The sequence below is a fragment of the Variovorax paradoxus EPS genome (assembly GCF_000184745.1).
Classification (GTDB): Bacteria; Pseudomonadota; Gammaproteobacteria; order Burkholderiales; family Burkholderiaceae_C; genus Variovorax; species Variovorax paradoxus_C.
Genome location: NC_014931.1, coordinates 1,018,067 through 1,131,146 on the forward strand (window position 1 = coordinate 1,018,067; position 113,080 = coordinate 1,131,146).

Sequence of the window (113,080 nt, forward strand, 5' to 3'; positions counted from 1 at the left end):
GGGCCTGTCGCCTCCGGCAAGCTCACCATCGCAAGGGAGCTGGGCCGCCTGAGCGGCCTCGCGGTCTTTCACAACCACCTGGTCGTCGATGCCGTTGCTCGCGCTGTAGCTGCCGGACGTGGAACCGGCTTCAGGCTGACCTGCTCGGGCGGCAATGGGCCTCGGTGTCTCCGGGCGCGATGATCTCCTTGAACCGGGGCGCGCCATGCTGCCGGAACCGAGCTTCGTCCGCCGGGCGATAATCGCCGTGTGAAGCACGCCAGACCGCCGCTGGTGCAAGCCCGAAAGGGGCGACGCCTTAGGGCGCCGCGTCGAAAGACCGCACTGGAGGAACGTCCGGACTGCACAGGACAGCGCAGGAGTTAACGACTCTCCACCGTGAGGTGAGGATCAGAGCAACAGAGACGAGCCGATTCAGTTCGGGTGAAACGGGCAATCTCTGCGCGCAGCAACACCAAGTAGGCCAGTATCGAGGTGGTTCCGCTGAGCTGGCGGGTAGGTGGCATCGAGCCGTTTGGCGACAAACGGCCCAGAGTAATGGCGGTCACGTCGGGAGTTTCGCAAGAGACCTCCGATGCACAGAATCCGGCTTATCGGCGGGCTTCACACTTTTCTTCTTTCCCCTGTTTTTTCTTTCCCGGTTCGCCGGCGCCCCAGGCGGGCGCAAGCGTGGGCGCTGCATGGATCGGTAGTTACCCGTATAATAGATAGCAAGCTAACTAATATCTATCCGGCGTGACCACCTCCGAGAAAACCCAGACTCGCGAACACGCGCTCATGCACCTGGGCATGTCGCTGTCCACGCTGCAGCGTTCCTACCGTGCCGCGGCCGACAAGGCGGTGGCCCACGTCGGCGTGTCGCAGACGCTGGCCTGGCCCATCGTGATGATCGGCCGCATGGGCGACGGCATGCGGCAGGGCATGCTCGCTTCGGTGCTGGGCATCGAGGGACCGTCGCTGGTGCGCTCGGTCGATCAACTGGTCGATGCGGGCCTCGTGCAACGCCTCGAAGACCCGGCCGATCGCCGTGCCAAGACCCTGCACCTCACACCCACCGGCGTGAAGGCCTGCGCCACCATCGAAGCCGCATTGAGCGAGATGCGCAACACGCTCTTCGAGGGCGTCGCCGACGACGACATCGCCGCGTGCCTGCGCGTCTTCGCCACGCTCGAAGAGCGCCTGGGTCGCAACGCCCTGGCAACGCAGCAGGAAGGCCGCAAGTAAATGACCACGCTCCGCCTGCCGCGCTTCAGCCGCGCGGAGCTCCTGTTTTCCGGCAAGAGCTTCGCCGCCGCGATGCTCGCGATGTACCTGGCCAGCCGCGCCGGCCTGCCGCGGCCGTTCTGGGCGCTCATGACCACCTACATCGTGGCCCATCCGCTGGCCGGCGCGGTGCGCTCCAAGGCGGTGTACCGCTTCCTCGGCACGCTGATCGGCTGCACGGCGACGGTGCTGCTGGTGCCGGCGCTTTCGAACGCGCCCGAGCTGCTGACGCTGGTGCTCGCACTGTGGGTCGGCCTGTGCCTGTGCATCTCGCTCTTCGACCGCACGCCGCGCTCCTACGTCTTCATGCTCGCGGGCTATACGGCTGCGCTGATCGGTTTTCCGTCGGTGCAGACGCCGCTGGTGCTGTTCGACACCGCCGTGGCGCGCGTCGAGGAGATCGGCCTCGGCATCTTCTGCGCCACGCTGATCCACAGCCTCGTGCTGCCGACGGGGCTCGCGCCCACCGTGCTCGGCCTGCTCGACCGCACGCTGCACGACGCGCGCAAGTGGCTCGGCGACCTGCTGCAGCCGACCGGCCGCAAGAGCAGCGGCGATGCCGATCCCAAGCGCCTCGATGCCGACCGCCGCCGCCTCGCGGGCGACATCACGCAGCTGCGCCTGCTCTCCACCCACGTGCCCTTCGATACCACGCACCTGCGCTGGACGGCCGGCGCGATCCGCACGATGCAGGACCGCGTCGCCGCGCTCACGCCAGCGCTCTCGGCTGTCGAAGACCGGCTGCTCGCGCTCGAGGAGGCCGAAGGCGCGCTCGCTCCCGACGTGGCCGCCGTGCTCGCGCAGGCCGCGCAATGGCTGCGCGCCGAAGCCGAACCCGCGAGCGACGACACCTCGCGCGCCGAGCGCCTGCAAGCCTTGCGCAACGCCATCGCCGCACTGAGCGCCACACCGCAAGCCGACACCGCCGCGCAACCCACCGCCTGGGGCCGCGCCCTGCGCATCGGCCTCGCCGGCCGCCTCGAAGAACTTGTCGACGGCTGGAAGGCGTGCGCCCAACTGCGCCTCGATATCGACGAAGGCCTCAAGGGCGCCGCCCCGCTGCGCCGAACCGCCGCCCTCGGCAACCGCGCGCTGCACCGCGACTACGGCATGGCGCTGCTCTCCGCACTCGCGGCCGTCATCGCCATCTGCCTGTGCGGCGCGTTCTGGATCCTCACGGGCTGGACCATGGGCTCGGTCGCCACCATGATGGCCGCCGTTTTCTGCTGCTTCTTCGCGACCATGGACGACCCGGTGCCGGCGATCCACGGCTTCCTGAAATGGACGCTGTGGTCCATTCCGATCTCCGCCGTCTACGTGCTGGTGCTCATGCCCACGGTGCAGGATTTCGGCATGCTGGTCGCCATCTGCGCGCCGCTCTTCCTGCTGCTGGGCTTGTACCTGCCGAGGCCGACGCACTTCATGCCCGCGATGGCGATGATCTTCGGCGTGGCCGGCACGCTCGCGATGCACGACACCGCCAGCGCCGACCTCGTGAGCTTCATCAACAGCATGATCGGCCAGATCGTCGGCGTGCTGGTCGCGGCCCGCGTCACGCGTCTTGTGCGCTCGGTGGGCGCCGACTGGAGCGCGCGCCGCATCCAGCGCGCGACCTGGCGCGAGCTCGGCGAGATGGCCGCTTCTTCGCAACCGCAGTACGCGCAGGGCGACGCCTATGCGGTGCGCATGCTCGACCGCATCGGCCTGCTCGCGCCGCGCATCGCGCAGGCCGGCGGCACCATCGAAGGCGTGGCCGCCAACGACGCGCTGCGCGACCTGCGCATGGGCGCCGACATCGCGGTGCTGCAGCGCGTGCGCGCGCAGTTGCCGCTTGCCCACTCGGCCGCGCTGCTGGGCGGCATCTCGCGCTTCTTCCGCCAGCGCGGCGAAGGCCGCATGACGCCGCGGCCGCAAGGCCTGCTGCCGCAGATCGACGACGCACTCAACGCGGTGCTCGCCGCGCGCGACACCTCTTCGGCATCACGCGCCGCCGTCACCGCGCTGGTGGGCCTGCGCCGCAACCTGTTCCCCGACGCGCCGCCAAAGCTTGCGGCCGTCCCCACCGCAGTCCGCCAAGGAGCCTCCACATGATCGGCGAAGCCAGTTTCTACGGCCTCTACCTGCCCTGGCTCATGGTGCTCGCCGCCGGTGCGTTGCTCGCGCTCTGGGGCGTGCGGCGCCTGCTCGCGGCCACCGGCCTGTACCGCTGGGTGTGGCACCCGGCGCTGTTCGACATGGCGCTCTACCTGCTGCTGCTCTACGCCCTGAGCCGCCTCACCTCACACCTTCAATGACGAAGAGATTCCCATGACCGCCAGTTCATCTTCAGACAACTCCCAGATACAGCGCCTGCTGCGCGTCCTCCTCACCGTGGCCGTGGTGGCCGCGGCCGTCTGGGCCGGCTTCCGGCTCTGGGACCACTACGAGCTCGCGCCATGGACGCGCGACGGCCGCGTGCGCGCCAACGTGGTCCAGATCGCGCCCGACGTGTCGGGCCTCGTCACGGCCGTGCCGATCCAGGACAACCAATCGGTCGCCGCCGGCACGCTGCTGTTCGAGGTCGATCGCGCCCGCTACGACCTCGCTGTGCGTCAGGCGCAGGCCGCTCTGTCGGCACAACGCGCCGCGAGCGCGCAGGTGCAGCGTGAAAACGCGCGCAACGCGGGCCTGGACGAACTGGTCTCCAAGGAAGCGCGCGAGCAGACCCGTTCGCGCCTCGAGCAGATGCGGGCTGCCGTCGCGCAGGCCGAGGTGGCGCTCGATTCCGCACGCCTCAATCTGCAGCGCGCCCAGGTGCGCGCGCCGGCCGACGGCCTCGTGACCAACCTCGATCTGCGCCAAGGAAGCTACGCCGCGGCGGGCAGGCCGGTGCTCGCGCTGGTCGATGCGCAGTCGTTCTACGTCGAAGGCTATTTCGAGGAAACGAAGCTGCCGCGCATCCACCTGGGCGACCGCGTGCGCGTCACGCCGATGGGCGGCGGCGCGGTGCTCGAAGGCGCGGTCGACAGCGTGGCCGCCGGCATCGCCGACCGCGACCGCTCCACCAGCGCGAACCTGCTGCCCAGCGTGAACCCGACCTTCAACTGGGTGCGCCTCGCGCAGCGCATTCCGGTGCGCGTGAAGCTAGACCCGCTGCCCGAAGGCGCGCGGCTCGTCGCGGGCCAGACGGTGACCGTGCAGGTGCTGGAGCACGGCGCGGCCGCCCCGAAGAAGGGATGACGCCATGACCCGCTTCGCTTTTCGCATGGCCTCATTGGCGGTCGCTGCCGGGCTTGCCGCGTGCGCAGCGGTCGGCCCCGACTACAAGCAGCCCGCCGATGCGCTCGCCAGCCAGCCCGCTGCGGCAAAGCCCTTTGCCGAATCTCCCGCGAACTCGGCGCCGCTGCCTCCGCACTGGTGGCGCCTGTACCACGACCCGCTGCTCGACAAGCTCGTCACGCAGGCTCTCGCCCACAACACCGACCTGCGCCAGGCGGTGGCAAACCTCGAACGCGAACGCGCCATCGAGTCCGAAGTGGCCGGCGCGCAGCGCCCCACGTTGGGCGTGAACGGCGGCCCGTCGTTCGGCCATGTCTCGGGCCTCTCGCTGCTGCAGAAGGGCTACGAGCCGCCGAGCCGCTTCAACTACAGCGCGGGTGCATCGCTGTCGTACCAGGTCGACCTGTTCGGCCAGATCCGCCGCAGCATCGAAGCAGCCGGCGCCAACACCGAAGCCGCCGCTGCCGCGCTCGATCTCGTGCGCGTGAACGTCGCCGCCGGCACCGCGCGTGCCTACGCCGAGGCCTGCTCGACAGGCCTGCGCCTGCAGATCGCCGAGAAGTCCGTCGCGCTGCAGCAGGACGCGGTGAATGTCACCGACCGCCTGCAGCGCGCCGGCCGCGCCGGCACCATCGACACCAGCCGCGCGCGTGCGCAGCTCGAGCAACTGAACGCCGCGCTGCCGCCGCTGAAGGCCGAGCGCCAGGGCGCGCTCTACCGCCTCGCCACGCTGACCGGCGCACTGCCGCAGGACTTTCCGCGCGAGGTGGCCGACTGCACCGTGCCCCCACGCGTGGCCGGCACGCTGCCCGTGGGCGATGGCGCGGCCCTGCTGCGTCGCCGCCCCGACATTCGCCAGGCCGAGCGCAGCCTCGCGGCATCGACCGCGCGCATCGGCGTGGCCACGGCCGATCTCTATCCGAAGGTCACGCTCGGTCTCTCGGCTTCATCGGCCGGCCCGGCCGCCGACTTCGGCCGCAAGGACACGATGAGCTGGAGCATGGGTCCGCTGATCTCCTGGACGATCCCCAACACCGGCATCGCGCAGGCCCGCATCGCCGAGGCCGAAGCCACCACGCGCGGCGTGCTTGCCAAGTTCGACGGCACCGTGCTCACCGCGCTGCGCGAAACCGAAACCGCGCTCGGCACCTACGCCCGCGAACTCGACCGCCATGCCGCGCTGCAGGCCTCGCGCGACGAAAGCGCGAAGGTCGCGGCGCAGGCTCGCCAGCTCTACAAGAACGGTCGCACCGCCTACCTAGACGCGCTCGATGCCGAGCGCTCCCTCGCGGCAAGCGACGCGGCCCTGGCCGCCAGCGAAGCGCAACTGGGCGACGACCAGGTGGTGCTCTTCATGGCGCTCGGCGGCGGCTGGGAGCCCGATGAATCCAGCGCCGTTGCACTCGACAGCAACACGGCAGCAACCACGAAGCAATGATGTCGACAGCAAGGCCGTCGCAACGCCCGCACGCGCCGCTGTGGCTGCTCGCGCTGGTCACCTTCAGCGGCACGCTGGCGATGCACATCTTCGTACCCGCCCTGCCGATCGCCGCGAAGAACCTCGGCGCCGGCATCAGCGCGATGCAGATGACGGTGAGCCTCTACATCTTCGGCCTCGCCGTCGGGCAGTTGCTCTACGGCCCGATGGCCGACCGCTTCGGCCGGCGCCCCGTGCTGCTGTTCGGGCTCGGCCTCTACTCGGTGGCGGGGCTCGTCGCCGCGCTCTCGCCCGATGTGCATGCGCTCATCACGGCGCGGCTGTTCCAGGCGATCGGCGGCTGTGCGGGCCTCGTGCTGGGCCGCAGCATCGTGCGCGATACGGCCGGGCCGCAGGAGGCCACGCGACGCCTCGCGCTGATGAACCTGATGGTCACCGTCGGCCCGAGCATCGCGCCACTGGTCGGCGGCGCGCTCGCCACCGCGCTCGGATGGCGCTCGATCTTCTATGCGCTCTTCGCGCTGGGCATCGTCGGCCTGCTCTTCACCTGGCGCCTCTTGCCCGAGACCGGCACGCCGGGCGCGCGGCTCGATGCCTCGGCGCTCGCGCGCAACTACGGCCAGTTGCTGCGCTCGCCCGCGTTCCTCGGCTTCTCGATCGGCGGCGGCTGCGCGACCACCTCGATGTATGCCTTCATCGCCTCCGCGCCCTTCATCTTCGTGGACCAGTTGCACCGCCCGGCGCACGAGGCGGGCATCTACCTCGCGATTTTGGTGTCGGGTGTGTGGCTCGGCAGCTTTCTCACGAGCCATCTGATCCAACGCGTGCGCGTGGACCGCCTCATGATCCGCTCCAACGCGCTCAGCGTGCTCGCGGCCTTCGTGCTGCTGGGCGGGGTGGTGACGGGACATCTTTCGGTGCCGCTGGCGGTGGGCACCATGTTCCTCTACACCGTCGGCGCTGGCATGGCCTCGCCGGCCGCATTGACGCAGGCGATCAGCGTCAACCCGCAAGTCATCGGCTCGGCCTCGGGCCTCTATGGTTCGACGCAGATGGCGGTGGGCGCGCTGTGCACGGCGCTGGCCGGCATGGGCCACACGAATCCGGCACTGGCCGCGGCCCTCGTGCTGGCCGGGGCGGGCATCGTGGCGCAGTTGTCGTTCGCGATGGCACTGCGCCACCAGAAGAAGCTCGCGGGCGCAGCCGCGGACTGAAGAACGACGCTCAGCGCGTGAACAGCCAACCGCCCTTGGGCTGGCGCACGAGCTCGTGGCGGCGCACCGATTGCTCCTCGCCGTCGTCGCCCACGTACACCACGTCGAAGCGCAGCAGCTTGGGCGACACCATCTTCCAGTTCTGGATGCGCTTGACGGTCACGCAGGCCGTCTTGTCGTGGTACTGCATCTGCGCCATCGGCCCGCCCTGGAAGCCGGTGCCGTCGAACAGCCGGCCCGGCGCCGCGAAGGGGTTGAGCACCGCGCCGTTGCGGTCGGTGATGCAGCCTTCGGTGCGCACGAACGATTCGATGGTCGGCGCGGCGCCGCGAACCACCTTGGCCACAGCCGGGCTGGGCGTCTTGCCGCCGATGACTTCGCGGATGCGCTCGACCTGCTCGCCGGTGATCGGTGCGAGCCCGTCCTTCGACACCACCGCGGGCGGAGGGGCGGGCGGCGCAGTTGCCGCGGCGGGCCCGGGCGCCGGTTGCAGCGAGGCGAAAAAGCTGCAACCTGCCAGCAGTGCCACGGGCACTGTGGAAGCCAATGCGGCGGCCGTGGTTCTGGTTCTTCTGAATGTCATGGCTCGGTCTCCCTGTCGGCGGCGCGAGCCGCTTGCTGAAAATTTCGGGCCGCAAGCGCGAGGCGGGCGGCGCGTCGTTCTTCTCTTTCTTCTTCTTCTTCTTCTTCGATCTCAAAAGCGTTCGTGCGGCGCCAGGTAGCGCCACTGGCCGGGCTGCAACCCCGCGAGCGGCACGCGCCCGATGCGGATGCGCCGCATCGCGACGATGGTCAGGCCCATCTGGTCGCACAGGTGTGCGATCTGCCCCGGCCGCGCGCCCTTGAGCGCGAAGCGCAGGCCCGTCTGCTTGCCGTCCTCGGCCTGACGGCCGATGCTCACGCGGGCTGGCGACCGCTCGAAGCGCATCAGCACTTCGGGGCTCACCGTGCCGGCCACGTCGACCATCACCTCGTGCTCGAGGATGCCGGCGTCTTCCTGCAGCTTGCGCTCGATGCGGAACTCCTGCGTATAGGCCACGAGACCGCTGGCGCCGGTTTCCAGCGGCGTCATGCAGTGCTGGCCCTTCAGGTGCGCGGGCAGGAATTTCTGGCCGGCGCGTTCGGGCTCGTGGTGGTTCGCGGCCACGAGCAGCCTGTGCGCGTTGTCGGTCGGCATGCCGGCCGGCTTGTAGAGCAGCATCGTCACGGGCACCACCGGCTCGGGCTTGGCGCCGGCCGCAATTTCGACCTGCTGGTGCGCCTGCACGCGCGACTGCGGCAGCACCGCGGGCACGCCATCGACGCGCACCGCGCCGTTCTCGATCAGCAGTTCGGCCTCGCGCCGCGACACGCCGGCGAGGGCGGCCACGCGCTTGGCGAGGCGAATGCCTTCGTCGTCGGGAGCGTTGTTGTTCTTCATCGGGCGCCCGTCTGTTGTTGTTGCTGCTGCTGTTGCAGATGCTGGATGCGCGCAACATGCGCGGCCAGCGAACGCGCGGCCACCGGCCACATGCGTTCGGGCACATCGTCGTAGGCGATCGGCAGCCATTGCTCGGGCGTGCCGCCCGGCTGCGCCTGCATGGCCGCCGCGATCTTTGCCTCGCGCTTGAGCCGGTGCGCCTTCAGGTGCGCGATGGCGTTGCGCGCAAAGCCGATCACGTAGCCGTGGGCAGGCAGGATGAATTCGACGAGGCCCTCGGCACAGGCCGCATCGAGCGTGTCGAGCGAGTCGAGGTAGGCCGTCATGTCGCCATCGGGCGGATCGATCACGGTGGTGCTGCCGTTCAGGATGTGGTCGCCCGAGAACAGCAGGCCGTCTTCTTCGAGCACCAGGCACAGGTGGTTGGCCGCGTGGCCGGGCGTGTGGATCACGCGCAGCGTGTGGGTGATGGGCTCGCCCTCGGCGGTGGTGCCCGAGAGCGCGAGGCGCTCGCCGTTGATCAGCGAGCGCTCGGGCGTGAAGCGCGCCGTGGCGCGTGCGGTCGGCGCCGAGGGCAGGCCGAGGATCGGCGGCTTGGTCGTCTTGCACAACGCCTGCAGCGGCGCGGCGCCCGGCGAGTGGTCGGCATGCGAATGCGTGCACACGATCATGCGGATGTCGCCATGCGTCATGCGCCAGAGGCGGCCGATGTGGTCGAAGTCGTTCGGGCCCGGGTCGATCACCAGGTAGCCCGTGGTCGCATCGCCCACGATGTAGGTGTTGGTGCCCGGGCCGGTCATGGCGCTCGGGTTGGGAGCGGTGAGGCGCTGCACGTTCTTCAAGAGCGCCACCGGCTGCTCGCTCTGCCAGTCGAGCGCATGCACCAGTTGGCCGTCGGGGCAGACCAGCGCGAGCTCGCCGTAGGGCGAATCGCTTTCCATGTAGCGCACGTCCTCGCCCTTGAGAAAGCCCGCGCGCGGGCAGCTGGTCCAGAGCGGCGCCTCGCCATTGCCGTTGGGCGCACAGGCCGCGAGCACCGCATCGACCGTCGCATAGGCGGCCATGCGCTGCAGCGTGCGCACGGTCGGGAAGATCATGAAGAAGTTGCCCGCCGCGTGGCGCGCGAGCGCATCGGCGGGGCGCACCCAGCAGGGCTCGAACTGCTCGCTCTCGTCGGCCGTGGGCACCTGGCCTTCGGGCATGCGCGCGACGAGAAAGGGCACGTCGAAGCGCTTGGGCAGGTCACGGTCGGTGATCCAGTGCGCGAAAGTGAACACCTGGTCCGATGCCAGCACCAGCCCGCGTGCCGCGCACTGGTCGGCGAAAGCGGTGCCCGCGGTGTCGCCGCGGTCCATGGCGGCGATGTCTTCGGCGCTCACGGGGCGGCCGTCGGCGTGGTGCGCGAGCAGCACGCCCAGTTCTTCAAAGGCCTCGCGGATGGCTGCGATGGCCTGGGTGCGCTGGATGCGGCTCTGGGTGGGGCGGCGGGTGGCGATGCGCTTGGCGGCTTCGTCGGCCGCGTCGATGTGGCCGCCGGGAAAAACATAGGCGCCCGGCGCAAAGCTCGCGGTGGCCGAGCGGCGGGTCATCAGCACCTCGATGCCGGCGGGCGTGTCGCGCAGCAGCAGCACGGTGGCGGCGGCGTGCACGGGCGCGGGCTCGCGTGCGGGGTGAATCAGTTGGGAGAAGCGGACCATGGGGTGATTATCGGGAGCGGTGCGATGCGCGTGTGGCACGGTGCATAAGCTCATGAGCCGACGGGCATGAGCCGCGCGCCACAATCCGCTTTTTGCATCGTCTGTTCCGTCCACACCGTCGGTCTCGCAGAAAGACAGTCATGGCCCATTCTCACTCCTCTCCGTTCCCTCTCTTCTCCCTGTTTTCGCGCCGCTCGGTGCTGCTGGCCACCGCCTTGTGCGCCGCCGCATCGCCGGCCGCTTTCGCCCAGCAAGATTGGCCGCAGCAGCCGGTCACGCTGATCATGGGCTTTCCCGCCGGCTCGGGCGTCGATGTGGTCGCCCGCACCATCCAGGAGCCGCTGTCCAAACAGCTGGGCCGCCCGGTCATCATCGATTACCGCTCGGGCGCAGCCGGCAACATCGCCAGCGAGTACGTGGCGCACTCGAAGCCCGATGGCTACACGCTCTCGTTCGGCACCGCGGCCACGCATGGCAGCAACGCCGCGCTCTACAAGAAGCTGCCGTTCGACGTGGAGGCCGACTTCGTGCCGGTGGCGCCGGTGCTCGACGTATCGAACGTGCTCACCATCAATTCGAGCGTGATCGACGTGAAGACCTTGAAAGAGTTCGTCGACCTCGTCAAGGCCAACCCCGGCAAGTACAACTACGCGTCCACGGGCAATGGCGCGGGCACGCACATGGCGTTTGCCGAATTCAATTCGCGCCTCGGACTGAACATGGTGCACGTGCCCTACAAGGGCGGCCCGGAGGCCATCACGTCGGTGGTGCGCGGCGAGACCTGCTGCATCATGAACCAGGTGCAGACGGTGCTGCCGCACTACAAGGCGGGCAAGGTGCGCTTGCTGGGCGTGACCACCGCGGCGCCGGTGGCCGCGGTGAAGGAAGTGCCGACCATCGCCTCCAGCGGTGTACCGGGCACCAAGGGTTTCGACAGCTCGATCTGGTTCGGCATCTTCGCGCCCAAGGGTACGGATGCGCGGATCGTGGACAAGCTCAATGCCGCAGTGAAGGCGGTGCTCGAGCAACCGGAGATCCGCGAGAAGTTCGAGGCGCAGGGGAACACCATCCGCATCGAGTCGCCTGCGCAGTTCAAGAAAACGGTGCATGAGAACCGCGTGAAGTGGGCTGAGGTGGCGAAGGCTGCGAATATCAGCATCGATTGATGCTTCGTTGGGGGCTTTGTTCGGGGCGCGTGCGCAGGCCGCCGGGTACTCCCCTCCGCGAATGTCCCCCGCTTCGCTCCTCCTTTATTTCGCTGCGGGGAGCACCCGACGCCCTGCGCACATGGGCACGCTGTGGGTGTGCGGCGATCAATGGGTGCTCTGACTGCTGCTGGACTACAGCGTCTTCGTCAGCGTGACGATGAAGCGGGCCTTGTTCGGGGAATAGGTCTCGCGGCCGAAGGTGCCGAAGCCGAAGTCCACGCCGGGGTTGCTGACCGAGGTGTACGCGCTCTTCTTGTTCGCGCCCTGCACCGAGCCTGCAAGCGAAAGGCCGTTGCCGAAGTCGTAAGAAGCGCCCACGTTGTAGTCGACGTAGTTCCTGTAGCCCAGGCTGCGGATGTCGCTGGACATGTTCGTGTAGCCGACGGCGGCCTTCAACGTGAGCTTGGGCGCGATCTCCTTGCTGTACGCCAGGTTCAGGTAGCCGGTGTTGGTGCCCTTCAGGCCCGAGCCGGCCTTGTTGCCCGCGTAGCCGAAGTAGTCCTTCGACACGGTGTGCGAGTACTTGAGCGTGAAGGAGCCGATCGCTTCGTCGGTGTAGCCCGCACTGCCATAAAGCTCCGTCGTGTTGCCCGACGAATTGCCGGGGTACACATAGGTGAGCGCGCCCACGTCCAGGTCGAGCGGGCCGGCCTTGAATTTGTAGCCGCCGTAGAAATCGCTCTCCAGGCTGTTGCCCTTGAGCCAGTTGACGCTCGAATTCCAGTTGCCCACATAGAAGCCGCTCTCGCCGAAGGCGTAGTCCAGGCCACCCTGGATGGCGGGCTTGAAGCCGCTGGTCTTGGCGTAGTCGTTGCGGCCCAGCATGTCCTGGTCCTGCCCGCGGAACTTGTAGTTGCTGGTGAGCGCGACGTTGCCACTGAGTTGCGCACTCGCGAGCATCGGCAGGGCGGCGAGGGTGGGGAGAAGGATCGCCGGCAGGGCGATGCGGATCAGGTGTTTCATCGAAAGAAATCGCTAACGTATAGAGGAGCCGGCAGCGTAGGAGGGGGCGTCTAAAAGCCGCGTAAAAAATGAGGCCCCGGGCGCAAAAGTTTTGAACGCGGCCTCAGCCCGTTGGCGCGCCGCGGCGCACGGGCATCGTCATCGCAACCACGCCCGCCACGATGCAAGCGAGCCCGACCCACGCGGTGGGCGAGAGCGCTTCGCCGAGAAACACCACGCCGATCGTCACGCCGATGGGCACGCGCAGATACGCCTGCGCGGCGGTGGACATCGGCCCGAGCGTCTTGATGAGGCGGAAGTAAATGGTGAAGGCAAGGGCGGTCGAAAGCACCGCGAGCGCGAGCACCGCCATCACCGATGCGGCCGAGGGTGCGAGCGTCCACGGCCTGTCGATCGCGATGCTCGCGGGCAGCAGCATCGCCGCGCCGCTCAGCAGCGAGCCCGCGGCCGGCACCATCGGGTCCAGCCCCTTGAACACGCGGCCGAACATCGCGGCGCAGCCGTAGCAGACGGCGGCCGCCACCAGCCCGATCTGCGCGAGCAGCGAATGCCCGAGGCCGTGCAGCGCCTCGAAGCCGACGATCAGGCAGATGCCCGCCAGCCCCGCGCCCACGCCGAACAGCCGGCGCAGCGTGGGCTTCTCGGCGCCGCCCATGCCGAGGCCGAGCAGGAAGATGAAGATGGGCGAGGTCGAGTTGAGGATGGTCGCGAGCCCGGCATCGACGCTGCGCTCGGCCCATGCGATGAGCGTGAACGGCAGCACGCTGTTCAGGCAAGCCTGCAGCGCGAAGCGCCCCCACATCGCGGGCGCCGTCGGCAGCTTCACGCCGCGCATGCACAGCACCGCGAGCAGCAGCAGGCCGGCGACGAGCGTGCGCGCCGCGATCAGCGTGACGGGCGGCAGCGTCTGGACGCCGATCTTGATGAAGGTGTACGAGGCGCCCCAGCAGGTCGCGAGCACCGCGAGCAGCGCCCATTCGAAGGCAAGGTTGGGGTGGGGGCTGGCGGCTGTATCGAGTGCGGTCGTGTGCATGGTGCGCCGATCATCGCGAGCGGGCGGTGCGAACACTTCGGCCTGGAGCGAATCGTGTGCGTGCATTGATGATGACCACGCGCCCGAATCTGGGTACGCTGTCTCAAGACGCCCCGCCCCGATGCCTTCTCAAAAAAGAACCATGCCCACGCTCCTGATCCGCAACGTTCGCCCCCTGGGCGCTTCTCCCGTCGACGTGCTGGTGCGCGGCGGCCGCATCGCAGGCATCGGCACCGCGCTGTCCGCGCCTGCCGATGCAACGATCGAAGAGGGCGGCGGTGCCCTGCTGCTGCCCGGCCTGGTCGAAGGCCACACCCACCTCGACAAGACGATGTGGGGCATGGACTGGTATCGCAACGAAGTCGGCACCAATCTCATCGACAAGATCGAGAACGAGCGCGCGTTCCGCCACGCGAGCGGGCACGATGCCGCCGCACAGTCGCTCGCGCTCGCCAAGGCCTTTCTCGCGCTCGGCACCACGCGGCTTCGCACGCATGTCGATGTCGATACGCAGGCGGGTCTGCGGCATCTCGAAGGCACGCTGCGCACGCGCGAGGCGCTGCGCGATCTGCAGCAGATCCAGATCGTCGCGTTCCCGCAGTCGGGCCTGCTGGGACGCCCCGGCACCGCCGAACTGCTCGACCAATCGCTCGCACTCGGCGCCGATGTGCTCGGCGGCCTCGACCCGTGCGCCATCGACGGCGACCCGGTGAAATCGCTCGACGTGCTTTTCGGCATTGCAGACAAACACCAGCGCCCCATCGACATTCACCTGCACGAGCCGGGCGCCATGGGTGCGTTCTCGCTCGACCTCATCCTGCAGCGCACCGAGGCGCTGGGCATGCAGGGCAAGGTCGCCGTGAGCCACGGCTTCTGCCTGGGCGATGTGGCCGAACGCGAGCGCGAGATGCTGCTCGCGCGCATGGCGAAGCTCGGCGTGGTGCTCATCACCAGCGCGCCGCCGTCCCGCAGCGTGCCGCCTCTCCTGGCCTGCCGGCAGGCGGGCGTGACGGTGGTGGGCGGCAACGACGGCATCCGCGATGCGTGGACGCCTTATGGCAACCCCGACATGCTCGAGCGCGCGATGCTCATCGGCCTGCGCTACAACCTGCGCCGCGACGACGAGGTCGAAGTGGCGCTCGACACCGTCACTCATTCGGGCGCGCGCGGCTGCGGCTTCGAGGCCTACGGCCTCGTGCCGGGCAACCGCGCGGACCTGGTGCTGGTCGATGCGCAGACCCTGGCGCATGCGGTGGTGGCGCGGCCGGTGCGAAAGCTGGTGGTGGCGGGTGGGCGCGTGGCGGCGCGTGATGGCGAGCTGCAGCCGGACGTGGCGGCGTTGTGAACGGCGACGGTGCGAGGCTTGGTCCTCAGGGGACGCGGGGCGGCGGCTGACACGGCGCCCGCGCGAGCGATGCAACCATCGACTCCAATTTCAATGCTTGGAGGAATCCCGATGAACAAGACCCTGATCGCACTCGCCACTTCGCTCACCCTGCTCGCGGCCGGCACGGCCAACGCGCAGATCGGCAAGGCCGCCTCCGAGGCGACCGATGCCGCGCAGCACAAGATCGACGAGAAGCAGGCCGACAGCAAGGCCAAGAAGAGTGGCCCGGTCGGCAAGGCGGTGAACAACGTCAAATCGGGCTATCACAAGAACCGCTCGAAGAGCTCGGCCGACAAGGCCAAGCAGTCGCTCAAGAACGCGGGTTAAAGCGCCCGCGGCGCGCTGCCGGTAGAGGCGCTCACTACACTGGCTCCCCCATGAGCCATCGCCTCACTTGCTACTTCTGGAACAGCACCGCGCTGCGCAGCCGCAGCGTGAGCGACATCGTGCTGTCGGGCATGGTCGATGTGCCGCAGCCGCCCGCGCGGCTCATGGCCGATTGGGAACGCGACATCGCCGAGACCCTGTTCCTGGAACCCGGCGATGTCGAGCCCTTGCCGCTGGCACGCGCGCGCATGCGCTGGCCCGACCACAAGCGCTGCGTGCAGGCGATGAGCGAGTGGACGGAGGCGCTCGGCCTGAACGACGTGCTGGCGTCGAGCGACATCGCCCTCATGGCCTGCCGCGGCGCGCGCTACCACCACGACGGCGAACAGTACGGCAGCGCCGCTTTCTGCAATCTCTTCGTGAGCGAGGACAAGGGGCTCGACGTGCACTTTCCCGGCATCGGCCATCGCATTCCGCTGGCCAGGGGCACGGTGCTGATGTTCGACACCGCCCAGCCGCATGCGGTGATTCGCCGCGGCGCCAGCGGGTTCGATGCGGAAGACTTCGCAGCGGGGCGCGATTGCAGCCAGCTCTTTCTCACGTGGGAGCTTCCCATCGACAACGCCGATGTGGCGCGCGCACTGCGCATCAAATTCGACATCGACCCCTCGATCGCATCGCGATTGAATGACGAGCAGGTCTGGCTCGATGGCGCACGGGCCAGCGTGTGCCCCGAGTCCGGCCGCTGGCGCGCGACCGGCTGAGGGAAGAAGCAGAAACCTCAACCTCAGCCTTGGTCTTAGCCTTGTGTGGCGCGCAGCAGCTCCGCCTTCTGCGCCAGTGCGACCGCCTCGACGATCTGTTCGACCGAGAGCGAGCCGCTCAACTCGACCTCGCCTGCAAGAACGCTGTCCAGCGCATCTTTCCCCGCACTGCTGGTGAGCCATGCGAACACCGATGTGATCGTTCCGCCGCCGAACTTGGCCTGCAGCGCCTTCGATGCCGCGCGGCTCACTTCGGCAAACGCCGCATGGTCCGCCGCCGACGAGGCCGCGCGCACGACGACGCAGAAGGCTTCGAGCTTGTCGGCTTCGGTGCGCAGGCGCCGGGCCTTGCCTGCGCTCTGCGTGGCGCGCGCCTGAGCCCCGGGTGTGGATGTCGACGCATCGGCCGGCTGATCCGTCGGTGAAGGAGGGGTACGAGGTTCGGTCGGCATGGATGCATTCGTTTTCAAGGAGCCCCCGATTGTCCCCGCACGGCGGCTTGCTTGCCCGCTGGCCGGCGGCCCGGTCCGATTCACGACGATGTTGTTACTCCCCGCGCCGCGCCCGCATGCATAGAGTTGATTCGCGGCGCCATTGCGGTGCGCCACGAGGAGCATGCAATGACGCGCACGACACACCACACGAGCAACGACGAATACGAACACCAACACGACAGCGACCCGATGCACACCGCGCTTGTCGAACACGCGCTCGGCATCCATCGCAACATTGCCGCATGCCACGCGCACATCGCGCGCGGCGACGGCGCTCATGCACTCACCGCCGCACTGATGCTTCCTTGCTACCGGGCCGAGTTCCGCAAGCTCGTGCAATCGCTGTCGTTCGCACAAGAGAGTGAACTAAGGACTGCGCTCGAAGCACTGCATGAACCCGCATGACGATGCCTGAGAGGGAACCGATATCTTGCGCGGCGTTCGGAATTACGCCGATGGATTGAACGGGATTCCACGTGTAGACGATGCACGGGCCAGAGGCAGAGACTCCGCTTCCCCAAGCCGGGGAATTCAATGATTTGAAAGGAGCTGGTCATGGCAGAGCCTGGAAAAAAATTCACCATCCTCTCGTTCGTCGGAGGTGGCATACGCGGACTGATGTCGGTCACGATCCTGCAGAAACTGCAGGAGAAATTCCCCGGCGTTGTGGATGAGACCGATCTGATCGCAGGGTGCTCGACAGGGTCGATCATCACGAGCGAACTTCTTGCCGGAAAGACTGCGAAGGAGCTCGTCGAATTCTTCAAGACCGGCGAGATCAAGTTCTACGACAAGATGAACACCGACCCGAACACGCCCGCGTACGACATCGACGAAGTGTTCGGTTCGCAGTTGGCGCTGCATCCGGTCATGAAAGTCTCCGAGCTCGAACGCAAGGTGCTTTTCGTGACCTTCAATGTTGGCGGCCTCGCGACCTCTGCCGACGGCGTCGTGACGCCCACGCCGTGGGCGCCGGTCATGTACACGAACATGGCGCCCGGCATGGGCGACGTGCTCATCGCCAAGGCCGCCACCTCCAGCGGTGCGATGCCGGGGCAACTGGGCTCTTATGAAGGCAATGTCGATGGCGCTTTCCTGAACCACGATCCGACAGTGGCAGCCATTGCGCTGGCCGTGCAGGCAGGGCACAAGCTGGAGGACATCACGGCCATCACCATCGGCACCGGCCTCATGTACGACTGGATTGCGAGCGACACCCACAAGTGGGGGGCCAGCCAGTGGATGTCGAGCGACGGCAACCCCTTCAACAACACGCCGCCGTTCCTCATGAACCAGTCCACGCCCGGGCCCGTGCTGGACATGTGCCTGAACGGAACCTCCTGCAACCTCATGCCGACGCTGGCCAGCTTTCTGCTGGGGGATCGCTACGTCAACCTCAACCCGTCGCTGCCTTTCTTCATTCCGGAGAACACGACCTACCCCGAGGCCATCCAGCTGCTGCATGACAAGGGCTTGGCCGCGGACACCTCCAAGGCGGAGGCGTTGATCAAGGCCTACTGGAGGACCAGCATCGTCGTCGACGACCCCATCCTGGGCAGCACCCAGCCCAGCGCCGCGCGCGCCTGAGCGCTGTTTCACTGCATTCCACGAACGTACGTATTCCTCTCAAGGAGCAACGATGTCGACCCTTCAAAAAGATGTTTCGCCAGCGGCCCCGCGCATGGACCCGCTGGACCTTGGCCCCTACGTCATCCGGCACCTGGCCGGAAGCCACTACGTGCTCGACGTGTTCCAGAACAACGCCGCCGCGGGCACCAAGGTCATTGGCTATTCGCGCAATTCGCCGAACACCAGCAACCAGCAATGGATGTTCGTTGCCGCCGGCGCAGAGAACCCGGGCTGGTGGTACCTGCAGACGAAGATGAGCAGCAACCTCGTCGTCACGCTCGAGCCGTACACGCCGATCGAGCCGAACCTGCCGCTCGAGCCCAGGCCCTTGTTCATGATGCCGAAGGACCCCAAGCAGACCGAGTACCAGCTCTGGTGCCTGCAGTCCACCGAGAAACTCGGCTACTGGTACATCCAGAACAAGGCCCACTCGAGCAATTCGCAGACGCCCATGGTCATCCAGCTCTCCGGCACCCAGTCCGCGGCGCCAGCGATGGCCGGCCCCATCAGCTTCATCGAGTTCGAGAAACAGGCGTGGGGATTCGTGCCGATGCTGCCGCTGGGTTGACACGCGAGGAGGGTGGAGCGGAGAGGGTGCCGGCGTGTTCACGCGCGAAGAAGAAAAGCAAGGCTCAGGGCGCGCGCGTGAACACCATTCGGTCCGCCAGCACTTCGCTGCCATGTCGGTTTTAAACTGCGCCCATGCAACGCATCACGCAAGCCCAACACATCCTGCAGCCCGTCGTGGAGCTGCGGGGCGAGGGTGCGACGTTTGCCTATTCCGTGCGGGCGCCGCGCTCCAAGGGCGTGATCCCTCCGAGTTCCTATAAAGACGGCGGCTTCCCCACCCTCGCGGACTGCTTGAGCGATGTGGCACGGGCGCTCGGCGGCGACTTCAAGCGCATCTACGTGCGCCTCGACGGCCACTGCGTCGGCGAGCGCGACATCGTGGAGCTGCACGTGGACCCCGGGCAGGTCGCGGCCGAGTTGAAGTCGGAATGCAATGCGTTGAACGCGCTGCGTACCAGACCTGCCGCCATCTCCGCGCAAAAGAAGGCGGGCCCGGTGGTCTCCGGATAAGCGGCGCTCTCCTTGCTCCCTTTGTGCACCCGTAGACGCATTGGTTTCGCAACGCGTTCAACGAGCGCATCGGCCAGCGCTTGCCGGGCGCCGCCCGCGTTGGAGAGCGCGCACAGATCGCAAGCGCCACGTATGGACGCCCGTCTCAGGTCCGGCTGCTTCGCCCGCTGATCGGTCCCGACCTCGGCTGTGACGGGCGCAGCTTCTCCGACGGTACGCAGAGGGAGCGCACGAATTCGATGAAAGCGCGCGCACCGGGTGACATGTAGTGGCGGTGTGGAACGATCGCGTGTACCCCGCCCGGATTGGCCCGATACGAACTCAGTACCTCCACCAACCTGCCCGCTTCCAGGTCTGCGGCCACGTGAAATGCATAAAACCCGCCAAGCCCCAGGCCCTCCAGGCAGCACGACCGCAAGGCATCTCCGTTGTCCGAGGCAAATGCCTTGCGTATCGGGTAGCGCTTGACCTGCCGTCCCACCAGGAATGGCCACTCCTCGGCGTAGGGCGAGCCATAGCCCAACAAGCCAGCATGCCGCTTCAGATCGCCGGGGGATTCGGGTATGCCATGACGTTCGAGATAAGCCGGTGAGGCGCACACAACGCAGTTGTTGCGTGCGAGCTTGATCGACGGCGCCTTGTTTCTTTGTGCGGGCTCCAACGTGATCCAGACATCGACCCCCTCGCGGATCAAGTCCACTTGCGCAGAGCCTACGCGCAGATCGATCATGAGTTCGGGATGCGAGGTCATGAACGCAGGCAAGCCAGGCAAAAGGACGCTCGCGGTGAACGAGGGCGATGCCACGACACGCAACTCCCCCTTGAGGACGGTCGCAGGTTCTGCGAGAAGGCTGGCCTGATCGATCTCCCGCAGGATGCCCTTGCAGCGCTCGTAGAACCGCTGCCCCGAGGGCGTGATGTCGAATGTGCGTGTCGTGCGATGAATCAGCGCCACCCGCAATCCGGTCTCGAGCGCGCGGATGTGCTTGCTCATCGTGGAAGGCGCGAGCCCCAGTTGCTTGGCCGCGGGGGAGAAGCCCCCTCTCTCGACCACCGTCGCGAAGCTGCGCAGAACGGCGATGCTTGCGAAATCCAGTGAATGAGCGCTTTTCATGAAGATGGCACCGAGTTTGAGTCCGAAGTGGAACAAGTGTCTTTCATTCATGCCCCATTGTGAAATTTCGAACTCCGGCGAAGAATCTGTCCCACCAGACGCAGCCCGCTTCTGGGTCAAAGGAGTTGCTCTCATGGCGAAAGTGTTTGGACGCAAGCCGGGGCGCGCCGCCGCTGGTCTGGTACTGGGTTTCGCAGCTGCATTCGCGCAGGCCCAAGTGTTTCCGGACAAGCCGGTGCGCATCATCGTGCCGGCTGCGCCGGGTGGAAGCGCGGACAAGAACGCCCGGGCGATCGCCGACAAGCTCGGTGATCTGTGGAAGCAGCCGGTGATCATCGAACTCAAGCCCGGGGCCAACACGCTGATCGGCACCGACTACGTCGCCAAGAGCCCGCCCGACGGATACACCCTGCTCATGAATTCAGCGGCGATCGCCGTCAATCCCAGTGTGTACGCCAAACTGCCGTACGACACGCTGAACGACCTCGTGCCGGTGGCGCTGGTAAGCACCGCGCCTTTCGCCGTCGTGGTCCACCCCTCGGTCCCGGCCAGATCGATGAAGGAGTTCATCGCGTTGGCCCGGTCCAATCCGCAAGTGCTTTCCTTCGGAACGGCCGAGTCCAGGGCGATGCTCGCGGGGCATCAGTTCAACCTGCTGGCAAAAACGCAACTGCAGAGCGTTCCCTATAAAGGAGCGGGTGCCTTGATGAACGACCTGGTGGCGGGGCACGTGCCCGTTTCATTTTCGGCGCTCAGCTCGGTACAAGCGCAGGTGCAGGCCGGGCGCCTGCGCCTGCTGGGCGTGGCGGCGAGCAAGCCTTCGGACCTCTCGCCGCAGGCCGAACCGATTGCCGCCGGTGCGTTGCCCGGTTTCGAGGCATCGTCGTGGTTCGGGCTCTTTGCACCGAAGGGGACCGCCCCGTCGCTGGCCAGCAGGATCCATCAGGACGTGGCCGCCGTGCTGAGGGACCCGGTGGTGACCAAGCGTTTCGCAGACATGGGAGCGCAGCCGAGCGGGGAAGGGCCGGGGCCGTTCGCACTGCGCTTGCGCGACGAAGTCGAAAGCTCGGCCCGGATCGCCAGGGCCGCCAGCATCCAACCCGAGTGAAGAAAGCAGCGGTACGCCATGCAGTTCATGTTGAACATCGATTTCACGATGCCTGCCCATTTCACACCGCAGGAGGCACTGGCTCTCAGAGGCCTGGAGAACGCGCACGCGCTTGCGCTCATGGAGCAGAAGGTCTTGCTGGGCATATGGCGCGTGGTGGGGCGAACGTCCAACTTCAGCCTGTGGCAGGCACCCACGCTGGAAGCCCTGCATGCCACCCTGTCGGCGCTGCCGATGTTTCCATTCATGAAGATTCAGGTGACGCCCTTGATCGAGCACCCTGTTGCCGCGGCTTTTGCGCAGCACCATGAGGGCGGCCTCGCATGACGCCCCGGGCGGATGCGCGCGTACTTCGGCAGCGCGGCTTTGGCAACAGCGTGGGCCTTGGCCAACTGCCCGCGCTGATCGTCGTGGATTTCGTCCAGGCGTTCACCGATCCGGCATCGGCGCTGGGTGCCAGCGTGGATGACGAGATCGCCGCGGCCAACCAGCTGCTGGATGCGGCTCATCGTGCGAAGGTGCCGGTGTTCTTCTCCTGCATCGCCTACAGCGAGGACGATCTGGCCGACGCGGGCGTCTGGGCAAGCAAGATTTCCGGACTCGGTGCGCTGCGCGCGGACACCCCCCAGGTCCTGCAGGATGCGCGGCTCCACGTGGCCGCTGGCGACGAGTTGATCGTCAAGAAATACGCGAGTTGCTTCTTCGGAACCGACTTGCAGGACCGCCTCAGGCGGCGCCGGATCGATACGCTGGTAGTTGCTGGATGCTCCACCAGCGGCTGCGTGCGCGCGACGGTGGTCGATGCCTGCCAGATGGGGTTGCGCGCGATCGTGGCCCTCCAGGCCGTGGCCGACCGATCGGCTGCGGCGCACCAGCAGAGCCTCGTGGACATCCAGATGAAGTACGGGGACGTACTTTCTGTCGAGACGATCACGGCGTATTTTTCGAATCTGGCCCTGCATCCTGAGCAGCACGCCTGATCGAGGCGTCGCTCGACAGGCTCCTCATGGATCCACTCGTCTCATGGTTGTCCGTGGACTCCGGCGATACCGTGCCGCATCGAGACGGGTCGCGTTTCGATTTCCATTGCGGCGTCCACAAGGCGGTGCGTGCAATGATGGCCGACGCGCTCCTGGCGGTTGGCAGGATGGACGCATCCGATCCCGCGGAGGTTGGGCAGGTCTGTCAGCGGATCTCGCTGCTGATGGACCTGTGCACCGCTCACACCTTGCGCAAGAGACGGCTCTTGCATGCCGCGATCGAGGCGCGCGCTCCGGGCACGAGCGATCTTGCCGCGCGCGGCTGCCGTCACCAGGCGCGCGAGTTCGCCGGGCTGAGGGCGATGGCCCAGACGCTGCGTGGATCGCCGCAGTCGCTGCGCACGGCAGCAGCGGCGCGCTTGTATCGAGGACTCGCGCTCTTGGTGGCCGAAAATTTTCAACGCATGCACCTGGAGGAGTCTGCGTACAACGTCGTGCTCTGGTCGAACTACAGCGATGAAGAATTGGCTGGTCTGCATGGCGAACTGATGGCCTCTGTCGCGCTGGATGAGGCCTACGCACTGCACTGGCTGCTGCCGTGCATGAATCCGGCTGAACGCCTCTTTCTGCTGTCGCGCATGGAAGCCGGCGCGCGGGGCGACGCTTTCGAGAACACGCTCAGCGTTGCGCGGGCGCGTCTGGCGCCCGGCGAATGGCGCAAGCTGGCATGCGGCCTCGGGCTGATCGACGAGACAGGCGGAGGGGTCCCGCGCAAGGGCGCGTGGGATGACGCCGGTGTGATGCCGATCCGTGACGCCCGCGTCCTCGAGGCGCTGCGAGCCATTCACCAGCACCCGGCCCGCGCCTGGACGGTCGCCTCGCTTGCTCGTCTGTGCCATCTGAGCAGAACCGCATTCACGATGCGATTCCGTCGGCAGACCTTGTTGCCTCCGATGACCTATCTGGCCAACTGGCGCGTCGAGCTGGCTGCAAGAATGCTTCGCGAAGAGCGTTTGTCGCTCGACGAGGTGGCCGAGCGTGTCGGCTACTCAAGTGGAGCGATCCTTGCGAGAGCTTACAAGCGCATTCTGGGAGCGGCGCCCCGGATTCACCTCATTGGGTCCGGCGGCGGTCAGCCTGGCGGCTCGTAGGATTTCCAAGGCATCGCAGCGCGCATGTGCTGCCCTGCTTCGGGAGGGCAGGGCAGGCCAAAGTCGAACGCGCTGGTCAGACCGGCGGTGGCGAGGTGTCGTCCTCATTCTTGCAGGTGAAGCGCCCGTCGGTCCGCGCGCTCGCGGCGCCGGGCGCGGCGGCCTGCTCGCCGGGATAGAGCGCCGCGAGTTCGACGGCGATCTGCTCGAGAAAAAAATGCATGCGCGTGATCACCGCGATCGTGCGCGCCGCGGAATCGATGTCGGGTGTGCGAGCGGCTGGCGTGTGCTCGATACGATCGTCCGGCAAATCTGGCATGGCGCTTTCTCTAGGAGTCAATTGCTTCATCTGACGTCAAATTGTTCGCGATTGCTCGTGTCCTTCACAGAGCCGGTGCGCTGGAAAACGCAGCCCACCCGAGCGGATGCCGCCGACAAACCTGTGCCGTCGCCATCGAACCAGCGCGCAGCGAAATCTGCCCGAACGAGCGGCTGCATCTTCGATCCTCACGGCTGTGGTGTAAGTCGCGAGGTCCTCGAACAATGGATGACCCCATCAATTTCCATGACTCGATGAATCACTTCGACCCACCGCGCGCGGACATCTACTCAGGCATTCACAAGGCCTTGCGTGCCCTCATGGCCGACACGCTTGTGAAGCTCGGGCGGATGGACGCCGAAGATCTTCAGGACGTGGCCCAGGTTGTCCAGCGCGTGCTGCAAATGCTCGACTTCTGCCGCACGCACGCAGACCACGAAAGCCGCTTCATCCATCCGACGCTTGAAGTGCACGCCCCGGGCACGAGCCGCGCAGTGGCATACGAGCACGTTGAACATGACGCACAAACACGGCATATCGGCATTCAAGCGCGTGCGCTTCTGGAATGCACCGCGGCGCAGCGGGCGCCGGCCGCCGCGGCGCTCTATCGCACCTTGGCGCTCTTCGTTGCAAGCAACTTCGAACACCTGCACCTGGAGGAAACTGTGCACAACGCGGTGCTGTGGTCCCATTGCACGGATGCCGAAATCATGAGTCTGCACGACGCGCTCGTCCGATCCGTTGCGCCCGAAGATCTGATGTTCATCCTGCGCTGGCTGGTGCCCTCGCTGGCGCCTGCGGAGCGCGCCGCCACGATGCGCAAGCTTCAGCTGGATGCGCCGCCTGGCGTCCTGCAGGCGGCCCTGGATGTCGTGCGGCCTCATCTTGCCGACGGCGAGTGGCTCAAGCTCATGGGCGCACTCGAGCAGGAGCATGCCCACATCGCGCAGGCATGACCGAACGGTTGCAGCCAAGGCGGCTTTGCCGGTGGGCCATGCGCCCGCGCCCGCCGGCTCCTTGGGGCGCATGAGGCGCGACCGCAAGCGGGGCAAGGAACTGGATACGCCGGGCGAGGCCTTTCTGCGGGCTCGCACCAACATTCATTTTCGTGCGTCGACGGTCATGGAGATGTTCGAGCTCCTGCTGACTGGCCGCAGTCGGTTGGGCATGCCTTTTGATATCAGGCTTGCACATGTGGACCCGCCGCTACTTGGGATGGTGTGGGTGCTGGAACTCACGAAGAAGACCCGTGACGAACGTTTTTCCCGGCCCCTCGATGGCGCATGCCGCGCGCGGCCGGCTGCTACGCTAGCGGCACTGCGACCGTTTTTTCACCTGTCCCGCTTTATGCCAATCTTCCCCGACCGACGGGCCGAAGCGAAGTACGACGCGCTGGTCGATACCTTGAGCTTCGAGTCGATTCTCAACTTCCAGGTTCGCTTCGGCCATGATTTCGCCATCGAGATCGACAGCCGCAGCCGTGCGCCGCTCTACGTTTTCTCGGGAAAGTCTTGTCACTTCCAGATGGGCGGAGGCGGGCCTTCGATGCGTGTGGAACATGGCGACGTTCTCTTTCTTCCGCACGGTGGCAAGCACCGCGCTTACGACAAGGAAGGTTTGGCGCCGGTGCGCTTCGAAGATCTGCTGGCACGCGAGATCGAGCGAAACGGTTCGACGTACGCGGTTCACATGGACGTGGATCGCAGTGCCGACACGGTGGTGAGCGGAAGCTTCTTCTGGACCAAGGAACTTGCGACCAACCCGCTCGTCGCGCAGCTGCCGACGGTGATGCATCTGCAAAGCGGCAACGTTGCATTGCCCTGGCTGCCGCCCATGACTGATCTGGTGCGCTGGATGTCTGACATCCGGCGTGGTGGCCGCGGCGTCGGCATGGCCGAGATCGTGAACACGCTGATTCGCCACATCGTCCTGAATCACCTGGAGCGCTGCGCGGGGCGTGCGCCTGGTGCAGCAGACGCCGCAGCGGCGCCCCATGACGAACGCTTGATGGCGGCGCTCCACGCAATCCACACACGGCCGCAACAGGCCTGGACGCTCGAATCGCTCGCGGGGCTCTGTCATATGGCTCGCACGACTTTCTCGACGCGGTTTCAGCAGCAAATGCGGCTCTCGCCAATGAACTACCTGGCCAACTGGCGCATTCACCTGGCCGCCAGACTGCTGCGGGAGCAACGGTTGTCGCTCGACGAAGTGGCCGAACGCGTCGGATATTCGACGGGTGCGATCCTGGCACGGGCATACAAGCGGGTGCTGGGCACGTCGCCGCGGGGAGCGGGCGCGACTGACTGAACGCCGGGCTGTGATGCCGCTTCGTTCAGCTGTGGGCAGCCGGCGAGAAGGCCGCAAGAATTCCGCCCATGTCCCACCTTCTCAATCCGATGGATCACCCGGTCTGTCTCGTCACGCCCTCTCACCTGCCCCCGGGGGGCACCTCCATCGAGCACCTGCCGTTCGTCATGTGGCTGGTCGATACGATGCGCCCGCGGACGATTGTCGAAATCGGCACTCGCAGCGCGGCCGCGTTCTTCGCAAGCTGCGAGGTCGTGGCAAGCCGGGGGCTTCAAACGCATTGCCATGGTCTGGTTCTGCAGGACGACGCTGCCGCGCCCCATGCCGTCGAGCTGACCGAGGTCGCCGCGCTGCACGCCTACCACGACCCCCTCTACGGCCATTTCTCTCGCTTGAAGCACACGCGTGTCGGGGAGGGCGCCGCCGGCTTCGCCGACGCAAGCATCGACCTTCTTCATATCGATGCGAGCCATCCGCTCATCGCCCCGGACGCGCAACTCGCCCAGTGGCTACCCAAGATGAGCCGCTCGGGCGTCTTGCTGGTTCATGGCGCCCAGGCGTGCGACATGACCGATGAGGTGCGCGCGGCCTGGTCGGCCGTGCCCCGCAGCCACGCAGGCTTTGACTTCGCGCACGACCGCGGGTTGAGCGTATGTTGCGTCGGCCGCGAGGTTGCGCCGCCGGTGCTGGCGATGAGCCGCCTGGACGAGGAAAAGGCGGCGGTGCTGCGGCTGGCCTATCTCACGCTGGGTGCCCGGCTGACAGCGCAGCTCAAAGCCAAGGAATTGCTGCGGGCGCTCGACCACTGCGCGGGCGAACGCCAGCAGCTGTCCGACCGTCTGCGAGATGCAACGTCCGCAGAGAAGCGGTTGATTCACCAGGCACGGGCGCTGCGCGGCCAAGCCCGGGAGCGCGCTGCCGAGGCGCTCCATCGCGATGCCGCGTTGGAGCGGCTCCAGGAGCGGGTGCAAACGCTGTCTGCGCAGCTCGCGCAGAAGGACAGCCTGGTGGACGGTCTGAGTTCCACGCTGGTGACACAGGGCGCGGAACTCTCCAGCATCCATCGCAGCGTGGGATGGTCGCTCGTTCGCCGCTACTGGAACCTGCGCGCGCGCTGGCTGCCTTCGGACACGCGTCGTGGCCAGGCGTACGAGCGCCAGCGCGACCGCTTTCTTCGCCTTGGCAGGAACCTGCTTGGCCCCGCCCCCGGGGAGCCCGGCACCGCGCTGGATTTTTCAGGCCACGGGCGCCCGGCCACACACCAGGGCGCGCGGCCTTGGGAGCAGCCCCTGACGAAAGGCAGCGGCCCGCACATGGGACGCCGGGTCCTGATCATCGGTGAGCTGTCGATGCCGGCATGCAAGCGATACCGCATCGATCAAAAGGTCGCGATGCTGGAGCGACTCGGCCTGGACGCAACTGTGCTCGATTGGCACAACGACGAAGCCTGCCACAACGCTCTGCAGTTCCACGGGCTCGTCATCTTCTATCGGGTGCCGGCCTTCGCACAGACCAGGCGCCTGGCGGGTGAAGCTCGCCGCTTGGGAATTCCCAGCTTCTATGACGTGGACGACCTGGTCTTCGAGCCCGACGAATACCGTCGCAGCCTGGAGGTCATGGGCCTGCCGCGCAAGGAGCGCGAGATCGCGCTGGAGGGCGCCCGACTTTATCGAGAGATGCTGAGCCTTTGCCAGCACGGCATCGGCAGCACGACACTGATCGCGCGTCAGATGAGAGCCTACGTCGCCGGCGACGTGCACACCCTGGAAAACGGATTGGACGCCACGATACTGAAGCTCGCCGATGAAGCATCGACGCTGGTGCACCCGCCGCGTGCCGCCGCAGATATGGTGACGATCGGCTACGGCAGCGGCTCGCGTACGCACGATGCAGACTTTGCCCTCGCTGCCGGCGCACTGGCCGCGGTCATGAAGCAACACAAGCATGTGCGGCTTGTGATCCACGGCTTGCTTGCGCTTCCTGCGGCGCTCGCCGGGCACAGCGACCAGATCTTCCGGATTCCGTTTCTCGATGCCGACGACTACCTGCGTGCCGTGGCCGGATGGGACATCAATATCGCGCCTCTGGAGAACACGGCCTTCAACCAGGCCAAGAGCAACATCAAGTTCATCGAGGCCGCGGCCTTCCGGGTGCCGAGCATCTGCTCGGCGACCCAGCCATTCGCCGCGGTCATCGAGCACGGCCGCAATGGCATGCTGGCGCGCCATCCCCGCGAATGGGAAGAGGCGCTCAGGCAGCTGGTCGAAAGCGAGCCGTTGCGCCGGCGCATGGGCCAGGAAGCCCACCGCACGGCAATGGCGCGCTACCACCCGGCCGTGCTGGCGGCCGGATCGATGCTCCCCGTTGTCGCCCATCTTCCCGCTGCGGTGCAGAGCGCACGGCTGAAGGTGCTTGTGGCCAATGTGTTGTTCGCGCCTTTGAGCTTCGGCGGCGCCACCATCGTTGCCGAGCAGCTGGCGCGCGAACTCGCGGGCGATGGCTGCGACGTGACGGTGTTCACCGGCCTCATGCAGCCGGTGCTGCCCCCGTACCAGGTCGTGCGCTACGAATCGCTCGGGTTGCCGGTGATCGCCGTGCAGTTGCCTGTGGGCGGGGAGGCGTCCCTGGAGCATCGCAATCCCGCCATGAAGGAGATCTTCGTGCAGGCGCTTCGCACGCTGCGCCCGGATGTCGTGCACCTGCATTCGGTCCAGTGGCTCAGTGCTTCGCTGGCCGAGGCTTGCTTGGAGGAGGGGGTTGCGTACGTGATCACCCTGCACGATGCCTGGTGGCTTTGCGAACGCCAATTCATGGTGCGAGAAGATCAGCGCTACTGCGGCCAGCGAACCGTCGACCTGCGTACTTGCTCCAAGTGCGTGGCCGACAGCGCGCAAACCTATCGGCGCAGTTTCTACCTGCGGCAGGCGCTTGAAGGCGCCGCGTTGCTGTTGACACCCAGCGAGTTCCAACGCCAGCTGTACGTTGCCAACGGAATGCATCCAGACCGTGTTGTCGTGAACAAGAACGGCGTGTTGTTGCCCACGCGTCCGCGCGCCCGACGTGATCCCCAGGCGCCTGTGCGATTCGCCTATCTGGGCGGGCGTGCGGTGCACAAGGGCTACTTCTGGCTCAAGGACATCTTCGAGTCGATGCCGCAGACCGATTACGTGCTGCGCATCACCGACATCGCGCAGCGCATGGGTCCGCCGTCCATTCATGCCGACGAGTGGGAGGCCGGGGGCCGGATCGAGATCACGCCGCCGTACGACCAGGACAGCATGGACGAATTCTTCGACAGCGTCGATGTGCTGCTGATTCCGTCGCTGTGGAAGGAGAGTTTTGGTCTGGCGGCACGCGAGGCATTGGCGCGCGGGCTCTGGGTGATCACCACGGCGTCCGGCGGCGTGGTCGAGGACATCGTGGACGGCGTGAATGGAACGATCGTCCCGATCGGTGATGCCGAGGCATTCCGCGCCGCCCTTCGCCGCGCCATGACCGGGTCGGCACACTGCAAGGACGGGGGGCACGCCATGGCCGCAGGCATCCGCGATTACCCCACGCAGGCCCGGGAACTCAAGGGCTTGCTGCTGCGCGCCAGCCGCGAGCGGGCAGCACCTGCATCCAGCGAGACCGCATCGCGGCCGCCTCCCGCGGTGATACCGATTCTTGCGTCGAATGCGGACAGGGCGTCGGCGCGGGCGCAACCTTTGTGCCCGGCATGAAGTGAAAGGCGGCCGCCGGGCGGCCTTTCTCTCGCGCCAGTGACGACCGCGCTCGGGCTTGCACCGCGGGGGCGTCGCCGCTCCAGAGGCCGCACCCGGGGCGGCTCGCGCGGTGCGGCGCAAGGGCATGGCGCCTGAGCCGCGCAACCGGACGCAGGGCTGTGTTTTCAGGTGTGCCGGATGTGGCCGCGAAACCTTCATTTGTCAAAAATCCATAGCGGCGGAATTGGTCGTTCCGCCCGTCACAACATCTTGGGCGACGACCACGTCCGTTCGAAAAAGCAAATATGAGTTCAAAGGGCAGCACGAGACGCCAGGTGATGACGCGCGCGATGGCAATGGGCATGACTGCCGCCATCACCGCTTGCGGTGGCGGTGGCGGAGGCGGAGGCGGCGGCATTCCGTTCGGAGGGATTCCCAATGGCGGGGTCGACCCTGGCGACGGCGGCGAGTCCGGCTTCACGTCCGACCAGCGTTCGGCCGCGACTCGCCGCGCACACGACAAGTACATGGAGCTGCTTGCAGCGCAGACATCCGAGCCGATGCAAGCCCTGAGCCAGTGGATGCTGACGCAGCCCGAATACGACCAGGCCGGCGCGCGCGCCGATTCGGCCTGGGCGCGCTTCACCGACGGCCGGTATTTCCTCTACACCGACAGTTGGGCACCCGTGGACCTGAGCAACGACGGCCCCCTCGAGCCCGAGCTGCGCGCCGGCGACGGCCTGGCCAAGGCCGGGCTCGTGGCGGGCAAGAAGGAGATTCCGAACAGCGAGCTGGCCGTGATCATGGCAGCCGACGCGAACGGGGACTTCGATCAGGTCAAGGGCATGCAACAGAAAGTGGCCAAGATGCTGCAGGACCAGGGCTGGCGCATCCACGGCGACCGGTCGTTCACCGTGGATTCCCTGCTGGCACTGGGCACTGTCGAGATGGGCATCTTCTATCTGGCGGCGCACGGCGGCATGTTCGGGCCGAGCAATCAGCAGGAGTACTCGTTCATCACCGAGACCCGGGCGACCGCCGAGAACGAAGCCAAGTACCGGATCGACTTCAAGACGGGCCGCCTGATCTATCACCGCGACCGCAATCGCGAAGAGGAGGCGGCAGGCAAGGCATTGCCGCCGTGCTACGCCATCACGGCGAGCTTCGTGCAGAAGCACTTGAAATTCTCCGACGGCGCGCTGATCGTGCTGCTGTGCTGCCACTCGGGCTCTCCGGAGGGCGAAGGATTTCGCAACGCCCTCGGAGGCGGCAAGGCGGTGACGATCGTGGCGTGGGACGGCAGCGGCAACGATTACGGTGCGCGGTCGATGGAGTACATGTTCGACCGGCTCGCGAGTGCCAACAGCCGGGACCCCGCCAAGCCCAACAATCGCGCGTTCGACATGGACGATGTCTGGGAATACATGGGCCGCAAGTCGACCCGCCAGATCAAGCCCAACCTGCTGGTGACGCCGGCGGTGGAGTTCTTCAAGCCCGATGCGTATATCAAGCGCTTCGGCAACGGCTTCGACCTGAGCAACCCGGTGCTGGCCGAGCTGGAAACCGATCATGGCGACAAGCTCGTCTTGCACGGAAACTTCGGCTCCGAACAGGGCGTGGTATCGGTCGGGGGAACCGAGGTTGCCGTGCAAACATGGGAGAACGACAAGATCGAGCTGGTCTTGCCCACAGGCAAGTCCGACCCGAGCGGATCGCACGGCGACGTGGTGGTGACCGCGCGCAAACGCAAGAGCAACCGCCGCGTGCTGACCTCATGGCGCGGCACGGTCACCTACCTCTACGAAGACCTGGCACCCGAGGGCGACGAGGGAACGCTTTACAACAAGGTGGAAATCGACTTCCATTTGCGGGGCGACGCGCACGCAGGCCGCACGCAGGTCGATGGAGAACTGCGCTCGAACACCTGGAATCTCGCATTGGCCTCCGACAGCTCGGCCACCTATCGCGCCGCCGGCGAGCGCCGCTCGGGCGGCTTCGTGCTGCGAAGCTATTCGGGCAGCGGCGACTTGACGTACGGCGAGGTCGGGGAGGCGCTTTCGGGCACGGTCTTCTCGATGATCGGGCGCGTGAACGCAACGCTCAAGCGGATGGAACTGACCTTTTTCCAACCGCTGGATCGCCTGATGACGGATACCGATGCCAGCGGCAACGGCGTAAAGCGCAGCATGGTGTTTCCGGCAGGCGCCTTCGGCTACGTGGACCCCACCGGTGCTGGGGGCGATCACATGCCGCTGGCTTTCGGCACTCACCTGCCGATGGATGCCGCGGCGAATGTGCTGGCGTACAACAAGGCGATATTGGTCGAGGACGAACCGCGCAACCCGCTGACGGTCACCGTCTCGGCCATGACGGCTTCACCGGCATTCGACGACACCGTCGGCCGTTGAGACGCGCCTGCCGCCGAAGGTGGATGCGCCTTCGGTGAGATCCACGCCAGGACGAAGGCGGCCAACCGGCCGCCTTTGCCGGTCGCCCAAGACCGCGGGATCGACTAATCTCGCAGCCTTGGCTCCCCTGTCATGGACAGGGCAGAACGAAGGCAAGCCATCGACGAGGAGGCCATGGTTTCGCAACTTCCCGCGCGCGCACTCAACGCTGGCGCCCGGCAGCATCTCTGGCACGAGTTGGACATGCTGTGCCGGCTCGGCGTGGGCCTCGCTCCGATCGCCCCGGAAGTGTGCGCCGCGCTGCGCACGCTCGTCGGCGCCGATGCGGCAGCGCTGTTCTGGATGGACGAGCAAGGCCTTCCCGCTGGCTTCTTTCATGAGGATTCCCCCGCCTCGACGCAGGACTTGTTTCTCAACGAGTTCGAACGATTGTTCGTCGGCGCGCAAGAAACGAACGTGTTTGCTTTGGCCCGGCCCGATGGTCCGCGTGTGGGCCGCCTGCTTGCGCCCGATGCGGCCTACTTTCGCTCCAACAGCTATAACTTGCTGGTTCGCGCCAGTGGCCATCACCACGCACTGGACATGCGGGTGGAGGTGCTGGGCCGCACGCGCGCGGTAGTCAGCCTGTTCCGGGCGCCCGGCGCGCGCGGCTTCGAGGCCCCCGATGCCGCCGTACTCGACCGCACCGCGGCCCGCCTCGCCCGCGCCTTTGCGCGCGCACCCACACCCGCCTGGAGCGACAGTACCGATGGTTTGGTGGGGCACATGCTGCTCGATGCCGTAGACCGACGCCCCGTCCTGGCCGACATGTCCGCAAGGCTGCTGCTGCAAACCGCCAGTCTGCGGGGGGTGGGCCTCAAAGGCGGCCCCGATGCACCGCTGCCCTCCGATATTGCAAGCCGCCTGGGGCTGCCGTCCGACCCGACAGGCCAGCCCATCCGCATTCCCGTACCCTGCGGCGTATTGCGCGTCCAGGCGCACCTGCTGCATCCGCCGACGGGTACGGCGGGCAGTCCGGCACAGCTGCTGCTGACCCTCCAACTGCAGCGCATGCGGCAGATCGACGTGGTGCGTCGCATACGGGAGCTGCCCCTGAGCCCCTTGCAGCGAGAAATTGCCGCCCTGGCCGGTATGGGGCACGCCCGCGCCGACTGCAGCGCACTCACCGGAGTAGGGCAGGCGGCACTCAAGAAGCATCTGCGCGTCATTCTGGACGTCGCGGGCGCGACCGATTGGGACAGTCTGGCCCGGACTCTGCGCGCGTAACGCGCGTAATCGCGTTACGCGCGTGCGGTCGCGACATCGTTCGCGCGGTACCCCTTGGGGGAATGGCGCGCGGCCGCGCCGCACTCAACAATCTCCCAACACCGGGCGGCTCCTGCAGCCAGCGCGGCTGTGTCGATTGCCCCGTTTCCGCGGCGCCGCCCTTGCTGTACGACAGCGCTCGTCGCACGACGCAGCTCAAGGCAGTGCCGTCGATGAGCGGCCGTCTTCATTCCCTTTCATGTCGGAGAACTGTCAGTGCCATCCTCCCCGTTTTACGTCGCCCGGGTCCTGTCGACTTTGAACCAGGGGGGCCGTACGCATGCATGAATGGCACGCCGACTTTCAACTGACCGAAAGGCCCAGAGGACGACAGGAGGCCTTCGTCGGGCGCTTCCCACGGGCGGCTGCGGCCGTCCCCGGCAAGCCCGCATTGCCCTCTGACCAGGGGTCGCTGGAAACCTTGGTCCAGAGCCTGCGCTTCGAGCCGTTTCTACACTTCCGCGTTCGTTTGGACCGCTCTTTCTGCGTGCACATCGACAGCCATCGGCGTGCGCCGATCTATGTGATCGACGGACATGACTGCTGGCTGCAATTGGGCAGCGAGCCCGCCATTGCATTGGCGCATGGCGACGTCGTCTTCCTGCCGCGCGGCGGTGCGCACCGCGTTTTCTCCGATCCGGCTGCGGCGCCTTCCAGCTTCGAGGATCTGCTGGCGTGCCAGCCCGCGCAGCGTGGCCCGACGCACGAGCCGCAGGCGGCCGGCAGCGACAGTGTCTGGAGCGGCAGCTTCTACTGGAGCGCTCATCTGGCCTCTCATCCACTGGTAGCGTCATTGCCGCCGGTATTGCATCTGCGTGCCGCGGACGCCGCTTCGTGGTTGCCCTTCCTGACCGACCTGTTGCGCTGGATGGCCGATGGGCACACGGGCGGCAAAGGCGTGGGGATGTCAGAGACCGTCGGCACCCTGATGCAGCATCTGGTGCTGGACTGGCTGCGACGCATGAACGCAAGCCCGCGCGTGAGCGAGCGGCTGGCCGCGGACATGCAGGACCCGCGGTTGCTCCTGGCGTTGGCAGCTATCCATGCACGGCCCGCGCATCCGTGGACTGCGGAGTCGCTGGCCGGGCTCTGCCACATGAGCCGCACCACGTTTTCCACCCGGTTCCAGACGCAAATGCATCAATCGCCCATGCGCTACCTTGCATGCTGGCGCATCCACCTTGCAACGGGCCTGTTGCGCGAGCAGCGGCTTTCGCTTGACCAGGTGGCCGAGCGCGTGGGCTATTCGACGGGCGCGATCCTTGCCCGAGCCTACAAGCGCGTGCTTGGCATCTCCCCACGAGGCGGCGAACGCAAAGAGATCGACGCATGTGCCATTCGCCCCGGCGACGAAGGCGCATCTTCGACCGGTTGGCCGGAGAACCCGCAGCGCTCGGGGGGGCTGAGCGATCGAAGCGCATGAGCGTGCCTGCAGCGCGCAAGTGCGATTCACAGGGCCATGCCGGTGCACGGAGGTGATTCGGAGGCGCCCGGTTGCCTCCGGATTTCATGAGCGGCCTCGGCACTTCGCATGATGAGGAAGGGGACGACGGGCCGCGGCACCTATCCGCCTTTGTCCTACCCGCGCTGCTGAATTCAAGCGGCAGCCTTCCGCCGCGCGCGGCGCAAAAACGGCGCCATGGCCACCTACGAGTCCGTCCTGCATGTCACCGGCCGCTTCGAGGTCGTCGATGCGCACGACCGGCCGGACGTCGTCATCGAATACACCGAGTGCCTCTACCGCGTGAGCGTGTCAAAGCGCTACCCGGTGGAGCGCGGGCCGACGAGTTACCGGCTCAGCGACGGCACGCCGCTGCGCCGATCCGACAAGGGCTACTTTTTCGACACGCTCGACGGCGTGCGCCGGCTCTTCATGGTCGACGCCGTCGAGAAGTCCAAGGCGAATTGTTGAGCGTGATCGATCAGTCCCAAGCCGGCGACAGCCCAGCCGGATCGGTCAACCGCTCGCCACGGTCCAGCGCCGCCATCTGCGCCATCTCCGCATCCGTCAGCGTCAACTGCTGCGCCTTCAGATTGCCTTCGAGGTTCGCCCGCTTCGTGGACGACGGAATCACCGCATAGCCCAGCTGCATCGCCCACGCCAGCGTGACCTGCGCGGTCGTCGCGTCGTGCGCCTTGGCAATCGCCTCGATCACCGGATCGGCAATCACCTTGCCGTACGCCAGCGTCATGTACGAGGTGATGTGGATGCCCTGGCTTCCCTGGCTTTTGGCGAATTCGGCCACCTTGCGGTTCTGCAGGTACGGGTGCAGCTCGATCTGGTTGGTGGCGATGTTCTCCGCGCCCACGGCCGCAATCGCTTCCTTCATCAGCGCGATGTTGAAGTTCGACACGCCGATGCGCTTCGTGAGCCCCGCGGCCTTCGCCTCGGCCAGCGCGCCCATGAACTCGGCGACGGACACCGCGTTGCCGGGCGAGGGCCAGTGGATCAGCGTCAGGTCGACGTGATCGGTGCGCAGCTTGGCGAGGCTGTCTTTCAGGCTGGGCACCAGCTTGGCCTTGGCGTAGTTGTCGGTCCAGATCTTGGTGGTGATGAAGAGGTCGCTACGCGCCACGCCGCTTTCGGCAATCGCCTGGCCCACCTCGGCTTCGTTGCCGTAGATCTGCGCGGTGTCGATGGCGCGGTAGCCCACGTCCAGGCCGTTCTTCACCGAGTCGATGACCACCTGGCCCTTCAGGCGGAAGGTGCCGAGGCCGAAGGTGGGGATGGTGTTGGCGTTGTTGTTCGTCGTTGTCATGGTGTTGTCCTGTGCGTTGATAAAGAGAGGAGAAAGAAAGAAGAGAAACCAGATCGATCAGTGCCCGACCGGCACCGGCCCCGAGGCGCGCACCGGAATCCCGGCGCGGCGGTCCAGCGCGCCGCTCCACTGCGTGAGGGCCAGCGACACCAGCACCACCAGCGCGCCGATCCAGGGCGTGTGCATCAGGCCCAGGTGCGTCACGATCAGGCCGCCGGCCCAGGCTGCGAGGGCAATGCCCAGGTTGAAGGCCGCGATGTTCAGGCCCGAGGCCACATCGACCGCCTGCGGCGTGAAGCGCTCGGCTTGCTTCACCACATACACCTGCAGCCCCGGCACGTTGCCGAACGCGACCGCGCCCCACATCAGCACCGCCACCAGCGCCAGCCACTTGTGCGGCGCCGCGAAGTTGAAGACCAGCAGCACGGCGGCCAGCAGCGCGAAGATGATCTTCAGCGCCGGAATCGGCCCCAGGCGGTCGGCCAGCTTGCCGCCCCAGATGTTGCCCACAGCCACCGAGATGCCGTAGACCAGCATCACCCAGCCGACCGCGCCGGCGCTGAAGCCCGACACGTCGGTGAGGATCGGCGCGAGAAACGTGAACGGAATGAACGAGCCGCCGTAGCCAATCGCCGTCTTGGCATACACCAGCAGCAATCGCGGCTCGGCCAGCACTTTTGCCTGCTGCGCCAGCGAGGCCGGCGCCGTGTGGCGGATGTTGTTGGGCACGAAGATCCAGCTGCCGATGAAGGCGACCACGCCCAGCGCCGACACGGCCAGGAAGGTCTCGCGCCAGCCGAAGTGCTGCCCGATGAACGTGCCCAGCGGCACGCCCGTGACCAGCGCCACCGTGAGCCCGGTGAACACGATCGCGATGGCGCTCGCCGCCTTTTCCTTGGGCACGAGGCCCGTGGCGATGGTCGAGCCGATCGAGAAGAACACCCCGTGCGCCAGGCCCGTGAGGATGCGCGCGGCCACCAGCGATTCGTAGCTCGGTGCCTTCCACGCCAGCAGATTGCCGAGCGTGAAGAGCGCCATCAGCCCGAGCAGCAGCGCCTTGCGCGGCAGCTTGCCCGTGAGGGCGGTGAGCACCGGCGCGCCGATGGCGACGCCCAGCGCGTAGAGGCTGACCAGCAAGCCGGCCGAGGGCAGGCTGATGGCGAGGTCAGCAGCGACCGTGGGGATGAGGCCAACGATGACGAACTCGGTCGTCCCGATGGCGAAGGCGCTGAGGGTCAGCGCGAGTAGGGCGATTGGCATGAGGCACTCCTGTGGGGTTAGGAGGAGTGTCTTGGGGATGCCTTTGCGGATAAATGGGGGTTTGGGCAGAAGATAGTTGCTTCTGAATCAAAAATAGACCGACAGCGAAGCAGTCTGATTACTCGGTAGAGGTCGGTCTTGGCGGGCTGGGTATGAGTTGCCGGAGCTCTACGAAGCTAGATTGCCCGAAAGGTTAAGCCTCATCTGTCTGATTTCTCTGCGGGCGGAGGCGGACTTAAAGGGAGGTAACCCAAATCTGTCGCAAGTTTGTAGTTGTCTAATCGTGTAGGGTCAAAATAACTTGCCAAAGGCCGAGCCCAAGATGAGGAAAGTAAACGTTTTTCATATAAGTTAAATGCAATGGCAGCTCCCCTGGATTTGCTACCAATGGCAGTTAAAGCTGTTAGTGCGAATGTGGCAAATTCGGCTTCGCTCATTTGGGCGCGCAAATAATTGATCAGGTCTTTTTTCTTCTCCTTGGAAAAATCAGAGCGGTGCACAAATTTCAGAACTTGGTAGGTTGAGCGGAATATATGCCCCAAGAGCTCTTCAATACTATTCAGCTCGTGGATTTTTTTAAACTCAAGAAGTTCATTTGCTATCTGATTGGAAATGCCTTTTGAATTCCAAATGATTGACTCTGAATTTCCCGAATACAAGATTGCAAAAATTCCTACTCGAATGCCGATCTCGCCATTCAAAGTGTTGGGAATTTCAAAATGCTTGTTTACAATTTTAAATTGCTCGATATTTAGACTGCTTTCCCGTGCCCCTCGAAAAACCAATTTGAGCCAATTGAGATGTCTTTTCTCTGGTTCAATCTTGTCGGCGCGGTCGTCGATGTATTGCAAAATTTCTCTCAAGGCTGTCCTGCCTCGGAATACGTGTTCTATTTCATCTTTCTCGTTCGATTTGCGTTTAAGTTCCAAGCTTTCTATTGCGGCCTCTCGATTTGAAAGCAATATGAAAAAATTATCCTGATCCAGCTGTTCTCGTAATCCATCTCGAGTGGCTTTAAGGGTTTCTCTTTGTACTCTTATGGAAAAAATAAGTCCAACTAGAGCGCTTAAGGCGACTAAAGGATTTAATAGGCCACCAATGTAGTCTCCTATCGGTCCTAATTTAGATAGAAATTTTGCGAAGGCGTAAATTTCTGGGGCCACCCCCACATGGTAAAATTCAAGCCCTCGGTTCATTCTGAATCCGGCTGCGAGTAGGCTTACAGTGACCAAAGTTCCAATTAACGCTGTCATTGCCGGGATGGCGACTGCCGCGACTTTGAAAGAATCTCGCGCGATGGAATCTCCTTTTTGATCTTGCAAATTTCGGGGCTCGGTGGCTTTCAAAGCGCCACTCCATCCTGTTTTTTGCTTACGCGAAAAACATCTGGATTTCATATATTCTTTTATTTTTTCGCTAATAGGTTTTTTCATTTTTTGATCCCATCTGAATTTCTCAAGCTCAGACGACTCATGCGGAAAGATCTAGAGCTTTCGCGTCAGGAATAACCGCTTTTCTTAGTTCGTCGTTGCGCACGCCGAATGGCACAAGCACGGAAGGAGTGGTTGCTGCCGCACCTTCCAGGTGCACGACCTGATCATCAAAAAAGATATGGGGCTTCAAGACGTCGAGAACTCGCTTTTTCTCAATGCCGCCCATGAGAAAAAGTTCTGCTGCGTCGAAACCCCATTCACGCAGTGTCGTGACCATGCGTTCATTTGCTGGAGCATTTCTGGCAGTGACGATCGCCACTCGCAATGCTGGGATATATGACGGCTCTTGCAGAGTGCGTTTTGCTTCAAGCTTCTGAAAAAATCCGATTTTTATGAAAAGGTCTTTAAGAGGTCCAGGATCGTGAGGCTTTTGCGCGTTCGCAACTTCGTGGGCATGAAAATGCTCAAGCCTATTTTCTTTCGCATATACGCGCTCCGCCTCGTCATTGGCAAGAACGCCATCAAAGTCGAATGCGATTCGGAGCTCATGATCAGTTTCGTCATCTTCAAGCTTATTTGGAAGAACCAAGCCGGCCGGAAATCCCCGGATAGTTGCGTCTACGACATCGCCGCGATTTGCACTAAGAAACAAAGACGCGTTGTACGCACCAATGTATAGGTGAGGCGATTGCCCTGAAAGGAATGCCCCCCGAGAAATTGCTAGTCCATAGTGTCTGCAGGATCGAAAAAATCTTTGACCTGTGTCGGAACTGTTGCGAGACAGAACAACAACTTCTACTGGCTGCTGCTCGGGGTAGAGCTTATTAAGTCGTAAGAGACGTCGAATAAATGGAAATGCGACTCCTCTGTCGAATGGAATCTCAAGTCTGTCAAGTTGATATTTGCGATATGTTTCAATCCCTTGGTCATCAAACACGGAATTGGCTTCTTGCATGTCAAAGACCGCCCTGCTTGATACGGCTATTACCAATTTCTTTTCAATTGGGTATGGCATAATTTTTCTTTGTAGAAAAGTTGCGGCGAGATATTTGGCGGCAGGGTTTTGGAGATAAAAGAACGATGCATTTTGCTACGTTTGGCGCTGATCTGGTCCGGAGTTTTCACCTAGCGTCGACTTCAGCTTGTGAATAACGAAAATCTCAGCGCTTAAGATCGTCGCGCGCAAAAGGAAACGTCGCCCGTGGAACTCCCATGCTCCTAAAAATCGTCTCCATAGATATACTGCAAGAGTTGCGTCTGATGGCGCAGCCGGGTTTGGAAGCCTGATGAAGCCCCTGCGTAACTAGGAGTCCATCTAATGGCTGAATCCGCTCGCGCCTGCACGCAATCTCGCAATCCCCCGGTTTCGTTCGATCCCGCATTTCCGGATATCGACACCCTCGCAATCCAAACCTGCGACGACGCCGAAAACCTCAACGAGATCCTTCGCGCCTACACCGCGTTCGAAAAGCTCATCGAAACCGGCGCCCCGAACGACAGCGAAGTGCTCGCCCCCACCCGCAGCGAACTGAGCGCCTTGCTCGGCCTGCTCAACGAAGCGCTCGTGGCGCGCATCGACGCCGTCAACGCAGTCGCTGGCGACATGCGCCGGGCGCTGCAAAGCGGCAGCATCGGCGGTCTCCTGCCCTCGGCGACGTAAGAACTGCGCCGCCGGTGAGCCTGGTGGCTTTCTCTCCCTTTCTCGCCAGCGCTTTCTCTCTTTCCAGATCAGGGCCTTGAGGGCGAGCGGCAACGCGGCCGATATCGGGAAACTCGGGCGGCCAACCGTGCGCCGGTGGCGGCCTGTTTACTTGTATTGAGGTGATGGCCCCTGGCTCCCTTTGCAGCACGAGCCCGTTTTCGCGCACGCGGGTTGGACCGTCGCATTCAGAACATCCAGGCGCTCGGGATGCCTGATCGACTTGCGTTCGAACTCCTCGACGTGGGTCTGCACTTCGAAAGAGGCGGTGGTGCTCAGCGTTCTCAGGAGATTGGCGATCTGGTCAAGGCGGCGCTGTGCCTTCTGCGACGAAGCGGCATCGCCTTTGATGGCGCCAGCAAAGATATCGGCTTGGTAGACCCCGCCGGTCGCCCTGTTCGGGTCTCGCTGAACAACGAACCAGTTCGTCAGGGAGATGAGCTCCTGCGATTCGAGATGGGTGATCGCGGGGGCGAACTGCACCTCGTGTTCGAGGCCGGCGAATGAGCATGCGGAGGCCCATGCGGGAGCGAGGGCGCAGGCGAGGGCAATGCTGAGGTGGAGGTGCTTCTTCATGCGACTGCCTCGTGGGTTACGCCCAGGATATACGCGGCGATGCTGTCCGCATTCATTCTTGCCTTGGCTCTGTTCTTTGCATCTGCTGCATTGATTCTCGAGATACTCGTTCCGTACCACTCGTCATTGGAGCTGAAGGTGTCGTCGAAGTGAGTGATTTCGTGAAGCAATGTCAGTAGCCGGGAGTCACCATCCAGAACCTCATGCGTCTCGAACTGGGTTTTGTTGTCCCACCGGAAGGTGCAGAAGTTGAGCGCGATGGCGATGGTATGAGTGGCGGTGTCTGGCTTGCACACCGCCGCAACAGTACCCGAAGCACTGCCCATGACGCACATTGCGAGCTTGCCGCCTTCGGTGAAGCGGACAAAGTTCTTGGCTTCCAACCCATCCAGCACGCGGACGCATGCCGCCAGGCCTTTTTGCAGGTACTCGCGCGTGCCTTGGTCGGCGATGCCAAACCATGTCTTCACACGGGCCTGGGCCTCTTTGTCCCAGCGGCTCAGTTCCGGGAGTCGTTGCTTTGTGATGTAGTCGACTGCCGTATCGCGCAGCCTCAGCGCCATTGTTGCGAACTCCTTGTTGGTCATGTTCGGGCACATGTTTTCGGTCTGTTCGGCTTCCGGCGGATGCGTGACCGTGTCGTCCACCGTCTTCTTGAAGGCCGCCATCTCCGATTCGGCGGTGGCTGCCGCGTTCGTGGCCAGCACCGCTGCGCTCGTTATGGCTCCAACCGCCCGCGTGTCTGCATCGTCATACGTCGCCGACTGCTGCAGCACGGAAACCAGCACCTGCGGCACCGGGCAGTGGCAAACCACCACATCGCCCTCCAGCGCCGCCTCCGATATGAACTGGGGCCTGCGTGGCCCGCCGGCCTTCGCGATGATGCCGACGCTGTTGCACCCCTCGCAGTAAGCCCTGCCGCCGATCAGCGCGACCCGGTGGCCGTACAGGTCGAGCATCGGTCCGTCGTAGGGCAGCACGCGGCCGCCAGGAGCCGGCGGATCGCCGACCACGAGAATTTTTCGCATCATCTCGGAACCTCCCTGTTTGTGGTCCGGGAGTTCTAGAGGGATGCGGCTGATGACACTGTGGCCCAGTGTGAATCGGCTGGAAATTCGTCGCGCCGGGCGCCGGTTTCGGCTTTCTGCGGCAGCCTGTCGCAGAAAGCCCTCGGGGTCCGCGGCCGAAAAATATTTCGCATCCCCTGCATCCAAACGTGCATCCGGCGGGTAGTACCTGTCAGCAGCGAGGAGCTGCTGACCCTCTACAACCCAGGAGCAATTCCATGTCCATGCACACCACCTCCCGCTCGATCGCCGTTCTTGGCGCCATCTCCGCTGCCGCCGCCGTGCTCACCGCCTGCGGCTCGATGTCGATGGCCCCCACGTTCAACCAGTCCAGCCTGCCGCCCACCATCCAGGTGCCCGCCGGCAACAAGGTCGCCATGGAAACCGTCGGCGTGGGCGACATCACCTACGAATGCCGCGACAAGGCCAACACCCCCGGCGCGACCGAGTGGGTGTTCGTCGGCCCCGATGCCAAGCTGAATGACCGCAGCGGCAAGCAGGTCGGCAAGTACTACGGCCCGCCGGCCACCTGGGAGTCGATGGACGGCTCCAAGCTCACGGCCACGCAACTGGCCGTCGCGCCCTCGGGCCCCACCAGCCTGCCGTTCCAGCTCGTGAAGGCCAACCCGGCCGTGGGCTCGGGCGCGATGACGGGCGTGACCTACATCCAGCGCGTGGCCCTGCAAGGCGGCGTGGCACCGGCGGCCGTGCCCTGCACGCCCGCCACCAAGGGGCAGAAGCAGGTCGTGAAGTACCAGGCCGACTACATCTTCTACAAGGCGTCCTGAGAGGCGTCCTGACAGGCGTCCTGATGATTCGGGGGTGAATTGCAGCGGTGCGCGGTTGCTCCACTACGATGGGGCCGCCCACCACCCGCCGCAGACCTTGCCTCCCACATCCACCGCCCCCTTCGACTACGACGCCGCGCTCATGGCCTGCGCCCGCGGCGACCGTACTGCGTTGCAGCAGCTCTACCAGCGAGAGAGCCGCTACCTGATGGGCGTGGCGTTGCGCATCGTGCGACAGCGCCAGCAGGCCGAAGACGTGCTGCACGATGCCTTCATCAGCATCTGGCAGCGCGCCGAGAGCTTCAACCCCGCGCTCGGCGAAGGCCGGGGCTGGGTCTACAGCGTGGTGCGCCACGCGGCGCTGAACATGGTGCGCAGCAGCGCGCGGCAGGTGAGCCTGGATGAAGACGCGGCCGAAGCGGTCGACGACAGCGCTTCGCTCGCGGCGTATGCGGCGGCGGGCGACCCGTTCGAGCTGCGCGCCGACCTCGGCCGGTTGCACGGCTGCCTCTCGGGGCTGGAGCCGGCGCGGCGCGATTGCATCCTCTACGCGTACGTCGAAGGCTGCTCGCATGGCGAAATCGCCGAGCGGCTGCAGACGCCGCTGGGCACGGTGAAGGCCTGGATCCAGCGCGGCATGCGCGCGCTGCGGGAGTGCATGGGATGAGCAGCGCTGACGACATCACAGACAAAGACATCAACGACATCGACGGGCTGGCGGGCGCGTACGTGCTGGGCACGCTCTCGGCCACCGGGCGCGCGGCGGTCGAGGCGCGCATGCGCAGCGACCCGGCGCTACGCGAAGCCGTGCGCGCGTGGGAGGCGCGGCTGCAGCCTCTCACCGCGCTGGCGGAGCCGGCAGAGCCGTCGCCTTCGCTGTGGGCGCGCATCGAGCGCAGCGTCGATGGGCTGGGCAGGGCGTCGAAGGCGCAGGCTGCGGGCGTTGTCAATTGGTGGAACAACCTGAAGCTCTGGCGCGGGCTGGCCGCGGGCGGCTTCGCCACGGCGGCGCTGCTGCTGGCGGTGGTGGTCACGCGCGTCGGGGCACCGCCGGCCACGCAGTACATGGTGGTGCTGGTCGCGCCGGAGAACAAGTCGCCGGGCTGGGTGATCCAGGCGAACTCGTCGCGTCAGCTCAACCTCGTGCCGCTGGGCACCTTCGAGGTGCCGCCGCAGAAGACGCTGCAGTTCTGGACCAAGGCCGACCAGTGGCGCGGGCCGGTGTCGCTGGGCCTCGTCAAGCAACAGGGCCAGACGCTGCGCATTCCCATCGACAAGCTGCCGCCGCTGGAGCCGAACCAGCTCTTCGAGCTGACGCTGGAGCCGGAGAACGGCTCGCCGCTCGACCGGCCGACGGGGCCGATCCAGTTCATCGGGCGTGCGGTCAAGGTGATGTAGCGGAGGCATCGGCTGCTGCGGCCGACGCCCGGTGGCTGATCGCGGCGGCGATGCCGAGGGCGGCCATCAGCAAACACAGCGCGAGAATCACCCAACCCGTCTGCACCATGCCGGCCAGCGCACCGACCAGCAACCCCGCCACCGGCTGGCTCAGGTTGTTGAGCAGCACGATCACGCCGGTGGTCTTGCCGTACTCCTTGGCGGGAATGATCTTCTGCCGGTGCATGCGGATGTAGATGCTGAACATCTTGTCGAACCCGGTCACCAGCAGAAAGCCCAGCGCGTAGCCCCAGTGGCTGGGGCTGATGGCGGTGAGCACGCCGCCGCCGAGGATCAACAGGAACGACACCACGCCCATCTTGCGCAACGCGAACGCACCGCGCGCAATGGCCAGCAGCACGACCACGGTGGCGACCGCACCCAGCATCTGCAGGCCCGCGTAGTAGTTGGCCGAGCGCTGGTAGAGCCCGGTGACCAGCGCCGCCGAAGACGCGAGCGTGACGCCGATGACGAGGTTGACGCCCGCCGTCACCATGGTGAGCCGCATCAGGCCGGGCAGGCGCAGCACGTGCAGGAGGGCGGTCTGGATCGGGCGCAGAAAGTGCCCGGGCTCGGCGTGCGGTTCCCTCAGTTGCACCGGGTTGCCGTGCCGCCAGTACGCGGTGGCGGCATCGGCCAGCAGGAACAGCGCCGCCGCCGCGCCGACCACGGCCTGCCACGGCCAGTGCGCAAAGAGCGCGGCCGCCACCAGCGGGCCGAGCACCATGCCGGTCTGTTCGGCGGTCTGGGCGTGGGCCAGCACGCGGTCGAAGCGGTGGCCGTTGGCGGTCATCTGCGGCAGCATCACTTCGCGGGCCATCACGCCCTGCGTGGTGAGCACGCCGCACACGGCCGAGAGGCCCACGAGCCAGCCGATGCCGCCGAGCGCCTCGCTGCCCAGCACGCCGAGCAGGCACACCAGCGCGCGAAAGATCTGGCTCGCGCGCAGGAGCTTGAGCGGCGAAACGCGGTCGCACAGCGCGCCGCAGACGGGGAAAGACAAGAAGCGCGGAAAGGTCTCGGCCGCGAAGGCGTAGCCGGACCACGCCACGCTCTGCGTCACCTGGAACACCACGAGCGGCACCAGGAACAGCAGCATCTGGTCGGCCAGCCGGGAGACGAAGAGCGAGAAGAGGAAGGCGGGGAATTTCATCGCCGCGCTGCCGGCGCAGGCGCCGACCCCGAGGGCGAAAGGGTGAGGGGCGGGGCGTGGGCGGGCATGCGCTGAAGATAATCCCAAACATGATCGCGCTCGACTGCTACTACAGCCTCTCTTCCCCCTGGGCCTACCTCGGCGGCCCGCAACTTCAGGACATCGTGCGCCGCCACCATGTGCGGCTCACGCTCAAGCCCTACGACTTCCAGGCGGTGGTGCCGCAGACCGGCGGCATTCCGCTGAAGACGCGCCCCGAGCCGCGCCGCACGTACCACGCGCTGGAGCTGGCGCGCTGGAGCGACTACCTCGGCATGCCGATGAACCTGGAGCCCGCGCACTACCCGAAGGGCGCGCCCAGCGATCCGAACTGGAACAAGTACCCGGGCTGGATGGTGATCGCCGCGCAGCTCAAGGGGCTCGATGCGCAGCCGCTCTCGCATGCGCTGCTGCGCGCGCTGTGGGCCGAGGAGCGCGACACCTCGCAGGCCGATGTGCGGATCGCGGTCGCCAACGAGAACGGCTACGACGGCGCCTCGCTGCAGGCACTGGAGCAGATGGCCGAGACGCTGGCCGTGTACCGCGCGAACAGTGCGGAGGCGGTGGAAGCGGGCGTGTTCGGCGCGCCGACGTTCATCCTGAACGGGGAGCGGTTCTGGGGGCAGGACCGGTTGGCATTTCTCGATCGGGCGCTGGACAAGCTGCGCGCGGCGGGCTGAACGCCCGGCCGCGTCTCTCGCACCTTCATCGCCCGAACCTTCATCGCACGAACGACCGCGGCAGCAGCGCCGGCACCAGCGTGCGGTTCATGCGTTCGCGCCACCAGCGCAGCGCCTGTCCCTTCGCGCCGGTCTTCCACGCGAGCCAGAACACCTCGGGCGCGCGCGGCTCCTCGGTCGGCAGTTCGACCAGCGTGCCGCGTTCGAGCTCGTTGGCGATGCAGGCGCGCGGCAGAAAGCCGTGGCCAAGACCCGCAACCTGGCAGGCGACCTTCGCGGCCATCGACGGCACGGTGATGCGCGGCTGCCCCGCGAGCAGGCCGACAGTGCGGTCCGACAGCGTGCGCGCGGTGTCGCCCACCACGATGGCGTTGCAGTCGAGCAGGTCGCCGCGCTCCAGCGGACGCCCGAGCCGGGTGAGCGGATGGGTGGGCGCGACGCAGAACGCGAACTCGATGCTGCCCACGGTCGCCGCCTGGTAGCCGCCGCCGGCCGGGCCTTCGCCCGCGGCGATGACGATGTCGGCGCGGCCCTCGCGCAGCGCCTCCCAGCTGCCGGTGAGCGCCTCGCAGCCGACGCGCAATCGCGTGCCGCAGCGCAGGTCTTCGAAGGCGCGGATGTCGCCGATGAGCGCCTCGGTGGGAATGAGCGAGTCGTGCACCAGCCGCAGCTCCGACTCGTAGCCGGTGGCGATCTGCCGCATGCGCGATTCGAGGTCGCTCGCGGCACCGAGGAGCCAGCGGCCTTCCTTCAGCATTTCGTCGCCGGCGGCAGTGAGGCTCACGCGCGGGCCATTGCGCTCGAAGAGCAGCATGCCCAGCTGTTCCTCGAGCTTGCCGACCGCGTACGAGATGGTGGAGGGCACCTTGTTCAGGTGGGTGGCGGCGGCGGCAAAGGAGCCGTGACGCGCAATGGCGTCGACGACCTCGATGGCTTCCAGGCTGAGCTTGAGCACGCGGGGGCCCTTCAGGTGGGTGGGGAAAAAGGAATGATCGAAAACTTCGATCATTGGGGCTGAAAAGTTTCGTCAATGGCGGTGGATCGGGACCCGATGATTGAGCCCATGCCAAGGAGATTCCCTCCGAAAGCAATTGTGAATTCAATCGAATATCCGTTCAACCACCCAGGAGTGTTTTTCATGTCCATCCAAGCCACCCCCACCGCCGGTTCCAAGCTGCTGACCCCCGCCGATCACACGCTGGTGATGATCGACTTCCAGTCGCAGATGGCCTTTGCCACGCACTCGATCGACGCGGTGAACCTGCGCAACAACGCCGCGCTGGTGGCGCAGGCGGCGGCCGGCTTCAAGGTGTCGACCATCCTCACGACGGTCGCCGAAAAGAGCTTCTCGGGCCCGATGTTCAGCGAGATCACCGACGCCTTTCCCGGCCAGAAGATGCTCGACCGCACCTCGATGAACACATGGGAAGACGCGGCCGTGATCGACCGCGTGAACGAAATCGGCAAGCCGCGCATCGTGCTGGCGGGCCTGTGGACCAGCGTGTGCATCGTCGGCCCGGCGCTCTCGGCGCTGGACCAGGGCTTCGAGGTGTACGTGATCGCCGATGCCTGCGGCGACGTTTCCACCGAGGCGCACAACCGCGCGATGGACCGCATGGTGCAGGCCGGTGCGCGCCCGATGACCTCGCTGCAATACCTGCTGGAGCTGCAGCGCGACTGGGCCCGCGGCGACACGTACGAGCTGACCACCGGCATCGCGAAGAAGGTGGGCGGCGCTTATGGCATCGGCATCAACTACGCCAAGAGCATGTTCGGCGCTCACGAAGGTTGAGCGGACGAAGAACGAAAGAGAGCGCCGGCCATGAAGCCCTATGTCGTTTCCCTCGCACTCGGCCTTCTGGTCGGCGTGATCTACGCGCTCTTCCAGGTGCGCTCGCCGGCGCCGCCGGTGATCGCTCTGGTGGGGCTCCTGGGCATCCTGCTCGGCGAGCAGCTTCCGCCGCTGGTGCGGCAGGTGCTCGACCGGCCGGCCGCCACCTCGTGGCTGCATCACCAGGTCAAGCCCCATGTGTTCGGCGAGCTGCCGAAGTGCGTGAAGCCCGAGGCGGTGAAGACCGCTGCCACGCGTTCGTCGGATCGGAGCGACGCATGAGCTCCCCGGACCCGCAACGCCGCCATTTGCTTGGCGCCCTCGGCGCCCTTGCCGCAACCTCCCTCGCACCCGCATCGACCATGGCCAACACCCTGAACCCCACCCCCGACCTCATCCTGCGCAACGGCCGCTTCACCACACTGGACCGCGCCAATCCCACGGCCGACGCGGTGGCGATCAAGGACGGCCGCTTCACCCGCGTGGGCCGCGCCGAAGACGTGCTGCCGCTGGCCGGCAGCCACACCCGCGTGATCGACCTCGAGGGCAAGCGCGTGCTGCCGGGGCTCATCGACAACCACCTGCACATCATTCGCGGCGGGCTGAACTACAACATGGAGCTGCGCTGGGACGGCGTGCGGAGCCTGGCCGATGCGATGGGCATGCTCAAGCGCCAGGTGGCGATCACGCCCGCGCCGCAGTGGGTGCGCGTGGTGGGCGGCTTCACCGAGCACCAGTTCGCCGAGAAGCGCCTGCCGACCATCGCCGAGCTGAACGCGGTGGCGCCCGATACGCCGGTGTTCATCCTGCACCTGTACGACCGCGCGCTGCTCAACGGCGCCGCGCTGCGCGCCGTGGGCTACACCAAGGACACGCCCGCGCCGCCCGGCGGCGAGATCGTGCGCGACGGCGCCGGCAACCCCACGGGCCTGCTGCTGGCCAAGCCGAACGCGGCCATCCTCTACGCCACGCTGGCCAAGGGACCGAAGCTGCCCTTCGACTACCAGCTCAATTCGACGCGCCACTTCATGCGCGAGCTCAACCGCCTGGGCGTGACCGGCGCCATCGATGCGGGCGGCGGCAACCAGAATTTCCCCGACGACTACGAAGTGATCCGCAAGCTCCACGACGACGGCCAACTCACCATTCGCCTCGCCTACAACCTCTTCACGCAGAAGCCCAAGGCCGAGAAGGAAGACTTCCTGAACTGGACGGCGAACTCGACGTACAAGCAAGGCGACGACTATTTCCGCCACAACGGCGCGGGCGAGATGCTGGTGTTCTCGGCGGCCGACTTCGAAGACTTCCGCCAGCCGCGTCCCGACATGGCGCCCGAGATGGAAGGCGAGCTCGAAGGCGTGGTGCGCATCCTGGCGCAGAACCGTTGGCCGTGGCGCATGCACGCGACCTACGACGAAACCATCAGCCGGTCGCTCGACGTGTTCGAGAAGGTCAACAAGGACACGCCGCTCGCGGGCCTGAACTGGTTCTTCGACCATGCCGAGACGATTTCCGAGAAGTCGATGGACCGCATCGCCGCGCTCGGCGGCGGCGTGGCGGTGCAGCACCGCATGGCCTACCAGGGCGAGTATTTCGTGGAGCGCTACGGCGCCGGCGCGGCCGAGGCCACGCCGCCGGTCAAGCGCATGCTCGAGCGCGGCATGAAGGTCTCGGCCGGCACCGACGCAACGCGCGTGGCCTCGTACAACCCGTGGGTGTCGCTGTCGTGGCTGGTCACGGGCAAGACGGTGGGCGGCATGCAGCTCTACCCGCAACGCAACTGCCTGGACCGCGAGGGCGCGCTGCGCATGTGGACCGAGAACGTCACCTGGTTCTCGAACGAAGAGGGCAAGAAAGGCCGCATCGAGGCCGGCCAGCTCGCCGACCTGGTGGTGCCCGACCGCGATTTCTTCGCCTGCGCCGAATCGGAGATCGCCGACACGACCGCGCTGCTCACGATGGTGGGCGGCAAGGTGGTCTACGGCGCCGGCCCGTTCGCCGCGCACGACGAAGGCACGCTGCCGCCGGCCATGCCCGACTGGTCGCCCGCGCGCACCTTCGGCGGCTATGCCGGCTGGGCCGACACGGCCGAAGGCGCACCGCTGCAGAAGGTCATGCGCAACGCGGCGGCAGCCTGCGCCTGCGCCAACGACTGCAACGTGCACGGCCACCAGCACGCGACGGCATGGAGCAGCAAGCTGCCCATTGCCGACCTGAAAAGCTTCTGGGGCGCGCTCGGCTGCGCCTGCTGGGCGGTGTGATGAAGACGATGCACTGGACCCTTTCGCCCGCCGTGCGCTGGATCGCCTTGCTGCTGCTGTGCGCGGCCTACCTGCAGGGCGGCCTGAACAAGGCGATGGACTTCGACGCCGCCATCGGCGAGATGAATCACTTCGGCCTGTCGCCGGCCGGCCCGCTGGCCGTGGCGGTGATCGTGCTGGAACTGGGCGCCGCGGTGCTCATCCTCGTCGGCTTCTGGCGCTGGCTCGGCGCGCTCGCGCTCGGCGGCTTCACACTGATGGCAACCTTCGTCGCGCTGCGTTTCTGGGAAATGCCGGTGGGCCCCGAGCGCTTCATGGCCGCGAACTCTTTCTTCGAACACCTGGGCCTGGTCGGCGGCTTTCTGCTCGTCGCCTGGCTCGATCTCAAGGAGCGCCAGGATGACTGAGCCTCAAAAATCCGCCGGCGCCTTCGCGCCGCTGCGCCAGCCGGTCTTCGCGGTGCTGTGGGCCGCCACGGTGCTGGGCAACATCGGCAGCTTCATGCGCGACGTGGCCAGTTCGTGGCTCGTCACCGACCTGTCGGCGAGCCCGACGGCGGTGGCGCTGATCCAGACGGCGGCGACGCTGCCGATCTTCCTGCTGGCGATTCCGGCGGGCGTGCTGTCGGACATCCTCGACCGGCGGCGCTTTCTGATCTTTGTGCAGGTGATGCTGGGCGCGGTGAGCGGCACGCTGCTGGTGCTCTCGCACACCGGTTCGCTCACGGTCGAATATTTGGTCGCGCTGACCTTCGTGGGCGGCATCGGCGCGGCGCTGATGGGGCCGACCTGGCAGTCGATCGTGCCGGAGCTGGTGCCCCGCAGCGAGCTCAAGGGCGCGGTGGCGCTCAACTCGCTGGGCATCAACATCGCGCGCTCCATCGGGCCGGCGGCGGGCGGGCTGATCCTCGCGAGCTTCGGCGCGGCCGCCACCTACGGGCTCGACGTGCTGAGCTATGTGTTCGTGATCGCGGCGCTGCTGTGGTGGAAGCGCCCGGCGGCGGTCGACAGCGGGCTGTCGGAGAACTTCTTCGGCGCCTTCCGCGCGGGCATCCGCTACACGCGGGCCAGCAAGGAACTGCACGTGGTGCTGCTGCGCGCGGCGGTGTTCTTCCTGTTCGCGAGCTCGGTGTGGGCGCTGCTGCCGCTGGTGGCGCGCCAGATGCTCGGCGGCACGGCGAGCTTCTACGGCATCCTGCTCGGCGCGGTGGGCGCGGGCGCCATCGGCGGCGCGCTGGTGATGCCGCGGCTGCGCGCCCGGCTCGATGCCGACGGCATGCTGCTGCTCGCTTCGCTGCTCACGGCCGCGGTGATGGGCGGCCTGGTGTTCGCGCCGCCGCAGTGGCTCGCGGTGCTGATGCTGCTGGTGCTGGGCCTGGGCTGGATCATTGCGCTGACCACGCTCAACGGGGTGGCGCAGTCGATCCTGCCGAACTGGGTGCGCGGGCGCGGACTCGCCGTGTACCTGACGGTGTTCAACGGCGCGATGGCGGCCGGCAGCCTGGGCTGGGGCCTGATCGCGCAGCAGATCGGCGTGCCGGCCACGCTGGTGGCGGGCGCGGTGGGCCTGGTGGTGATGGGCCTCGTGTTCCACCGCGTGCGGCTGCCCGCCGGCGAGGCCGACCTGCAGGCCTCGAACCATTGGCCCGAGCCTCTGCTGGCCGAGCCCGTGGCGCACGACCGCGGGCCCGTGATGATCCAGGTCGAGTACCGCATCCGCAAGGAAGACCGGCCGGCCTTCATGGCGGCGATGAAGAAGCTCTCGCTGGAGCGCCGCCGCGACGGCGCCTACGCCTGGGGCGTGCACGAGCACACGAACGACGCGGAACGGGTGATGGAGTGGTTCCTCGTGGAGTCGTGGGCCGAGCACCTGCGCCAGCACCACCGCGTGTCGCACGCCGATGCCGACCTGCAGGCCGAGGCGCTGCGCTTTCACATCGGGCCGGACAAGCCCGAGGTGCATCACTTCCTGTCGCTGTAGCGGGTTTGGCGCCGCCGGGTCGTCACCGGCGGTGCCGGTGGCGATAATCCCCCGATGCGAATCCGCTTTACCAAGATGCAGGGCGCCGGCAACGATTTCGTCGTGCTGGACGAAACCCGCGGCACGCTGGGCCTCAGTGCCGCGCAGTACCGCTTTTTGGCCGACCGCCATTTCGGCGTCGGCGCCGACCAGATCCTCACCGTGCGGCCATCGCCCGCGGAAGGCATCGACTTTCAATACGTGATCCACAACGCCGACGGCGGCGAGGTCGAGCAGTGCGGCAACGGCGCGCGCTGCTTCATGCGCTTCGTGAAGGAGCACAAGCTCACCGACAAGACCCAGGTGCGCGTGCAGACGCTGGCCGGCGTGATCGAGCCGCGCATGGGCGCCGACGGCCGCGTGACGGTCGACATGGGCGCCCCCATCTTCGAGGCCGCGCGCGTGCCCTTCGACACCGCCGGGCTCGATGCACAGCCCGATGGTTCCTGGGAAAAGTGGCACCTGGCGCTGGGCACCCGGGCCGGCAGCCCGATCGTGTCGGTCGCGGTGCTCTCGATGGGCAATCCGCACGCGGTGCAGGTGGTCGACAACGTCGACACCGCGCCGGTGGCCGAGCAGGGCCCGCAGATCGAGCACCACCCGCGCTTTCCGCAGCGGGTGAACGCGGGCTTCATGCAGGTGGTCGATCGCTCCCATATCAAGCTGCGCGTGTTCGAGCGCGGCGCCGGCGAAACGCTGGCCTGCGGCACGGGCGCCTGCGCGGCGGTGGTCGCAGGCATCCGGCTCGGGTTGCTGGAGTCACGCGTCGACGTGCAGACGCACGGCGGCATCCTCACGATCGAATGGCAGGGCGAGGGCCAGCCGGTGCTCATGACGGGCCCGGCCACGACGGTGTTCGAGGGCGACATCGACGTACCCGACGTGCCCGAAGTACCCGAAATTTCGGAACAGCCATGACCAATTCCACTCACGACAACGACGCCATGAACCCGATCACCGAAGACGACATCGCCAATTACCTGGCGAACACGCCCGACTTCTTCGAGCGCCATGCCCAGTTGCTGGCGCAGGTGCAGCTCACCAGCCCGCACGGCAACCGCGCGGTGAGCCTGCAGGAGCGTCAGGCCGAGATGCTGCGCGAGAAGATCAAGGCGCTGGAGCATCGCCTGATGGACATGGTGCGCCACGGCACCGAGAACGTCGTCATTGCCGACCGGCTGCAGCGCTGGACCAGCGGCTTGCTGACCACGCGCGACCCGCGCAGCCTGCCGTACCGGATCGCGGTCGATCTGCAGTCGCTGTTCCTGGTGCCGCAGACGGCGATCAAGGTGTGGGACTGCAGCAGCGACTACCTCAACGAAGCCTATGCCCAGTGGGTGAGCGACGACGTGAAGGCGCTGGCCACTTCGCTCACTTCGCCGTACTGCGGCCTGAACTCGGGCTTCGAGGCCGCCAACTGGCTGCCGGAGCCGCAGGCTGCGATGTCGATCGCGCTGATTCCGCTGCGCGCCGATGCCGAATCGCCGGCCTTCGGCTTGCTGGTGCTGGCATCGCCCGACGCACAGCGCTTCAACGCCGAGATGGGCACCGATTTTCTCGAGCGCATCGCCGAGCTGGCCTCGGGCGGCCTCTCGCGGCTGCGTCCTTGAACCGGCCGCGCTGGCTGCGCCGGCCGTGGCAGGTCGCGCTGCTCGGCGCGCTGCTGGTTCTGGCGTTGGTCTATGCGGCGATTGCCGCCGTCATCTGGAAGCGCGCCGACGAGCTGCTGGACAACCCGCCGCAAAGGCCCGCCGATGCGGCGCTGATCCTGGGGAGCCGGGCCTACCTCGACGGCAGGCCGAATCCCTGTCTCACGGGCCGCGTCGATACCGGCATTGCGCTGGCGCAGGCCGGGCGGGTGAAGCAACTGGTGTTCACGGGCGGCGTCGACAAGGAAGACGGACGCATCGAGGCCGACGTGATGCAGCAGCACGCGCAAGGCCTGGGCTTTGCGGGGCCGATGCTGCAGGAGCCCGCGTCCACGTCCACGCGGCTGAATCTTTCGCTCTCGCGCCCGCTACTGCAGGCGGCCGGGGTGCGCAGCGTGGTGATCGTGTCGGAGCCGTATCACCTGTGGCGCGTCGAGCGGCTGGTGCGCATGAGCGGGTTCGACCAGACCTTCGACGTGCAGTACGCCGCCGCGCCCACTTCGTGCTGGCGCCGCTGGGGCATGCTGTTCAAGGGCGCATTGCGCGAGCCGGCAGCCATCATCAACAATGCCGGCCATGGCTATCTCTTCTGAGCCGACCGCATCCGCTGTGCCGGACTGGATCGCGAAGTACCTGGAGCATGTGCGCGTGGAGCGCCGGCTCGCGGCGCGCACGGTCGAGCTCTACGCCTTTCACCTGCAGGCGCTGAGGGAAAACGCGGCCGAGGCCAATCTGCCGCTGGACCGCGTGCAGACCGCCCACATCCGGCGCTGGATGGCCAAGCTGCACAGCGCCGGTCGCGAGCCGCGCGGCATTGCGCTGGTGCTGTCGTGCTGGCGCAGCTTCTACCGCTGGCTCGGGCATGAAGGCCTGATCGGCTTCAACCCGGTGCAGGACGTGCATGCGCCCAAGGCCGGCCGGCCGCTGCCCAAGGCGCTGGGCGTGGACGATGCGGTGCAGCTGGCCGAGCTGCACGACGAAGACGCCGACCCGTGGATCGAAGCGCGCGACCGCGCCATCGTCGAAATACTCTACGGCTGCGGCCTGCGCGTGAGCGAACTCACGGGGCTCGATGCACAGGCGAGCAACACGGCGCTCGGCTGGGTCGATCTCGACGCGAAGGAAGCCAACGTGCTCGGCAAGGGCAGCAAGCGCCGCATCGTGCCGGTGGGCAGCAAGGCGGCCGAGGCGCTGCAGGAGTGGCTGGACGTGCGCGGCGACCGTTCGGTGCCCGCGCTCTTCGTCAGCAGCAAGGGCGCGCGGATGTCGTCGCAGGCGGTGTGGAAGCTGCTGCGCGAACGCAGCCTGAAGGCCGGCCTTGCCGCGCCTGTGCATCCCCACATGCTGCGGCACTCGTTCGCGAGCCACGTGCTGCAGTCGAGCAGCGACCTGCGCGCGGTGCAGGAGCTGCTGGGGCACGCGAACATCGCGACCACGCAGATCTATACGCGGCTGGATTTCCAGCATCTGGCGAAGGCCTATGACGCGGCGCATCCGCGCGCGAAGGCCCGGACCGACAAAGACAAATAAGTAAGCAAGCAAGCAAGCCAGGTAAAAAAATGAAAACCCTTCGCCTCAAACCCGGCAAAGAGCGCTCGATGCAGCGCCGCCATCCGTGGGTCTTCGAATCCGCCATCGCGCGCGGCGGTGCCGACTCGGGCGAGACGGTGCGCGTGGAATCGCACGACGGCGCGTTCCTCGCGTGGGCGGCGTTCAGCCCGATCTCCAAGATCCGTGCGCGGGCCTGGAGCTTTGTCGAAACGCAGCGCATCGACGCCGCGTTTCTCGCGTCGGTGTGCGAGCGCGCCGTGCGTGCGCGCGGCCTCTTCGATCTGCAGAGTGACGGCGTGCGGCTGGTGCATGGCGAGGCGGACGGGCTGCCGGGGCTGATCGTCGACCGCTATGGCGACACGTTGGTCGCGCAATTCCTCTCGGCCGGCGTGGAGCGCTGGAAAGACGTGCTGGTCGATGCGCTGCTCACGGCCACGGGCCTCACGAAGTTCTACGAGCGCTCCGACGCCAGCGGCCGCGAGCGCGAAGGCCTGAAGCCGGTCACGGGCTGGCTGCGCGGGGAGGGCGCCACCGAAATCACGATCCGCGAGCACGACTGGAAACTCTCGCTCGACATCGCGACCGGCCACAAGACCGGCTTCTACCTCGATCAGCGCGACAGCCGCCAGCGCTTTGCCGAACTCGCGAAGCACCGGCGCTTCAAGCGCGTGCTGAACTGCTTCTGCTACACGGGCGGCTTCACCGTCGCGGCGCTGGCGGGGCTGAAGGCCGCGGGAGCGCTCGAGGGGGCCGAACTGGTGTCGGTCGATTCGTCGCAGCCGGCGCTGAACTTCGCGCGGGCCAACATCGCGCTCAACGGCTTCGGCGGCGAAGGCTCGGGCGTGAAGACCGAGTTTCTCGATGCGAACGTGAACACCGTGCTGCGCGAGTTCATCGACCAGGGCCGCACCTTCGATGCCATCGTGCTCGATCCGCCGAAGTTCGCGCCCACGGCGGCGCATGCCGAGCGCGCGGCGCGGGCCTACAAGGACATCAATCGCCTCGCGCTCAAGATCCTGGAGCCGGGCGGCGTGCTGCTGACTTTCTCGTGCTCGGGCGGCATCTCCGCCGACCTGTTCCACAAGATCGTGGCCTCGGCCGGGCTGGATGCGAATGTCGACGGTTACATCAGCGAACGCCTGGGTGCGGCACCCGACCATCCAATGACGATCGAATTCCCGGAAGGGGAGTATTTGAAGGGCCTGGTGGTGGTGAGAAAGCCCGCCTGAAAAGGCCGCTTGACCCCTTCGGCAACGCAACTCAGTGGCATTGGCTAAACTGCCCGCCACCCCCGTTTTTTAGTTTTTCCGCTTCGGAGCACCCCTCATGGCCCTCATCCCCGCGACCATCCTCACCGGCTTCCTCGGCTCGGGCAAAACCACGTTGCTCAAGCGCATCCTGACCGAGGCCCACGGCCAGAAGATCGCGGTCATCGAGAACGAGTTCGGCGAAGAGAACATCGACAGCGACATCCTCGTGACCGAATCGAAAGAGCAGATCGTGCAGATGAGCAACGGCTGCGTCTGCTGCACGATCCGCGAAGACCTGCGCGAGGCGCTGCAACTGCTGGCCGCCAAGAAGCGCCAGGGCCTCTTGGATTTCGACCGCGTGGTGATCGAGACCACCGGCCTCGCGGACCCCGGCCCGGTGGCGCAGACCTTCTTCATGGACGACGAAATCGCCGAGAGCTATTTGCTCGACTCGATCCTCACGCTGGTGGACGCCAAGCACGCGCCGCAGCAACTGAACGACCGCCAGGAAGCGCGCCGCCAAGTCGGTTTTGCCGACCAGATCTTCATCAGCAAGAGCGAGCTGGTGTCGGCCGAGGAAACCGAGGCGCTGATTCATCGCCTGAAGCACATGAACCCGCGTGCGCCGCAACAGAAGGCGCACTTCGGCGATGTGCCGCTCAAGGACATCTTCGACCTGCGCGGCTTCAACCTGAACGCCAAGCTGGACATCGATCCGGACTTCCTGAAGGAAGACGACCACGATCACCACGACCACGCTGGGCATGACCACGCCCATGGCGAGGCGTGCGATCACCCCTCGCACAAGCACGAAGGCCACGGCCACCATCACCACACCGACGACGACGTCAAGAGCTTCGTCTACAAGGCGGACCGCGCCTTCGATCCGGCCAAGCTCGAAGACTTTCTGGGCGCGATCGTCAACATCTACGGCCCGCGCATGCTGCGCTACAAGGGCGTGCTGAACATGAAGGGCACCGAGCGCAAGGTGATCTTCCAGGGCGTGCACCAGTTGATGGGCAGCGACCTGGGCCCGGAGTGGGGCAAGGACGAAAACCGCCAGAGCCGCATGGTGTTCATCGGCATCGAGCTGCCGCGCGAAATTCTCGAGCAGGGGCTCGAGCAGTGCCTGTTGTGACGACGGCCCGCTGCTGATTTATCCAAGGAAAAAGGCGCTGCCCCGCAAGGGACAGCGCCTTTTTCATGGCCTGGCAGGTCTGGCAGGGGCTTACTTGCCCAGTTCGGTCAGTGGCTTGCCATTGACCTTCAGGTTGCCTTCGCTGAACTCGACCTGCCCGGTGACATGTTCGCCGTCACGCTTGACGAAGCCGCTGGCCTCGCCTTGCTCGACCAGCCCCGCCACCATTTCGGGCGGCGGCGTCTGGCCGCTCTCGGCTCCGGTGGCGGCGATCTGCTCGAGCCATTGCACCGGCAGCCGCGCATTGGCCTTGAACACGCCGCGCTTCATCAGGAGGGCCATGCCGGGGGCCTGCAGGTCTTCGTCGGTCACGCCGACCATGCCGGCGGTGTAGCTGAGTTCGCCGCGCTTGCCGCCGATCTCGACCACCATCTTGTCCAGCCCGAATTCGGGGCTGTACTTGGCCATGGCCTTCAGATCGGGGGCGAGCTGGTCGGCCAGCGCCTTCATCGCGGCCTGGGTGGCCTTGCTGCTCTTGCCGCAGCCTGCCGCCGCGCTGGACTGCAGGTAGGCGTCGGCCAGCTTCTTGTAGCCGGCGGCGTGGATGCGGCGGCCGCCGCTGGACATCTCGAACTTGTCGATGCTGGTCTCGCCGATCTTGCCCTGGCCCTTGAGGGTGCCTTCGGAGGCGTAGAGGCCGTCCTTGATCGTGGCTTCGCCGTTCAGGTCGACGTTCTGCAGCAGCACCTTCACGGGCTTGTGCGTGCCGGCCGGCGCGTCGGCATCGGCGCTGCCGCCGAGGCCCTTGGTGGCGGAGAACTCGAAGGCGTCCAGGCGCCCCTCGGTCTTGCCGGTGGCCAGGATCCAGCCCGCGCTGCCGTCCATGTCGGCCTTGGCCGTGATCTTGCCCATCTTCATCTGCACGCCCTTGGCCGCGTAGTTGAAGTCCAGGCCCGGCATCGTCATGTCGTAGCGCGCCTTGGTGCGGGCGGCGTTCACTTCGATGTGCGCCTGCGCGCCCTGCCAGGCGAATTCGCCCTTGCCTTCTTCGGCCAGCTTGACGGGCGCGACCGCCATGTCGATGGCGTAGCTGCCGTCGAAGTTGACCTTGGTGAATGCCGTCAGCGGCTTGGCCTTGCCGAAGAACTTCTCGGCTTGCGCCTGGCCCTTGATGTCGAGCACCAGCTCGCTGTCGATGGTGGCCGCCGCGAACTTGCCGCCGGCGATCGGGCCGTGGTGGATGGTGTCGCGGATGGTGATGCGCAGGGGCTTGGGCGGCTTGGCGTCCGCTTCGTCGCCGTCTTCTTCCTCCTGCGGCTCCTCGCCTTCCGCGGGCTTGGCGGCGGGCGCCTGCGCCACGGCCGGGGCGGTGGCGGCATCGGCCGCACAGCCGATTTCCAGCGTCACGGTGCTCACGGCACCGAAGAAGTTGCGCTCGTATTTGCGCTCGGTCACGCGCACCAGCGCGGTCTGCTTGGGCATCTCGTCGAGCGCGGTCTCGTAGATCGAACGGACCTTCGATCCGGTCCACCAGGTGCTCCCTCCGTAGGCGACGACGATGGCCGCGGCCACGGCTCCCAAAACTACTTTCTTGCTCAAGGCTTGCTTTCTTTTATCGAATGATCGGATGGGCCCGCGCCGCCCCGAGGGAGCGGCAGCCCCGCGTCACCCCCTCCGGCGACGCGGGCCGATGCTACCGGAGCCAACCGGCATGCAGACACATCGCCCGCGGTTTCGAGTTCTCTATACAATCGCGCGCCTGTTCCGGGAGCCACACCCAGTCCTCTTGGACGAGATGTGACTTCCGGCACGGGGCGCCGCGGGTTTCTGTAGGGCTTTCGGGGGTATAACCCCGGGGTTCGCAACCGCGAGCACCCCGACAACGTGGAGCCCGCGCGGCACGAAAGCCGCGAGTGGTTCCCATGGGAGGAGACACCCAGTGAAAGCGCGTTCCAGTTCGTCCAAGGAGCCAGTCACCGTGAAGAAACCCGCCGCCAAGGCCACGCCAGCATCCAAGCCCGCCGCAAAGAAGGCGACGGCTGCGAAGGCTGTACCCGCGGCGAACAAGGTTTCCGCCACCGCGAAGGCGCCTGCAACGAAGGAGAAAAGCGCGTCCAAAAAGCCCGCAGCACCACCGGCCAAGGCCGCCACCGCTGCGACAAAGAAGTCCGTCAAGCCCGCCAAGCCTGCAACAGCAACCAAGACCGCAGGCACGGGTCCATCGTCATCCAAACCCGTCGGCCGCCCTGCTGCCGTTCCTTCTGCTCCCCCGATCCCCATGAAAAAAACGGCTGCCGCCTCCTCTTCCGCCCCGGCGACACCCTCGATGCCCGCTCAAACCGCCACGCCCGCACCCGCCGCGCGTGGGGGCCGTGTGTCCCGGCTGTCGCAACTGACCGTCCCCTCGATGCCGCAATCCGTGGCATCGACCGCCGCGAAGTCCAGCTTCTCGCAAGCACCGTCCACCGCGCTGGTGCCGCCGCCGCCGCTGGCCGTCAAGAAAGACCCCAAGCTCGCGAACAACTGGAAGACCAAGTCGGCCGCCGAGCTGACCGATGCCGAAGTCATCGCGATGCCCGACACCGAGTACATGAACGAAAAGCAGATGGCGTTCTTCCGCCTGAAGCTCGAAGAACTCAAGCGCGGCATCCTGGAAAACGCCGGCGAGACCACCGAGCACCTGCGTGAAGACACGGTGGTCGTGCCCGATCCGGCCGACCGCGCGACCATCGAGGAAGAACACGCCCTCGAACTGCGCACCCGCGACCGCGAACGCAAGCTGCTCAAGAAGATCGAGCAGTCGATCCAGCGCATCGACGCCGGCGACTACGGCTACTGCGACGAGACCGGCGAGCCGATCGGCGTCGGCCGCCTCCTGGCCCGCCCGACCGCCACGCTGTCGCTCGAGGCGCAACAGCGCCGCGAACTCAAGCAGAAAATGTTCGGGGATTGAACCGGGTCAAGGTAGATAAACCCCAGCCCGTTCGATAGTCTTCACCGAATGCCAAAGGAAGAATCGGGCCGTCTTTTCTCGAAGGTGGCCAAGTTTGTCCGCAATCCGCTCAAGGATTGGTCGGAGCTGGATGCGCCTTCCTCCACGACGTCGGACTCCTCGCTCCCCGAGCAGACCTACAGCCGGGAGATGCTCAAGGAGATGATCGAGCGGCGCCAGCGCAACGATTTCGTTCGCCGGCGCGAGTTCGACATGCTTCGCAAGCTCCGACAGCGCGAAGCGGCCGCCCATGCCTTCGAGGGAACGGTCACACCCTCGTCGTTCAACATCAACAGCTCTTCGGAAAAGTCCGAGGGCCGCGCGCTCACGCTCAAGAAGATCGACGAGATCGAAGAGCAGATGTCGCAGCAGTGGTGGAAGGGCCGCGGCCCGAACGGCGAGACGCTGGTCAACCCGCCGCCCGATGCCGGCGCCGAAACGCTGCCGCCGGTGCATGTCGACGATCTGCTTCAGCCGCCCCCGGTGCACCGCGCCGTCGCGGCTGTGGCGGCGCCCGTCGAAGTCGCGGGTGCGGTTGCTGCGGGCGGTGCGCCGCCGCTCTTGTCTTCCCGGCTGGCGCACGACGGCGCGCTCGAAGAAGCGGTGATCCGCTTTGCCCATGGCGACGACGCCGGCGCCGAGGCGATCCTGCTGCAGGCCCTGGCCTCCGAAAGCGCGCCGGCCGCCGACGGCGAGAACGACGCCGCGGCCGAGCGCGACGACAGCCGCTGGCGCACCCTGTTCGACCTGTACCGCGCCACCGGCGATGCCGCCAAGTTCGCGGCCGCCCGCATGCGCTATGCGCAGCGCATGAAGCGCATGGGCCCCGACTGGGTGTCGCTCGAAGACCTAGCGCGCAGCGTGAAGGCGGTGACTGCGAGCGAAGATGCGGCAGAGCAGGGCGAGGGCGGTGGTGCCCAGGCCGACTGGAGCAGCCCCGCGCGCCTGTCCCGCGAAGGGCTGATGAGCCTCACGCGCGCGCTGTCGCAGGCCGGTTCGGTCTGGACGCTCGACTGGCGCCCCTTGACCGCCATCGAACCCGAAGCTGCCGCGCCGCTGCGGGTGCTGCTGACGCACTGGGCCGATTCGCCGGTCAAGCTGCGCTTCATCGGCACCGCGCAACTGCTGGCGGTGCTGGCCGAAGCGGCGCCCAACAACGAACGCGGCACCGACGACGTCTGGTGGCAACTGCATCTGGCCGCGCTGCGGGTGATGCACCTGCCCGACGATTTCGAACTGGTGGCGCTCAACTACTGCATCACCTACGAGGTGTCGCCGCCGTCCTGGCAGGACCCGATCGGCGAATGCACCGCGCTCGCCGCGCCGCCGCCGAGCCGCAGCAGCTCGGTGTGGTCGCTGCTGTCGAGTGCCGAATCGGAGAGCTTCCCGACGCACGACACCGGCTTTGCCGCGCTGGCGGGCGATTTGCGGGGCGAATCGCTGTCGGCGTGGCAGCGGCTGGACACCGACCTGCGCCACACCACGGCGCCCGTCATTTCATGCGCGGCGCTGCTGCGCATGGATCTCGCCGCCGCCGGCACGCTGCTGAGCTGGGTGCGGGCGCGGGATGCCGATGGCGAGCGGGTGCAGTTCGTCGATGCGCACCGGCTGATCGCTGCGTTGTTCGGGCTCGTGGGCATTACCGACCACGCAACCGTAGCCGTTCGAAAGAACTGAAACCACCCTGTTTCGGGGTTGCATTGCCCTCGGCCATCCCCAGATGGCTGCGATGGAACAGTTTCACGGCACCACCATCGTGAGCGTGCGCCGCAAGACCCCTCAAGGCGACCAAGTCGCCATTGGCGGGGACGGGCAGGTCACTCTCGGCAATATCGTCATCAAGGGCACGGCGCGCAAAGTGCGCCGCCTCTATCACGGCAAGGTGCTGGCCGGCTTTGCCGGCGCCACCGCCGACGCCTTCACGCTCTTCGAGCGCTTCGAGGCCAAGCTCGAAAAGCACCAGGGCCACCTCACCCGGGCGGCGGTCGAGCTCACCAAGGACTGGCGCACCGACCGCGTACTGCGCAAGCTCGAGGCCATGCTGGCCGTGGCGGACGCCACCACCTCGCTCATCATCACCGGCAACGGCGACGTTCTCGAACCCGAAGACGGCGTGATCGCCATCGGCTCGGGCGGTGCGTATGCCCAGTCGGCGGCCAAGGCACTGATCGAGAACACCGACCTTTCGGCCGAGCAGATCGTGCGCAAATCGCTGGGGATCGCCGGAGAAATCTGCATTTACACGAACATGAACCACACGGTGGAAGCGCTCTGACCATGTCCATGACCCCCCATGAAATCGTTTCCGAGCTCGACAACCACATCGTCGGGCAGCCCGCCGCCAAGCGCGCGGTGGCCATCGCCCTGCGCAACCGCTGGCGCCGCCAGCAGGTCGACGAGAAGCTGCGCAGCGAAATCACCCCGAAGAACATCCTCATGATCGGCCCGACGGGCGTGGGCAAGACCGAGATCGCCCGCCGTCTCGCGCGCCTGGCGGATGCGCCCTTCATCAAGGTCGAGGCGACCAAGTTCACCGAGGTGGGCTACGTTGGAAAAGACGTCGATTCGATCATTCGCGACCTCGCCGAAATCGCCGTCAAGCAGACCCGCGAATCCGAGAGCGCCAAGGTGCGCGCGCGCGCCGAGGACGCGGCCGAAGACCGCATCCTCGACGTGCTGCTGCCCCCGGCGCGCGGTGCCGACGGCGCGACCGCGGCAATCGATGGACCCAATCCCACGCGACAGGCTTTCCGCAAGAAGCTGCGCGAGCACCAGCTCGACGACAAGGAAATCGAACTCGACCTCGCCGAGACCCGCACGCCGCTCGAAATCATGGGCCCCGCTGGCATGGAGGAAATGACCGAGCAACTGCGCGGCATGTTCGGCCAGATGGGCGGCGGCAAGCGCAAGACGCGCAAGCTCAAGATCGCCGAGGCGCTGCGCCTCCTGATCGACGAGGAGGCCGCCAAGCTGGTCAACGAGGACGAGATCCGCGCGCAGGCGATCACCAACGCCGAGCAGAACGGCATCGTCTTCATCGACGAGATCGACAAGGTTGCGACGCGCAGCGAAGCGCAGGGCTCCGACGTGTCGAGGCAAGGCGTGCAGCGCGATTTGCTGCCGCTGGTCGAGGGCACGGCCGTGACCACCAAGTACGGCGTGGTGCGCACCGACCACATGCTGTTCATCGCGAGCGGCGCGTTCCACCTGAGCAAGCCGAGCGACCTGATCCCCGAGCTACAGGGGCGTTTTCCGATTCGTGTCGAGCTGCAATCGCTCTCGGTGTCGGACTTCGAAAGCATCCTCACGCAGACCCGCGCATCGCTCGTGAAACAGTACCAGGCGCTGCTCGCGACCGAGGGTGTGACGCTCGATTTCCAACCCGACGGCGTGACCCGCCTGGCGAGCATCGCCTTCGAGGTGAACGAGCGCACCGAGAACATCGGCGCGCGCCGTTTGTCGACCGTGATGGAGCGCCTGCTCGATGAGGTAAGCTTCGGCGCGGCCCGCATCGAGGGTCAGACGATCCGCATCGATGCCGCTTACGTCGACGAGCGCCTTGCGGCACTAAGTCACGACGAAGACCTCTCGCGCTTCATCCTCTGAAGCAGCTTCTTCTTCCCCCTGTAACGGGGGAATGCTTCACGCTTTACTTTCACTGCGTGAGCTAAGTACTTCATTTTCAACGAAATTCGCCGATTCCGAGGTTTTGGAATCGGCGCTAAGTCGTTGATTCCATTACAAAAAATACCACCAGCGGCCAGTTGCGCCCCAAGTGTTTCCTGCTACAGTGCAAAAAAGTGCAGTTAAGTGGGAAAAAGTGCGGGTAGTGCCTCTTTCGGGCATTGCAGTACCTCCCAACACAGGGGTTTGTGGTCGTGTTTCAAGGCGCTTCATCGCTCAGTCTGGATGCCAAGGGGCGGCTCTCCGTGCCGACCCGGCACCGTGACGTCCTGAGCGCGACGGCAGGCGGCCAGCTCACGATCACCAAGCATCCGCATGGGTGCCTCATGGTGTTCCCCCGTCCCGAATGGGAAAAATTCCGCGAGCGCATCGCCGCGCTGCCGATGTCGGCGCAGTGGTGGAAGCGCGTCTTCCTCGGTAACGCGATGGACGTCGAGATGGACGGCACCGGCCGCATCCTGGTCTCGCCCGAGCTGCGCGCCGCCACCGGCATCGCACGCGACACGCTGCTGCTGGGCATGGGCAACCACTTCGAACTCTGGGACAAGGCCACGTACGAGGCCAAGGAGGCCGAGGCCACCCAGGGCGAGATGCCGGATGTGTTTCAGGACTTCGCGTTCTGAGGACCCACGTGAACACCCCATGGACCCATACGACCGTCTTGCTGAACGAAGCGGTGGAAGCCCTTCTTTCCGGCAGCACGGCAGCCACCGGCACCTACGTGGACGCCACCTTCGGTCGGGGAGGGCACGCGCGGGCGATCCTCGCGAGGCTGGCGCCGGAAGGCAGGCTGATCGCATTCGACAAGGATGCGGAAGCAGTGGCCGAAGCAGCGCGCATCTCGGATGCGCGTTTTTCTATCCGGCACCAGGGATTCCGTTCGCTGGGCGAGCTGCCCGATGCGAGCGTCAACGGCTTGCTGATGGACCTGGGCGTGAGTTCGCCGCAAATCGACAACCCGGTGCGCGGCTTCAGTTTTCGATTCGACGGCCCGCTCGACATGCGCATGGACACCACGCGCGGCGAGAGCGTGGCCGAGTGGCTGGCAACGGCCGAACTTCAGCAGATTGCAGAGGTGATCCGTGACTATGGCGAAGAACGGTTTGCTGTTCAGATTGCAAAGGCGATTGTTGCTCGCCGACAAGAACGGGGCCCAATTTCAACCACCACCGAACTGGCCGAGCTCGTGGCTGGCACGGTCAAAACCCGCGAGCAGGGCCAGAACCCTGCAACGCGCACATTTCAGGCTTTTCGGATTTTCATCAACGCCGAGCTTGAAGAGCTGCAACAGGCGCTAGAGGCGAGCCTGTCCGTGTTGCAGCCCGGCGGCCGGCTCGCGGTGATCAGCTTCCACTCGCTGGAAGACCGCATCGTCAAGCAGTTCATCGCCAAGCACTCGAAAGAGGTCTACGACCGCCGGGCGCCCTTCGCTGCGCCCAAGGTGATGAAGCTCAACGCGCTCGAGCGCATCAAGCCGTCCGAAGACGAAGTGCGCGGCAATCCGCGCTCGCGCAGCGCGATCCTGCGCGTCGCCGAACGCACCGAGGCCAACTGATCATGGCCCGCTTGAACCTGCTCCTGCTGATGGCCGTCATCGCGACGTCGCTCTATCTCGTCCATACGCAGTACCGCTCGCGCCAGCTCTACACCGAGCTCGACCGCGTGCAGCAGGAAGCTCGCCGTCTCGAAACCGACCACGACCGTCTGCAAGTCGAGAAGCGTGCGCAGGCCACGCCGTTGCGCGTCGAGAAGCTCGCCAAGGAGCAGCTTCAGATGCGCACCACCACGCCGGCGATCACGCAGTACGTGCGCCCGGACGGTTCGGTGATTCCGGCCATCGCGCCGCTGCCGCCCGTCGTGCCGCCGAAGCCGGCCGCCACCACCGCCAGGGGGGCTGCACGATGAGCCGTCGCGACCGCAGCGTTCGCTACACCACCAGCCCCTTGCTCGCGAGCAAGACGCCGGTGTGGCGCAGCAAGTTCATCGTCGCGGGCATCGCCTTCGGCTTCCTCGGGCTGGCGGGGCGCGCCGCGTACGTGCAGGTCTTCAACAACAGCTTCTTCCAGCGGCAGGGCGAAGTGCGCTTTGCGCGCACGCTCGAGCTGCCTGCCAACCGCGGCCGCATCCTGGACCGCAACGGGCTCATCCTCGCCTCCAGCGTGGTGGCGCCCAGCATCTGGGCGATTCCGGAAGACATCGAGCGCGACGACCCCGAGGTGCGCGCCAAGCTCAAGCTGGTGGCCAAGCTGCTCGAGATGCCGCAGAAGGACTTCGACAAGAAGCTGCAGGACGAGGACAAGACCTTCGTCTGGATCAAGCGCCAGGTCGACGAACCCATCGCCAAGCAGATCGCCGCGATGAACCTCAAGGGCATCTACCAGCGCAAGGAATACAAGCGCCAGTACCCCGAGGGCGAGGCGGCCGCGCACGTGGTGGGCTTCACCAACGTCGAAGACAGCGGCCAGGAAGGCATCGAGCTCGCGTTCAACAAGGAGCTGGCCGGCAAGGCGGGCTCGCGCCGCGTCATCAAGGACCGCCTGGGCCGCGTGGTCGAAGGCGTGGGCGACATCGTGCCGCCGCTGGACGGCCAGGACATCCAGTTGAGCGTCGACAGCAAGGTGCAGTTCTTCGCCTACCAGAAGCTGCGCGACGCGGTGACCGCGCGCAAGGCCAAGGCCGGCAGCGTGGTGGTGCTCGACTCCATCACCGGCGAGGTGCTGGCGCTGGCCAACTACCCGAGCTACGTGCCCGACAAGCGCCAGAACCTCACCGGCGAACAGCTGCGCAACCGCGCCGTCACCGACACCTTCGAGCCCGGCTCGACGATGAAGCCCATCACCGTCGGCATGGCGCTGGAAGCCGGCCGCGTGAAGCCTTCGACGCTGATCGAAACCGGCCCCGGCCGATACCAGCTCGGCGGCTTCACCATCAGCGACACGCACAACTACGGCACGCTGACGGTCGAGGGCGTGATCCAGAAGTCGAGCAACGTAGGCGCGCTCAAGATCGCCCAGAAGATGACCCCGCACGAGATGTGGGACACCTACACCGCGCTCGGCTACGGCCAGAAGCCGCAGATCCAGTTCCCCGGCGCCGTGACGGGCCGGCTGCGTCCATGGAAGACCTGGAAGCCGGTCGAGCAGGCCACCATGGCCTACGGCTACGGCCTGTCGGCATCGCTGTTCCAGATGGCGCACTCGTACACGGCGTTCGCGCACGACGGCTCGATCATCCCGGTCACCATCCTGAAGAACTCCGAGCCGCCGGTCGGCGTGCGGGTGTTCTCGCCCTCCAATGCGCTGGCGGTGCGCAAGATGCTGCAGATGGCCGCCGGACCCGGCGGCACCGGCACGCGCGCGCAGACGGTCGGCTACTCGGTCGGCGGCAAGTCGGGCACGGCCCACAAGCAGGTCGGCAAGGGCTACGCAAGCAACAAGTACCGCGCCTGGTTCACCGGCATGGCGCCCATCGAGAAGCCGCGCATCATCGTCGCGGTGATGATCGACGAGCCCAGCGACGGCCAGTATTTCGGCGGCGTTGCGGCAGCGCCCGTGTTCAGCGAAGTCGTGCAGCAGACGCTGCGCATGATGAACGTCGCGCCCGATCTGGCGGTCAAACCCCTTGTGATGACGCAGGGCGTCGACGAGAGCTTCTGAGCATGCTGACACTCACCTCCCCCCAAATGGCCGCGCTCTGGCTCAAGGAGCGCGTGCAGGGTGCGCTGCATGCCGACAGCCGTCCGGTGGGCGCGGGCGACGGCTTCATCGCCTGGCCCGGCGCCGCGACCGACGGGCGCAAGCACGTGGCCGCCGCGCTGGCGCAGGGCGCCGCGGCCTGCCTGGTCGAGCACGAAGGCGTCGATGCCTTCGGCTTCGGTGAGGATGACCGCATCGCGAGCTACCCCGGGCTCAAGGCCGCGACCGGCCCGATCGCCTCGGCTTTTTACGACAACCCCTCGGCGCTGCTCGACGTGCTGGCAGTGACCGGCACCAACGGCAAGACCTCCACCGCGTGGTGGCTGGCCGAATCGCTTTCGACGCTGCGCGCGGCCGGCGGCGTTCGCGCGATGCGGCCCGACGGGACCACGGAGCGCAGCGCGCCGTCGCCCTGCGCCGTGATGGGCACGCTGGGCATCGGCGTGCCACCCGATCTCACCTACACCGGCCTCACCACGCCCGACCCCGTGATGATGCAGGGCGAACTGCGCGCGCTGGTCGAGCGCGGCTTCGGCGCCTGCGCCATCGAAGCATCGTCGATCGGCATCGCCGAGCGACGGCTCGATGGCGCGCAGATCGCGGTCGCGGTGTTCACCAATTTCACGCAGGACCACCTCGACTACCACGGCAGCATGGATGCCTACTGGGAAGCCAAGGCCGAGCTCTTCCGCTGGCCGGGCCTGCGCGCCGCGGTGATCAACATCGACGACATGCACGGCGCGAGCCTGTGCGCGAACTTGGTCGATGCCGGCATCGGCGCGCTCGATGTCTGGACGGTGTCGGCCGGCGGCAAGCCGGCGCGCCTCGTGGCACGCGACATCGGCTACGACGCGCAGGGCCTGCAGTTTTCGGTGACCGAGCAGGGGAGCGTGTCGGTCGAGCGTCTTTCCACCGGTCTCATCGGCCAGTACAACGTCGCGAACCTGCTCGGCGTGCTCGGCACGCTGCGCGCGCTGGGCCTGTCGCTCTCGCGGGCTGTTGCCGCGTGCGCCAACCTCACCAGCGTGCCCGGCCGCATGGAACGCGTGAGCGTCGGTGGCAATGCGCCTCTTGCGGTGGTCGACTACGCCCACACGCCCGATGCACTCGACAAGGCACTCGCAGGCCTGCGCCCGCTCGCGCAGCAGCGCGGCGGTGCGCTCTGGTGCCTGTTCGGCTGCGGTGGCGACCGCGACCCGATCAAGCGCCCGATGATGGCGGCCGTCGCCGAACGCCAGGCCGACCACGTCATCGTGACCAGCGACAACCCGCGCAGCGAAAAGCCCGACGCGATCATCAGCCAGGTGCTGCGCGGCTTCTCTCGCTCCGACGCCGCCCAGGTGCAGCCCGACCGCGCCGCCGCCATCGCCGACGCGATCGCACAGGCCGCGCCGCAGGACGTGGTGCTGATCGCCGGCAAGGGCCACGAGGCCTGGCAGGAGATTGCGGGCCAGCGCCTGCCGTTCTCCGACAAGACCCACGCGCTGGATGCGCTGACGAAGCGAGGTGCGGCATGAGTCGCCGGGCCGCTCCCAAGACGAATACCGCAGCGCGAAGCGCGGAGGTCTCCGAATGACGGATATGACGCCGCTGAACATGACGCTCGCTCAAGCGCAGCAATGGATTCCGGGTTCGCGCCTCGTGGGCGACCCGGCCACGGTCATCGCGCGCGTACACACCGACACCCGCACGCTGGCAGACGGCGACCTGTTCGTCGCCCTCAAGGGCGAGCGTTTCGACGCCAACGATTTCCTGGCCCAGGCCAAGGAAAAGGGCGCCATCGCAGCCATTGCCCACCACGGCCTCGAAGCCGCCGGCCTCGCGGGCCTCGAAGTGCCCGACTCGCTGGTGGCACTGGGCGCGCTCGGCGCCGGCTGGCGCGCGCAGTTCGAGCTGCCGCTGATCGCCGTCACCGGCAGCAACGGCAAGACGACCGTCACGCAGATGATCGCGGCGATCCTCGTCGCCTTCCGCGCCGACCGCGCGCTCGCGACTGCCGGCAACTTCAACAACGAGATCGGCGTGCCGCTGACGCTGCTGCGCCTGCGCGCGCGCCACCAGCACGCGGTGCTGGAGCTGGGCATGAACCATCCGGGCGAGATCGCGCGGCTGTCCGCCATCTCGCGCCCGACGATCGCGCTGGTCAACAACGCCCAGCGCGAGCACCAGGAATTCATGGCCACCGTCGAGGCGGTCGCCATCGAGAACGCCGCCGTCTTCGCGGTGCTGCCCGACGACGGCACGGCCGTCTTCCCGTATGGCGACACCTTCACCTCGCTCTGGACCGACATGGCGCACGACGGCGGTTCCCGCCGCTGCATGACCTTCGGCGAAGACGAAGGCGCCGACATCTCGCTCGAGAGCGCCGAATGGAAGCAGGGCGCCTGGGCCGTTCGCGTGCGCACGCCGCTCGGCAACTTCGACGCGAGCCTGCACATCGCCGGCCGCCACAACGCGGGCAACGCGTTGGCCGCCACCGCCTGCGCGTTGGCCGCGGGCGTGCCGATCGACCGCATCGCCGAGGGCCTGTCGGCCTTCGAGCCGGTGAAGGGCCGCTCCAAGGCCAGCGAGGTCGTGCTGTCGAACAAGCACGTGCTCACGCTGGTCGACGACAGCTACAACGCCAACCCCGATTCCGTGATCGCCGCCATCGACGTGCTCGCGGGCCTACCCGGCCCGCACCTCTTGGTGCTGGGGGACATGGGCGAGGTCGGCAACCGCGCGCCGGAGTTCCACGCCGAGGTCGGCGCCTGGGCGAAGCGGCGCGGCATCGAGGCCGTCTACACGCTCGGCACCGAAACCGCGCACACCATCGCCGCTTTCCAGGATGCGGACAACGGCCGTCATTTCAACGACTACGAAGCGCTCCATGCCGCCGTGCTCGCCCGCCTGCCGCTGGTCGGCAGCGTGCTCGTCAAGGGCTCGCGCTTCATGAAGATGGAACGCGTGGTGCAAGCGATTGGCGATCTTGCTCAGTCACAACCCAAAACAACAAAAGGAGGCCGGTCATGACGCATGAGCCGCGCGATACAACATGCTGCTGAGCCTTGCCCAATGGCTGCAGACGCTTTCGCCCGAGTTCGGGTTTTTGCGCGTTTTCCAGTACCTCACCTTCCGCGCGCTGATGGCCGCGGTGACCGCGCTGCTGGTCGGCCTGGTGGCCGGCCCGTACGTGATCCGCCGCCTCGCCGCGCTCAAGATCGGCCAGCCGGTGCGCGGCTACGGCATGGAAACGCACCTCACCAAGAGCGGCACGCCCACCATGGGCGGCGTGCTGGTGCTGTTCGCGATCGCTTTTGCCACGCTGCTGTGGTTCGACATCTCGAACCGCTTCGTGTGGATCGTGCTGTGGGTGACGATGGGCTTCGGCGCCATCGGCTGGGTCGACGACTGGCGCAAGGTGGTGCGCAAGGACCCCGAGGGCATGCGCTCGCGCGAGAAGTATTTCTGGCAATCGGTGGTCGGCCTGCTCGCGGGCTTCTACCTGCTCTTCAGCATTTCCGAGAGCTCCAACTGGCGCGTGCTGCAGCTGTTCTTCGCATGGGTGCAATCGGGGTTCGACCTCGACTTTCCGCCCAAGATCAACCTCTTGGTGCCCTTCTTCAAGGAAGTGAGCTACCCGCTCGGCGGCATCGGCTTCGTGATCCTCACCTACCTCGTGATCGTGGGCGCTAGCAACGCGGTGAACCTCACTGACGGGCTCGACGGCCTCGCGATCATGCCGGTGGTGATGGTGGGCTCGGCGCTGGGCGTGTTCGCCTATGTCACGGGCAGCGCGGTGTATTCCAAGTACCTGCTGTTCCCCAATATCCCTGGTTCGGGCGAACTGCTGGTGTTCTGCTCGGCGATGGCTGGCGCGGGCCTCGCGTTCCTCTGGTTCAACACGCACCCGGCCCAAGTGTTCATGGGCGACGTGGGCGCGCTCGCGCTCGGCGGCGCGCTGGGCACCATCGCGGTCATCGTGCGCCAGGAGATCGTGTTCTTCATCATGGGCGGCATCTTCGTGGTCGAGGCGATCTCGGTGATGGCGCAGGTCATGTACTTCAAGTACACGAAGAAGCGCTACGGCGAAGGTCGCCGCGTGCTGAAGATGGCGCCGTTGCACCACCATTTCGAGAAGAGCGGCTGGCGCGAGACGCAGGTCGTGGTGCGCTTCTGGATCATCACGATGCTTTTGTGCCTCGTGGGTCTTTCGACGCTGAAGCTGCGGTGAGAAGAAACAGATGCGCCATCTGAAAGACCTCCCCGTCCTCATCCTCGGCCTCGGTGCGTCCGGGCTGGCGATGACGCGCTGGTGCGCGCGGCACGGTGCGGTCGTGACCGTGGCGGACACGCGCGAGGCGCCCGCCGCGCTCGCGACGCTGCGGGCGGAGTTGCCGGATGCGACCTTCATCGGCGGGCCGTTCTCGGCCGCACTGGTCGAAGGCACGCCGATTCGCGCTGTGTACCGCTCGCCGGGCCTGTCGCCCGCGACCATTGCGCCGGTCATCGATGCGGCGAAGGCCGTGGGGCTGACGGTTGGAGGCGAGCTGGACCTCTTCGCGCGCGCATTGCTCGATTTGCGGACGGTCGAAGTGCCGGTGGCGGAAGTCGCCGAGACCGAGCCGGAAGCTGTGACCGAACCAGTTGCCGAAGCGCCTGCGGAACCCGTGGTGCCTGAAGCGGCCCAAGCCGAGCTGACGTTGACCGTCGAGCCGGCGGAAGCCCCGCCCGTCGAAGCGGCCGAAGTGCCGGCCGCACCGGAACCGGAAGAGGTGCATGCAGTGACCGAGCAGGTCGAGGCCGAAGCGGCTGCGACTGTCGAGGCAACCGAAGTGCCGGAAGCCGTCGAGACGGCGGAAGTGCCAGCGCAAACCGTCGAGCCCGTCGCCGCGACGGAAAGCACCGAAGCAACCGAAGCAGCACCTGAACCCGCAACCCCCGCGATGGCCGAGGCCATGCCGCGTGATCCTTCGCTGAGCGTTCCGGTCACGCCGCCCGTGGACGAAGGCGCCCCGGCCGCGGAGGTCACCGATGCTGCACCCGACGCGACGGCACCGGCGCCAGCAGTCGCACCCGCCACCGGTTCCCGCCTGCCCGCCACCGGCAAGCCCTACGTCCCCACGGCCGCCCGCGAGGCCGCCGACTTCGTCGCCAAGATCGCCGAACTCTCCGCCACCAACCCGGCCTCCGCCGCCGTGGAAGAAGAGCCGACCGCCCAACTGCCCCTGGTGCCGATCGAGGAACCGCCGGCCCCCAAGGGCTACACCCCCGCGGTGCTCGCCGTGACCGGCACCAACGGCAAGACCACCGTCACCGCGCTCACCGGCCAACTGGTCGAGCGCGCGGGCAAGAGCGTGGCTGTCGCCGGCAACATCGGCCCGACGCTGCTCGACACGCTGGCCGCGCACATCGATGCCGAGACGCTGCCCGACGTGTGGGTGCTCGAACTCTCCAGCTTCCAGCTCGACGGCGTGCAGGGCTTCGAGCCGACCGCCGCGACCGTGCTCAACCTCACGCAGGACCACCTCGACTGGCACGGCGACATGCCGGCCTATGCGGCGGCGAAGGCGCGCATCTTCGGTGCGAAGGGTCTGATGATCCTCAACCGCGACGACGCAGGCGTGATGGCCATGCTGCCGCCGCCCGTCCGGGTGAAGCTGCAGCGTCCGCAGATCCGCACGCACGTCACTTTCGGCAGCGCGATGCCGCTGCGCCCGGGCGACTACGGCATCGAGCGCATCAACGGCATCGGCTGGCTGGTGCGCGCACTGGAGGCCGACGAAACGCAGAAGCGCAAGCGTGGCGCGGTGGTCGAAGAAGAAATCTTCTTCCAGCGCCTGATGCCTGCCGACGCACTGCGCATCCGCGGCCGTCACAACGCCATGAACGCGCTGGCCGCGCTCGCGCTCGCCACCGCCGCCGACTGCCCGCTGGGCCCGATGCTCTACGGCCTGCGCGAATACCGCGGCGAGCCGCACCGCGTGGAGCCGATCGCGCTGATCGACGACGTCGAGTACTTCGACGACAGCAAGGGCACCAACGTCGGCGCGACGGTCGCGGCGCTGAACGGCCTGGGCGAAGACCGCCGCGTGGTTGTCATCCTCGGCGGCGAAGGCAAGGGGCAGGACTTCGAACCGCTCGCCGCACCCGTCGCGCAGCACGCGCGCGCCGTCGTGCTGATCGGCCGCGACGCGCCGCTGATCGAGGCCGCGCTGGCGAACACCGGCGTCTCGCTGATGCATGCCGCCTCGATGGACGAGGCCGTGAAGCTGGCCGCCGCGCGCGCCAACCCCGGCGATGCCGTGCTGCTGTCACCGGCCTGTGCGAGCTTCGACATGTTCAAGGATTACGAGCACCGCGCGGAAGTGTTCCGCGAGGTCGTCCAGGCGCTCGCGGACAACCCGCGCGGCATGTCGACCGACGGTTCGTTCCCGGAGGAAACGCTGTGAACTCCGCTGCTGCAGGCGCCACGCCCAACACTCGCACCAGCCGCTTCGGTGGCTGGTTCAGGCGCGCCCGCAGCGGCATCGATTCGCTGCCCGTGCACCTGCCGGTGCGGCTGGGCGGGGCCGGCATCGCGCAGACCAAGGCCACGCCGATGCGCGTGCTGGGCTTCGACCAGGCGCTGGTGTGGGTCACCGTGGCGCTCCTGACCTGGGGCCTGGTGATGGTGTATTCCGCGTCCATCGCGCTGCCCGACAACCCGCGCTTCGCGCGTGCCGGCTATGGCGCCTCGTTTTTCCTGACGCGGCATGCCGCGTCAGTGGCATTCGCGTTCATCGCCGCGCTGCTGGCCTTCCAGATCCCGATGAAGACCTGGGAGCGCGCCGCGCCCTGGCTGTTCGTCGTCTCGCTGCTCCTCCTGGTGGCGGTGCTGATTCCGCACATCGGCATCAGCGTGAACGGCGCTCGGCGCTGGCTGCCGATGGGCTTCATGCGCTTCCAGCCTTCCGAGCTCGCGAAGGTGGCGATGGTGCTCTATGCCGCCAGCTACATGGTGCGCAAGATGGAGATCAAGGAGCGGTTCTTTCGCGCCGTGCTGCCGATGGGCATTGCGGTGGTGGTGGTCGGCATGCTGGTGATGGCCGAGCCCGACATGGGCGCGTTCATGGTGATCGCGGTGATCGCCATGGGCATCCTCTTCCTGGGCGGCGTGAACGCGCGCATGTTCTTCGTGATCGCCGCGCTCGTGGTGGTGGCCTTCGGCACCATCGTGGCGAGCAGCCCCTGGCGCCGCGAGCGGATCTTCGCGTACCTCGATCCGTGGAGCGAGGAGCACGCGCTCGGAAAGGGCTACCAGCTCTCGCACTCGCTGATCGCCATCGGGCGCGGCGAGATCTTCGGCGTCGGCCTGGGCGGCAGCGTCGAGAAGCTGCACTGGCTGCCCGAGGCGCACACCGACTTCCTGCTCGCCGTGATCGGCGAGGAATTCGGCCTGGTCGGCGTGCTGCTGATCATCGGCCTCTTCCTCTGGCTGACCCGCCGCGTCATGCACATCGGCCGCCAGGCCATTGCGCTGGACCGCGTGTTTTCGGGCCTGGTCGCGCAAGGCGTGGGCGTGTGGCTCGGCTTCCAGACCTTCATCAACATGGGCGTGAACCTCGGTGCACTGCCGACCAAGGGCCTGACCTTGCCGCTGATGAGCTTCGGCGGTTCGGCCATCCTGATGAACATGATCGCGCTGGCGATCGTGCTGCGCATCGATTACGAAAACCGAGTCCTCATGCGCGGAGGCCGCGTATGACCGGCAGGACCGCACTCGTCATGGCCGGCGGCACCGGCGGCCACATCTTCCCGGGCCTCGCCGTGGCCGAGGCATTGCGCGAGCGCGGCTGGCGCGTGCACTGGCTGGGCGCGCCCGGCGGCATGGAAGAAAAGCTCGTGCCGCCGCGTGGCTTCGCGTTCGAGCCGGTGCAGTTCGGCGGCGTGCGCGGCAAGGGCCCGCTCACGCTGTTCCTGCTGCCGTTGAAACTGCTGCGCGCTTTCTGGCAGAGCTTTCGCGTGGTGCGCCGCGTGAAGCCCGACGTGCTGGTGGGCCTGGGCGGCTACATCACCTTTCCGGGCGGAATGATGGGCGTGCTGCTCAACAAGCCGCTGGTGCTGCACGAGCAGAACTCGGTCGCGGGCCTCGCCAACAAGGTGCTGGCGGGCGTGGCCGACCGTGTGTTCACCGCCTTCCCGAATGTGCTGAAGAAGGCGCAGTGGGTGGGCAATCCGCTGCGCGCGGCGTTCACCTCGCAGCCCGATCCGGCCTCGCGCTTCGCGGGCCGAACCGGTCCGCTCAAGCTGCTCGTGGTGGGCGGCAGCCTCGGCGCACGCGGCCTCAACACCGTGGTGCCGCAGGCGCTGGCGCGTATCGCACCCGAAACGCGTCCGCAGGTGCTGCACCAGAGCGGCACCAAGCAGATCGACGAACTGCGCGCCAACTACACGGCGGCGGGTGTCGAAGGCGAGCTCACGCCGTTCATCGAAGACACGGCGCAGGCCTATGCGGACGCGGACATCATCGTCGCGCGCGCCGGTGCCAGCACCGTCACAGAAATCGCGGCCGTCGGCGCAGCAGCGCTGTTCGTGCCTTTCCCCTCGGCGGTCGACGACCACCAGACCACCAACGCGCGCTTCCTCGTGGACGCGGGCGGCGGCTGGCTGGTGCAGCAGGCCGACCTCACACCTGAATTGCTGGCTGATTTGCTACAGAACACCGAGCGCACCGCGCTGATCGAGAAGGCCGCGAAGGCAAAGACCATGCAGAAGACAGAGGCTGTGGAAGCCGTCGTCCGCGCCTGCGAGGAGCTTGCCAAATGAAGCACGCCATTCGCCACATCCATTTCGTCGGCGTCGGCGGCTCGGGCATGAGCGGCATCGCCGAGGTGCTGCTCAACCTGGGCTACAGGATCACCGGCTCCGACCTGTCCGACAGCGCCACGCTGCGCCGGCTCGCGGGCCTGGGCATCGGCACCTTCGTGGGCCATGCGGCCGCGCACATCGAGGGCGCGGACGCGGTCGTCACTTCCACTGCCGTGCAGTCGGACAATCCCGAAGTACTGGCCGCGCGCGAGAAGCGCATTCCGGTCGTGCCGCGCGCGCTGATGCTGGCCGAGCTGATGCGCCTGAAGCAGGGCATCGCGATCGCGGGCACGCACGGCAAGACCACCACCACCAGCCTCGTGGCGAGCGTGCTCGACGCGGCAGGGCTCGATCCGACCTTCGTGATCGGCGGGCGCCTGAACAGCGCAGGCGCGAATGCGCAGCTCGGCAGCGGCGACTACATCGTCGTCGAGGCCGACGAGTCGGACGCCTCGTTCCTGAACCTGCTGCCCGTGATGGCGGTGGTCACGAACATCGATGCCGACCACATGGAGACCTACGGGCACGACTTCGCGAAGCTGAAGAAAGCATTCGTCGACTTCCTGCACCGCATGCCGTTCTACGGCGTGGCCATTCTCTGCACCGACGACGCGGCGGTGCGCGACATCGTGGCCCAGGTCACCTGCCCGGTCACAAGCTACGGCTTCGGCGAGGACGCCCAGGTGCGCGCCGTCGACGTGCGCGCGGTCGGCGGCCAGATGCATTTCACCGCGCAGCGCCGCAACGGCGTGACGCTGCCCGACCTGCCCATCGTGCTGAACCTGCCGGGCGAGCACAACGTGCGCAATGCGCTGTCGGTGATCGCGGTGGCGGTCGAGCTCGGCATTCCCGACGAGGCGGTGCAGCGAGGCCTCGCCGGCTTCAAGGGCGTGGGCCGCCGCTTCCAGAGCTACGGCGAGGTGAGCGTGCCGGGCGGCACGGGCAGCTTCACCGTGATCGACGACTACGGCCATCACCCGGTCGAGATGGCGGCCACGATCGCCGCCGCACGCGGCGCGTTCCCGGGCCGCCGGCTGGTGCTGGCTTTCCAGCCGCACCGCTACACCCGCACGCGCGACTGCTTCGAGGACTTCGTGAAGGTCATCGGCACGGCCGATTCGGTGCTGCTCGGCGAGGTCTATGCCGCGGGCGAGGCGCCCATCGTGGCCGCCGACGGCCGCACGCTGGCGCGCGCGCTGCGCGTGGCCGGCAAGGTGGAGCCGGTGTTCGTCGACGACATCGCGGCCATGCCGCAGGCGGTGCTGGACAACGCCCGGCCGGGCGACGTCGTGCTTTCCATGGGCGCCGGTTCCATCGGCGCGGTGCCGGGCAAGGTGGTCGAACTCGGCGGCGCGGCCGCACCCGCAGCGGCTGCCGCAGCCACTGCGCCATCGTCAACAACTTCGGAGCGCGGCTCGCGCAAGGGGAGGGCATCGTGAGCCTTCAGGATCCAAAACTTTTCGGCAAGGTCGCCGTGCTGTTTGGCGGCAGTTCCGCGGAACGCGAGGTCTCGATGATGTCGGGCACCGGCGTGCTCGAGGCGCTGCGTTCGCGCGGCGTCGATGCGCACGCCTTCGATCCGTCCGAGCGCGACCTGGTCGAGCTCAAGCGCGAAGGCTTTGCGCGCTGCTTCGTCGTGCTGCACGGCCGCCATGGCGAAGACGGCACGGTGCAGGGCGCGCTCGAGCTGCTCGGCATTCCCTACACCGGCTCGGGCGTCATGGCCTCGAGCGTGGCGATGGACAAGGTCATGACCAAGCGCATCTGGCAGGCCGACGGCCTGCCGACGCCCAAGTACGTGCGCCTGGCTTTCGACCAGCAGAGCCGCGAGCAGATCATGGTGGTGCCCGACGTGCTCGGCCTGCCGCTGATCGTGAAGCCACCGCGCGAGGGTTCGTCCATCGGCGTGACGAAGGTCGAAGGCTATTCACAGATGCAGGACGCGGTCACGCTCTCGGCGAAATACGACGCCGATGTGCTCTGCGAGGAGTTCATCGAGGGCGAGGAGGTGACCTGCGCCGTGCTCGGCCAGGGGCTCGATGCGCGCGCGCTCCCGGTGGTGCGCATCGCCGCGCCCGAAGGCGCCTACGACTACCAGAACAAGTATTTCACCGACGTCGTGCAATACAAGTGCCCGAGCGGGTTGCCGGCGGACGAGGAGCACGAGATCCAGCGCATCACGCTGGCCGCGTACCACACGCTCGGCTGCCGCGGCTGGGGCCGCGCCGACGTGATGATCCGCGCCAGCGACCGCAAGCCCTTCCTGCTCGAGATGAACACCTCGCCCGGCATGACCAGCCATTCGCTGGTGCCGATGTCGGCGCGTGCGGCGGGCATTCCCTACGAAGAGCTGTGCCTGCGCGTGCTGGCCTCCGCTTCGCTGGATGCCAAGGGAGGCGCGCAATAGCCATGGCCGACAGCATCCAGGCGCCGTTCGACGTCAAGCTCATGAACATCGTGGCGAACCTCGCGTTCGTCGCGGTGGCGCTCATGCTGCTGGCGGCGGGCGCGTGGTGGGTGCTGCGCCAGCCTTTCTTCCCGCTCGCGGGTATCAAGGTGGACGGCGAAGTGACGCACAACAACGCGGTCACGCTGCGCGCCAACGTGGCGCCGCAGCTCTCGGGCAACTTCTTCACCATCGACCTCGCGCGTGCGCGCACCGCCTTCGAAGCGGTGCCGTGGGTGCGCAGCGCGGTGGTGCGGCGCGAGTTTCCGAACAAGCTGCGCGTGTCGCTGACCGAGCAGGTGCCGGTGGCCAGCTGGGGCGACGAGGCGGGGTCGAAGCTCATCAACGGCTTCGGCGATGTGTTCGAAGCCAACGTGGCCGAGGTGGACGAGGACCTACCGCGCCTGGACGGCCCGATCGAGCAGGCCGGGCAGGTGCTGGGCATGTACCGCGTGCTGGCGCCGCAGTTCCAGCCCTACGACTTCGGCATCGACGAGCTCACGCTGTCCAGCCGGGGCAGCTGGAGGGTGGTGCTGGACAGCGGCGCGCGGATCGAACTCGGGCGCGGGCAGAGCGAAGAGGTGTCGGCCAGGCTGCAGCGCTTCCTGAAGACCGTGACCCAGGTCGCGGGCCAATACCACCGCACGGTGGCCGATGTCGAAGGCGCCGATCTGCGCCACAACGACGCGTATGCATTGAGGCTGCGCGGCGTCACCACGGTCTCGCCCGAGACCCCAAGAAGAATCAAGTAGCGCACAGCGAGAAATCGAGGACATATTTCAATGCCCAAAGAATACAAAGACCTGGTCGTAGGCCTGGACATCGGCACCGCCAAGGTGATGGTGGTCGTGGCCGAGGTGCTGCCCGGCGGCGAGCTCAAGCTCGCCGGGCTCGGCATCGCGCCGAGCAATGGCCTGAAGCGCGGCGTGGTGGTGAACATCGACGCCACGGTGCAGAGCATCCAGCAGGCGCTGAAAGAGGCCGAGCTGATGGCCGACTGCAAGATCAGCCGCGTCTACACCGGCATCACCGGCAGCCACATCCGCGGCATCAATTCCAGCGGCATGGTGGCGGTGAAGGACAAGGAAGTGACGCCCGCCGACGTGGCCCGCGTGGTGGAGACCGCGCGCGCGATCAACATCTCGAGCGACCAGCGCTTGCTGCTGGTGGAGCCGCAGGAGTTCGTGATCGACGGCCAGGACGTGAAGGAGCCGATCGGCATGAGCGGCATGCGGCTCGAAGCCAAGGTGCACATCGTGACCGGTGCGCAGAGCGCGGCCGAGAACATCATCAAGTGCGTGCGCCGCTGCGGCCTGGAGGTCGACCAGCTGATGCTGAACCCGCTGGCCTCGAGCCAGGCGGTGCTCACGGAAGACGAACGCGAACTGGGCGTGGTGCTGGTGGACATCGGCGCGGGCACGACCGACGTGGCGATCTTCACCAATGGCGCGATTCGCCACACGGCGGTGATTCCGATCGCGGGCGACCTCATCACGAGCGACATCGCGATGGCGCTGCGCACGCCCACCAAGGACGCGGAAGACATCAAGGTCGAGAGCGGCTATGCGAAGCAACTGCTGGCCGACCCCGACCAGCAGGTGGAAGTGCCGGGTCTGGGCGACCGCGGTCCGCGCATGCTGAGCAAGCAGGCGCTGGCCGGCGTGATCGAGCCGCGCATCGAGGAGATCTTCTCGCTGGTGCAGCAGGTGGTGCGTGAGTCGGGCTACGAAGAGGTGCTCTCTTCGGGCGTGGTGCTCACCGGCGGCAGTGCGGTGATGCCGGGCATGGTCGAGCTGGGCGAAGACATCTTCCTCAAGCCCGTGCGCCGCGGCATCCCGAAGTATTCCAGCGCGTTGTCCGACATGGTCGCGCAGCCTCGCGCGGCTACTGTCATGGGCCTGCTCGAAGAGGCGCGCTTCGCACGCATGCGCGGCTTCAAGGTCGCGCAAAAGAACGGGTCGGTAAAGACTGCGTTCGGACGTTTCAAGGACTTCATCGTGGGGAACTTCTGACCATGAACCACTCCCCACTCTGGCTCGCTCGCGGCAGTCCGCCGTTGCATTTCAACGAGCGATGGCGACGAACAGGTCCACCATCGTGACGACGCTCTCGTTGAACACGTCACGGCAAAAGAATTATTCATAGATACATAACGGCAACTGCAATATTCAAGGAGTTAGAAATGACCATCGAAATGATCGAAGTCGAAGAATTCAATCAGGGCACGCAGATCAAGGTGATCGGTGTCGGCGGCGGTGGCGGCAATGCGGTCGCCCACATGATGGAGCGTGGTGTGCAGGGCGTGCAGTTCGTTTGCGCGAACACTGACGCACAGGCGCTGACCCGCAGCAACGCGAACAAGATCATCCAGCTGGGCACCAGCGGCCTGGGTGCCGGCAGCAAGCCCGACAAGGGCCGTGAAGCCGCCGAAGCCGCCGTGGACGAAATCCGCGCGGCGATCGACGGCGCGCACATGCTGTTCATCACCGCCGGCATGGGCGGCGGCACGGGCACCGGCGCCGCGCCGGTGATCGCGCGCGTGGCCAAGGAAATGGGCATCCTCACCGTGGGTGTGGTGACCAAGCCCTTCGACTGGGAAGGCGGCCGCCGCATGAAGAACGCGGACGACGGCCTGGCCGAACTCGAAGCCAACGTCGATTCGCTGATCGTGGTGCTCAACGAGAAGCTGCTCGACGTGCTCGGTGAAGACATCACCCAGGACGAAGCCTTCGCGCACGCCAACGATGTGCTCAAGAACGCCGTGGGCGGCATCTCGGAAATCATCAACGAGTACGGCGGCGTGAACGTCGACTTCGAAGACGTGCGCACCGTGATGGGCGAACCGGGCAAGGCCATGATGGGCACCGCCGCGGCTGCCGGTCCCGACCGCGCGCGCATCGCCGCCGAGCAGGCCGTGGCCTGCCCGCTGCTCGAAGGCATCGACCTCTCGGGCGCCAAGGGCGTGCTGGTGCTGGTGACGGCATCGAAGGGTTCGCTGAAGCTGAACGAGTCGAAGCTCGCGATGAACACCATCCGCGCCTACGCCTCGCCCGATGCGCACGTGATCTACGGCGCTGCCTACGACGAAGCCCTGGGCGACGAGATGCGCGTGACCGTGGTGGCCACGGGCCTCTCGCGCGCGGATGCACGCCGCCAGGCACCTACGCTGGAAGTCATTCGCACCGGCACCGACAACATCCCGTTCAACGTGCCCACCATGGGCGGCGTCGGCCACACCAGCGGTGGCAGCCAGCCGAACTACGACGGCATGGCAGTTCCCAGCGTGTGGCGCACCAACCGCACGATGGCCGCGGCCAAGGTGGATGCACTGTCGTCGGGCGGCATGGACGACTTCGAAATTCCTGCATTCCTGCGCCGTCAGGCCGATTAACCGGGCTCACCCCCAGGCTGCGCGCACTTCGTGTCGCTTCGCCAACCCCTACCGGGGGCAACATCAGCGGCCCGGCAAAGCCGGTTCCGCGGTGTTTCGCGAAGTGACTCAACGGGACGCTCAGGGCACGAAGGTTCGCAAGGGGTACAGGGAAGACCTGAAAGGGACTTCCGCTGCTCTAGGCGCTGCGTTCACTTCGTGCCCTTTGCGTCCATTGCCGGGATTGCATAGAACCGATGTCTATCGCTGCCATAGCGAGGGGATTAGGCCGCCACGCGCGTGGCGCGCCTAAAATCCCCGGCGTGCTGCAACAACGAACCCTCAAGTCGATCAGCCGCGCCGTGGGCGTGGGGCTTCACAGCGGGCAACGCGTGGAACTGACCCTGCGACCGGCCCCGGCCGACACGGGCATCGTGTTCCGCCGCGTCGATCTGCCCGAGCCTGCTGAAATCCGAATGACCGCCGAAGCGGTCACCGACACTCGCCTCGCCTCCACGGTCTCGACCGGCGGCGCGAAGGTGCAGACGGTCGAGCATCTGATGTCGGCCTGCGCGGGCCTCGGCATCGACAACCTCTACATCGACATCACGGCCGACGAAGTGCCGATCCTCGACGGGTCGGCTTCGTCTTTCGTGTTCCTGCTGCAAAGCGCGGGCATCGAACTGCAGAAGGCGCCGCGCCGCTTCATCCGCGTGACCCGCAAGGTCGAGGTGCGCGAAGGCGAGGGCGCCAACGAGAAGTGGGCGAGCCTGGAGCCGTACCACGGCTACAAGCTGAGCTTCGAGATCGACTTCGATCATCGCGTGGTCAATTCCACCGGCCAGCGCGTGGAGTTCGACCTCGGCACCGATTCGTACAGCCGCGACATCGCACGTGCGCGCACCTTCGGCTTCACGAAAGAGGTCGAGTACATGCGCAGCAAGGGCTTGGCCCTGGGCGGCGGTCTCGACAACGCCATCGTGATGGACGACACCAAGGTGCTCAATGCCGGCGGGCTGCGCTACGACGACGAGTTCGTGAAGCACAAGATCCTCGATGCGATGGGCGACCTCTACATCATCGGCAAGCCGCTGCTCGCGGCCTACACCGCGTTCCGCTCGGGCCATGCGCTCAACAACAAGCTGCTGCGCGAACTGCTGGCGAACAGCGACGCCTACGAGGTCGTGACCTTCGACGACGAGAAGCGCGCACCGCGCGGCTTCGGCGAAGTGGCGCGGGCCTGGTAGGCCGGCGCCTTTCCGAGCGATGCTTCTCTTCCGCTGGGCCATCCTGCTGCTTCTGCTGGTGGCGGGCGTGTCCTTCGCTTTCTATGCGGGCACCGGCCAGGTGAAGTACCGGCGCGTCGGCTGGATCGTGCTCAAGTGGACGCTGCTCGCTGCCTTCGGCTTCTTCGCGGTGCTGATCGCGGAGCGCGTGGCCTAGGCCTTCTTCCTTCTGCCGGGCTTAGCGCGAACGCCCTTGCCGGTAGGTGCCGGCATGGGTCTTCGACAGCTCGGCGGCTTCGGCCAGCCGCGCCATCGAACGGCCCACTTGCGCATGCGTGATCGCGATGCCCAGCGCATCGGCCGCATCGGCGCCGGGCAGCCCCGGCAGGTCGAGCAACCGCTTCACCATCTCCTGCACCTGCGCTTTGGCCGCCTGGCCATGGCCTGCGACTGCCTTCTTCATCTGCAGCGCGGTGTACTCGGCCACCGTGAGGTTGCTGTTCACCAGAGAGGTCACGCAGGCGCCGCGCGCCTGTCCCAGCAGCAGCGTCGACTGCGGGTTGACGTTCACGAAGATGATTTCCACCGCCGACGCATCGGGTTGGTAGCGCGCGGTGATTTCGGCAATGCCGTCGAACAGCACCTTCAGGCGCGCCGGCAGGTTGCCGCTGCCCAGGTGCCGCGTGCTGATGGTGCCGCTGGCCACATAGCGCAGCGCGTGGCCGTCCGCGTCCACCACGCCGAAGCCGGTGGTGAGAAGGCCGGGGTCGATGCCGAGGATGCGCATGTCTGTCAGGCGTTGAAGTACCAGCGGATCGAGTGAAAGAAGATCGGCGCCGCGAAGCACAGCGCATCGACGCGGTCCAGAAGGCCGTTCGCGCCGGTCACGCCCACGCCCTTCTTGCCCCAGTTCGGAATGCCGCGGTCGCGCTTGAGCGCCTTCATCACGAGGTGTCCCATCGAGCCTGCGATGCAGGCGATGACCGACACCGCGAGCGCCTGCCCGAACTTGAACGGCGTGATGAACGAGAACAGCGCGCCCACCAGGCTCGCCACCACGATGCCGATGCCCCAACTGGTCCAGTTGAAGCTGCGGCTCACGTTGGGTGCGAACGGCGTGCGCTGCGTGCGGCGCGAGATGAGGTGCTGCACCAGCACCGAGGTCTGCACCACGAACACCAGGAAGAACACGAGGAAGGCGCTCTTGCCCTCGTAGCCCGGAAAAGTCAGCAAGAGCAGCGCCGGCACGTGACTCATGCCGTAGACGCAGACCATGATCCCCCACTGCAGCTTGGCGTTGCGCTCGAGGAATTGGCTCGAATCATTGGCCAGCGCGCTCGCCACCGGAATCGCGAGGAACACGTAGACCGGGATGAACACGGTGAAGAGATCGAAGTGCGCCGTGGCCACCAGCCAGAACTGGATCGGCAGCACCACGAAGAACGCGAGGATCAAGCTGCGGTGGTCGCCGCGCCGCGTGGGCGAGAGCGTGATGAATTCGCGCAGCGCGAAGAACGAGATCAGCGCGAACAGCACCGTGGCCACGGTTTCGCCGAGCGCCCAGCCGATCCAGAAGATGATCACCATGAACCAGGTGGTGCCCAGCAGCGCCCGGTAATGCGCGAGCTCGGCCTGCCAGGTGGCATCGTGTACGGGGTTGCGCTTTTCGCGGAAGCTGAGGAAGAAGGCGGTGGTGCTGATGATCATCAGCAGGCCGAAGATGATGAGGAAGAGCGCCGCGACCTGCTGGGTCGGGGTGAGGTTGCGCAGGAACTGGTTCATGGGGTCAGATATCGCGCAAGGCGATCACTGCGGCACGCGCGCGATCCAGGAAGGAGCGGCGCTCTTCGCCCTCTTCGACGCGGATCGGCGCGCCGAAGGTAACGGAGCAAAGAATGGGCACCGGCACGATCTCGCCCTTGGGCATGACGCGCTGCACGTTGTCGATCCAGGCCGGCACGAGCACCACGTCGGGGAACATCGTTGCGAGCGTGTAGAGGCCGGACTTGAACTTCTGCGGCTCGCCCGTGTGGCCTCGCGTGCCTTCGGGAAAGATGATGATCGAGTCGCCACTGCGCAATGCCTCGACGAGCGGCGCGAGGGGATCGGTGGGTGGCGGCGCGGGCTCGGCCGGCGGCGGCGAGGGCTCCGCAACGAATGGCGGCGGGGCGATGGGCGCGGGGGGCGGCACCGGTGCTGGAAGGTCGAGCTCGCCTTGCAGCTCGTTCACGACCTCGGCACGCGGCGCTTCGGCCGGCAGCAGCGGCTCCATCGAAGGTTCGATGCGCTCGGCGGGCGCTGCAGCGACAGCCGGCTCGGCCTGCATCGGTTCAGGCGCAGCAGCTGCAGCAGGCGCCGTGGCCGCACGCTCCACATACACCGCGTTGAACACCTCCGTCGTGATCCACCGCTTGACCGGCGTGTTGGCCCAGTAGTCGCGCGCCGCGATCGGCCGCGTGATGCTGCGCAGTTCCTCGGGCAGCGCCGCCCAGATCATCACGAGGTCGGCGTGGCTCTGGTGGTTGGCGAAATAGATGCGCTGCTCGGCCTTCGGTGGACAGCCGTACCAGCGCGCCTGCGCGCCCGTGAGCAACCGGACGAACCCCAACAACAACCAACCTGTGAGCTTTGCCAGCATATGGGCGCGATGATACGGGCCATGCGATGGCGATTCGATCCTCTTTCACTGGCGTGGGCGGTGGCCCTGTTCGTTGTTCTTGCGTTGCTGGCCACCGTCGGCGCGCGCTGGGGCTGGCTCCGAAGTTTCTTCGGCGATGTGCTGGCGGTGGTGTGGGTCTACTTCGTCTTCAAGACCGTCATCGCGGCGCGCGTGCTGCCGCTGGCACTGGCCGCGCTGGGCGTGGGCTATGCGGTGGAGTTGGGCCAGTTCATTGCGTCGGCGTGGCACCTGCACATTCCGAACCGCGCGTTGCGCATCGTGCTCGGCAGCACGGCTGACTGGTGGGACGTGCTGGCCTACACGATCGGCTTCGCGGGCGTGCTGGCGCTCGAAGCGCTGCGCACCAAGCTCGGCCTCAGGGCAGCTCGGCCGACGACATCCGCGCCACGACCGTCGACGCCCGTCCGCTGAGGTACGGCGAGCCGGGCCGGCGCTCGAAGAACTTCGGGCTCGGCAGCATCACCGCGAGCCGCGCAGCTTCGTTGGCACTCAGGCGCGAGGCGGGCTTTTTGAAGTAGTACTGCGATGCGGCCTCGGCACCGAACACGCCTTCGCCCCATTCGACGTTGTTCAGGTAGAGCTCGAGGATGCGGCGCTTGTCGAGAAAAACCTCCAGCAGCGTCGCGAGCACCAGCTCCTGGCCCTTGCGCAGCATCGTGCGTTCGCCCGAAAGCAGCAGGTTCTTTGCGAGCTGCTGCGTGATGGTGGAGCCACCGCGCAGGCGCACCGGCTGCACCGGCTTGCCGCGTGCCACGGCACGGGCGGCGCGTTTGGCGGCCAGTTCTTCGGCCTTGGCATTGCGTTGGCGTGCGCGCTCGATGGCTTCCCACTCCACGCCGTTGTGATCGACGAAGCCGGCATCCTCGCTTGCGATCACGGCGCGCTTGAGCGTGTCGTTGATCTGCGCGTAAGGCACCCACTCTTGCCGCCAGCCGCCTTCGCTGCCCTTGTGGATCGCGACCTGCCAGGCCTCGGAGCGCTGGAACGCGGTGCTTTGCGGATCGATCACCGCCATGGCCGCGATGCGCGCCACGAAGAAGAGTTCGAGCGCGAGAGCCGCCACCGCGAGGCAGGCGATCAGGCGCAGCACCGCTTTCATTGGCCGGCGGCGAGCGATGCGCGCAACTCGCCCAGCACCTGCGCCGAAGGCGGGCGCACGCCGCGCCAGATATCGAACGATTCGGCCGCCTGCTCGACCAGCATGCCGAGCCCGTCGCGCGGCACGGCGCCGTGTGCCTTGGCCCAAGCCATGAAGCCTGCGGCCGCTGGGCCGTACATCATGTCGACGGCGAGCGCGCCGGGGCGCAGCACCTTTGCGCTCACCGGCACTGCGTCGCCCGCGAGGCTGGAGGCGGTGGCGTTGACCACCACGTCGAAACTGCCCGGCACTTCGTCGAGCGCCCAGGCTTCGAGCGCGGCGCCGTGGCCGAGCGCGAGTGCCGCATGGCGCCGGACCACCGCAACCGCCTTGTCGACGGTGCGGTTGGCGACCACGATGCGCGAAGCTCCCGCATCGAGCAGCGGACCCAGCACGCCAGCGGCGGCGCCACCGGCGCCGATCAGCAGCAGCTCCTTGCCCGCCAGCGGCACGCCCGCGTTTCGAACGATGTCGTTGACGAGGCCGATGCCGTCGGTGTTGTCGGCGTGGATGCTGCCGTCGGCCCCGAAGCGCAGCGTGTTGACCGCCTGCGCGAGCAGGGCGCGCTCGCTGGTGTGCTGCGCCAAGGCGGCGGCTTCGAACTTGAATGGAACGGTGATGTTGCAGCCGCGCGCACTGTCGCCGCGCTCGGCGGCTTCACGTCGGAACGCGGCAATGCCTTCGGCGAAGGCGCCGAGCGGAATCAGCAGGCGGCCGTAGTCGATCTGCTGGCCGCAGAGTTCGGCAAAGCGGGCATGGATGCGCGGCGAGCGGCTGTGCTCGACGGGGTTGCCCATGACGCAATACAGGTCCATCGCTGCAGCCTTCTCGATCGATGCTTATTGGGAGATTTCCATCGTGCCGTCGCGCGCGAAGCGGAACGTGCCCTGGATCACCATCTGATCGGCCTGCTCCTGGCGCATCGCGTTCGTGAACTTGCCGAAGTTGCCGGTGCTGCGAACGATGGCCTGCGCCCGACGGTCGAGCGCGATGTTGCCCGAGCTCTGGTCGACCACGGTGGCGAGCACGTTGCCGTCGAAGTTGACGGTCAACGTCATCTTGAGTTCGCCGTACAGCTTCTTGCCGGCCAGCTCCGGGAAGTTTTCCGCGGCGCGCGCCTCGACGCGGCGCAGCATGGTGTCCACGTACACCGCGAACGCAGCCTCGCGCGTGGACGGGCTGACGTAGCGCTTCTTGGGGCGCGAGTTCTCTTCGTTCACCCGGCGCTCGATCTGGGCCAGCAGCTCGACCATCTGGCGGCGCTTTTCTTCCTGCGCGGCGGCTTCCGTCGGGTCGCCCGCGTTGCGCGGATCGCGCACCGGCATGGCGGCGATATCGCGCTTGAGCTGCGTGATCATCTGCATCTGCTCTGCCTGCAGGGCATCGACCTGTTTGCGCGCGTCTTCGAACGAATCGCCCACCGCGGTGAAGCTCGACGGCGGCAGCGGGCTGGTCGCGCGGCCCTTGTCGAGGTCGCCGCCGCCCGCGAGCGAGGTCTGCGCCATCAGCTTGGCGTTGGCGTCGGGCCGCTCCTTGGTCTTGCTGTTGACAAGGATCACCTCGAGCGGCGTGTCAGTGAACGCGCGGTTGAATGATTCGGGATCGACGAAGCGCACCGCCAGCAGCGCGGCATGCGCAATGACCGACACGCCCAGTGCAATCTGCAGCGTGCTGAGGTCCTTGAAGTTCATTCTCGAAACTCCTCCAGGGGGCGCACTTCTCCAGACGTCTCGCCGGAGTTCATGCAGGTGCGGGTGTGTTTTCCGGCGCGGCCTCGCTGTCGTTCAAATCGACGGCAATGGCGATCGGGCCGGCGACTTCTTCTTCATCCTCGCCGCTTTCGTCTTCCGCCGACGCATCGGCCTTCGGTGCATCGAGGCGCTCGAGCACGGTGCCGCTCACGTCGAGCGCAATCTCGTCGATCTCGCCGAGCTTCACGCGCAGGCGCGCACCGCGCTCCTGCTGGCCCGCGACCGGGAACACCAGCGGCAACGCATCGGCACGCACCAGCGCGCCGTTGGGGATGTCCTTGATGACCGTCGCTTCGAGCTCGGTGATGCCGTTCTGCTGCAGGTACTTGAGCGTCCAGAAGCGCTCCATGCCGCCCTGGTAGCCGTTGTAGGTGGCATAGGCCGCGTCGAAGCCCGAGAGGATCGAGAACAGGTCGGCGTCCTTCGGCTTGAAGGGCGCGGCCAGCGCGGCGGTCTTGCCGTGGCGGGCGGCCGCGATGATCTGCCACTGGTTCACCAGGTCGGTGTAGCGGCGCAGCGGCGAGGTGCTCCACGCATAGCTCTTCACGCCCAGGCCCGCATGCGGCAGCGCGCGCGTGCCCATGCGCACCTTGATGCCGGGCGCCAGGCTCGCCTGGCTGCGGTAGAGCCCGGGCACGCCGAGTTCGCCGAGCCAGCCGCCCCAGCTGCTGTTGGCCAGGATCATCGCTTCCGAGACGATCAGGTCGAGCGGCGCGCCGCGCTGGCGCGTCGTGATCTGCACCTGCTCGTTGCCGGTGGGTTCGTTGCCGTCGTTGCCGACGAGGCGGAAGTTGTAGTCGGGCCGGTTGAAGTTCTCGGGCTTGCCGCGCACCACTTCGCGTTGCGCCTTCAATTGTTTGGCGAGGCGGAACAGGAAGGAGAGCGGGGCGCGCAGGTTCGCGGCGGCCTCGGGCGTGTCGGGGCTCGTGACCGTGGCGTCTTCGAGCCAGGGCTGCGTGACGACGGCGTCGAGTTGGTCGTGGCGCAGGTTGGCGACGATCGGCACGCGTTCGAGCTTGGTCTCGGTGCCCTGCAGTTCGAGCGTGGCTTCGTCGAATCGCGCGTAGAGCGACACGGCCGGGCGGTCGGCGCCTTCGAGCAGCGTGTAGGTGTTGACCACCTCGTCGGGCAGCATCGTGATCTTGTAGCCCGGCATGTAGACCGTCGACATGCGCGCACGCGCGACGTTGTCGATGGCGCTGCCCGGCGTGAGTGCCAGGGCCGGTGCAGCGATGTGGATGCCGACCGTGACGGTGCCGCTGCCAAGGCCTTGCACCGACAGTGCATCGTCGATTTCGGTGGTCTGCGAATCGTCGATCGAGAAGGCCTCGACGCCGGTGGCGACAGGCAGGTCGTCCGCAATGGCCGGTGCCGCGAGCGCGGGGAAGCCGTGGCCCTTGGGGAAGTTCTCGAAGAGGAAGCGGCGCCAGTGGAACTGGTAGGGCGAATCGATCGCCCCGGCGCGTTCCAGCAGATCGAGCGGCGGGCGCTGCGTGGCGCGCGCGGCGTCGACCACGGCCTTGTATTCGGGGGCGTTCTTGTCGGGCTTGAACAGGATCTTGTAGAGCTGCTCGCGGATTGGCTGCGGGCACACGCCCTCGGCCAACTGCCCGGCCCATTCAACGATCTGCGCCTGAATGACTTTTTTCTTCTCGATGGCGGCGAGCGCCTGCTGCACGATTTCGGCCGGCGCCTTCTTGAAGCGCCCCTTGCCTGCACGGCGGAAGTAATGCGGCGCCTCGAAGAGGGCGAACAGCGCGGCCGCCTGCTGGGCGAGCGTGGGCTTGTCACTGAAATAGTCGGCGGCCAGGTCGGCAAAACCGAACTCGCCGTCGGCTGCGAATTCCCAGGCCAGGTCGAGGTCCATCGCGGCGGCGAGCGAGCGCGCCTCGGCGATCAACTCGGCAGGAGACGGTTTCTCGAAACGCAGAACGATGTTGGCGCCCTTGACCTTGACGCGCTTGCCGGTCTCGAGCTCGACCTGCGCCGAGGCTTCGGCCTCCGACAGGACACGGCCGCCGAGGTACTTGCCGGCTTCTTCAAACAATACAAACATAGGCGCGGATTCTCCCACGGCGAAAGACCGGCTCTCCCCTGGCTTGCCCACTTCGTGTGGCCTCCTTCCCCCTACCGGGGGCAACACCTGCGGCCCGGCGAAGCCGGTTCCGCGGTGTTTTTGGGCTTCAGACTGGATTGATGAACGCCATGACGTCGTCCAGGTGCGCCGTCTCGAAATCCGACAGCGCGTGGTCGCTGCCTTCCAGCAGCTTGATGTTGCTGTCTGGATAGCGCGCCGACATCTCGTGCCAGTCGAGCGCTTCGTCGCCCTTGGCGATGATCGCGAAGACACGCTCGGGCCGCGTGAGCGAGCCGACTTCCATGGCGCGCAGCTCGTGGATGTACTCGGGTCGGAAATAGAAATGCTCGGCCGGGTCGTGCCAGACGGTCTGGTCGCCGATGTAGCGCGTGAGGTCGCGCGCCGGGTACACGGCCGGATTGAGCAGCACCGCGCGGCAGCGCGTCATGCCGGCGACATAGGTGGCGTAGAAGCCGCCCAGCGACGAGCCGATCACGGCCATCGACTTGCGCGGCCAGTGCGCGATGCCCTTCATCACCATGTCGATGGCGTCGTGCGGCGAAGGCGGCAGTTGCGGGCACCACCATTCCAGGTTCGGATGCGCTTGCGCCACGCGCTGCGCCACGAGCCTCGCCTTGGTCGAACGGGGCGAGGAACGGAAGCCGTGCAGGTACAGCAGATGAGTGGTTTGCGGGTCCATGGGGGGAAGGGCGGGAAGGTGCGAACGCCGTACCTCGCTGGCCGAGGCGAGGTAATTCTGCATGAGGTCCGTGCCCGCAAAGCGGCTCGCGGCATTCAAAAAACCTGCGGCGAGGGGCTCTTGGGGAAAGCGATAACTCATAACGACTTACACCGCATGAAAGTCCCATCGGCCTCGGCCCTGCGACGTTCGCCTGGCTTGAGTTCGAAAGTATTCATGGGCTGCTCCTCGTTGCCGGCGTCGCACGCTCGGCGATGAACCCGCGGCAAAAAGAAAAAGAAAACGCCCAATTCTCGGGACCCGATCCGCCGTGCGCATCCCATGAAAGCGGTATGCATGTCCAGCGTCCGGCAAGGCGCCGAGGCTTATGCTTCATCCCATGAATACAGAGGCTCTGGACGACGGGACGCTGCGCCGCTGGGGCGTCTTGGTGGTCGAGGACGACAGCCGCGCACGCGCCTTCTTCGAAGCCAGCGTGCAGCGCAGCCCGCGTCTTTTCTGGCTCGGCAGCGCGGGCACGGTGCAGGAGGCGCGGGGCTGGCTGGCGCGCACCACGACGATTCCCGACGTGCTGCTGGTCGACCTCGGCATGCCCGATGGCACCGGCCTGGACGTGATCCGCGACGCCGTCGCTCGCTTTCCCGGCTGCGAGCCGCTGGTGGTGTCGGTCTTCGGCGACGAGGAGAACGTGCTCGCCAGCATCGAGGCCGGCGCGGTGGGCTACATCCACAAGGACGCCGCACCCGAGGACATCGCGCAGACCATCGTGGAGATGAAGGCTGGTGCATCGCCGATCTCGCCGATGATCGCGCGGCGGGTGCTGGCCAAGTACCGCAGCCTGCAATCGGCCAGCCTCGCGCCGGGCATGGCTGCTTCGGGCGCGGCACCCGAGACCGCCTTCGACGAGAACGAGCGCGGCCTGCTGTCGGCGCGCGAGCACGAGGTGCTGACGCTTATCGCCCGCGGCTTCTCGTATGCAGAAATCGCGCGGCTCAAGGGCCTGAGCGTGCACACGGTGCAGACCCACATCAAGAACCTCTACGGCAAGCTCGCGGTGCACTCCAAGAGCGAGGCGGTCTTCGAGGCCACGCGCCTCGGCCTGCTGCCTCACCCGGGCTGAGGACGGATGCTGGCGAGGCTGGGCGCACTGCTTTCGCTGTGGTTGGCGGTGCTGGTGATCGGCGCTGCCGGCATGGGGGCTGCGTCGGCGGAGCCGCTCCAGGCGGCCGATGGCTCGATCGAGCTGCGCCACGGCACCATCACGACGTCGGTCGACGGCATCACCCGCACCGGGCCGGTCGAGCTTTCTTATCACTGGGACCGCCAGCACCGCGGCCGGCCAGGCCTGGCGAGCTTCGACCTGCCTTTCACCCTCGCGGCCGCGCCGGCAACGCCCTGGGGCATCTTCATTCCCCGCGTCGGCAACGTCTTCGAGGTGCAGCTCAACGGGGCGTTGCTGCAGGTCTACGGCGACATGAGCGTGGGCAATGACGCCGACTACGCCAAGGCGCCCATCTATGTGCCCGTGCCGGGGCACCTGCTGACGGCCGGCGAGAACCACCTGCAGATCCGCCTGCGCGCCGACAGCGCCCGGCGCGCGGGACTCTCGCGCGTCGTCGTCGGCCCCGCCACGCCGGTGCGCACCGAGCTCTTCGAGAGCGCTTATGCCTGGCGCTTCACCGGCTCGGTGCTGCTGACCGCCTTCAGCCTGATCGTGGGCAGCATCGCGCTGGCGCTCTGGCTCACGCAGGTGGACACCGGCGCCGTGGGGCGGCAGCGGCGCGACGGCATCTATTTCTGGGCGGCGCTCGCCGAGTTCTGCTGGGCGGTCCGCGTGGCAGACGGCGTGATCGCCGAGCCGCCGCTGTCCTGGGTTCCCTGGGGCGTGCTGATGGCCGCCTGCTACGCGGGCTGGGCGGCCTCGGCCATGATGTTCTGCTATCACCTCGCGGGGTGGGCGCGGAATCCGCGCCTGCAATGGCTGCGCTGGCCGCTCGCCGTGGTCGTCGCCGGCACAGTGGTGGCGAGCGCGCTTGCGCTGCATCGCGAACAACCGGTGTGGCTCACCGGCTGGCTGGCCGTCGAGATCGTGATCATCGGCGTCTTCGTGGGCGGCTTCGTGGTGGCGACCGTGCGCAACCCGAGCACCGAGCGGATGCTGGTGGCCATCGCGGCGCTCGTGACGGTGGCCTTCGGCCTGCGCGACTGGCTGGTGATCCGCCTGAGCGACGCCTACGGCGAGACGACCTGGGTGCGCTATTCGTCGATCTTCTTCGGCATCGCGCTGCTCCTGATTGTGCTGCGGCGCTTTCACGCGGTGAGCACGCAGGCGCGCGGATGGGTCGCGGCGCTGGCCGACCGGGTCGCGCAACGCGAGCGCGAACTGGCGCTGACCTATGCCGAGCTCGAACAGGTGGCACGCGACCAGGCGCGCACCCACGAGCGCGAGCGCATCCTGCGCGACATGCACGACGGCGTGGGCTCGCACATCAGCTCGGCGATCCGGCAGTTGCAGTCGGGCCAGACCAGTTCGGAGGAACTGCTGCGCACGCTGCGCGATTCGCTCGACCAGCTCAAGCTGTCGATCGACTCGATCCACCTGCCGCCGGGCGATGTCGGCGCCCTGCTGGCGGCGCTGCGCTACCGGCTGGAACCCCGGCTGGTGGCGGCGGGCATCGAGTTCGAATGGGCGGTGGAGGAGGTCGGGCCGGTGCAGCTGCTCGATGCGCACGCCATGCGGCAACTGCAGTTCCTGCTGTTCGAGGCCATCTCCAACGTGCTGCAGCACGCGCAGGCCAGCGTGCTGCGGATCGAAGCCGACATGCAGGGCGACACCGTGCGGCTGCGGGTGATCGACAACGGCCGCGGCTTCGACGCCTCGCAGGTTCCCAGGGCCCTGTGGGAGCGCGCCGGCGCGATCGGCGCGCGCCTGGCGGTCGAAAGCCGACCGGGGCGCACGGTCGTTCAGCTCGCTTTCGGCTGAAAGGACATGCGGGGCGCGGATAATCCGCCCCCATGTCTGCCGTGTTCAATCAGCCCTCCCTGGCGCGTCGAATTGCGCCCATCTTCCAGGGCTTCGACGGCTTTCTGGCCTTCGCCGTGCTGCTGCTCGCCTTCGCCGGGCTGCTGACCATGTATTCCTCCGGCTACGACCACGGCTCGCGCTTCGTCGACCATGGCCGCAACATGCTGCTGGCCGGCTTCATCATGTTCGTGGTGGCGCAGGTGCCGCCGCAGCGGCTGATGATGTTCGCGGTGCCGCTCTACGCGGCGGGCGTGGCGCTCCTGATCGCGGTGGCGCTCTTCGGCATCACCAAGAAGGGCGCACAGCGCTGGATCAACATCGGCGTGGTGATCCAGCCCAGTGAAATCCTCAAGATCGCCATGCCGCTGATGCTGGCCTGGTGGTTTCAGCGGCGCGAAGGCCAGTTGCGGCCGCTCGATTTCGTGGTGGCCACCGTGCTGCTGGCGGTGCCGGTCGGGCTCATCATGAAGCAGCCCGACCTGGGCACCTCGCTCCTGGTGCTGGCGGCGGGCCTGGCGGTGATCTTCTTCGCCGGGCTGCCCTGGAAGCTGATCGTGCCGCCGGTGGTGATCGGCGCCATCGCGGTGACGCTGATCGTGAGCTTCGAATCGAAGCTGTGCACCGACGGCGTCGACTGGCGGGTGCTGCACGACTACCAGAAGCAGCGCGTGTGCACGCTGCTCGACCCGAGCAAGGACCCGCTGGGCAAGGGCTTCCACATCATCCAGGGGATGATCGCCATCGGCTCGGGCGGCGTCGGCGGCAAGGGCTTCATGCAGGGTACGCAGACGCACCTCGAATTCATTCCCGAGCGCACCACCGACTTCATCTTCGCCGCCTATTCCGAGGAGTTCGGGCTGGTGGGCAACCTGGCGCTGATCTCGGCCTTCATCCTTCTCATCTTCCGCGGGCTGGCCATCGCAACCAGTGCGTCGACCCTGTTCTCGCGCCTGCTGGCGGGGGCGGTCACGATGATCTTCTTCACGTATGCCTTCGTGAACATGGGCATGGTGAGCGGCATCCTGCCGGTGGTGGGGGTGCCGTTGCCGTTCATCAGCTATGGCGGGACGGCGATGGTGACGCTGGGGCTGGGGCTGGGCATCCTGATGTCGATCGCCCGGGCCCGAAAGCTGGCGCAGAACTAGGCGCCCGAGTGCCCTTGGGGGCGGCGCGGAAGAGGGTGGCTGCCTAGAATGGCAGTCATGATCTCTCGCGAACCCACCATCGAGCGCCTGGCAACAGCCCAACAACTCCTGCTCACGCCGTTCGGACTCGACGAATCGCACCTGAGCAAGGCCCTCGCCGAGATCACCTCGCACAAGGTGGACGACGCCGATCTCTACTTCCAGTACACGCGCAGCGAAGGCTGGAGCCTGGAAGAGGGCATCGTCAAGACCGGCAGCTTCAGCATCGACCAGGGCGTCGGCGTGCGCGCGGTCAGCGGCGAGAAAACCGCATTCGCCTATTCGGACGACATTTCCGAAGCCTCGCTCCTCGATGCGGCCCGCACGGTCCGTTCGATTTCCTCCGCCGGCCGCACCGGCCGCGTGAAGACGCCGACCCGCAAGATTGCCTCGAGCCGGTCGCTCTACAACGGCGTCGACCCCATCTCCACGCTCGACAGCACGGCCAAGGTCAAGCTGCTCGAAAAGACCGAGAAGCTGGCGCGCTCGCGCGATCCGCGCGTGGCGCAAGTCATGGCAGGCTTGGCGAGCGAATACGACGTGGTGCTCGTGGCGCGCGCCGATGGCACGCTGGCCGCCGACGTGCGCCCGCTGGTGCGCCTGTCGGTCACCGTGATCGCCGAGCAGAACGGCCGCCGCGAAGTTGGCTCCGGCGGCGGCGGCGGGCGATTCGGCCTTGCCTACTTCGACGACGAGAAGATCGCCGAATACGTCGACCAGGCCGTGAAGGCCGCCTTGACCAACCTCGACGCCCGCCCGGCCCCGGCCGGCGAGATGACTGTGGTGCTCGGCTCCGGCTGGCCCGGCATCCTGCTGCACGAGGCCATCGGCCACGGCCTGGAAGGCGACTTCAACCGCAAGGGCTCGAGCGCGTTTTCGGGCCGCATCGGCCAGCGCGTGGCGGCCAAGGGCGTCACTGTGCTGGACGACGGCACGATCGCCGACCGCCGCGGCTCGCTCAACGTCGACGACGAGGGCAACGCCAGCCAGCGCAACGTGCTGATCGAGGACGGCATCCTCAAGGGCTACATCCAGGATTCGATGAACGCCCGCCTCATGAAGGTCAAGCCCACCGGCAACGGCCGCCGCGAGAGCTACGCCCACGTGCCGATGCCGCGCATGACCAACACCTACATGCTGGGCGGCGACAAGGACCCCCAGGAAATCGTGGCCAGCATCAAGAAGGGCCTCTACGCCACCAACTTCGGCGGCGGGCAGGTCGACATCACGAGCGGCAAGTTCGTGTTCTCGGCGAGCGAGGCCTTCTGGGTCGAGAACGGCAAGATCCAGTACCCGGTCAAGGGCGCGACCATCGTGGGCAACGGCCCCGACGCGCTCACCCGCGTGACCATGATCGGCAATGACATGGCGCTCGATTCCGGCGTGGGCACCTGCGGCAAGGAAGGCCAGAGCGTGCCGGTCGGCGTCGGGCAGCCCACGCTGCGCATCGACGGTCTAACGGTAGGTGGAACGGCTTAGGACTTTCGTCACTTGCCGGCTGTTTCCTTCGGTTGCTAAGCTGCGCTCTTTTTTCCGAACGACGAATCGAGGAGCATTTCAATGGGGAACAGGATCAATTCGCCCGCCGTGCTGTGGGCCGTGACCGCCGTGGTGGCGCTGGCCACCGCTGGTTGCGCTTCGCGAGGCGGTTCGGGCAGCCAGCCCGCCGCCGCACCGGCACCCGCTGCTGCAGCGCCCGCGGCGCCCAGCGGTTCCAAGGCCGGCATGGACGCTCGCGGCAACGTGACCGATTCCTCCAAGGTCGAGGCCGGCAGCGGCCGCACCGTCAAGGGCTTGAACGGCTATGAAGGTGAGATCACCGGCAACCCGGCGCGCAACAGCAAGTTCACCCGCCTGCAGATCGGCATGAGCGCCAAGCAGGTCACCGACCTCGCCGGCCCGCCGACCGACCAGGGCGCCTACGTGACGGGCAAGGCCTTCATTCCCTTCTATTTCGGCAGCGATCGCCATCGTTTCGAGATGACCTACAAGGGCCAGGGACGGCTGATCTTCGCGGGCGGCGGCATGGGTGAATACACCGGCGGCAACCTGATCTGGATCATTCACAACGCCAATGAATCGGGCTATCGGTAAACCCCCCCCTGGGCCCGGCTGCTTGACCGGGTCTTTATTTTCCGTGCTACATTCCGCCCCTATGTCCGCCCTCCGCGCTTATTTCTTTGCCTTCTTTTGGTTCCCGGTTTCCGGCGGACGAGAGGCGAGCGCGTAAAGCAAACGAACACCCTCCCAAAACCGCCGGCGCCTCAAGCCCCGGCGGTTTTTTTATGCCCTGACGATTTCACTCCAACAAGGAAAAGCACCATGAGCACGAACACTGCCCCCGCCAGCGACAGCTGGTATGCGAGCGTCGAAAAAACCAGCAAGACCGACGACGAACGCATCAAGGACATCAACGTGCTGCCCCCTCCTGAACATCTGATCCGCTTTTTCCCGATCCGCGGCACGTCGGTCGAAACGCTGATCGAGGGCACCCGCCGCAACATCCACAACATCATGGATGGCAAGGACGACCGGCTGCTGGTGATCATGGGGCCCTGTTCGATCCACGACCCGGCCGCCGCCATCGACTACGCCAGGCGCCTGAAGGTCGAGCGCGAAAAATACGCCGGCACCCTCGAGATCGTGATGCGCGTGTACTTCGAGAAGCCGCGCACCACCGTCGGCTGGAAGGGCCTGATCAACGACCCGTACCTGGACGAGAGCTTCCGTATCGACGAAGGCCTGCGCATTGCGCGCCAGCTCCTGATCGACATCAACCGCATCGGCCTGCCGGCGGGCAGCGAGTTCCTCGACGTGATCTCGCCGCAGTACATCGGTGACCTGATCTCCTGGGGCGCCATCGGCGCGCGCACCACCGAAAGCCAGGTGCATCGCGAATTGGCCTCGGGTCTTTCGGCCCCCATCGGCTTCAAGAACGGCACCGACGGCAACATCCGCATCGCGACCGACGCCATTCAGGCCGCGGCCCGCGGCCATCACTTTCTCTCGGTGCACAAGAATGGCCAGGTCGCGATCGTGCAGACCAACGGCAACCGCGACTGCCACGTAATCCTGCGCGGCGGCAAGGCGCCGAACTACGACGCCGCCAGCGTCGAAGCCGCCTGCAAGGACCTCGAAGCGGCCAAGCTGCCGCCCACGCTGATGGTCGATTGCAGCCACGCGAACAGCTCCAAGCAGCACCAGAAGCAGATCGACGTGGCCAAGGACATCGCGGGCCAGATCGCCAACGGCTCCAACCGCGTGTTCGGCGTGATGGTCGAGAGCCACCTGCAGGCCGGTGCTCAGAAGTTCACGCCGGGCAAGGACAAGCTCTCGGGCCTCGAATATGGCAAGAGCATCACCGACGCCTGCATCGGCTGGGACGATTCGACGCAGGTGCTCGAGACGCTGTCGCAGGCCGTCAAGGCCCGCCGCGGCTGAAAAGGGTCAGAGCATTCCGGCCAGTTCGGGCCAGTGGTGCCGCATCGACGCCGCCTCGTCGCTGTCGGGCGGCACCATCGAAAAATCGGCAAAGTCGAAACCCGGCCCGACCATGCAGGCGACCAGCGTGTAGTCGCCTGACGAATGGCCCTGGATCGGGCGGGCCGCCTGCCACTGGCCGGCCGGCACCACATGCTGGGGGCGCGTGCCGTGCGCATCGACCGGCCCCAGGCGCACATGGGCTGGCGCCGTACGCATCGCGGCATCGCAGGTCCAGAGCGCCAACGGCACGCCTTCGAGGTGCACCCAGACTTCGTCGGACAGCACCCGGTGCCAGCGCGAATGCTGGCCCGCTTCGAGCAGGAAGTAGATGCTGGTGAGCGCGCTGCGGGACGCGCGGCCGTCGGCAGGAGTGACACTGGCCGACGAGCGGAACACCTCGCTGTACCAGCCGCCCTCGGGGTGGGGCTGCAGCTTCAGGCTGTCGATCAGTTCCCGGGCGCGCATGGCGCTCATGATGCCGTCGCGGCGCGGAGGGCTGCAAGCAGTTTGTCGTGCACGCCGCCGAAGCCGCCGTTGCTCATGCAGACGATGTGATCGCCTGGACGCGCGGCGGCGGTGATCTGTGCCACCAAGGGCTCGATGGCCCCGGCGACCTGCGCGCGGTCGCCCATCGGCGCCAAGGCGGCTGCGGCATCCCAGTCGAGTCCGGCCGTGTGGCAGAACGAAAGATCGGCCGACTCCAGGCTCCAGGGCAACTGCGCGGCCATGACGCCCAGCTTCATCGTGTTGCTGCGGGGCTCGAGCGCGGCGAGGATGCGCTCACTTTGCTTGCCGGCGTCGTCGAGCTTCTTGCGCAGGCCGTCGAGCGTGGTGCGAATGGCGGTGGGGTGATGGGCGAAGTCGTCATAGACCGTGATCGAGTCCACCGTGCCGCGCAGCTCCATGCGTCGGCGCACGTTGCGAAAGCTGCCGAGCGCGCGCGCCGCATCGGCCGGCGCAACGCCGACGTGATCGGCGGCCGCGATGGCGGCCATCGCATTCATCTGGTTGTGCAGGCCCGAGAGCTCCCAATCGACCCGGCCGACTTTTTTCCCTTGCCGGAGCACGTCGAAGGCATCGTGCGAACCGCTTGCCTGCCACTCGCCACCGGCACCGAATCGCGCAAGTCCGCTCCAGCATCCCTGGGCCAGCACGCGCTGCAGGCTCTCCTCGGTGGCATTCACCACCAGCCGTCCGGTGCCGGGCACGGTGCGCACGAGGTGATGGAACTGGCGTTCGATGGCTGCGAGGTCGTCGAAGATGTCCGCGTGGTCGAACTCGAGATTGTTGAGCACGGCGGTGCGCGGCCGGTAGTGCACGAACTTGCTGCGCTTGTCGAAGAAGGCGGTGTCGTACTCGTCGGCCTCGATGACGAAGGCGGCGCCGTCGCCCAGCCGGGCGGATACGCCGAAGTCCAGCGGCACGCCGCCGACCAGGAAGCCGGGCGCCTTGCCGCCCTGCTCGAGCACCCAGGCCAGCATCGACGTGGTGGTCGTCTTGCCGTGCGTGCCGGCCACCGCCAGCACGTGGCGCCCGAGCAGCACGTGCTCGGCCAGCCATTGCGGGCCGCTCGTGTAGGGCTTGCCGGCATCGAGGATGGCTTCCATCAGTGGGAACTTGGGGCTGCCATCAGGCAGACGCGCTCTCGACACCACGTTGCCGACCACGAACATGTCGGGCGCGAGCGAGAGTTGGTCGGCGCCGAAGCCCTCGATCAGGTCGATGCCCAGGGAGCGCAGCTGGTCGCTCATCGGCGGGTACACGCCGGCATCGCAGCCCGTGACCCGGTGGCCCGCTTCGCGCGCCAGGGCGGCCACGCCACCCATGAACGTGCCGCAGATACCCAGAATATGAATGTGCATCGAGCGATTCTAGGGAGACGGAATGCGGGGCTCGGCCTCCAAGCCGGGCCTTCGCCCCGAGCTTCATGTTGATTTCGTGTGCGTGACGCCTACTGCGGGCAAAATGCCCCGATGGACACGTCCAAGCGTGAAATCGCCGCCACCGCAGCCCGCCTTGTCGTCGAGGAAGGGCTGGAATATGGCCCTGCCAAAAGGCGGGCGGTGCGCGACCTGGGCCTGTCGGCACGCACTTCGCTGCCGAACAACGACGAAGTCGAGGCCGAGGTGCGGGACTACATCGCGCTTTTCTGCGCCGACACCCAGCCGCAGGAGCTGCATGCGCTGCGTCTCCTGGCGCTGGAATGGATGGAGCGCATGGCGGCTTTCCGCCCGCATATCGGCGGCGCCGTGTGGCACGGCACGGCCACCAGGCTGTCGGACATTTACATACAGATGTTCTGCGATGATTCCAAATCGGCCGAGATCGCCCTCATCGACCATCATGTGGATTACGAACCGCGCATGGTCACCGGCTTTCACGGCGAGCAGGTCGAGGCCCTGAGCGTGCACGCGCCAAGCCGGTTGCTCAACGAAGAGATCGGGGTGCACTTGCTGGTCTATGACCTCGACGACCTGCGCGGCGCCCTCAAGCCCGACGCCCAGGGCCGCACGCCGCGCGGCGATCTGCCCGCCTTGCGCCGATTGATTGAAAGAGAAAAGGACAAGTGAATGACTTCTTCGCCGACACGACGCGGCATGCTCTATGGCGGCGTGGCGGCGGTGGCCGCCGCTGCCGGGGTGGGTGGCGCCTGGTGGCGGGAACGCAGCGCCGGCAACAATGCGGCGGGTGGCGAGCAACTGGACGCGACCTTCTGGGCCCAGAAATTCGAGCGGCCTGAGGGCGGTGAACTCGTTCTGTCGAGCCTGCGCGGCAAGCCGCTGCTGCTCAACTTCTGGGCCACCTGGTGCCCTCCCTGTGTCGAGGAAATGCCGATGATCGACGCGTTCTTCCGCGAACATGGCGCCAAAGGGTGGCAAGTGGTGGGATTAGCCATCGATCAACCCAGCGCGGTACGCAAGTTCCTCCAGCGCACGCCGGTCACCTATCCCACCGGCCTGGCGGGGTTGCAGGGCACCGAATTGGTCAAGAACCTGGGCAACACCGGTGGCGGGTTGCCGTTCACGCTGGTGTTGAGCGGTAACGGCTCTGTTGCAGCTCGTAAAATGGGCAAGCTCGAAACCGCCGATCTGGACACATGGCGGCGTGAACTTGTTCATGGTTAGAATCGGCCGCCCAAGCTGGCGTTAGCCACCAAACGCTGAAAATCGCCGATTTTCAGCCCAGTTATATCCGAATGACCGGCAAAGCCGGCACTGGAGTCCCATGGATCTGCGCAAACTCAAGACACTGATTGATCTGGTGTCCGAATCGAATATTTCCGAACTGGAAATCACCGAAACCGAAGGCAAGGTTCGCATCGTCAAGGGCGGCGGCGCCGCGCCGGTGCAGTATGTGCAAACCTTGGCAGCGCCCCCTGCCGCCGCTCCGGTGGCAGGTGCGCCTGCCGCCCCCGCCGCTGCAAGCGCCCCCGCAGCCGAAGCCGCACCGGCCGGCCACGCCGTCAAGTCGCCGATGGTGGGTACGTTCTACCGTTCGTCCAGCCCGGGCGCCGCCGCTTTCGTCGAAATCGGCAGCAAGGTGAACGAGGGCGACACGATCTGCATCATCGAAGCGATGAAGATCCTCAACGAAATCGAAGCGGACAAGTCCGGCACGATCACCCAGATCCTCGGCGAAAACGGGCAGGCGGTCGAATACGGCCAGCCGCTGTTCATCATCGAGTGACCATGTTCAAGAAGATCCTGGTTGCAAACCGGGGGGAGATTGCCCTCCGGATTCAGCGCGCCTGCAGCGAGATGGGCATCAAGGCCGTGATGGTCTATTCCGAAGCCGATCGCGACGCCAAGTACGTCAAGCTGGCGCAGGAAGCCGTGTGCATCGGCCCGGCCCCGTCGGCGCTGAGCTATCTCAACATGCCGGCGATCATCTCGGCGGCCGAAGTGACCGACGCGGAAGCCATCCACCCCGGCTACGGTTTCCTGAGCGAGAACGCCAACTTCGCCGAACGCGTGGAGCAAAGCGGCTTCCAGTTCATCGGCCCGACGCCCGACAACATCCGCACGATGGGCGACAAGGTGTCGGCCAAGCAGGCCATGATCAAGGCCGGCGTGCCTTGCGTGCCCGGCTCCGAGGGCGAGCTCTCGGACGACGCCGCCACCAACAAGCGCATTGCCCGCGCGATCGGCTACCCGGTCATCATCAAGGCGGCGGGCGGCGGCGGTGGCCGCGGCATGCGCGTGGTGCATACCGAAGCGGCGCTGGTCAACGCGATCCAGATGACCAAGGCGGAGGCCGGCGCGGCCTTCAGCAATCCGGCCGTGTACATGGAGAAGTTTCTCCAGAACCCGCGCCACATCGAGATCCAGATCCTCGCCGACAAGCACAAGAATGCCGTCTACCTGGGCGAGCGCGACTGCTCCATGCAGCGCCGTCACCAGAAGGTGATCGAGGAATCGCCGGCTCCCGGCATTCCGCGCAAGCTGATCGAGAAGATCGGCGAGCGTTGCGCCGCGGCCTGCAAGAAGATCGGCTATCGCGGTGCCGGCACCTTCGAGTTCCTTTATGAGAACGGCGAGTTCTATTTCATCGAGATGAACACGCGCGTGCAGGTGGAGCATCCGGTGACCGAGTTCACCACCGGTATCGACATCGTGAAGACGCAGATCATGGTGGCCGCCGGCGAGAAGCTGCCGTTCACCCAGCGCCAGATCGAGATGCGCGGCCACGCCATCGAGGTGCGCATCAACGCCGAAGACGCGTGGAAGTTCACGCCGTCGCCGGGCCGCATCACCATGTGGCACCCGCCGGGCGGCCCTGGTGTGCGCGTCGATTCGCACGCTTACACCAACTACTTCGTGCCCCCGAACTACGACTCGATGATCGGCAAGATCATCGTGTACGGCGACACGCGCGAGCAGGCCATGGCCCGCATGCGCACGGCGCTGAACGAAACCGTGATCGAAGGCATCCAGACCAACATCCCGCTGCACCGCGAGCTGATGGTCGACGCCAAGTTCATGAGCGGCGGCACGAACATCCACTACCTGGAAGAGTGGCTGGCAGCGCACAAGCGCTGATCCACGAGACGACGCCATGTTCGAACTTCGCCTGATGGCACCGGAAGACCGGGTCGAAATGCTTAGCGACGCGCTCGATGCACTCGATGCTTTGAGCGTGTCCGTCGAGGACGCCGACGCGCAGACCGATGCCGAGCAGGCGCTGTTCGGCGAACCCGGCATGCCGCCGCCCAAGGAGGGCTGGCAACGCTCGCGCGTGATCGCGTTGTTCCCCGACGAGGCGCTTGCGAACGAGGCCGCATCGCTGCTCGCGCTGCAGGATTTCTTCGAGGGCTGTTCGGTGCTCGGCGTGGCGAATGTGCCCGAGCAGGACTGGGTGCGGCTCACGCAATCGCAGTTCGCGCCGGTCGAAATCACGCCCGAGTTCTGGATCGTGCCGACCTGGCACGAGCCGCCCGAACAGGCGAAGCAGGTGATCCGCTTGGACCCGGGCCTGGCCTTCGGCACCGGCACGCATCCCACCACGCGCATGTGCCTGCGCTGGATTGCCAGGCAGGGCGAGGGCGCCTTCGGCAAGCAGCGCGTTCTCGACTACGGCTGCGGCTCCGGCATCCTGGCGATCGGCGCGGCGAAGTTCGGCGCGCGCGACATCGATGCCGTCGACATCGACGAAGCCGCGGTCTCCTCGAGCCGGCTCAATGCCGAAGCCAACGGCGTCAGCCTGAACGTCGGCCTGCCGGACGCGGCCAAGGGCGCCTACGACACGGTGCTCGCCAACATCCTGGCGACGCCGCTCAAGCTGCTCGCGCCGCTGCTGCGCAGCCATGTGGCCGCGGGCGGATCGCTGGTGATGGCCGGCATCCTCGAGCGCCAGGCCGACGAGCTGAAAGAGGCCTATGCGCCGTATGCGGCCCTCGAGGTCAGCGACAGCGAGGACGGCTGGATCCTCATGACGGCACGCTGCTGAGCAGCGGGGCCGGGATTTCGCACTGCCGCGTACCGTTCGCGTGGCGGGGGCCCAACCCTACAATCGCCCGGTCATGAGCCTCGTCACGCGTTGCCCCGCCTGCACCACCACCTTCAAGGTGGTGCGCGACCAGCTTCGCATCTCGGATGGTTGGGTGCGCTGCGGCCGCTGCAGCCATGTGTTCGATGCGACGCTCGACCTGCACGAATCATCCGATGGGCCGTCGGCCGGAGCGCCCCCCGCACCGTCCCCGGCTGCCGCTTATTCGCCCTCGCTGGTCGAGCCTTCCTTCGAGCATCGGGCCGATGCGCCGCCGACAGCGTCGCAGCCTTCTTCCCAGGCTTCCGAAGACGCGGATTTCTTCGACGACGAACCCGAAGAGCATGCCCGCGCCGAGGTGGCGCATCCACCACCTGCACCGGAAGCTTTCGAGCCCGTGGAAGTGGCGGTCGCGCCGCAGCCCGAGCCGCCGCCACCACCCCCACCTGCATCGCCCGCGCAGTCCCCGGCGCTCTCGCTGCCTGCGCACGGCATCATCGCGGACGAGCCGTGGTCCGACCTGGATGTCAGCGAACCCACGTGGCGGCCGCCGGCAAGCTCGCTGCCGCCATTTCCGAACATCGACCTGAATCTCGCGCCTCCGCCGCCATCGCCTCCCCCGCCGGTGCCCCCGCTGCCAGTGCCTCGCGCCAAGACGCATGGACTGGTCGAGCCCACCATCGACGACGGCGCCGAAGAGACAGAAGAAAAAGAAGAAGACCACGACCAGGTCCAGATGCAGAAGGCGCTGCGGCGTGCGCGCATCAAGTCGGCCAAGATTGAGAGCGCTCACAAGTCGCGCGAAGCCAGGGCTGCGGCCAAGGCCGCTTCGTCGTCACCGTCGTCGGTGGTGCGGGAGGCGAGCGAGCTGGAGAGTCCCGCATCGCCGCCGCCGATGTTCGCCGAGCGCGAAGAGGACCACCATTTTTCCGATGACGAAGAGCACGAGGCCCATGCGCCCGGTTTCTGGCAGCGTACGGGCGTGCGGCGACTGCTGGTCGTTCTGGCGGTGCTCGCTGTCCTGCTGCTCATCGTGCAGATCGTTCGCCACGAGCGCGACGGCATCGTCGCGCGCCAGCCGGGCCTGCGCCCCGTGCTGGCGGCGCTGTGCCAGTACACCGGCTGCGAGCTCTCGGCCCTGCGCCAGATCGGCGACATCATGATCGAGGGCGCCGCCTTCGCGCGCGAGAAGAGCGGCGGCAATGACTACCGGCTGAGCTTCACCTTGCGCAACGCGGCCACCGTGCCGCTTGCGATGCCGGCTGTCGAGCTGTCGCTGCTCGACACGCAGGAGCGTGCGGTCGTGCGGCGCGTGCTGATGCCTGCGGACTACGGCGCGCCCTCGGTGCTAGCGGCGCGCGCCGACCGCGCGGCCTCGTTGCCGCTCACGCTGTCACCGAACGAAGCGGCCGCGCTGCCTCCCATCGCGGGTTACCGCGTGGAAGCGTTCTATCCCTAGCTGGATGACTCCTGCGCGCAAGCAAACGTCCTCCTTCTTTCATCCATCTTCATTCAACGAAAACGGTCCACCCATGGCAGCAGTGATTTGCGGTTCCCTCGCGTTCGACACCATCATGACTTTCGAGGGACGGTTCGCCGATCAGATCCTTCCGGACCAACTGCACATCCTGAACGTGTCGTTCCTCGTGCCGGGCCTGCGCCGCGACTTCGGCGGCTGCGCCGGCAACATCGCCTACAGCCTCAATGCGCTGGGCGGCACGGCACTGCCAATGGCCACGCTCGGCAGCGACGGCGCCGACTACCTGGAGCGCATGCGTTCGCTGGGCATCGACACCGAGTTCGTGCGTCAGCTCGACGACACCTTCACCGCGCAGGCGATGATCATGAACGACGTCGACAACAACCAGATCACCGCGTTCCATCCCGGCGCGATGCAGCAGGCGCACATCACCAAGGTGGCTGCGCGCGAGGACATCAAGGTCGGCATCATCGCGCCCGATGGTCGCGAGGCGATGCTGCAACACGCCGAGCAATTCGCCGCCGCCGGCATTCCGTTCGTGTTCGATCCGGGCCAGGGCCTGCCGATGTTCGACGGCGATGCGCTCAAGCACTTCGTCGATCTCGCGAGCTGGGTCGTGGTCAATGACTACGAAGGCAAGATGCTGTCGCAGCGCACCGGCTGGAGCCTGGCCGAGATCTCCAAGCGCGTGCGCGGCCTGGTGGTCACGCTGGCGGCCGAGGGCTGCGAAGTCTGGATCGATGGCGAGCGCGAACATGTGCCGGGCGTGACGCCTACTGCCGTGATCGAGCCCACGGGTTGCGGCGACGCATGGCGCGGCGCGCTGCTGTTCGGTCTGGAAAAGGAATGGCCGCTCGCGCAATGCGCGGCGCTGGGCAACCGCATCGGCGCGCTCAAGATCGCGCAGCGCGGGCCGCAGAACTACCAGGTCGACCGCAAGGCACTGGGCCTGTAAGAAGCCGCTTTTTCGAGCGCCCATAAAAAAACCCGGCACCGTGAGGTGCCGGGTTTTTTGCCGTCAAGGGCGCTGAGAAAACTCAGGGCTTGCTGGCCGTAGGAAACGGCCAGGCTGCCTGGGGGTTCAGCGTCGTTTGCGCGGCAGGGGCAGGCGCTACAGCAGCCTTGGCGGGTGCCTTGGCAGCCTTCTTTGCAGCAGGCTTCTTGGCAGCAGCGGCAGGCTTGGCAGCGGGCTTTTTCGCGGCTTTCTTGGCCGCAGCCTTTTTCGCAGGAGCCTTCTTGGCGGCGGCCTTCTTTGCAGGGGCCTTCTTGGCGGCTGCCTTCTTGGCAGGAGCCTTCTTCGCCGCAGCCTTCTTCGCAGGCGCCTTCTTGGCCGCGGCCTTCTTCGCCGGAGCCTTCTTCGCAGCAGCCTTCTTGGCCGGTGCTGCCTTCTTCGCTGCTACCTTCTTGGCAGGAGCCTTCTTGGCGGCGACCTTCTTTGCAGCAACCTTCTTGGCCGGAGCCTTCTTCGCTGCTACCTTCTTTGCCGGAGCCTTCTTAGCGGCCGCGACCTTCTTTGCCGGAGCCTTCTTTGCAGCGGCTTTCTTAGCCGGCGCTTTCTTTGCAGTTGCCATTTCTATTTCTCCTTGATCAAGTTGAAAAAATCAACCTATTGAAGCACTCCACGCACGTTGGGAGCGTGAAGCGATTCATGGCGTTGGAATCTGAGCCCCAGCACCATGAACACCTGAGCCCTCGTCCATGCCGCGCTCTTCGGCGCGATCGGTGGCAAGGGCAATTCTTGAATTCATTAATTCTTATCGGAAAGATTCAATCCCAGGAGAGCGCACCACCCGACTGGTACTCGATCACGCGGGTTTCGAAAAAGTTGCGCTCTTTCTTCAGGTCAATCATTTCGCTCATCCAGGGGAACGGATTTTCTTCGTTCGGGAAGAGCGTTTCGAGGCCGATCTGCTGTGCACGCCGGTTGGCGATGTACCGCAGGTAGCCCTTGAACATGGAGGCGTTCATGCCGAGCACGCCGCGCGGCATGGTGTCTTCGGCGTATTTGTATTCGAGCTCGACGGCCCTCATGAAGAGGTCCTTGATCTCGGCCTTGAACTCTGGGGTCCAGAGGCCGGGGTTCTCGAGCTTGAGCTGGTTGATCAGGTCGATGCCGAAATTGCAGTGCATCGACTCGTCGCGCAGGATGTACTGGTATTGCTCGGCGGCGCCGGTCATCTTGTTCTGGCGGCCGAGCGCAAGGATCTGCGTGAAGCCGACGTAGAAGAAGAGACCTTCCATCAGGCAGGCGAACACGATGAGCGACTTGAGCAGCGTCTGGTCGGTCTCGTGCGTGCCGGTCTTGAAGTGCGGATCGCTGATGGCGTCGATGAACGGGAGCAGGAACTGGTCCTTCTCGCGGATCGACTGCACTTCGTTGTAGGCGTTGAAGATCTCGCTCTCGTCCAGTCCGAGCGACTCGACGATGTACTGGTACGCGTGCGTGTGGATCGCTTCTTCAAAAGCCTGGCGCAGCAGGAACTGGCGGCATTCGGGGGCCGTGATGTGGCGGTAGGTGCCCAGCACGATGTTGTTGGCGGCCAGCGAATCGGCGGTCACGAAGAAGCCGAGGTTGCGCTTGACGATACGGCGCTCGTCTTCGGTCAGGCCGTTCGGGTCTTTCCAGAGCGCGATGTCGCGCGTCATGTTCACTTCCTGCGGCATCCAATGGTTGGCGCAGGTGGCGAGGTATTTTTCCCAAGCCCACTTGTACTTGAACGGCACCAGCTGGTTGACGTCGGTCTGGCCGTTGATGATGCGCTTGTCGGAAGCCTTGACGCGCTGGGTGGTCGGGGTGGCGGCAGGCGTTGCTGCTGCGGCGACAACCGGACGGACTGCGGCGCCGTCATCGAGCGTGCGCAGCGCGGGTTGTGCAATCGACGAAGTCGGAGCGTCCACCGAACGGCCTGCGGGCAAGCCGCTGGTCGATGCGTTGTGGTGCTGCAATCCTTGTTGCATATCCTTTGGTAAGGAGGGCTTGACTTCTTCGTCCCAGGTCAACATAGAAAAATCCAATGCTCAAATTATCGGAGTAACGATGTGAGTTGCAAAGTGCTCGTTCACATCGCGCTCCATTTATGTGGTTGTTATGTTGCTCGCATGCATCGCGCGATGTCAGTCAATGGCTTCATTGCTTGAACGTCGCGCGATTTTTCGCATGCACCTCACTGACTCACTGTCGCGAGCATCGGCGTGTCACTGGCACGCTTCACAGGTCGGATCGTCCACACCGCAGAACGCGATGTCGGTGGCAGGCATCGCGCTCATCTGTGCCTTCGCTGCAGCAGCGGCGGCTTCGAGTGCGCTCATGCCCGAGGGTGCATCGTTGCCCGACGACACCGCGTTGAGACGGCCCGATTGCACCGTCGACTTTTCTGCGTGCGTCGCGCTCTGCGTGCGGAGGTAATAGGTCGTCTTCAGGCCGCGCAGCCATGCGAGCTTGTAGGTGTCGTCGAGCTTCTTGCCCGATGCGCCGGCCATGTAGATGTTGAGCGACTGCGCCTGGTCGATCCACTTCTGGCGACGCGAGGCGGCTTCGACGAGCCACGTGGTTTCCACTTCGAACGCGGTGGCGTAGAGCGCCTTCACGTCTTGCGGCACGCGGTCGATGGGACGCAGCGAACCATCGAAGTGCTTCAGGTCCATCACCATCACGTCGTCCCACAGGCCCAGGCGCTTCAGGTCGCGCACCAGGTAGTGGTTGATCACGGTGAATTCGCCCGACAGGTTCGACTTGACCGAGAGGTTGCCGAAGCAAGGTTCGATCGAGGCGTCCACGCCGATGATGTTCGAGATGGTCGCGGTCGGTGCGATGGCCACGCAGTTCGAATTGCGCATGCCGTCGGCCTTGATCTTGGCGCGCAGCGCATCCCAGTCGAGCGTGGCCGAGCGGTCCACTTCGACGTAGCCGCCGCGTGCCTGCTCGAGCAGGTCGAGCGTGTCGATCGGAAGAATGCCCTTGTCCCACAGCGAGCCCTTGTAGCTCGAGTACTTGCCGCGTTCCTTGGCCAGCTCGGTCGATGCCCAGTAGGCGTGGTAGCAGATGGCTTCCATCGACTCGTCGGCGAACTGCACGGCTTCCTGCGAGGCGTAGGGAATGCGCAGTTCGTACAGCGCGTCCTGGAAGCCCATGAGGCCCAGGCCCACCGGACGGTGGCGCAGGTTCGAGTCGCGCGCCTTCTTCACGGCGTAGTAGTTGATGTCGATCACGTTGTCGAGCATGCGCATCGCAGTCGAGATCGTGCGCTTCAACTTTTCCTGGTCGACCTTGCCGTCCTTCAGATGCTGCAGCAGGTTCACCGAACCCAGGTTGCAGACAGCGGTTTCGGTGTCGCTGGTGTTCAGCGTGATCTCGGTGCAGAGGTTCGACGAGTGCACGACGCCGGCGTGCTGCTGCGGCGAGCGCACGTTGCAGGCGTCCTTGAACGTGATCCAGGGATGGCCGGTCTCGAACAGCATCGTGAGCATCTTGCGCCACAGGTCCGAAGCCTGGATGGTGCGCGCGGGCTTGATCTCGCCGCGGGCGGCCTTCTCTTCGTAGGCCACATAGGCCTTTTCGAAGTCGGCGCCGAACAGGTCGTGCAGGTCAGGCACGTTGGAGGGCGAGAACAGCGTCCAGGTGCCCTTTTCCATCACGCGGCGCATGAAGAGGTCGGGGATCCAGTTGGCGGTGTTCATGTCGTGCGTGCGGCGGCGGTCGTCGCCGGTGTTCTTGCGCAGTTCCAGGAACTCCTCGATGTCCAGGTGCCAGGTTTCCAGGTACGTGCAGACCGCGCCCTTGCGCTTGCCGCCCTGGTTCACGGCCACGGCCGTGTCGTTGACCACTTTCAGGAACGGCACCACGCCTTGCGATTCGCCGTTGGTGCCCTTGATGTGCGAGCCGAGTGCACGCACGCGGGTCCAGTCGTTGCCCAGGCCGCCCGCGAACTTCGAGAGCAGCGCGTTTTCCTTGATCGACTCGTAGATGCCGTCCAGGTCGTCGGGCACGGTGGTCAGGTAGCAGCTGGAGAGCTGCGAGCGCAGCGTGCCGGCGTTGAAGAGGGTGGGCGTGCTCGACATGAAGTCGAACGACGACAGCACTTCGTAGAACTCGATGGCGCGCGCTTCACGGTCGATTTCGCCGAGCGACAGGCCCATGGCCACGCGCATGAAGAAGGCTTGCGGCAGTTCGA

The 113,080-nt window shown here is 66.3% G+C and carries 106 protein-coding genes and 1 other RNA gene (1 of these 107 only partly in view); 77 read left to right on the plus strand and 30 right to left on the minus strand.

Annotated elements, in window-relative coordinates; genetic code table 11:
• Window positions 1-251: 251 nt before the first annotated feature.
• From rnpB to VARPA_RS04555, 7 genes are all read left to right on the plus strand, one after another.
• An RNA gene (rnpB, locus tag VARPA_RS30375) (RNase P RNA component class A) lies at window positions 252-609 on the plus strand.
• 168 nt (window positions 610-777) lie between these two features.
• Window positions 778-1,224, plus strand: a complete 447-nt coding sequence (locus VARPA_RS04530; RefSeq protein WP_013539371.1) for a MarR family winged helix-turn-helix transcriptional regulator — start codon at window positions 778-780, stop codon at window positions 1,222-1,224.
• Entirely contained in the window at window positions 1,225-3,354 is a 2,130-nt protein-coding gene (locus tag VARPA_RS04535) for an FUSC family protein (RefSeq protein ID WP_013539372.1), read from the plus strand. It abuts the gene before it with no gap.
• Window positions 3,351-3,557: a DUF1656 domain-containing protein gene (locus tag VARPA_RS04540; RefSeq protein ID WP_013539373.1), complete on the plus strand. Its 207-nt coding sequence runs from the start codon at window positions 3,351-3,353 to the stop codon at window positions 3,555-3,557. The genes VARPA_RS04535 and VARPA_RS04540 overlap by 4 nt, the downstream gene beginning before the upstream one ends.
• 13 nt (window positions 3,558-3,570) lie before the next feature.
• Window positions 3,571-4,482 carry an HlyD family secretion protein gene (locus VARPA_RS04545; RefSeq protein WP_013539374.1) on the plus strand — a complete coding sequence of 304 codons (912 nt, stop codon included), beginning with the start codon at window positions 3,571-3,573 and terminating at the stop codon, window positions 4,480-4,482.
• Between the two features lie 4 nt (window positions 4,483-4,486).
• Window positions 4,487-5,959 carry an efflux transporter outer membrane subunit gene (locus VARPA_RS04550; RefSeq protein WP_013539375.1) on the plus strand — a complete coding sequence of 491 codons (1,473 nt, stop codon included), beginning with the start codon at window positions 4,487-4,489 and terminating at the stop codon, window positions 5,957-5,959.
• Window positions 5,956-7,173, plus strand: coding sequence for a multidrug effflux MFS transporter (locus VARPA_RS04555; protein WP_013539376.1), 1,218 nt, complete (start codon window positions 5,956-5,958; stop codon window positions 7,171-7,173). Before VARPA_RS04550 ends, VARPA_RS04555 begins: the two co-directional genes overlap by 4 nt.
• Before the next feature lie 10 nt (window positions 7,174-7,183).
• On the opposite strand, the gene VARPA_RS04560 is transcribed toward VARPA_RS04555, so the two are convergent.
• The 3 genes from VARPA_RS04560 to VARPA_RS04570 all read right to left on the minus strand — a co-directional run bounded on the left by VARPA_RS04560 (window position 7,184) and on the right by VARPA_RS04570 (window position 10,290).
• On the minus strand, window positions 7,184-7,756 hold the full coding sequence (locus VARPA_RS04560) for a hypothetical protein (RefSeq protein ID WP_013539377.1): 573 nt from the start codon (window positions 7,754-7,756) through the stop codon (window positions 7,184-7,186).
• Window positions 7,757-7,867: 111 nt separating this feature from the next.
• The gene (locus tag VARPA_RS04565; RefSeq protein WP_013539378.1) at window positions 7,868-8,593 is read right to left on the minus strand and encodes an RNA pseudouridine synthase; all 726 of its coding nucleotides are present in this window, start codon (window positions 8,591-8,593) and stop codon (window positions 7,868-7,870) included.
• On the minus strand, window positions 8,590-10,290 hold the full coding sequence (locus tag VARPA_RS04570; protein WP_013539379.1) for an MBL fold metallo-hydrolase: 1,701 nt from the start codon (window positions 10,288-10,290) through the stop codon (window positions 8,590-8,592). Before VARPA_RS04570 ends, VARPA_RS04565 begins: the two co-directional genes overlap by 4 nt.
• Window positions 10,291-10,430: 140 nt before the next feature.
• Here VARPA_RS04570 and VARPA_RS04575 point away from each other — a divergent pair, with 140 nt between their 5' ends.
• Window positions 10,431-11,456 (plus strand): Bug family tripartite tricarboxylate transporter substrate binding protein, encoded by a 1,026-nt coding sequence (locus tag VARPA_RS04575; RefSeq protein WP_013539380.1) that lies wholly within the window; start codon window positions 10,431-10,433, stop codon window positions 11,454-11,456.
• Window positions 11,457-11,630: 174 nt separating this feature from the next.
• Here VARPA_RS04575 and VARPA_RS04580 read toward each other — a convergent pair whose 3' ends face one another.
• Window positions 11,631-12,461, minus strand: a complete 831-nt coding sequence (locus VARPA_RS04580) for a TorF family putative porin (RefSeq protein WP_013539381.1) — start codon at window positions 12,459-12,461, stop codon at window positions 11,631-11,633.
• A gap of 103 nt (window positions 12,462-12,564) precedes the next feature.
• Window positions 12,565-13,494, minus strand: coding sequence for a DMT family transporter (locus VARPA_RS04585; RefSeq protein ID WP_013539382.1), 930 nt, complete (start codon window positions 13,492-13,494; stop codon window positions 12,565-12,567).
• Between the two features lie 142 nt (window positions 13,495-13,636).
• On the opposite strand from VARPA_RS04585, the gene VARPA_RS04590 reads away from it, so the two are divergent.
• From VARPA_RS04590 to VARPA_RS04600, 3 genes are all read left to right on the plus strand, one after another.
• A complete protein-coding gene (locus tag VARPA_RS04590) occupies window positions 13,637-14,839 on the plus strand; it encodes an amidohydrolase family protein (protein ID WP_013539383.1) in 1,203 nt (400 codons plus the stop codon).
• Window positions 14,840-14,950: 111 nt separating this feature from the next.
• On the plus strand, window positions 14,951-15,208 hold the full coding sequence (locus tag VARPA_RS04595) for a hypothetical protein (RefSeq protein ID WP_013539384.1): 258 nt from the start codon (window positions 14,951-14,953) through the stop codon (window positions 15,206-15,208).
• A 50-nt stretch (window positions 15,209-15,258) separates the two neighbouring features.
• Window positions 15,259-15,972, plus strand: coding sequence for a hypothetical protein (locus VARPA_RS04600; RefSeq protein ID WP_013539385.1), 714 nt, complete (start codon window positions 15,259-15,261; stop codon window positions 15,970-15,972).
• Window positions 15,973-16,007: 35 nt separating this feature from the next.
• Here VARPA_RS04600 and VARPA_RS04605 read toward each other — a convergent pair whose 3' ends face one another.
• The gene (locus tag VARPA_RS04605) at window positions 16,008-16,424 is read right to left on the minus strand and encodes a hypothetical protein (protein ID WP_041942772.1); all 417 of its coding nucleotides are present in this window, start codon (window positions 16,422-16,424) and stop codon (window positions 16,008-16,010) included.
• A gap of 168 nt (window positions 16,425-16,592) precedes the next feature.
• Between VARPA_RS04605 and VARPA_RS04610 the strand changes: the two genes are divergently transcribed.
• The 4 genes from VARPA_RS04610 to VARPA_RS04625 all read left to right on the plus strand — a co-directional run bounded on the left by VARPA_RS04610 (window position 16,593) and on the right by VARPA_RS04625 (window position 19,175).
• Window positions 16,593-16,871: a hypothetical protein gene (locus VARPA_RS04610; protein WP_013539387.1), complete on the plus strand. Its 279-nt coding sequence runs from the start codon at window positions 16,593-16,595 to the stop codon at window positions 16,869-16,871.
• 150 nt (window positions 16,872-17,021) lie between these two features.
• Window positions 17,022-18,053 (plus strand): patatin-like phospholipase family protein, encoded by a 1,032-nt coding sequence (locus VARPA_RS04615; protein WP_013539388.1) that lies wholly within the window; start codon window positions 17,022-17,024, stop codon window positions 18,051-18,053.
• 52 nt (window positions 18,054-18,105) lie between these two features.
• Window positions 18,106-18,663: an RICIN domain-containing protein gene (locus VARPA_RS04620; RefSeq protein WP_013539389.1), complete on the plus strand. Its 558-nt coding sequence runs from the start codon at window positions 18,106-18,108 to the stop codon at window positions 18,661-18,663.
• 134 nt (window positions 18,664-18,797) lie between these two features.
• Window positions 18,798-19,175: a hypothetical protein gene (locus VARPA_RS04625; RefSeq protein WP_013539390.1), complete on the plus strand. Its 378-nt coding sequence runs from the start codon at window positions 18,798-18,800 to the stop codon at window positions 19,173-19,175.
• A gap of 145 nt (window positions 19,176-19,320) precedes the next feature.
• Here the strand turns inward: VARPA_RS04625 and VARPA_RS04630 are convergent, their stop codons facing one another.
• Window positions 19,321-20,325, minus strand: a complete 1,005-nt coding sequence (locus VARPA_RS04630; RefSeq protein WP_049794324.1) for a LysR family transcriptional regulator — start codon at window positions 20,323-20,325, stop codon at window positions 19,321-19,323.
• 97 nt (window positions 20,326-20,422) lie between these two features.
• Between VARPA_RS04630 and VARPA_RS04635 the strand changes: the two genes are divergently transcribed.
• The 4 genes from VARPA_RS04635 to VARPA_RS30095 are packed head-to-tail and all read left to right on the plus strand — an operon-like array spanning window position 20,423 to window position 23,528.
• Window positions 20,423-21,397: a tripartite tricarboxylate transporter substrate-binding protein gene (locus tag VARPA_RS04635; protein ID WP_013539392.1), complete on the plus strand. Its 975-nt coding sequence runs from the start codon at window positions 20,423-20,425 to the stop codon at window positions 21,395-21,397.
• 27 nt (window positions 21,398-21,424) lie between these two features.
• Window positions 21,425-21,724, plus strand: coding sequence for a muconolactone Delta-isomerase (locus VARPA_RS04640; RefSeq protein ID WP_167330535.1), 300 nt, complete (start codon window positions 21,425-21,427; stop codon window positions 21,722-21,724).
• Entirely contained in the window at window positions 21,721-22,377 is a 657-nt protein-coding gene (locus VARPA_RS04645) for an isochorismatase family protein (RefSeq protein ID WP_013539394.1), read from the plus strand. Before VARPA_RS04640 ends, VARPA_RS04645 begins: the two co-directional genes overlap by 4 nt.
• A 26-nt stretch (window positions 22,378-22,403) precedes the next feature.
• Window positions 22,404-23,528 carry a helix-turn-helix domain-containing protein gene (locus VARPA_RS30095; RefSeq protein WP_080559350.1) on the plus strand — a complete coding sequence of 375 codons (1,125 nt, stop codon included), beginning with the start codon at window positions 22,404-22,406 and terminating at the stop codon, window positions 23,526-23,528.
• A 76-nt stretch (window positions 23,529-23,604) separates the two neighbouring features.
• Here the strand turns inward: VARPA_RS30095 and VARPA_RS04655 are convergent, their stop codons facing one another.
• Window positions 23,605-23,877, minus strand: coding sequence for a hypothetical protein (locus tag VARPA_RS04655; protein ID WP_144298944.1), 273 nt, complete (start codon window positions 23,875-23,877; stop codon window positions 23,605-23,607).
• Between the two features lie 194 nt (window positions 23,878-24,071).
• Here VARPA_RS04655 and VARPA_RS04660 point away from each other — a divergent pair, with 194 nt between their 5' ends.
• The 7 genes from VARPA_RS04660 (at window position 24,072) to VARPA_RS04690 (ending at window position 35,486) form a co-directional block, all read left to right on the plus strand.
• Window positions 24,072-24,803 (plus strand): hypothetical protein, encoded by a 732-nt coding sequence (locus tag VARPA_RS04660; RefSeq protein WP_013539397.1) that lies wholly within the window; start codon window positions 24,072-24,074, stop codon window positions 24,801-24,803.
• Entirely contained in the window at window positions 24,781-26,157 is a 1,377-nt protein-coding gene (locus tag VARPA_RS04665) for a helix-turn-helix domain-containing protein (protein ID WP_013539398.1), read from the plus strand. Before VARPA_RS04660 ends, VARPA_RS04665 begins: the two co-directional genes overlap by 23 nt.
• A gap of 68 nt (window positions 26,158-26,225) precedes the next feature.
• Window positions 26,226-29,879: a glycosyltransferase gene (locus tag VARPA_RS30100; protein ID WP_080559351.1), complete on the plus strand. Its 3,654-nt coding sequence runs from the start codon at window positions 26,226-26,228 to the stop codon at window positions 29,877-29,879.
• Window positions 29,880-30,223: 344 nt separating this feature from the next.
• Entirely contained in the window at window positions 30,224-32,269 is a 2,046-nt protein-coding gene (locus VARPA_RS04675) for a hypothetical protein (protein ID WP_167330536.1), read from the plus strand.
• 132 nt (window positions 32,270-32,401) lie between these two features.
• Window positions 32,402-33,535 (plus strand): hypothetical protein, encoded by a 1,134-nt coding sequence (locus tag VARPA_RS04680; RefSeq protein ID WP_234974938.1) that lies wholly within the window; start codon window positions 32,402-32,404, stop codon window positions 33,533-33,535.
• A 319-nt stretch (window positions 33,536-33,854) separates the two neighbouring features.
• Window positions 33,855-34,997 carry an AraC family transcriptional regulator gene (locus VARPA_RS04685; protein ID WP_013539402.1) on the plus strand — a complete coding sequence of 381 codons (1,143 nt, stop codon included), beginning with the start codon at window positions 33,855-33,857 and terminating at the stop codon, window positions 34,995-34,997.
• A gap of 216 nt (window positions 34,998-35,213) precedes the next feature.
• Entirely contained in the window at window positions 35,214-35,486 is a 273-nt protein-coding gene (locus VARPA_RS04690; RefSeq protein ID WP_013539403.1) for a hypothetical protein, read from the plus strand.
• A 10-nt stretch (window positions 35,487-35,496) separates the two neighbouring features.
• Here VARPA_RS04690 and dkgB read toward each other — a convergent pair whose 3' ends face one another.
• The 4 genes from dkgB to VARPA_RS04705 form a co-directional block, all read right to left on the minus strand.
• The gene (gene dkgB / locus VARPA_RS04695; protein WP_013539404.1) at window positions 35,497-36,333 is read right to left on the minus strand and encodes a 2,5-didehydrogluconate reductase DkgB; all 837 of its coding nucleotides are present in this window, start codon (window positions 36,331-36,333) and stop codon (window positions 35,497-35,499) included.
• Window positions 36,334-36,390: 57 nt separating this feature from the next.
• Window positions 36,391-37,593, minus strand: a complete 1,203-nt coding sequence (locus VARPA_RS04700) for an MFS transporter (protein WP_013539405.1) — start codon at window positions 37,591-37,593, stop codon at window positions 36,391-36,393.
• Window positions 37,594-37,793: 200 nt separating this feature from the next.
• Window positions 37,794-39,026 carry a putative phage abortive infection protein gene (locus tag VARPA_RS30435; protein ID WP_013539406.1) on the minus strand — a complete coding sequence of 411 codons (1,233 nt, stop codon included), beginning with the start codon at window positions 39,024-39,026 and terminating at the stop codon, window positions 37,794-37,796.
• Between the two features lie 37 nt (window positions 39,027-39,063).
• Window positions 39,064-40,041, minus strand: coding sequence for a 5'-nucleotidase (locus VARPA_RS04705; RefSeq protein ID WP_013539407.1), 978 nt, complete (start codon window positions 40,039-40,041; stop codon window positions 39,064-39,066).
• Window positions 40,042-40,344: 303 nt separating this feature from the next.
• On the opposite strand from VARPA_RS04705, the gene VARPA_RS04710 reads away from it, so the two are divergent.
• Complete coding sequence (locus tag VARPA_RS04710) at window positions 40,345-40,686, plus strand: hypothetical protein (protein WP_013539408.1); 342 nt, start codon at window positions 40,345-40,347, stop codon at window positions 40,684-40,686.
• A gap of 147 nt (window positions 40,687-40,833) precedes the next feature.
• On the opposite strand, the gene VARPA_RS04715 is transcribed toward VARPA_RS04710, so the two are convergent.
• Window positions 40,834-41,301 carry a hypothetical protein gene (locus tag VARPA_RS04715; RefSeq protein WP_013539409.1) on the minus strand — a complete coding sequence of 156 codons (468 nt, stop codon included), beginning with the start codon at window positions 41,299-41,301 and terminating at the stop codon, window positions 40,834-40,836.
• Window positions 41,298-42,332, minus strand: a complete 1,035-nt coding sequence (locus VARPA_RS04720) for a M35 family metallo-endopeptidase (protein WP_013539410.1) — start codon at window positions 42,330-42,332, stop codon at window positions 41,298-41,300. Before VARPA_RS04720 ends, VARPA_RS04715 begins: the two co-directional genes overlap by 4 nt.
• Window positions 42,333-42,586: 254 nt before the next feature.
• On the opposite strand from VARPA_RS04720, the gene VARPA_RS04725 reads away from it, so the two are divergent.
• The 3 genes from VARPA_RS04725 (at window position 42,587) to VARPA_RS04735 (ending at window position 44,554) form a co-directional block, all read left to right on the plus strand.
• Window positions 42,587-43,156: a DUF3455 domain-containing protein gene (locus tag VARPA_RS04725; protein WP_013539411.1), complete on the plus strand. Its 570-nt coding sequence runs from the start codon at window positions 42,587-42,589 to the stop codon at window positions 43,154-43,156.
• Window positions 43,157-43,298: 142 nt separating this feature from the next.
• Complete coding sequence (locus tag VARPA_RS04730) at window positions 43,299-43,823, plus strand: sigma-70 family RNA polymerase sigma factor (RefSeq protein WP_144299085.1); 525 nt, start codon at window positions 43,299-43,301, stop codon at window positions 43,821-43,823.
• Window positions 43,820-44,554, plus strand: a complete 735-nt coding sequence (locus VARPA_RS04735) for an anti-sigma factor domain-containing protein (RefSeq protein WP_013539413.1) — start codon at window positions 43,820-43,822, stop codon at window positions 44,552-44,554. Before VARPA_RS04730 ends, VARPA_RS04735 begins: the two co-directional genes overlap by 4 nt.
• Here the strand turns inward: VARPA_RS04735 and VARPA_RS04740 are convergent.
• Window positions 44,541-45,746, minus strand: coding sequence for an MFS transporter (locus VARPA_RS04740; protein WP_013539414.1), 1,206 nt, complete (start codon window positions 45,744-45,746; stop codon window positions 44,541-44,543). The genes VARPA_RS04735 and VARPA_RS04740 overlap by 14 nt on opposite strands.
• 89 nt (window positions 45,747-45,835) lie before the next feature.
• Between VARPA_RS04740 and VARPA_RS04745 the strand changes: the two genes are divergently transcribed.
• Window positions 45,836-46,465 carry a 2-hydroxychromene-2-carboxylate isomerase gene (locus VARPA_RS04745; protein ID WP_041942774.1) on the plus strand — a complete coding sequence of 210 codons (630 nt, stop codon included), beginning with the start codon at window positions 45,836-45,838 and terminating at the stop codon, window positions 46,463-46,465.
• Window positions 46,466-46,505: 40 nt separating this feature from the next.
• Here the strand turns inward: VARPA_RS04745 and VARPA_RS04750 are convergent, their stop codons facing one another.
• Window positions 46,506-47,420, minus strand: a complete 915-nt coding sequence (locus VARPA_RS04750; RefSeq protein WP_041943316.1) for a LysR family transcriptional regulator — start codon at window positions 47,418-47,420, stop codon at window positions 46,506-46,508.
• A gap of 183 nt (window positions 47,421-47,603) precedes the next feature.
• Here VARPA_RS04750 and VARPA_RS04755 point away from each other — a divergent pair, with 183 nt between their 5' ends.
• The 11 genes from VARPA_RS04755 (at window position 47,604) to VARPA_RS04805 (ending at window position 58,164) form a co-directional block, all read left to right on the plus strand.
• Window positions 47,604-48,257, plus strand: a complete 654-nt coding sequence (locus tag VARPA_RS04755; RefSeq protein WP_013539417.1) for a hydrolase — start codon at window positions 47,604-47,606, stop codon at window positions 48,255-48,257.
• Window positions 48,258-48,287: 30 nt separating this feature from the next.
• Entirely contained in the window at window positions 48,288-48,578 is a 291-nt protein-coding gene (locus tag VARPA_RS04760; protein WP_013539418.1) for a DUF1427 family protein, read from the plus strand.
• An 80-nt stretch (window positions 48,579-48,658) separates the two neighbouring features.
• Window positions 48,659-50,557, plus strand: coding sequence for an amidohydrolase (locus VARPA_RS04765; RefSeq protein WP_041942775.1), 1,899 nt, complete (start codon window positions 48,659-48,661; stop codon window positions 50,555-50,557).
• Complete coding sequence (locus VARPA_RS04770) at window positions 50,557-50,964, plus strand: DoxX family protein (RefSeq protein ID WP_013539420.1); 408 nt, start codon at window positions 50,557-50,559, stop codon at window positions 50,962-50,964. Before VARPA_RS04765 ends, VARPA_RS04770 begins: the two co-directional genes overlap by 1 nt.
• Entirely contained in the window at window positions 50,957-52,537 is a 1,581-nt protein-coding gene (locus tag VARPA_RS04775) for an MFS transporter (RefSeq protein WP_013539421.1), read from the plus strand. Before VARPA_RS04770 ends, VARPA_RS04775 begins: the two co-directional genes overlap by 8 nt.
• Window positions 52,538-52,591: 54 nt before the next feature.
• Complete coding sequence (gene dapF / locus VARPA_RS04780) at window positions 52,592-53,494, plus strand: diaminopimelate epimerase (RefSeq protein ID WP_013539422.1); 903 nt, start codon at window positions 52,592-52,594, stop codon at window positions 53,492-53,494.
• Entirely contained in the window at window positions 53,491-54,186 is a 696-nt protein-coding gene (locus VARPA_RS04785) for a DUF484 family protein (protein WP_013539423.1), read from the plus strand. The genes dapF and VARPA_RS04785 overlap by 4 nt, the downstream gene beginning before the upstream one ends.
• Window positions 54,183-54,818: a YdcF family protein gene (locus tag VARPA_RS04790; RefSeq protein WP_013539424.1), complete on the plus strand. Its 636-nt coding sequence runs from the start codon at window positions 54,183-54,185 to the stop codon at window positions 54,816-54,818. Before VARPA_RS04785 ends, VARPA_RS04790 begins: the two co-directional genes overlap by 4 nt.
• A complete protein-coding gene (locus tag VARPA_RS04795) occupies window positions 54,802-55,755 on the plus strand; it encodes a tyrosine recombinase XerC (RefSeq protein ID WP_013539425.1) in 954 nt (317 codons plus the stop codon). Before VARPA_RS04790 ends, VARPA_RS04795 begins: the two co-directional genes overlap by 17 nt.
• A 29-nt stretch (window positions 55,756-55,784) precedes the next feature.
• Entirely contained in the window at window positions 55,785-57,005 is a 1,221-nt protein-coding gene (locus VARPA_RS04800; RefSeq protein WP_013539426.1) for a class I SAM-dependent rRNA methyltransferase, read from the plus strand.
• A gap of 97 nt (window positions 57,006-57,102) precedes the next feature.
• Window positions 57,103-58,164 (plus strand): CobW family GTP-binding protein, encoded by a 1,062-nt coding sequence (locus VARPA_RS04805; protein ID WP_013539427.1) that lies wholly within the window; start codon window positions 57,103-57,105, stop codon window positions 58,162-58,164.
• A gap of 90 nt (window positions 58,165-58,254) precedes the next feature.
• On the opposite strand, the gene VARPA_RS04810 is transcribed toward VARPA_RS04805, so the two are convergent.
• Window positions 58,255-59,763: a YdgA family protein gene (locus VARPA_RS04810; protein ID WP_234974943.1), complete on the minus strand. Its 1,509-nt coding sequence runs from the start codon at window positions 59,761-59,763 to the stop codon at window positions 58,255-58,257.
• Window positions 59,764-60,142: 379 nt separating this feature from the next.
• Between VARPA_RS04810 and dksA the strand changes: the two genes are divergently transcribed.
• The 21 genes from dksA to VARPA_RS31310 all read left to right on the plus strand — a co-directional run bounded on the left by dksA (window position 60,143) and on the right by VARPA_RS31310 (window position 84,623).
• Window positions 60,143-61,117, plus strand: a complete 975-nt coding sequence (dksA, locus tag VARPA_RS31545) for an RNA polymerase-binding protein DksA (RefSeq protein ID WP_234975032.1) — start codon at window positions 60,143-60,145, stop codon at window positions 61,115-61,117.
• A 48-nt stretch (window positions 61,118-61,165) separates the two neighbouring features.
• Window positions 61,166-62,833: an STAS domain-containing protein gene (locus VARPA_RS04825; RefSeq protein ID WP_013539430.1), complete on the plus strand. Its 1,668-nt coding sequence runs from the start codon at window positions 61,166-61,168 to the stop codon at window positions 62,831-62,833.
• A 52-nt stretch (window positions 62,834-62,885) separates the two neighbouring features.
• Complete coding sequence (gene hslV, locus VARPA_RS04830; protein WP_013539431.1) at window positions 62,886-63,431, plus strand: ATP-dependent protease subunit HslV; 546 nt, start codon at window positions 62,886-62,888, stop codon at window positions 63,429-63,431.
• Between the two features lie 2 nt (window positions 63,432-63,433).
• On the plus strand, window positions 63,434-64,762 hold the full coding sequence (gene hslU / locus VARPA_RS04835) for an ATP-dependent protease ATPase subunit HslU (RefSeq protein WP_013539432.1): 1,329 nt from the start codon (window positions 63,434-63,436) through the stop codon (window positions 64,760-64,762).
• A 272-nt stretch (window positions 64,763-65,034) separates the two neighbouring features.
• A complete protein-coding gene (gene mraZ / locus VARPA_RS04840; RefSeq protein ID WP_013539433.1) occupies window positions 65,035-65,463 on the plus strand; it encodes a division/cell wall cluster transcriptional repressor MraZ in 429 nt (142 codons plus the stop codon).
• A gap of 8 nt (window positions 65,464-65,471) precedes the next feature.
• On the plus strand, window positions 65,472-66,395 hold the full coding sequence (rsmH, locus tag VARPA_RS04845) for a 16S rRNA (cytosine(1402)-N(4))-methyltransferase RsmH (protein WP_013539434.1): 924 nt from the start codon (window positions 65,472-65,474) through the stop codon (window positions 66,393-66,395).
• Between the two features lie 2 nt (window positions 66,396-66,397).
• Window positions 66,398-66,745 (plus strand): cell division protein FtsL, encoded by a 348-nt coding sequence (gene ftsL / locus VARPA_RS04850; protein WP_013539435.1) that lies wholly within the window; start codon window positions 66,398-66,400, stop codon window positions 66,743-66,745.
• On the plus strand, window positions 66,742-68,496 hold the full coding sequence (locus VARPA_RS04855) for a peptidoglycan D,D-transpeptidase FtsI family protein (protein WP_013539436.1): 1,755 nt from the start codon (window positions 66,742-66,744) through the stop codon (window positions 68,494-68,496). Before ftsL ends, VARPA_RS04855 begins: the two co-directional genes overlap by 4 nt.
• A gap of 2 nt (window positions 68,497-68,498) precedes the next feature.
• Window positions 68,499-70,052 carry a UDP-N-acetylmuramoyl-L-alanyl-D-glutamate--2,6-diaminopimelate ligase gene (locus tag VARPA_RS04860; protein ID WP_013539437.1) on the plus strand — a complete coding sequence of 518 codons (1,554 nt, stop codon included), beginning with the start codon at window positions 68,499-68,501 and terminating at the stop codon, window positions 70,050-70,052.
• Window positions 70,053-70,107: 55 nt separating this feature from the next.
• Entirely contained in the window at window positions 70,108-71,547 is a 1,440-nt protein-coding gene (locus VARPA_RS04865; RefSeq protein WP_013539438.1) for a UDP-N-acetylmuramoyl-tripeptide--D-alanyl-D-alanine ligase, read from the plus strand.
• 22 nt (window positions 71,548-71,569) lie between these two features.
• Window positions 71,570-72,748, plus strand: a complete 1,179-nt coding sequence (mraY, locus tag VARPA_RS04870) for a phospho-N-acetylmuramoyl-pentapeptide-transferase (protein ID WP_013539439.1) — start codon at window positions 71,570-71,572, stop codon at window positions 72,746-72,748.
• Between the two features lie 10 nt (window positions 72,749-72,758).
• Window positions 72,759-74,966: a UDP-N-acetylmuramoyl-L-alanine--D-glutamate ligase gene (murD, locus tag VARPA_RS04875; RefSeq protein WP_013539440.1), complete on the plus strand. Its 2,208-nt coding sequence runs from the start codon at window positions 72,759-72,761 to the stop codon at window positions 74,964-74,966.
• Window positions 74,963-76,261, plus strand: coding sequence for a putative lipid II flippase FtsW (ftsW, locus tag VARPA_RS04880; RefSeq protein ID WP_013539441.1), 1,299 nt, complete (start codon window positions 74,963-74,965; stop codon window positions 76,259-76,261). Before murD ends, ftsW begins: the two co-directional genes overlap by 4 nt.
• Window positions 76,258-77,322: an undecaprenyldiphospho-muramoylpentapeptide beta-N-acetylglucosaminyltransferase gene (gene murG / locus VARPA_RS04885; RefSeq protein ID WP_013539442.1), complete on the plus strand. Its 1,065-nt coding sequence runs from the start codon at window positions 76,258-76,260 to the stop codon at window positions 77,320-77,322. Before ftsW ends, murG begins: the two co-directional genes overlap by 4 nt.
• Window positions 77,319-78,803: a UDP-N-acetylmuramate--L-alanine ligase gene (murC, locus tag VARPA_RS04890; RefSeq protein ID WP_013539443.1), complete on the plus strand. Its 1,485-nt coding sequence runs from the start codon at window positions 77,319-77,321 to the stop codon at window positions 78,801-78,803. Before murG ends, murC begins: the two co-directional genes overlap by 4 nt.
• The gene (locus tag VARPA_RS04895; protein WP_013539444.1) at window positions 78,800-79,771 is read left to right on the plus strand and encodes a D-alanine--D-alanine ligase; all 972 of its coding nucleotides are present in this window, start codon (window positions 78,800-78,802) and stop codon (window positions 79,769-79,771) included. The genes murC and VARPA_RS04895 overlap by 4 nt, the downstream gene beginning before the upstream one ends.
• A gap of 2 nt (window positions 79,772-79,773) precedes the next feature.
• Window positions 79,774-80,562, plus strand: a complete 789-nt coding sequence (locus VARPA_RS04900) for a cell division protein FtsQ/DivIB (RefSeq protein ID WP_013539445.1) — start codon at window positions 79,774-79,776, stop codon at window positions 80,560-80,562.
• 30 nt (window positions 80,563-80,592) lie between these two features.
• Entirely contained in the window at window positions 80,593-81,822 is a 1,230-nt protein-coding gene (ftsA, locus tag VARPA_RS04905) for a cell division protein FtsA (RefSeq protein WP_013539446.1), read from the plus strand.
• Between the two features lie 170 nt (window positions 81,823-81,992).
• Window positions 81,993-83,201, plus strand: a complete 1,209-nt coding sequence (gene ftsZ / locus VARPA_RS04910) for a cell division protein FtsZ (RefSeq protein WP_013539447.1) — start codon at window positions 81,993-81,995, stop codon at window positions 83,199-83,201.
• Window positions 83,202-83,503: 302 nt separating this feature from the next.
• A complete protein-coding gene (gene lpxC, locus VARPA_RS04915; protein WP_041942778.1) occupies window positions 83,504-84,427 on the plus strand; it encodes a UDP-3-O-acyl-N-acetylglucosamine deacetylase in 924 nt (307 codons plus the stop codon).
• A 19-nt stretch (window positions 84,428-84,446) separates the two neighbouring features.
• On the plus strand, window positions 84,447-84,623 hold the full coding sequence (locus VARPA_RS31310) for a hypothetical protein (RefSeq protein WP_013539449.1): 177 nt from the start codon (window positions 84,447-84,449) through the stop codon (window positions 84,621-84,623).
• Between the two features lie 21 nt (window positions 84,624-84,644).
• Here VARPA_RS31310 and ruvC read toward each other — a convergent pair whose 3' ends face one another.
• The 3 genes from ruvC to VARPA_RS04930 are packed head-to-tail and all read right to left on the minus strand — an operon-like array spanning window position 84,645 to window position 87,044.
• Entirely contained in the window at window positions 84,645-85,193 is a 549-nt protein-coding gene (gene ruvC / locus VARPA_RS04920; protein WP_013539450.1) for a crossover junction endodeoxyribonuclease RuvC, read from the minus strand.
• A 5-nt stretch (window positions 85,194-85,198) separates the two neighbouring features.
• Entirely contained in the window at window positions 85,199-86,188 is a 990-nt protein-coding gene (locus VARPA_RS04925; protein ID WP_013539451.1) for a phosphatidate cytidylyltransferase, read from the minus strand.
• Between the two features lie 4 nt (window positions 86,189-86,192).
• Complete coding sequence (locus VARPA_RS04930; RefSeq protein ID WP_013539452.1) at window positions 86,193-87,044, minus strand: lysophospholipid acyltransferase family protein; 852 nt, start codon at window positions 87,042-87,044, stop codon at window positions 86,193-86,195.
• A 9-nt stretch (window positions 87,045-87,053) separates the two neighbouring features.
• Here VARPA_RS04930 and VARPA_RS04935 point away from each other — a divergent pair, with 9 nt between their 5' ends.
• Window positions 87,054-87,497 carry a DUF2809 domain-containing protein gene (locus VARPA_RS04935; RefSeq protein ID WP_041943322.1) on the plus strand — a complete coding sequence of 148 codons (444 nt, stop codon included), beginning with the start codon at window positions 87,054-87,056 and terminating at the stop codon, window positions 87,495-87,497.
• Here the strand turns inward: VARPA_RS04935 and mtgA are convergent.
• The 5 genes from mtgA to VARPA_RS04960 form a co-directional block, all read right to left on the minus strand.
• Window positions 87,442-88,185, minus strand: a complete 744-nt coding sequence (mtgA, locus tag VARPA_RS04940; protein WP_013539454.1) for a monofunctional biosynthetic peptidoglycan transglycosylase — start codon at window positions 88,183-88,185, stop codon at window positions 87,442-87,444. The two genes, VARPA_RS04935 and mtgA, sit on opposite strands and share 56 nt — an antisense overlap.
• Entirely contained in the window at window positions 88,182-89,039 is an 858-nt protein-coding gene (gene aroE, locus VARPA_RS04945) for a shikimate dehydrogenase (RefSeq protein ID WP_013539455.1), read from the minus strand. The genes mtgA and aroE overlap by 4 nt, the downstream gene beginning before the upstream one ends.
• A 24-nt stretch (window positions 89,040-89,063) precedes the next feature.
• Complete coding sequence (locus VARPA_RS04950) at window positions 89,064-89,915, minus strand: energy transducer TonB (RefSeq protein ID WP_013539456.1); 852 nt, start codon at window positions 89,913-89,915, stop codon at window positions 89,064-89,066.
• A gap of 49 nt (window positions 89,916-89,964) precedes the next feature.
• On the minus strand, window positions 89,965-92,031 hold the full coding sequence (locus VARPA_RS04955; RefSeq protein WP_013539457.1) for a ribonuclease catalytic domain-containing protein: 2,067 nt from the start codon (window positions 92,029-92,031) through the stop codon (window positions 89,965-89,967).
• A gap of 127 nt (window positions 92,032-92,158) precedes the next feature.
• Window positions 92,159-92,752: a YqiA/YcfP family alpha/beta fold hydrolase gene (locus VARPA_RS04960; RefSeq protein WP_041943323.1), complete on the minus strand. Its 594-nt coding sequence runs from the start codon at window positions 92,750-92,752 to the stop codon at window positions 92,159-92,161.
• Window positions 92,753-93,119: 367 nt separating this feature from the next.
• On the opposite strand from VARPA_RS04960, the gene VARPA_RS04965 reads away from it, so the two are divergent.
• The 6 genes from VARPA_RS04965 (at window position 93,120) to VARPA_RS04990 (ending at window position 100,402) form a co-directional block, all read left to right on the plus strand.
• Entirely contained in the window at window positions 93,120-93,872 is a 753-nt protein-coding gene (locus VARPA_RS04965; RefSeq protein WP_013539459.1) for a response regulator transcription factor, read from the plus strand.
• Window positions 93,873-93,878: 6 nt separating this feature from the next.
• Entirely contained in the window at window positions 93,879-95,735 is a 1,857-nt protein-coding gene (locus tag VARPA_RS04970; RefSeq protein ID WP_013539460.1) for an ATP-binding protein, read from the plus strand.
• A gap of 32 nt (window positions 95,736-95,767) precedes the next feature.
• A complete protein-coding gene (rodA, locus tag VARPA_RS04975; RefSeq protein WP_013539461.1) occupies window positions 95,768-96,922 on the plus strand; it encodes a rod shape-determining protein RodA in 1,155 nt (384 codons plus the stop codon).
• 57 nt (window positions 96,923-96,979) lie between these two features.
• Window positions 96,980-98,440, plus strand: a complete 1,461-nt coding sequence (tldD, locus tag VARPA_RS04980; protein ID WP_041942779.1) for a metalloprotease TldD — start codon at window positions 96,980-96,982, stop codon at window positions 98,438-98,440.
• Window positions 98,441-98,521: 81 nt separating this feature from the next.
• Entirely contained in the window at window positions 98,522-99,055 is a 534-nt protein-coding gene (locus VARPA_RS04985) for a hypothetical protein (protein ID WP_013539463.1), read from the plus strand.
• Between the two features lie 228 nt (window positions 99,056-99,283).
• Entirely contained in the window at window positions 99,284-100,402 is a 1,119-nt protein-coding gene (locus tag VARPA_RS04990; protein ID WP_013539464.1) for a 3-deoxy-7-phosphoheptulonate synthase, read from the plus strand.
• Window positions 100,403-100,408: 6 nt separating this feature from the next.
• On the opposite strand, the gene VARPA_RS04995 is transcribed toward VARPA_RS04990, so the two are convergent.
• Window positions 100,409-100,918, minus strand: a complete 510-nt coding sequence (locus VARPA_RS04995; RefSeq protein WP_013539465.1) for a cupin domain-containing protein — start codon at window positions 100,916-100,918, stop codon at window positions 100,409-100,411.
• Window positions 100,915-102,306, minus strand: coding sequence for a UDP-N-acetylmuramate:L-alanyl-gamma-D-glutamyl-meso-diaminopimelate ligase (mpl, locus tag VARPA_RS05000; RefSeq protein ID WP_013539466.1), 1,392 nt, complete (start codon window positions 102,304-102,306; stop codon window positions 100,915-100,917). Before mpl ends, VARPA_RS04995 begins: the two co-directional genes overlap by 4 nt.
• 111 nt (window positions 102,307-102,417) lie before the next feature.
• On the opposite strand from mpl, the gene VARPA_RS05005 reads away from it, so the two are divergent.
• The 7 genes from VARPA_RS05005 to VARPA_RS05035 all read left to right on the plus strand — a co-directional run bounded on the left by VARPA_RS05005 (window position 102,418) and on the right by VARPA_RS05035 (window position 108,864).
• Window positions 102,418-103,014 carry a hypothetical protein gene (locus VARPA_RS05005; RefSeq protein ID WP_013539467.1) on the plus strand — a complete coding sequence of 199 codons (597 nt, stop codon included), beginning with the start codon at window positions 102,418-102,420 and terminating at the stop codon, window positions 103,012-103,014.
• Window positions 103,015-103,569, plus strand: a complete 555-nt coding sequence (locus VARPA_RS05010) for a TlpA family protein disulfide reductase (RefSeq protein WP_013539468.1) — start codon at window positions 103,015-103,017, stop codon at window positions 103,567-103,569. It begins immediately after the preceding gene.
• A gap of 100 nt (window positions 103,570-103,669) precedes the next feature.
• Complete coding sequence (accB, locus tag VARPA_RS05015; protein ID WP_013539469.1) at window positions 103,670-104,131, plus strand: acetyl-CoA carboxylase biotin carboxyl carrier protein; 462 nt, start codon at window positions 103,670-103,672, stop codon at window positions 104,129-104,131.
• A gap of 2 nt (window positions 104,132-104,133) precedes the next feature.
• Window positions 104,134-105,483 carry an acetyl-CoA carboxylase biotin carboxylase subunit gene (gene accC, locus VARPA_RS05020; protein ID WP_013539470.1) on the plus strand — a complete coding sequence of 450 codons (1,350 nt, stop codon included), beginning with the start codon at window positions 104,134-104,136 and terminating at the stop codon, window positions 105,481-105,483.
• 16 nt (window positions 105,484-105,499) lie between these two features.
• Entirely contained in the window at window positions 105,500-106,390 is an 891-nt protein-coding gene (prmA, locus tag VARPA_RS05025; protein WP_013539471.1) for a 50S ribosomal protein L11 methyltransferase, read from the plus strand.
• Between the two features lie 73 nt (window positions 106,391-106,463).
• Window positions 106,464-107,888: a zinc-ribbon and DUF3426 domain-containing protein gene (locus tag VARPA_RS31820; RefSeq protein WP_013539472.1), complete on the plus strand. Its 1,425-nt coding sequence runs from the start codon at window positions 106,464-106,466 to the stop codon at window positions 107,886-107,888.
• Window positions 107,889-107,961: 73 nt separating this feature from the next.
• Window positions 107,962-108,864, plus strand: a complete 903-nt coding sequence (locus tag VARPA_RS05035; protein ID WP_013539473.1) for a carbohydrate kinase family protein — start codon at window positions 107,962-107,964, stop codon at window positions 108,862-108,864.
• An 82-nt stretch (window positions 108,865-108,946) separates the two neighbouring features.
• Here VARPA_RS05035 and VARPA_RS05040 read toward each other — a convergent pair whose 3' ends face one another.
• The 3 genes from VARPA_RS05040 to VARPA_RS05050 form a co-directional block, all read right to left on the minus strand.
• A complete protein-coding gene (locus tag VARPA_RS05040; protein ID WP_013539474.1) occupies window positions 108,947-109,480 on the minus strand; it encodes a histone H1-like DNA-binding protein in 534 nt (177 codons plus the stop codon).
• Between the two features lie 196 nt (window positions 109,481-109,676).
• Window positions 109,677-110,912 (minus strand): ribonucleotide-diphosphate reductase subunit beta, encoded by a 1,236-nt coding sequence (locus tag VARPA_RS05045; protein WP_013539475.1) that lies wholly within the window; start codon window positions 110,910-110,912, stop codon window positions 109,677-109,679.
• Window positions 110,913-111,104: 192 nt separating this feature from the next.
• Window positions 111,105-113,080, minus strand: partial view of a ribonucleoside-diphosphate reductase subunit alpha gene (locus tag VARPA_RS05050; protein ID WP_013539476.1) — the 3' portion only. Its footprint extends 940 nt past the window's final position; 1,976 of the gene's 2,916 nt are visible here — the last part of the coding sequence; its start codon lies off the right edge, out of view; the stop codon is at window positions 111,105-111,107.

Bases quoted from the DNA above. Each gene is read 5' to 3' on its own strand.
- VARPA_RS04530 (WP_013539371.1), top strand. From the start codon at position 778: ATGCACCTGGGCATGTCGCTGTCCACGCTGCAGCGTTCCTACCGTGCC.
- VARPA_RS04535 (WP_013539372.1), top strand. From the start codon at position 1,225: ATGACCACGCTCCGCCTGCCGCGCTTCAGCCGCGCGGAGCTCCTGTTT.
- VARPA_RS04540 (WP_013539373.1), top strand. From the start codon at position 3,351: ATGATCGGCGAAGCCAGTTTCTACGGCCTCTACCTGCCCTGGCTCATG.
- VARPA_RS04545 (WP_013539374.1), top strand. From the start codon at position 3,571: ATGACCGCCAGTTCATCTTCAGACAACTCCCAGATACAGCGCCTGCTG.
- VARPA_RS04550 (WP_013539375.1), top strand. From the start codon at position 4,487: ATGACCCGCTTCGCTTTTCGCATGGCCTCATTGGCGGTCGCTGCCGGG.
- VARPA_RS04555 (WP_013539376.1), top strand. From the start codon at position 5,956: ATGATGTCGACAGCAAGGCCGTCGCAACGCCCGCACGCGCCGCTGTGG.
- VARPA_RS04560 (WP_013539377.1), bottom strand. From the start codon at position 7,756: ATGACATTCAGAAGAACCAGAACCACGGCCGCCGCATTGGCTTCCACA.
- VARPA_RS04565 (WP_013539378.1), bottom strand. From the start codon at position 8,593: ATGAAGAACAACAACGCTCCCGACGACGAAGGCATTCGCCTCGCCAAG.
- VARPA_RS04570 (WP_013539379.1), bottom strand. From the start codon at position 10,290: ATGGTCCGCTTCTCCCAACTGATTCACCCCGCACGCGAGCCCGCGCCC.
- VARPA_RS04575 (WP_013539380.1), top strand. From the start codon at position 10,431: ATGGCCCATTCTCACTCCTCTCCGTTCCCTCTCTTCTCCCTGTTTTCG.
- VARPA_RS04580 (WP_013539381.1), bottom strand. From the start codon at position 12,461: ATGAAACACCTGATCCGCATCGCCCTGCCGGCGATCCTTCTCCCCACC.
- VARPA_RS04585 (WP_013539382.1), bottom strand. From the start codon at position 13,494: ATGCACACGACCGCACTCGATACAGCCGCCAGCCCCCACCCCAACCTT.
- VARPA_RS04590 (WP_013539383.1), top strand. From the start codon at position 13,637: ATGCCCACGCTCCTGATCCGCAACGTTCGCCCCCTGGGCGCTTCTCCC.
- VARPA_RS04595 (WP_013539384.1), top strand. From the start codon at position 14,951: ATGAACAAGACCCTGATCGCACTCGCCACTTCGCTCACCCTGCTCGCG.
- VARPA_RS04600 (WP_013539385.1), top strand. From the start codon at position 15,259: ATGAGCCATCGCCTCACTTGCTACTTCTGGAACAGCACCGCGCTGCGC.
- VARPA_RS04605 (WP_041942772.1), bottom strand. From the start codon at position 16,424: ATGCCGACCGAACCTCGTACCCCTCCTTCACCGACGGATCAGCCGGCC.
- VARPA_RS04610 (WP_013539387.1), top strand. From the start codon at position 16,593: ATGACGCGCACGACACACCACACGAGCAACGACGAATACGAACACCAA.
- VARPA_RS04615 (WP_013539388.1), top strand. From the start codon at position 17,022: ATGGCAGAGCCTGGAAAAAAATTCACCATCCTCTCGTTCGTCGGAGGT.
- VARPA_RS04620 (WP_013539389.1), top strand. From the start codon at position 18,106: ATGTCGACCCTTCAAAAAGATGTTTCGCCAGCGGCCCCGCGCATGGAC.
- VARPA_RS04625 (WP_013539390.1), top strand. From the start codon at position 18,798: ATGCAACGCATCACGCAAGCCCAACACATCCTGCAGCCCGTCGTGGAG.
- VARPA_RS04635 (WP_013539392.1), top strand. From the start codon at position 20,423: ATGGCGAAAGTGTTTGGACGCAAGCCGGGGCGCGCCGCCGCTGGTCTG.
- VARPA_RS04640 (WP_167330535.1), top strand. From the start codon at position 21,425: ATGTTGAACATCGATTTCACGATGCCTGCCCATTTCACACCGCAGGAG.
- VARPA_RS04645 (WP_013539394.1), top strand. From the start codon at position 21,721: ATGACGCCCCGGGCGGATGCGCGCGTACTTCGGCAGCGCGGCTTTGGC.
- VARPA_RS30095 (WP_080559350.1), top strand. From the start codon at position 22,404: ATGGATCCACTCGTCTCATGGTTGTCCGTGGACTCCGGCGATACCGTG.
- VARPA_RS04655 (WP_144298944.1), bottom strand. From the start codon at position 23,877: ATGAAGCAATTGACTCCTAGAGAAAGCGCCATGCCAGATTTGCCGGAC.
- VARPA_RS04660 (WP_013539397.1), top strand. From the start codon at position 24,072: ATGGATGACCCCATCAATTTCCATGACTCGATGAATCACTTCGACCCA.
- VARPA_RS04665 (WP_013539398.1), top strand. From the start codon at position 24,781: ATGCCCACATCGCGCAGGCATGACCGAACGGTTGCAGCCAAGGCGGCT.
- VARPA_RS30100 (WP_080559351.1), top strand. From the start codon at position 26,226: ATGTCCCACCTTCTCAATCCGATGGATCACCCGGTCTGTCTCGTCACG.
- VARPA_RS04675 (WP_167330536.1), top strand. From the start codon at position 30,224: ATGACTGCCGCCATCACCGCTTGCGGTGGCGGTGGCGGAGGCGGAGGC.
- VARPA_RS04680 (WP_234974938.1), top strand. From the start codon at position 32,402: ATGGACAGGGCAGAACGAAGGCAAGCCATCGACGAGGAGGCCATGGTT.
- VARPA_RS04685 (WP_013539402.1), top strand. From the start codon at position 33,855: ATGCATGAATGGCACGCCGACTTTCAACTGACCGAAAGGCCCAGAGGA.
- VARPA_RS04690 (WP_013539403.1), top strand. From the start codon at position 35,214: ATGGCCACCTACGAGTCCGTCCTGCATGTCACCGGCCGCTTCGAGGTC.
- dkgB (WP_013539404.1), bottom strand. From the start codon at position 36,333: ATGACAACGACGAACAACAACGCCAACACCATCCCCACCTTCGGCCTC.
- VARPA_RS04700 (WP_013539405.1), bottom strand. From the start codon at position 37,593: ATGCCAATCGCCCTACTCGCGCTGACCCTCAGCGCCTTCGCCATCGGG.
- VARPA_RS30435 (WP_013539406.1), bottom strand. From the start codon at position 39,026: ATGAAAAAACCTATTAGCGAAAAAATAAAAGAATATATGAAATCCAGA.
- VARPA_RS04705 (WP_013539407.1), bottom strand. From the start codon at position 40,041: ATGCCATACCCAATTGAAAAGAAATTGGTAATAGCCGTATCAAGCAGG.
- VARPA_RS04710 (WP_013539408.1), top strand. From the start codon at position 40,345: ATGGCTGAATCCGCTCGCGCCTGCACGCAATCTCGCAATCCCCCGGTT.
- VARPA_RS04715 (WP_013539409.1), bottom strand. From the start codon at position 41,301: ATGAAGAAGCACCTCCACCTCAGCATTGCCCTCGCCTGCGCCCTCGCT.
- VARPA_RS04720 (WP_013539410.1), bottom strand. From the start codon at position 42,332: ATGATGCGAAAAATTCTCGTGGTCGGCGATCCGCCGGCTCCTGGCGGC.
- VARPA_RS04725 (WP_013539411.1), top strand. From the start codon at position 42,587: ATGTCCATGCACACCACCTCCCGCTCGATCGCCGTTCTTGGCGCCATC.
- VARPA_RS04730 (WP_144299085.1), top strand. From the start codon at position 43,299: ATGGCCTGCGCCCGCGGCGACCGTACTGCGTTGCAGCAGCTCTACCAG.
- VARPA_RS04735 (WP_013539413.1), top strand. From the start codon at position 43,820: ATGAGCAGCGCTGACGACATCACAGACAAAGACATCAACGACATCGAC.
- VARPA_RS04740 (WP_013539414.1), bottom strand. From the start codon at position 45,746: ATGAAATTCCCCGCCTTCCTCTTCTCGCTCTTCGTCTCCCGGCTGGCC.
- VARPA_RS04745 (WP_041942774.1), top strand. From the start codon at position 45,836: ATGATCGCGCTCGACTGCTACTACAGCCTCTCTTCCCCCTGGGCCTAC.
- VARPA_RS04755 (WP_013539417.1), top strand. From the start codon at position 47,604: ATGTCCATCCAAGCCACCCCCACCGCCGGTTCCAAGCTGCTGACCCCC.
- VARPA_RS04760 (WP_013539418.1), top strand. From the start codon at position 48,288: ATGAAGCCCTATGTCGTTTCCCTCGCACTCGGCCTTCTGGTCGGCGTG.
- VARPA_RS04765 (WP_041942775.1), top strand. From the start codon at position 48,659: ATGGCCAACACCCTGAACCCCACCCCCGACCTCATCCTGCGCAACGGC.
- VARPA_RS04770 (WP_013539420.1), top strand. From the start codon at position 50,557: ATGAAGACGATGCACTGGACCCTTTCGCCCGCCGTGCGCTGGATCGCC.
- VARPA_RS04775 (WP_013539421.1), top strand. From the start codon at position 50,957: ATGACTGAGCCTCAAAAATCCGCCGGCGCCTTCGCGCCGCTGCGCCAG.
- dapF (WP_013539422.1), top strand. From the start codon at position 52,592: ATGCGAATCCGCTTTACCAAGATGCAGGGCGCCGGCAACGATTTCGTC.
- VARPA_RS04785 (WP_013539423.1), top strand. From the start codon at position 53,491: ATGACCAATTCCACTCACGACAACGACGCCATGAACCCGATCACCGAA.
- VARPA_RS04795 (WP_013539425.1), top strand. From the start codon at position 54,802: ATGGCTATCTCTTCTGAGCCGACCGCATCCGCTGTGCCGGACTGGATC.
- VARPA_RS04800 (WP_013539426.1), top strand. From the start codon at position 55,785: ATGAAAACCCTTCGCCTCAAACCCGGCAAAGAGCGCTCGATGCAGCGC.
- VARPA_RS04805 (WP_013539427.1), top strand. From the start codon at position 57,103: ATGGCCCTCATCCCCGCGACCATCCTCACCGGCTTCCTCGGCTCGGGC.
- VARPA_RS04825 (WP_013539430.1), top strand. From the start codon at position 61,166: ATGCCAAAGGAAGAATCGGGCCGTCTTTTCTCGAAGGTGGCCAAGTTT.
- hslV (WP_013539431.1), top strand. From the start codon at position 62,886: ATGGAACAGTTTCACGGCACCACCATCGTGAGCGTGCGCCGCAAGACC.
- hslU (WP_013539432.1), top strand. From the start codon at position 63,434: ATGTCCATGACCCCCCATGAAATCGTTTCCGAGCTCGACAACCACATC.
- ftsL (WP_013539435.1), top strand. From the start codon at position 66,398: ATGGCCCGCTTGAACCTGCTCCTGCTGATGGCCGTCATCGCGACGTCG.
- VARPA_RS04855 (WP_013539436.1), top strand. From the start codon at position 66,742: ATGAGCCGTCGCGACCGCAGCGTTCGCTACACCACCAGCCCCTTGCTC.
- VARPA_RS04860 (WP_013539437.1), top strand. From the start codon at position 68,499: ATGCTGACACTCACCTCCCCCCAAATGGCCGCGCTCTGGCTCAAGGAG.
- VARPA_RS04865 (WP_013539438.1), top strand. From the start codon at position 70,108: ATGACGGATATGACGCCGCTGAACATGACGCTCGCTCAAGCGCAGCAA.
- mraY (WP_013539439.1), top strand. From the start codon at position 71,570: ATGCTGCTGAGCCTTGCCCAATGGCTGCAGACGCTTTCGCCCGAGTTC.
- murD (WP_013539440.1), top strand. From the start codon at position 72,759: ATGCGCCATCTGAAAGACCTCCCCGTCCTCATCCTCGGCCTCGGTGCG.
- murG (WP_013539442.1), top strand. From the start codon at position 76,258: ATGACCGGCAGGACCGCACTCGTCATGGCCGGCGGCACCGGCGGCCAC.
- murC (WP_013539443.1), top strand. From the start codon at position 77,319: ATGAAGCACGCCATTCGCCACATCCATTTCGTCGGCGTCGGCGGCTCG.
- VARPA_RS04900 (WP_013539445.1), top strand. From the start codon at position 79,774: ATGGCCGACAGCATCCAGGCGCCGTTCGACGTCAAGCTCATGAACATC.
- ftsA (WP_013539446.1), top strand. From the start codon at position 80,593: ATGCCCAAAGAATACAAAGACCTGGTCGTAGGCCTGGACATCGGCACC.
- ftsZ (WP_013539447.1), top strand. From the start codon at position 81,993: ATGACCATCGAAATGATCGAAGTCGAAGAATTCAATCAGGGCACGCAG.
- VARPA_RS31310 (WP_013539449.1), top strand. From the start codon at position 84,447: ATGCTTCTCTTCCGCTGGGCCATCCTGCTGCTTCTGCTGGTGGCGGGC.
- ruvC (WP_013539450.1), bottom strand. From the start codon at position 85,193: ATGCGCATCCTCGGCATCGACCCCGGCCTTCTCACCACCGGCTTCGGC.
- VARPA_RS04925 (WP_013539451.1), bottom strand. From the start codon at position 86,188: ATGAACCAGTTCCTGCGCAACCTCACCCCGACCCAGCAGGTCGCGGCG.
- VARPA_RS04930 (WP_013539452.1), bottom strand. From the start codon at position 87,044: ATGCTGGCAAAGCTCACAGGTTGGTTGTTGTTGGGGTTCGTCCGGTTG.
- VARPA_RS04935 (WP_041943322.1), top strand. From the start codon at position 87,054: ATGATACGGGCCATGCGATGGCGATTCGATCCTCTTTCACTGGCGTGG.
- mtgA (WP_013539454.1), bottom strand. From the start codon at position 88,185: ATGAAAGCGGTGCTGCGCCTGATCGCCTGCCTCGCGGTGGCGGCTCTC.
- aroE (WP_013539455.1), bottom strand. From the start codon at position 89,039: ATGGACCTGTATTGCGTCATGGGCAACCCCGTCGAGCACAGCCGCTCG.
- VARPA_RS04950 (WP_013539456.1), bottom strand. From the start codon at position 89,915: ATGAACTTCAAGGACCTCAGCACGCTGCAGATTGCACTGGGCGTGTCG.
- VARPA_RS04955 (WP_013539457.1), bottom strand. From the start codon at position 92,031: ATGTTTGTATTGTTTGAAGAAGCCGGCAAGTACCTCGGCGGCCGTGTC.
- VARPA_RS04960 (WP_041943323.1), bottom strand. From the start codon at position 92,752: ATGGACCCGCAAACCACTCATCTGCTGTACCTGCACGGCTTCCGTTCC.
- VARPA_RS04965 (WP_013539459.1), top strand. From the start codon at position 93,120: ATGCTTCATCCCATGAATACAGAGGCTCTGGACGACGGGACGCTGCGC.
- VARPA_RS04970 (WP_013539460.1), top strand. From the start codon at position 93,879: ATGCTGGCGAGGCTGGGCGCACTGCTTTCGCTGTGGTTGGCGGTGCTG.
- rodA (WP_013539461.1), top strand. From the start codon at position 95,768: ATGTCTGCCGTGTTCAATCAGCCCTCCCTGGCGCGTCGAATTGCGCCC.
- tldD (WP_041942779.1), top strand. From the start codon at position 96,980: ATGATCTCTCGCGAACCCACCATCGAGCGCCTGGCAACAGCCCAACAA.
- VARPA_RS04985 (WP_013539463.1), top strand. From the start codon at position 98,522: ATGGGGAACAGGATCAATTCGCCCGCCGTGCTGTGGGCCGTGACCGCC.
- VARPA_RS04990 (WP_013539464.1), top strand. From the start codon at position 99,284: ATGAGCACGAACACTGCCCCCGCCAGCGACAGCTGGTATGCGAGCGTC.
- VARPA_RS04995 (WP_013539465.1), bottom strand. From the start codon at position 100,918: ATGAGCGCCATGCGCGCCCGGGAACTGATCGACAGCCTGAAGCTGCAG.
- mpl (WP_013539466.1), bottom strand. From the start codon at position 102,306: ATGCACATTCATATTCTGGGTATCTGCGGCACGTTCATGGGTGGCGTG.
- VARPA_RS05005 (WP_013539467.1), top strand. From the start codon at position 102,418: ATGGACACGTCCAAGCGTGAAATCGCCGCCACCGCAGCCCGCCTTGTC.
- VARPA_RS05010 (WP_013539468.1), top strand. From the start codon at position 103,015: ATGACTTCTTCGCCGACACGACGCGGCATGCTCTATGGCGGCGTGGCG.
- accB (WP_013539469.1), top strand. From the start codon at position 103,670: ATGGATCTGCGCAAACTCAAGACACTGATTGATCTGGTGTCCGAATCG.
- accC (WP_013539470.1), top strand. From the start codon at position 104,134: ATGTTCAAGAAGATCCTGGTTGCAAACCGGGGGGAGATTGCCCTCCGG.
- prmA (WP_013539471.1), top strand. From the start codon at position 105,500: ATGTTCGAACTTCGCCTGATGGCACCGGAAGACCGGGTCGAAATGCTT.
- VARPA_RS31820 (WP_013539472.1), top strand. From the start codon at position 106,464: ATGAGCCTCGTCACGCGTTGCCCCGCCTGCACCACCACCTTCAAGGTG.
- VARPA_RS05035 (WP_013539473.1), top strand. From the start codon at position 107,962: ATGGCAGCAGTGATTTGCGGTTCCCTCGCGTTCGACACCATCATGACT.
- VARPA_RS05040 (WP_013539474.1), bottom strand. From the start codon at position 109,480: ATGGCAACTGCAAAGAAAGCGCCGGCTAAGAAAGCCGCTGCAAAGAAG.
- VARPA_RS05045 (WP_013539475.1), bottom strand. From the start codon at position 110,912: ATGTTGACCTGGGACGAAGAAGTCAAGCCCTCCTTACCAAAGGATATG.